This is a genomic window from Motilimonas sp. E26 (assembly GCF_021278025.1).
In the GTDB taxonomy this organism is placed as follows: Bacteria; Pseudomonadota; Gammaproteobacteria; order Enterobacterales; family CBDFNC01; genus Motilimonas.
In genome coordinates this window covers 19,851-135,193 of sequence record NZ_JAIBHJ010000007.1, presented here as the reverse complement: position 1 = coordinate 135,193, position 115,343 = coordinate 19,851, and the positions used below count along the sequence as shown (strand labels likewise).

General features: G+C 43.4%; 79 protein-coding genes and 2 tRNA genes (2 of these 81 cut by a window edge). 45 read left to right on the top strand and 36 right to left on the bottom strand.

The window, feature by feature from the left end; genetic code table 11:
• Positions 1-259, top strand: partial view of a CDP-diacylglycerol--serine O-phosphatidyltransferase gene (pssA, locus tag K1M91_RS08435; protein ID WP_232801303.1) — the 3' end only. The gene continues 1,106 nt to the left of window position 1, outside the view; only the last 259 of its 1,365 coding nucleotides appear in the window; its start codon lies off the left edge, out of view; the stop codon is at positions 257-259.
• 31 nt (positions 260-290) lie between these two features.
• On the opposite strand, the gene K1M91_RS08430 is transcribed toward pssA, so the two are convergent.
• The gene (locus K1M91_RS08430) at positions 291-1,508 is read right to left on the bottom strand and encodes a Bcr/CflA family multidrug efflux MFS transporter (RefSeq protein WP_232801302.1); all 1,218 of its coding nucleotides are present in this window, start codon (positions 1,506-1,508) and stop codon (positions 291-293) included.
• A gap of 226 nt (positions 1,509-1,734) precedes the next feature.
• Here K1M91_RS08430 and K1M91_RS08425 point away from each other — a divergent pair, with 226 nt between their 5' ends.
• From K1M91_RS08425 to K1M91_RS08390, 8 genes are all read left to right on the top strand, one after another.
• Positions 1,735-1,902, top strand: a complete 168-nt coding sequence (locus K1M91_RS08425) for a DUF3012 domain-containing protein (RefSeq protein ID WP_232801301.1) — start codon at positions 1,735-1,737, stop codon at positions 1,900-1,902.
• On the top strand, positions 1,899-2,456 hold the full coding sequence (locus K1M91_RS08420; protein ID WP_232801300.1) for a DUF1415 domain-containing protein: 558 nt from the start codon (positions 1,899-1,901) through the stop codon (positions 2,454-2,456). The genes K1M91_RS08425 and K1M91_RS08420 overlap by 4 nt, the downstream gene beginning before the upstream one ends.
• Before the next feature lie 3 nt (positions 2,457-2,459).
• Positions 2,460-2,759 (top strand): MliC family protein, encoded by a 300-nt coding sequence (locus K1M91_RS08415; protein WP_232801299.1) that lies wholly within the window; start codon positions 2,460-2,462, stop codon positions 2,757-2,759.
• Between the two features lie 381 nt (positions 2,760-3,140).
• Complete coding sequence (gene leuC, locus K1M91_RS08410) at positions 3,141-4,544, top strand: 3-isopropylmalate dehydratase large subunit (RefSeq protein WP_232801298.1); 1,404 nt, start codon at positions 3,141-3,143, stop codon at positions 4,542-4,544.
• 36 nt (positions 4,545-4,580) lie between these two features.
• Entirely contained in the window at positions 4,581-5,195 is a 615-nt protein-coding gene (gene leuD / locus K1M91_RS08405; RefSeq protein ID WP_232801297.1) for a 3-isopropylmalate dehydratase small subunit, read from the top strand.
• A gap of 109 nt (positions 5,196-5,304) precedes the next feature.
• A complete protein-coding gene (locus K1M91_RS08400) occupies positions 5,305-6,852 on the top strand; it encodes an alpha-isopropylmalate synthase regulatory domain-containing protein (RefSeq protein WP_232801296.1) in 1,548 nt (515 codons plus the stop codon).
• Positions 6,853-6,917: 65 nt separating this feature from the next.
• The gene (locus tag K1M91_RS08395) at positions 6,918-7,121 is read left to right on the top strand and encodes a DUF3283 family protein (protein ID WP_232801295.1); all 204 of its coding nucleotides are present in this window, start codon (positions 6,918-6,920) and stop codon (positions 7,119-7,121) included.
• A gap of 28 nt (positions 7,122-7,149) precedes the next feature.
• On the top strand, positions 7,150-7,422 hold the full coding sequence (locus K1M91_RS08390) for a hypothetical protein (RefSeq protein ID WP_232801294.1): 273 nt from the start codon (positions 7,150-7,152) through the stop codon (positions 7,420-7,422).
• A gap of 5 nt (positions 7,423-7,427) precedes the next feature.
• On the opposite strand, the gene K1M91_RS08385 is transcribed toward K1M91_RS08390, so the two are convergent.
• The gene (locus tag K1M91_RS08385; protein WP_232801293.1) at positions 7,428-7,961 is read right to left on the bottom strand and encodes a hypothetical protein; all 534 of its coding nucleotides are present in this window, start codon (positions 7,959-7,961) and stop codon (positions 7,428-7,430) included.
• A gap of 246 nt (positions 7,962-8,207) precedes the next feature.
• Here K1M91_RS08385 and K1M91_RS08380 point away from each other — a divergent pair, with 246 nt between their 5' ends.
• On the top strand, positions 8,208-12,359 hold the full coding sequence (locus K1M91_RS08380) for a hypothetical protein (protein WP_232801292.1): 4,152 nt from the start codon (positions 8,208-8,210) through the stop codon (positions 12,357-12,359).
• A gap of 262 nt (positions 12,360-12,621) precedes the next feature.
• Here K1M91_RS08380 and K1M91_RS08375 read toward each other — a convergent pair whose 3' ends face one another.
• Positions 12,622-13,356: a M48 family metallopeptidase gene (locus K1M91_RS08375; protein WP_232801291.1), complete on the bottom strand. Its 735-nt coding sequence runs from the start codon at positions 13,354-13,356 to the stop codon at positions 12,622-12,624.
• Between the two features lie 244 nt (positions 13,357-13,600).
• Between K1M91_RS08375 and K1M91_RS08370 the strand changes: the two genes are divergently transcribed.
• Positions 13,601-17,050: an acyl-[ACP]--phospholipid O-acyltransferase gene (locus K1M91_RS08370; RefSeq protein ID WP_232801290.1), complete on the top strand. Its 3,450-nt coding sequence runs from the start codon at positions 13,601-13,603 to the stop codon at positions 17,048-17,050.
• Between the two features lie 575 nt (positions 17,051-17,625).
• Here K1M91_RS08370 and K1M91_RS08365 read toward each other — a convergent pair.
• Positions 17,626-18,273 carry a CDP-alcohol phosphatidyltransferase family protein gene (locus K1M91_RS08365; RefSeq protein ID WP_232801289.1) on the bottom strand — a complete coding sequence of 216 codons (648 nt, stop codon included), beginning with the start codon at positions 18,271-18,273 and terminating at the stop codon, positions 17,626-17,628.
• Positions 18,274-18,518: 245 nt separating this feature from the next.
• On the opposite strand from K1M91_RS08365, the gene K1M91_RS08360 reads away from it, so the two are divergent.
• On the top strand, positions 18,519-18,659 hold the full coding sequence (locus K1M91_RS08360) for a TIGR02808 family protein (RefSeq protein ID WP_232801288.1): 141 nt from the start codon (positions 18,519-18,521) through the stop codon (positions 18,657-18,659).
• 51 nt (positions 18,660-18,710) lie between these two features.
• On the opposite strand, the gene K1M91_RS08355 is transcribed toward K1M91_RS08360, so the two are convergent.
• Complete coding sequence (locus K1M91_RS08355) at positions 18,711-19,904, bottom strand: class I SAM-dependent methyltransferase (RefSeq protein WP_232801287.1); 1,194 nt, start codon at positions 19,902-19,904, stop codon at positions 18,711-18,713.
• Positions 19,905-20,042: 138 nt separating this feature from the next.
• Between K1M91_RS08355 and K1M91_RS08350 the strand changes: the two genes are divergently transcribed.
• Positions 20,043-20,315, top strand: a complete 273-nt coding sequence (locus K1M91_RS08350) for an acylphosphatase (RefSeq protein WP_232801286.1) — start codon at positions 20,043-20,045, stop codon at positions 20,313-20,315.
• A gap of 56 nt (positions 20,316-20,371) precedes the next feature.
• On the opposite strand, the gene metG is transcribed toward K1M91_RS08350, so the two are convergent.
• Positions 20,372-22,432, bottom strand: coding sequence for a methionine--tRNA ligase (gene metG, locus K1M91_RS08345; protein WP_232801285.1), 2,061 nt, complete (start codon positions 22,430-22,432; stop codon positions 20,372-20,374).
• Between the two features lie 131 nt (positions 22,433-22,563).
• Between metG and apbC the strand changes: the two genes are divergently transcribed.
• The 4 genes from apbC (at position 22,564) to K1M91_RS08325 (ending at position 26,925) form a co-directional block, all read left to right on the top strand.
• The gene (gene apbC, locus K1M91_RS08340) at positions 22,564-23,619 is read left to right on the top strand and encodes an iron-sulfur cluster carrier protein ApbC (protein WP_232801284.1); all 1,056 of its coding nucleotides are present in this window, start codon (positions 22,564-22,566) and stop codon (positions 23,617-23,619) included.
• A 128-nt stretch (positions 23,620-23,747) separates the two neighbouring features.
• A complete protein-coding gene (gene udk, locus K1M91_RS08335) occupies positions 23,748-24,392 on the top strand; it encodes a uridine kinase (RefSeq protein ID WP_232801283.1) in 645 nt (214 codons plus the stop codon).
• 113 nt (positions 24,393-24,505) lie between these two features.
• A complete protein-coding gene (locus tag K1M91_RS08330) occupies positions 24,506-26,425 on the top strand; it encodes an AsmA family protein (RefSeq protein ID WP_232801282.1) in 1,920 nt (639 codons plus the stop codon).
• A gap of 14 nt (positions 26,426-26,439) precedes the next feature.
• Positions 26,440-26,925, top strand: coding sequence for a low molecular weight protein-tyrosine-phosphatase (locus tag K1M91_RS08325; protein ID WP_232801281.1), 486 nt, complete (start codon positions 26,440-26,442; stop codon positions 26,923-26,925).
• A 38-nt stretch (positions 26,926-26,963) separates the two neighbouring features.
• On the opposite strand, the gene K1M91_RS08320 is transcribed toward K1M91_RS08325, so the two are convergent.
• On the bottom strand, positions 26,964-28,643 hold the full coding sequence (locus tag K1M91_RS08320; RefSeq protein WP_232801280.1) for an NAD-dependent malic enzyme: 1,680 nt from the start codon (positions 28,641-28,643) through the stop codon (positions 26,964-26,966).
• A gap of 122 nt (positions 28,644-28,765) precedes the next feature.
• Complete coding sequence (locus K1M91_RS08315) at positions 28,766-31,504, bottom strand: ATP-binding protein (protein WP_232801279.1); 2,739 nt, start codon at positions 31,502-31,504, stop codon at positions 28,766-28,768.
• A 119-nt stretch (positions 31,505-31,623) separates the two neighbouring features.
• Between K1M91_RS08315 and K1M91_RS08310 the strand changes: the two genes are divergently transcribed.
• Positions 31,624-32,082, top strand: a complete 459-nt coding sequence (locus K1M91_RS08310) for a YaiI/YqxD family protein (RefSeq protein WP_232801278.1) — start codon at positions 31,624-31,626, stop codon at positions 32,080-32,082.
• A gap of 62 nt (positions 32,083-32,144) precedes the next feature.
• Here K1M91_RS08310 and K1M91_RS08305 read toward each other — a convergent pair whose 3' ends face one another.
• Together K1M91_RS08305 and rne are read right to left on the bottom strand one after the other, a co-directional pair.
• A complete protein-coding gene (locus K1M91_RS08305) occupies positions 32,145-33,716 on the bottom strand; it encodes a SulP family inorganic anion transporter (protein WP_232801277.1) in 1,572 nt (523 codons plus the stop codon).
• Positions 33,717-33,824: 108 nt separating this feature from the next.
• The gene (rne, locus tag K1M91_RS08300; protein WP_232801276.1) at positions 33,825-36,875 is read right to left on the bottom strand and encodes a ribonuclease E; all 3,051 of its coding nucleotides are present in this window, start codon (positions 36,873-36,875) and stop codon (positions 33,825-33,827) included.
• Between the two features lie 355 nt (positions 36,876-37,230).
• Between rne and rluC the strand changes: the two genes are divergently transcribed.
• Positions 37,231-38,169, top strand: a complete 939-nt coding sequence (rluC, locus tag K1M91_RS08295; RefSeq protein ID WP_232801275.1) for a 23S rRNA pseudouridine(955/2504/2580) synthase RluC — start codon at positions 37,231-37,233, stop codon at positions 38,167-38,169.
• Positions 38,170-38,214: 45 nt separating this feature from the next.
• Here rluC and K1M91_RS08290 read toward each other — a convergent pair whose 3' ends face one another.
• Complete coding sequence (locus K1M91_RS08290) at positions 38,215-38,796, bottom strand: Maf family protein (protein WP_232801274.1); 582 nt, start codon at positions 38,794-38,796, stop codon at positions 38,215-38,217.
• Positions 38,797-38,924: 128 nt separating this feature from the next.
• On the opposite strand from K1M91_RS08290, the gene yceD reads away from it, so the two are divergent.
• The 14 genes from yceD to K1M91_RS08220 all read left to right on the top strand — a co-directional run bounded on the left by yceD (position 38,925) and on the right by K1M91_RS08220 (position 49,944).
• Positions 38,925-39,449 (top strand): 23S rRNA accumulation protein YceD, encoded by a 525-nt coding sequence (gene yceD, locus K1M91_RS08285; RefSeq protein ID WP_232801273.1) that lies wholly within the window; start codon positions 38,925-38,927, stop codon positions 39,447-39,449.
• 10 nt (positions 39,450-39,459) lie between these two features.
• Positions 39,460-39,630, top strand: coding sequence for a 50S ribosomal protein L32 (gene rpmF / locus K1M91_RS08280; RefSeq protein WP_232801272.1), 171 nt, complete (start codon positions 39,460-39,462; stop codon positions 39,628-39,630).
• Between the two features lie 11 nt (positions 39,631-39,641).
• Positions 39,642-40,670 carry a phosphate acyltransferase PlsX gene (gene plsX / locus K1M91_RS08275; RefSeq protein ID WP_232801271.1) on the top strand — a complete coding sequence of 343 codons (1,029 nt, stop codon included), beginning with the start codon at positions 39,642-39,644 and terminating at the stop codon, positions 40,668-40,670.
• 6 nt (positions 40,671-40,676) lie between these two features.
• Positions 40,677-41,636, top strand: a complete 960-nt coding sequence (locus K1M91_RS08270) for a beta-ketoacyl-ACP synthase III (protein WP_232801270.1) — start codon at positions 40,677-40,679, stop codon at positions 41,634-41,636.
• A 12-nt stretch (positions 41,637-41,648) separates the two neighbouring features.
• Positions 41,649-42,590, top strand: a complete 942-nt coding sequence (fabD, locus tag K1M91_RS08265) for an ACP S-malonyltransferase (RefSeq protein WP_232801269.1) — start codon at positions 41,649-41,651, stop codon at positions 42,588-42,590.
• A 3-nt stretch (positions 42,591-42,593) separates the two neighbouring features.
• Positions 42,594-43,328: a 3-oxoacyl-ACP reductase FabG gene (gene fabG / locus K1M91_RS08260; RefSeq protein WP_232801268.1), complete on the top strand. Its 735-nt coding sequence runs from the start codon at positions 42,594-42,596 to the stop codon at positions 43,326-43,328.
• A 159-nt stretch (positions 43,329-43,487) separates the two neighbouring features.
• Complete coding sequence (acpP, locus tag K1M91_RS08255; protein WP_232801267.1) at positions 43,488-43,724, top strand: acyl carrier protein; 237 nt, start codon at positions 43,488-43,490, stop codon at positions 43,722-43,724.
• Between the two features lie 95 nt (positions 43,725-43,819).
• On the top strand, positions 43,820-45,058 hold the full coding sequence (gene fabF, locus K1M91_RS08250) for a beta-ketoacyl-ACP synthase II (protein ID WP_232801266.1): 1,239 nt from the start codon (positions 43,820-43,822) through the stop codon (positions 45,056-45,058).
• Between the two features lie 65 nt (positions 45,059-45,123).
• Positions 45,124-45,930, top strand: a complete 807-nt coding sequence (gene pabC, locus K1M91_RS08245; RefSeq protein ID WP_232801265.1) for an aminodeoxychorismate lyase — start codon at positions 45,124-45,126, stop codon at positions 45,928-45,930.
• Positions 45,923-46,924 carry an endolytic transglycosylase MltG gene (gene mltG / locus K1M91_RS08240; RefSeq protein ID WP_232801264.1) on the top strand — a complete coding sequence of 334 codons (1,002 nt, stop codon included), beginning with the start codon at positions 45,923-45,925 and terminating at the stop codon, positions 46,922-46,924. The genes pabC and mltG overlap by 8 nt, the downstream gene beginning before the upstream one ends.
• A gap of 4 nt (positions 46,925-46,928) precedes the next feature.
• Positions 46,929-47,561: a dTMP kinase gene (tmk, locus tag K1M91_RS08235; RefSeq protein WP_232801263.1), complete on the top strand. Its 633-nt coding sequence runs from the start codon at positions 46,929-46,931 to the stop codon at positions 47,559-47,561.
• The gene (gene holB, locus K1M91_RS21515) at positions 47,558-48,523 is read left to right on the top strand and encodes a DNA polymerase III subunit delta' (protein ID WP_232801262.1); all 966 of its coding nucleotides are present in this window, start codon (positions 47,558-47,560) and stop codon (positions 48,521-48,523) included. The genes tmk and holB overlap by 4 nt, the downstream gene beginning before the upstream one ends.
• Position 48,524: 1 nt before the next feature.
• Entirely contained in the window at positions 48,525-49,307 is a 783-nt protein-coding gene (locus K1M91_RS08225; protein WP_232801261.1) for a YchF/TatD family DNA exonuclease, read from the top strand.
• Between the two features lie 28 nt (positions 49,308-49,335).
• The gene (locus tag K1M91_RS08220) at positions 49,336-49,944 is read left to right on the top strand and encodes a trimeric intracellular cation channel family protein (RefSeq protein WP_232801369.1); all 609 of its coding nucleotides are present in this window, start codon (positions 49,336-49,338) and stop codon (positions 49,942-49,944) included.
• Positions 49,945-50,041: 97 nt separating this feature from the next.
• On the opposite strand, the gene rsmF is transcribed toward K1M91_RS08220, so the two are convergent.
• The 4 genes from rsmF to K1M91_RS08200 are packed head-to-tail and all read right to left on the bottom strand — an operon-like array spanning position 50,042 to position 55,359.
• A complete protein-coding gene (gene rsmF / locus K1M91_RS08215; RefSeq protein WP_232801260.1) occupies positions 50,042-51,481 on the bottom strand; it encodes a 16S rRNA (cytosine(1407)-C(5))-methyltransferase RsmF in 1,440 nt (479 codons plus the stop codon).
• 39 nt (positions 51,482-51,520) lie between these two features.
• Positions 51,521-54,151, bottom strand: coding sequence for an MlaD family protein (locus tag K1M91_RS08210; RefSeq protein ID WP_232801259.1), 2,631 nt, complete (start codon positions 54,149-54,151; stop codon positions 51,521-51,523).
• Positions 54,135-54,752 (bottom strand): paraquat-inducible protein A, encoded by a 618-nt coding sequence (locus K1M91_RS08205; RefSeq protein ID WP_232801258.1) that lies wholly within the window; start codon positions 54,750-54,752, stop codon positions 54,135-54,137. Before K1M91_RS08205 ends, K1M91_RS08210 begins: the two co-directional genes overlap by 17 nt.
• Positions 54,739-55,359, bottom strand: coding sequence for a paraquat-inducible protein A (locus K1M91_RS08200; RefSeq protein WP_232801257.1), 621 nt, complete (start codon positions 55,357-55,359; stop codon positions 54,739-54,741). Before K1M91_RS08200 ends, K1M91_RS08205 begins: the two co-directional genes overlap by 14 nt.
• Before the next feature lie 124 nt (positions 55,360-55,483).
• Here K1M91_RS08200 and K1M91_RS08195 point away from each other — a divergent pair, with 124 nt between their 5' ends.
• Positions 55,484-55,783, top strand: coding sequence for a YebG family protein (locus tag K1M91_RS08195; protein ID WP_232801256.1), 300 nt, complete (start codon positions 55,484-55,486; stop codon positions 55,781-55,783).
• Positions 55,784-55,798: 15 nt separating this feature from the next.
• Here K1M91_RS08195 and K1M91_RS08190 read toward each other — a convergent pair whose 3' ends face one another.
• The 5 genes from K1M91_RS08190 to K1M91_RS08170 form a co-directional block, all read right to left on the bottom strand.
• A complete protein-coding gene (locus tag K1M91_RS08190; protein ID WP_232801255.1) occupies positions 55,799-56,737 on the bottom strand; it encodes a diguanylate cyclase in 939 nt (312 codons plus the stop codon).
• Positions 56,738-56,872: 135 nt separating this feature from the next.
• Positions 56,873-57,112: a hypothetical protein gene (locus K1M91_RS08185; protein WP_232801254.1), complete on the bottom strand. Its 240-nt coding sequence runs from the start codon at positions 57,110-57,112 to the stop codon at positions 56,873-56,875.
• 121 nt (positions 57,113-57,233) lie between these two features.
• Positions 57,234-58,901: an asparagine synthase B gene (gene asnB / locus K1M91_RS08180; protein ID WP_232801253.1), complete on the bottom strand. Its 1,668-nt coding sequence runs from the start codon at positions 58,899-58,901 to the stop codon at positions 57,234-57,236.
• Positions 58,902-59,092: 191 nt separating this feature from the next.
• A complete protein-coding gene (locus tag K1M91_RS08175) occupies positions 59,093-60,709 on the bottom strand; it encodes a cation:proton antiporter family protein (RefSeq protein WP_232801252.1) in 1,617 nt (538 codons plus the stop codon).
• Positions 60,710-60,818: 109 nt separating this feature from the next.
• Positions 60,819-61,568 (bottom strand): HAD-IIA family hydrolase, encoded by a 750-nt coding sequence (locus K1M91_RS08170; RefSeq protein WP_232801251.1) that lies wholly within the window; start codon positions 61,566-61,568, stop codon positions 60,819-60,821.
• Positions 61,569-61,717: 149 nt separating this feature from the next.
• On the opposite strand from K1M91_RS08170, the gene K1M91_RS08165 reads away from it, so the two are divergent.
• Both K1M91_RS08165 and K1M91_RS08160 read left to right on the top strand, forming a co-directional pair.
• On the top strand, positions 61,718-62,329 hold the full coding sequence (locus K1M91_RS08165; RefSeq protein ID WP_232801250.1) for a DUF924 family protein: 612 nt from the start codon (positions 61,718-61,720) through the stop codon (positions 62,327-62,329).
• 35 nt (positions 62,330-62,364) lie between these two features.
• Positions 62,365-62,778 (top strand): hypothetical protein, encoded by a 414-nt coding sequence (locus tag K1M91_RS08160; protein WP_232801249.1) that lies wholly within the window; start codon positions 62,365-62,367, stop codon positions 62,776-62,778.
• Positions 62,779-62,847: 69 nt separating this feature from the next.
• On the opposite strand, the gene K1M91_RS08155 is transcribed toward K1M91_RS08160, so the two are convergent.
• Genes K1M91_RS08155 through K1M91_RS08100 form a run of 12 tightly spaced genes read right to left on the bottom strand, consistent with a single transcriptional unit; the run spans position 62,848 to position 74,586 of the window.
• Positions 62,848-64,341, bottom strand: a complete 1,494-nt coding sequence (locus K1M91_RS08155) for a nitrilase-related carbon-nitrogen hydrolase (protein WP_232801248.1) — start codon at positions 64,339-64,341, stop codon at positions 62,848-62,850.
• A 14-nt stretch (positions 64,342-64,355) separates the two neighbouring features.
• A complete protein-coding gene (locus tag K1M91_RS08150) occupies positions 64,356-65,078 on the bottom strand; it encodes a 4'-phosphopantetheinyl transferase superfamily protein (protein WP_232801247.1) in 723 nt (240 codons plus the stop codon).
• A 12-nt stretch (positions 65,079-65,090) separates the two neighbouring features.
• Positions 65,091-65,816, bottom strand: a complete 726-nt coding sequence (locus K1M91_RS08145) for an SDR family oxidoreductase (RefSeq protein ID WP_232801246.1) — start codon at positions 65,814-65,816, stop codon at positions 65,091-65,093.
• The gene (locus K1M91_RS08140) at positions 65,813-66,316 is read right to left on the bottom strand and encodes a hypothetical protein (protein ID WP_232801245.1); all 504 of its coding nucleotides are present in this window, start codon (positions 66,314-66,316) and stop codon (positions 65,813-65,815) included. Before K1M91_RS08140 ends, K1M91_RS08145 begins: the two co-directional genes overlap by 4 nt.
• On the bottom strand, positions 66,300-67,232 hold the full coding sequence (locus K1M91_RS08135) for an alpha/beta hydrolase (protein ID WP_232801244.1): 933 nt from the start codon (positions 67,230-67,232) through the stop codon (positions 66,300-66,302). Before K1M91_RS08135 ends, K1M91_RS08140 begins: the two co-directional genes overlap by 17 nt.
• Positions 67,229-68,368 (bottom strand): polyketide synthase dehydratase domain-containing protein, encoded by a 1,140-nt coding sequence (locus tag K1M91_RS08130; RefSeq protein WP_232801243.1) that lies wholly within the window; start codon positions 68,366-68,368, stop codon positions 67,229-67,231. The genes K1M91_RS08135 and K1M91_RS08130 overlap by 4 nt, the downstream gene beginning before the upstream one ends.
• The gene (locus K1M91_RS08125; RefSeq protein ID WP_232801242.1) at positions 68,362-69,402 is read right to left on the bottom strand and encodes a polyketide synthase dehydratase domain-containing protein; all 1,041 of its coding nucleotides are present in this window, start codon (positions 69,400-69,402) and stop codon (positions 68,362-68,364) included. The genes K1M91_RS08130 and K1M91_RS08125 overlap by 7 nt, the downstream gene beginning before the upstream one ends.
• Complete coding sequence (locus K1M91_RS08120) at positions 69,399-70,355, bottom strand: hypothetical protein (protein ID WP_232801241.1); 957 nt, start codon at positions 70,353-70,355, stop codon at positions 69,399-69,401. Before K1M91_RS08120 ends, K1M91_RS08125 begins: the two co-directional genes overlap by 4 nt.
• A gap of 10 nt (positions 70,356-70,365) precedes the next feature.
• The gene (locus K1M91_RS08115) at positions 70,366-71,664 is read right to left on the bottom strand and encodes a beta-ketoacyl-[acyl-carrier-protein] synthase family protein (protein WP_232801240.1); all 1,299 of its coding nucleotides are present in this window, start codon (positions 71,662-71,664) and stop codon (positions 70,366-70,368) included.
• Positions 71,661-72,932 (bottom strand): beta-ketoacyl synthase N-terminal-like domain-containing protein, encoded by a 1,272-nt coding sequence (locus K1M91_RS08110; RefSeq protein ID WP_232801239.1) that lies wholly within the window; start codon positions 72,930-72,932, stop codon positions 71,661-71,663. Before K1M91_RS08110 ends, K1M91_RS08115 begins: the two co-directional genes overlap by 4 nt.
• A complete protein-coding gene (locus K1M91_RS08105; RefSeq protein WP_232801238.1) occupies positions 72,929-74,161 on the bottom strand; it encodes a beta-ketoacyl-[acyl-carrier-protein] synthase family protein in 1,233 nt (410 codons plus the stop codon). Before K1M91_RS08105 ends, K1M91_RS08110 begins: the two co-directional genes overlap by 4 nt.
• Positions 74,162-74,175: 14 nt before the next feature.
• Entirely contained in the window at positions 74,176-74,586 is a 411-nt protein-coding gene (locus K1M91_RS08100) for an acyl carrier protein (RefSeq protein ID WP_232801237.1), read from the bottom strand.
• A gap of 815 nt (positions 74,587-75,401) precedes the next feature.
• Here K1M91_RS08100 and K1M91_RS08095 point away from each other — a divergent pair.
• The 7 genes from K1M91_RS08095 to K1M91_RS08065 all read left to right on the top strand — a co-directional run bounded on the left by K1M91_RS08095 (position 75,402) and on the right by K1M91_RS08065 (position 103,229).
• The gene (locus K1M91_RS08095; protein WP_232801236.1) at positions 75,402-76,130 is read left to right on the top strand and encodes a 4'-phosphopantetheinyl transferase superfamily protein; all 729 of its coding nucleotides are present in this window, start codon (positions 75,402-75,404) and stop codon (positions 76,128-76,130) included.
• 650 nt (positions 76,131-76,780) lie between these two features.
• Positions 76,781-83,143 carry a type I polyketide synthase gene (locus K1M91_RS08090; RefSeq protein ID WP_232801235.1) on the top strand — a complete coding sequence of 2,121 codons (6,363 nt, stop codon included), beginning with the start codon at positions 76,781-76,783 and terminating at the stop codon, positions 83,141-83,143.
• Positions 83,140-92,895: a non-ribosomal peptide synthetase gene (locus tag K1M91_RS08085; protein ID WP_232801234.1), complete on the top strand. Its 9,756-nt coding sequence runs from the start codon at positions 83,140-83,142 to the stop codon at positions 92,893-92,895. Before K1M91_RS08090 ends, K1M91_RS08085 begins: the two co-directional genes overlap by 4 nt.
• Positions 92,892-99,221: an aminotransferase class V-fold PLP-dependent enzyme gene (locus K1M91_RS08080; RefSeq protein WP_232801233.1), complete on the top strand. Its 6,330-nt coding sequence runs from the start codon at positions 92,892-92,894 to the stop codon at positions 99,219-99,221. Before K1M91_RS08085 ends, K1M91_RS08080 begins: the two co-directional genes overlap by 4 nt.
• 96 nt (positions 99,222-99,317) lie before the next feature.
• Positions 99,318-101,006: a hypothetical protein gene (locus tag K1M91_RS08075; RefSeq protein ID WP_232801232.1), complete on the top strand. Its 1,689-nt coding sequence runs from the start codon at positions 99,318-99,320 to the stop codon at positions 101,004-101,006.
• Between the two features lie 68 nt (positions 101,007-101,074).
• Positions 101,075-102,409, top strand: a complete 1,335-nt coding sequence (locus tag K1M91_RS08070) for an MFS transporter (protein ID WP_232801231.1) — start codon at positions 101,075-101,077, stop codon at positions 102,407-102,409.
• 52 nt (positions 102,410-102,461) lie between these two features.
• Positions 102,462-103,229 (top strand): alpha/beta fold hydrolase, encoded by a 768-nt coding sequence (locus K1M91_RS08065; RefSeq protein ID WP_232801230.1) that lies wholly within the window; start codon positions 102,462-102,464, stop codon positions 103,227-103,229.
• 248 nt (positions 103,230-103,477) lie between these two features.
• On the opposite strand, the gene K1M91_RS08060 is transcribed toward K1M91_RS08065, so the two are convergent.
• Both K1M91_RS08060 and K1M91_RS08055 read right to left on the bottom strand, forming a co-directional pair.
• Positions 103,478-106,594 (bottom strand): ATP-binding protein, encoded by a 3,117-nt coding sequence (locus tag K1M91_RS08060; protein WP_232801229.1) that lies wholly within the window; start codon positions 106,592-106,594, stop codon positions 103,478-103,480.
• A gap of 4 nt (positions 106,595-106,598) precedes the next feature.
• Positions 106,599-109,064: an EAL domain-containing protein gene (locus tag K1M91_RS08055; RefSeq protein WP_232801228.1), complete on the bottom strand. Its 2,466-nt coding sequence runs from the start codon at positions 109,062-109,064 to the stop codon at positions 106,599-106,601.
• Positions 109,065-109,263: 199 nt separating this feature from the next.
• Here K1M91_RS08055 and K1M91_RS08050 point away from each other — a divergent pair, with 199 nt between their 5' ends.
• Complete coding sequence (locus K1M91_RS08050; protein ID WP_232801227.1) at positions 109,264-113,712, top strand: response regulator; 4,449 nt, start codon at positions 109,264-109,266, stop codon at positions 113,710-113,712.
• Entirely contained in the window at positions 113,702-114,691 is a 990-nt protein-coding gene (locus K1M91_RS08045; protein WP_232801226.1) for a diguanylate cyclase, read from the top strand. The genes K1M91_RS08050 and K1M91_RS08045 overlap by 11 nt, the downstream gene beginning before the upstream one ends.
• Positions 114,692-115,115: 424 nt before the next feature.
• Here the strand turns inward: K1M91_RS08045 and K1M91_RS08040 are convergent.
• Together K1M91_RS08040 and K1M91_RS08035 are read right to left on the bottom strand one after the other, a co-directional pair.
• Positions 115,116-115,192 (bottom strand) — tRNA-Met (locus K1M91_RS08040).
• Positions 115,193-115,317: 125 nt separating this feature from the next.
• Positions 115,318-115,343 (bottom strand) — tRNA-Met (locus tag K1M91_RS08035); it runs 151 nt beyond the window's last position.

The following is a 115,343-nucleotide window of genomic DNA, read 5'->3' as shown; positions in this document are numbered from 1 at the left end:
AACAATGTTACTGACGGGTAATAACCTCAACCCTAGGGCATGGCGTTTAGATCTTGAAAACGGTTTATTACTTCAAGACAAAAGTGGTGCTTTAGCAGATATGCAAGAAAAAGAGTTGGAGCTCATTCTTGCTCACACCACTCGTATTAATCACTACAAGCAAATAGAAACCTTAGAAGATTACCCTCAGCAAGTGCAGAGACTACTAGGGCGAATGCGGGTGTTTCGTGCTGATAATATGGTTAAGCGCATTCTTTAAATGCGCTTACTGCCTTACAGTGTTGGTTATCTTAGGCTGCGTCAACCGTCGTCATATTTTTGTCGTTAGTGGGTTTAACCAGCCAGAGATAACTTGCTATGGAGAGTACCGCGCAGACAAACATTCCTCCAGCCATTGAATCGGCATTATTGCTGTGAAACATGCTGACGATGGCGCCTGCCACGGCGCCCATACCAAACCTGAGGGTACCTGTAAGGGCGGTAGCAGTACCCGCCATGTCACTAAATTCGTTTAGAATACCAGCCATGCCATTTGAGCCAATTAATGACATAACGCCAACAAAACTGACCACAGCAGCCACGATGAACAACCGACTATTCACATTGAATAACATAATCAGCAACATCATCAAAGCAGCAAAACCCAACAGGCTCAAACCCAGCTGTAGCATGTATATATAGCCTTTAGTTTCAACAAAGCGGCCATTTGACCAGGTTAAGATCATCATAAATATGATATTCAAGCCAAAATAATAACCGTATTGTTCGGTGGGAATGCCGAGAAATTCAATGTAGACATAGGGTGAGGTGGTTAAAAAAATAAACATACCAGAAAATGAAAAGCCACTGGTGAGGATAAAGCCTAGTACCCGGCGATGTTTAAGCACTTTTATGTAATTGCGCGCCACACTGCCTAGTCGCAATGGGATCCGGTTTTCCTCAGGTAAGGTTTCTGGAATAAATACCATAACTGCTATTGCAGTGAGTAAGCCTGCGGTTGACAGAAAATAGAAAATAGCGCGCCAATCAGCAATGATGAGGATTTGCCCTCCTAGCAAAGGGGCGACTAAAGGGGCGACGGTCATGATTAAAATTACAAACGACATCACTTTAGAAAAAGCATCTTTGGCAAACATGTCGCGTAATAAAGCGCTGACAATAACCGCACCTGCGCCACCTCCGATCGCTTGAATAAATCGTAATATCATTAAAGTGGTAATGTCTTGTGCAAAGTACACCAATCCATTGCTGACGACAAAAATGAATAAGCCAGATAGTAATACTTTTTTCCGGCCTAAGCTGTCAGAGAGAGGGCCGTAGATCATTTGGCCAATAGCAAAGCCAACTAAAAAGACACTTAATGTTAATTGCACCAAACTGATTCGGGTGTCTAATGCTTGGGTTATGGTCGGGATCGCTGGAAGATACATATCCACTGCAAGAGGGGTCAGTCCAGACAAAGATCCTAGGATGACAAGCAATAATAGGCTTGGCTTAGTTGGATTCATCGATTATTGCCAAATAAAATAGTGGGCTCAATAAGGTATTAGATAATTGTTGTGAAGTCCATCAAACTATTGCATAACCAAAATGAAATGAGATTATGTCTTAGCTGGAAGGTTAATCGTTGCTGATTGAATGATATTAAGTATTAATTTTGCGCTAACTATTAAGCCTTTATGACAATTGTAGTAATATTTGAAAAACAACTTATTACAAATTGAGAGAGCCTTGATGAGATTAATTAACGTATTTTTTGCTGGCATTTTTATGCTGTTTCTAACGGCGTGCTCACCGGAAGTTGGCTCAGAGGAATGGTGCCAGCAAATTAAAGAAAAATCAGCAGGCGATATTACCGCAAATGAAGCAGCCGATTATGCCAAGCATTGTGTATTTAAATGATCATTAAAGAAGCAGAAATTGAGCAAAAAATTTGGACTTGGTTAGAGCAAGTGGTCATAGGTTTAAACCTATGTCCTTTTGCCAACAAACCGCACCGCAATAAGCAAATTAAAGTGTTATTAAGTGATGCCAATGAGCCACAGCAGTTTTTGGATGATTTAGCGCACGCATTCGGATTACTAGCGAACACCGATGCTAAAACATTAGATACGGTTTTGTTTGCCACGCCGGATTTATTTGCCGATTTTATGGACTTTAATGATGCGCTCGATTGGGCCGATGCATTACTCGCCGAGCAAGACTGGTATGGCGTTTATCAAATTGCCAGTTTTCATCCTCATTATCAGTTTGCTGGAACAGACCCCGAAGATGATGAGAATTTAACTAACCGAGCGCCATACCCTATTTTTCACCTGATCAGGGAGGAGAGCATGAACCGAGCATTGGATAGCTACCCGGATCATGACAAAATCCCTGAGCGTAATATTGCGCGTGTTAGCGCACTAACAAACACTGAAAAGAAACACCTTTTTTCATATTTATATAAGGATTAAACCATGAAAAGTATCATGCTGGCAGTTACAGGCGTTTTAGCCGTTGCAACACTTTCAGCTTGTTCTAAAGCGCCTGCTGGTGACAAGTATGTCTGCCAAGATAAGGTGGAGTTCTACATTGATATTAATGATGACAAAACTGCAACCCTGTATTTTAAAGGCAAAGAAGAAGCCTTAACGTCTGTTCCTGCTGGCTCAGGCGCGAAATACGTTAGTGATGAGCATATGTTTTGGTCCCATCAAAATGAAGCCATGCTTGGCGAAGGGCAAAATCTACATAAGCAATGTCTAAAACAAGGTTAAATTTGGCGTTAGGGTGTTAACCTAAACATAAACATGCATTATCATGCATAAAAAAGCCTAAAAAATTCATAAATATTCAAATAAGGCGGCTTTTATATTTATAGTTTATGTTTCTGAGTATAAGTCTTTTTAAGGTTGAATATACTAAGTATTTATCTTTAACTGGTGTTATGTTCTTTTTTTATTGGCTAGCTCGACCTTGAGTTAGCATTTTAAACTGCAGTGTTGGCTTAATTTATTATTTCTAGCTTGAGCCAATTCTATCGATCATTTAATATTGCGATTTTCAGCTGATCCACCGAAATGATGGGTAAGATTTTAATACTATTATCAGCGGTTGATTTGCGTGGTAACGCAAAGTGAAGAGTGGTAAGGGAAGCAATGAATAAAACGATGTATGAAAAGATATGGGACAGTCATTTAGTTCACGAGCCAGAAGGCGGCACGCCTCTGCTATACGTTGACAGACAGCTCATGCACGAAGTAACCAGCCCACAAGCCTTTGAAGGCATGAAGCTGAAGAATCGTAAAATCCGTAACCCACATAGTGTACTTGCTACTATGGATCACTGTGTGCCAACAACTAAAGCAGGCCGCGCAGTGCTAGTGGATCCAATTGCGAAAAAGCAAATTGAAACCATGGCTGCAAACTGTGAAGAGCACGGTTTAAATCTTTACGATATGGAAAACCCAAATAATGGTGTTATTCATATTGTTGTACCTGAGCATGGCTTTGTTCATCCAGGAATGGTGGCTTGTTGTGGCGATAGCCATACAGCCACTCACGGTGCGTTTGGTGCGCTGGCATTTGGTATTGGTACTTCTGAAGTTGAACACGTTATGGCGACACAAACGCTGCAACAGAAGAAATCTAAAACCATGCTAGTCAAAGTGGATGGCAAGCTAACCAAATTTGCAACCGCAAAAGATATAGCACTGGCGGTAATCGGCAAAATAGGCACAGCTGGTGGTACTGGTTATGTTATCGAGTTTGCTGGTGAAGCGGTTCGTAACCTAACCATGGAAGGGCGCATGACCCTTTGTAACATGGCGATTGAAGGTGGTGCTCGTGCAGGCTTGATCGCGCCAGATCAAACGACATTTGATTACCTTGAAGGCAAAGAGTTTGCACCTAAAGGCGATGATTGGGATGCGGCTGTTACCTACTGGAAATCTCTAGTTTCTGACGAAGGCGCAACATTTGATGCTGTGGTTGAACTTGATGCTGCTGAAATTGCACCACAAGTAACCTGGGGTACGTCACCTGAACAAGTAATTAATGTTAATGCGCCAATTCCTGGCCCAGATGACTTTGATGACAAAATCAAAAAACAAGCCGCTGAATCAGCGCTTAAATACATGGGCTTAGAAGCAGGCCAATCGTTAACAGATGTAAAATTAGACATCATCTTTATCGGTTCTTGTACCAACGGTCGTATTGAAGATTTCCGCGCCGCTGCTGAGTTGTTAAAAGGTAAAAAAGTGGCGCCAGGCATTCAAGCCATCGCGGTACCAGGCTCTTACTTAGTGAAGAATCAAGCGGAAGCCGAAGGCCTAGACAAAATTTTTGTTGAAGCTGGTTGGGAATGGCGTGAGCCAAGCTGTTCAATGTGTTTAGCGATGAATGGTGACCAATTAGCACCAGGACAACGCAGTGCGTCTACATCAAACCGTAACTTTGAAGGTCGCCAAGGTAAAGGGGGACGTACACACCTACTGTCACCTGCTATGGCCGCTGCCGCATCTGTTGCGGGTACGTTTGTTGACATCCGTGATTGGGACTAATCCTTAATCGCCTCACTAAGTTGTTTGGAGTAATAAATGCAACCATATAAAAAACACACTAGTATTGCGGCATTAATGGATCGCAGTAACGTAGACACTGACCAAATCATTCCAAAGCAATTCCTAAAAAAGGTTGAGCGTACTGGATTTGGTATCCACTTGTTTCACGATTGGCGTTTTCTGGATGACGGTATCACGCCAAATCCAGATTTTGAACTGAACAATCCTGCTTTTAAAGGCGCTAAAATTTTAGTGGCGGGTGACAACTTCGGTTGTGGTTCATCTCGTGAGCATGCGCCATGGGCAATTGAAGATTACGGTTTTAATACGGTTATCTCTACTAGCTTCGCTGATATATTTTTCAGTAACTGTTTCAAAAACGGCATCATTCCTATTAAAGTTACGCCAGCTGAGCTGGACAGCTTAATGGATGAAATTCGTGCTAATGAAGGCGTTGAGTTTACTGTCGATTTAGAAGCGGAAAAGTTAACTACCCCAGGTGGGATTGTCATCAAAATTGAAGTTGACGCATTCCGCAAGCAAAGTTTACTTGAAGGATTAGACGATATCGCCTGGTCACTCAAGCACGAAGACAAAATCACAGCTTTCGAAGAAAAGCATAAACAACAACTACCTTGGTTGTGGAAATAAGCTTCGCGCTTATGCAACCTTAGTTGATGAAGGGCGCGGCATTCGCTGCGCCTTTTTTTTACACCATTATTTTTACGTGTAACTGTTACGTGAAACAAGGAAATGCAGCATGGGACAATTAAACCGCCGTGTGCTTTTAATGGACACAACCCTTCGTGATGGTGAACAGACGCAGTCGGTGTCTTTTCCTCCAACTGAAAAAGTCAGTATAGCCAAAGCGCTGTTACAAAAGCTTAAGATTGACCGCCTTGAAGTTGCCTCGGCTCGTGTATCAGAGGGTGAAAAAGAAGCGGTTAAGAAGCTCAACGAATGGGCAACGGCTGAAGGTTTAGTTGAACGTATTGAGGTATTAGGCTTTGTTGACCATACCTTAAGTGTTGATTGGATCAAAGAGACGGGTGGACAGGTACTGAACTTGCTTGCTAAAGGCAGTTTAAAGCATTGCAGCGAGCAGCTTAAGAAATCCCTTGATCAGCATGTTGCCGATATTAAACAAACCGTTGACTATGCCTTAAGCCAAGGCTTACGGGTGAATATTTATCTCGAAGATTGGTCTAACGGTTATAAAGATAGCCCCCAGTATGTCTATGATATGGTGGCAAAGTTAGTTGACAGTGGCATTGAGCATTTCATGCTGCCTGACACTTTAGGTGTGATGTCACCTGATGAGGTATTCGATAGCCTGTCAGATATGTTAACTCGTTTCCCTGACACTAAGTTTGATTTCCATCCTCATAATGATTACGGCTTAGCCACCGCCAATGCGATGTTTGCGGTTAAAGCGGGCATTAGCTCTATTCATTGTACCGTAAACTGTTTAGGTGAGCGTGCCGGTAATGCTTCTCTTGCTGAAGTGGCGGTGGTGTTAAAAGATAAGCTGGGTTTAGAAGTGGGCATTGATGAAAGTCAAATGCATCATATTAGCCAGTTAGTGGAAAATTTTTCTGGTAAGCGAATAGCAGATAATACTCCGATTGTTGGTGCTGATGTGTTTACTCAAACCAGTGGTATTCACGCTGATGGCGATAAAAAAGGCGGCTTGTATATGTCAGCCTTAACTCCTGAACGCTTTAACCGTGAGCGCAGCTATGCGCTGGGTAAAATGAGCGGCAAAGCGTCGCTGGCGAAAAACCTAGAAGCCATGGACATTGAGCTCAGCGACGAACAGCAACGCATGCTACTCAAACGTATTGTTAAACTGGGCGATCAAAAGGCCAGTATCACACCTGAAGATTTACCGTTTTTAGTGGCTGATTTGCTCGAGCGTAAAGATTATAACCACGTTCAATTGCTTAATTGCTCGATCACCTCGGGGATGGATTTAGAGTCTGTTGTCAGTATCCGCGTGTCGGTTAATGGCAGCATTCGTAAATCAGCAGGCAGTGGTAACGGTGGCTTTGATGCCTTTATCAGTGCGATGAAACAAGTGCTGAATGAAGAAGAGCAGTTTGATTTTCCTGAATTGCTTGATTACGAGCTGCGTATTCCGCCCGGTGGGCAAACCAGTGCATTAACCGAGTGTATTGTGACATGGCGTGATGATGGTAAGGTATTACGTACTCGCGGGGTTAACACTAACCAAGTTTTGGCCGGTATTGGCGCCACGTTACGTATGATCAACATTAAGCTACACAGTAAGCACACTGCTAGCGTTTAAATGCTGGTTAGGCTGCATCACTTTCGTTAAAATCGCCTACGGGCGATTTTTTATTTGGAAATGCAATGACGACCTTTAATTTGGCTTTATTGCCAGCGGACGAGAAACAAGCCATAGAGCTAGATAAACAAGCGGCATACGATGTATGGAAAGTACGCAGTGGCCAAGAGCCAGAGTTTTATCTTGAGCAACAAAAAGCCAAGATGAGCGACCCCGAGCAGCTAAGCCGTTATCAACAAGCTGTTGATCTGTATAAGACGTTAATTTAAAGCACACCAAAATACCCCTTGAGGATCTATGAATTTAGTTGAATTAGGTGAAATGACCGACTGCGAATATGACGCAGAACATTGTTGCCAACAAAATGCTTATCCAAAATTTGATCGATTAGTGCATTGCAACATCAGTCAAGATGAGCCTGTAGATGCGTGGCAACTACACGGTATTCACTACGCTGATGAAGAAGAAGTGGCAATGGGAGAAGCAGAAGCCGTTGGTGAGATCATATACCACAGCATGATTTTAGTTAATTATTGCCCATTTTGTGGAACACAGCTCAAAATGGAGTAGGTACTTTATTTGGTTTTCACCAGCTGAATTAAGTAATCTGCTACACGGTCAATTTTTTCATTAGACAGTTGTCTGTAATCAAAGTAAGGGCAGACAATTAGTCTGCTTTTTACATCAATGGCAAATTGCTCATCAAGCCAAATTAGACCGGAGTTGATTTTACCAGCGAGGATCAATTTGTTGGCATAGGTTTTACCACTAATAATGTGTAAGGCTTGGCTCTCATGGTTTATTACTGGTGGGCTAAATAATAGTGCGGTAGCACTGCCTTGTTGCAGCAAATGTTGATCTCGGTATGCTTGCCAAGAGGGGGCGGCACAAGCAAACTTAAACCAGTCTAGATCAAGGGCATATAACAGTTTACTGTATACATTAAACACCTTGCGCCAACCGTTTCCACATTCCAAGCCAATATGTTGTATCTCACCAGTGCTTAATGGCTTTATCACATCCAAGTTTTCATAAGCCACCATAGCAGGTTTGTTTTCGATATATACTGCCAGACTAAAATTGCTGCAGCCAAAGCCCACGTTTTTCACTTTTTATACCTTCTTCGCGACTAACAATATAAGGGCTGACCCCAAAGCCTTATCTTACCCGAACAATATTCTTTTCTACACCTCTGCCTCGAATATCAGCCTCGGCTTAAAATGTGAGCCAGGCAACGTTAATGACTTATTACTCATATTTATATCGAAAACGTAACCCTAACTAAAGCTCTACAGGTTAAATAAGTTTACGATTGTTTTTTATCAATTTTATGCCTATTTAAAAAGGATTTAGAGATGCGATTAACTCGCTTGTTTCTTATATTCATCTTATGCAGTTGTTTGTTTAATCTCGCCCAAGCTGCCGATGATCCTGCCCTTTCACCAAGCTGGCAACAATGGGTAGAAGAGCGGCATCCTGAGCTTGACTGTCCCTGGTTGATGTCGGCTAGCAAACAACGAGTCTGTAGTTGGCCTGCACAATTTAAAGGTGAATTAATAAGCGAGGGGATGCGTTTTGAGATGCAAGTGGAAGTATTTTCGCGCGCGAGTGAGGTACGTTTACCAGGCAATCAATCTCATTGGCCAACACAACTCTTGGTCAATCAACAACCCGCGTTGGTTCTTGATAAGGGAGGTAAGCCCTATGTGCAATTAAGCAAAGGGCGTCACCTGATCACCGGAACGTACCTTTGGTCACGTTTGCCGACAAGCCTAGCATTACCAGATGATTTAGCTTTGCTGAATATTGTCAAAAATGATCAGCGGTTTCCCACCACCATTAACAACAACCAACTGATTTTTGCACAAAAACTGACAGGGACGGAGAGTGCTAAAGATACCTTGCGCGTAGAAGTGTATCGCATGTTAAGCGATGATGTGCCGATGGGCTTAACAACGCAGATTAAACTGTTTGTTAGTGGTAAGTCGCGTGAAGTAGAAATCGGCCAGGTCTCATGGGATAACATTAAAACGCTTCAACTCGAGTCAAACCTACCCGCTCGATTAGAAGAGAATGGCATGTTAAGGGTGCAAGTTAAGCCCGGGGTCCATGAAATAAAATTGCAAAGTCGTGTGGTTGGTAATATCACCTCATTTCAAACCAATAAGTTATCTACGGCTTGGCCTGAACATGAATACATTAGTTTCGCTAGTGATCCCCATTGGCGTGAGGTTACCCTAACCGGTGCAACAAGTGTTGATACGTCTTTAGTTGATATTCCCGCACAATGGAAAAATTTACCCACTTATCGGCTACAGGCTAATCAAGCCTTGCAACTTACTAGCAAAACATCACAGGCCAGTAAGGGACATAGCAATACCATCAATATTCGACGCGAAATTTGGCTGGCATTTAATGGTCAAGGTGCTGTGGTTAAAGACTTAGTTCGTGGCGAAATGAATCAAGGCTGGCGTCTCAATGCTGATAGTGAAATGCAGGCTGGTCGTGCGTTAGTTAATGAGCAAGCAGTGTTAATAACAGAGCTTGACGGTCAGCAAGGGGTAGAGATACGCAGTCCACAAATCAACCTTGAAGCGGTAAGTTCTCTTAACGATATTCGTCATTTTAATGCGGTGGGTTGGCAAAATGACGTGACAGATTTCAGTGCCAGCATTCATTTACCACCGGGTTGGCGAGCACTTCATGCCAGTGGTGTCGACGGTGTAGCAGGCACTTGGATCCAACAGTGGAACTTATGGGATATCTTTTGGTTGATGATTTTGGTTGCGGTAGCGAATAAGTTATTGGGCGTGAAAGGGGCTATGCTGATGGCCGTAACGTTGATATTAAGTTTTCATGAAGATAAAGCGCCCAATTTGTTGTGGGCCCTATTGTTGTTATTGATTGGTTTGGCCTCACTGCCCATCGGAAAGTACAAAGTGTGGGTGTCGCGATTTGCCTTGTTCCCTGTGTTTATTTTAGTGCTTAGCATAGTGGTATTTAGTGTGTCATCACTGCGTTTGGCGCTGTACCCCAGTTTAGAGAAGCCTGGTATTAGCCATTATGCGATGAACACCCATCTTGAGCTTGAGTCTGCAGTTGAGAATAGTTTTGATGAAATTGATCCCTTGGCCGAATTATCCCAAAAAAGTGCTAGTCCGTTGGCGATAAAAGAGCAGCAAAGTAGCAGTCAAGATTTGAAAAAGCTGCAACGCAGTGGGCGTCCTGACAGTTATGCTGGCGTTAAAGAGCTATCTCCTTATCAAGTGGGAGAAAATGATCGCGTACAAACTGGGCCAGGAGTACCGACTTGGCAATGGAATCGCTTCTATATTAATGCGACAGGTGTTGTCTTGGCCACGCAGAGCATTGATGTCATTTATTCATCCCCTTGGATGACGGCCCTATGGCGAGTGTTAAATGTCTTATTATTAAGTGCGATGGCGTTAGTGACAGTGATGAAATTAGTGCAAGTGGGCCGCTTTAAATCATCGCTAGATGCCGGCACAAAGGGGACAAGCCAGACTTCTAAAAATACCAGTTCAATGGCTTCGATAGGCTTGCTTATTGCCTTAGCAAGCACTGGCACGTTAATCAGTGAGCCAAGTCAAGCGCAAGATTTCCCACCTGAGTATTTACTGACGGAATATGAGGCAAGATTATTGGCTGCGCCAGATTGTTTACCTCATTGTGTGTCACTCGACCAAGGCCATTTAGAAATCCGTGAAGGGCAATTACGTTTGTCGTTTAATGTAGTGGCAAGTGTTGATGTAGCAATTGCGCTACCTAGCGCGGGTAATACTTGGCAAGCCGATTCCATTAGTCTTGATAATCAATCAGCTATCTTACGTAAAGACAAAGGTAACCCGTTTATCTATGTCGCAAAAGGACAACATCAGGTAGTGCTGCAAGGGCCTATTTTAAATGATCAAATTGCGATTAGTTTACCTTTAGCTATCCATAATTTTACCAGCTATACACCGGATTGGTTGGTTGATGGCATACAAGATGGCGTGGTGTTGAAAAATAACATTGGCCTGGTGTCAAAAAAAGCCATGGCCGTTGATACGAATGATAACTTGACACCATTACCAGTGAAACCTTATGCCATCGTACATCGGAAAATTAGCTTGGGGAATCAATGGCAAGTGGAAACCCAAGTTGAAAAATTATCGCCCCTGAATGAGTCGGCAACTTTCACAGTTGCTTTACTACCGGGCGAGCAAGTGTTGTCAGGTCTTGAGGTTCGTAATGATGGCGCGGTGACGATACAGATCCCTAACGGGCAAAGAACTTATGTGTGGCATTCTACTTTGCCAGCGACGCCAGTGATAAGCTTACAAGCTGGGAAAAGCAATGCATATTCTGAGCGTTGGCGTGTGATCCCATCTTCGCTCTGGCATGTTAACTTTAGTGGTATTGCAGCGGTCAAATCTGATGCTCAGGCTGAGCAGTTGCAACCACTCTGGAAGCCTTGGGCTGGTGAGCAGTTAGACATTCAGGTACAACGCCCAGAAGGCGTTAGTGGCAGTGTATTCACCACTGAAAAAGCCACATTGTTACATGTCGCAGGTAAAAATACCCAAGCCATGACCTTGAAACTAAAGGTTCGGGCCAGTCAAGGAATCGACTATAAGATAGACCTTGCAGCGGATGCCAACATTATGGCGTTAACGCATAACGGTCGAAATTTAAGTATCAATAGCCCTACCAGTGCGGTGGTGCAATTGCATCCAGGTGAGCAAGAAATTGAGGTTAAATTTCAGTTGCCTAGGGTGCTAAGTTGGGCTGAAACCAGTGCAAACATTCAACTGCCGGGCAAAGTATCCAATATTGATATCGAGTTTGAATTACCTCGTGATCGTTGGTTATTGTTTATCTCTGGGCCTGCATTAGGTGCCTCTATGCTGTATTGGGGCATGTTAGGTGTGATTGTGTTAGGTGCGCTAGCCCTCCCTGTGCTGGCCAGAAAGTTAAGCCTTACTTTACCGGTTAACACCATGGCTTGGGTTTTATTAGGGCTAGGTTTTTCAACTGTGAGTAGCTATGGCGTAGTGCCGTTTGCACTGTTGTTTTTCGCGACCGCTTATCGAAATCAATTTGTTGTGCCCAACAAGTTGGCGCAGTGGCAGTTTAACATGTTGCAAGTCGGGCTCTTGTTACTGACTTTTATTTGTTTAGTTATTTTACTGCTGGTTATCCCTGTCGGCTTATTGGCGACACCGGATATGCAAGTGGTGGGTAATGGCAGCAGCGCTTATCTGTATAAGTTTTTTCAAGACCAAGTGACATCTGGCGCGTTACCTTTAGTGCAGGTTTATAGTTTACCTATTTGGGTTTATCGTGTGCTGATGTTGCTCTGGTCGCTATGGATTGCGACACAGTTAATTAAATGGGGTAAATGGTGGTTTGTTAGCTATACCCAAGGCGGAGCATGGTTGAGCGGGGCGACTGCAGTGAAAACGGCAGAAAATACAGCAAGTATTAATCAATCAAAGGACGGCTAATGAATGAAGCTCAGCTGATACTTACCTTTAGATAAGTGAAAAAAAGTATGCTTTCGCTAATAGTTGGTTTTAGTAAGTTTCAATACAAACTGCCGAGTTAACTCGGCGGTACATTCATGGCCAGCTTGGCGATAGGGTGAATTAACTATGTTGCTTATCAAAGTTATGGCTTAGCCAGTTTCAAATGCGAGCAGATAAGAAAAAGCCGGCCATAAATGGCCGGCAAACGCTTAGATTGCAGTCTTTTGCGTTAAAACTAGCGTTACAGTTGTTTCTCTAATCGCTCTGCACGTTTAGATGGAGCGGGATGGCTTGAAGTGATGCTGTCGACATCGCCTAAACTGGCTAGCTTTCTAAAGCTGCTTACAAGGGCTTCACGCTTGTAGCCATGTTTTTTCATAAACTTAAATGAGTAATCATCTGAGCCTAGCTCGTCTGATTGAGAAAATTGCGCTTTCATGACTTCATCGGCTAAATCGACTAGCTGTGACTTGGCGAGATTACCAGCCACACCTCCTTGAGAGGCAACGCCTTTACGCGCAGCACTGGCAGCGTAAGCTTTTTGGAACTGCGTTTTAGTGTGCTGTAATTTAACGTGGCCAATTTCATGACCGATCACACCAATCAGTTCTTCATCTGTCATCATGTCCATTAAGCCAGAATAGACACGGATGCTGCCATCAGGTAGGGCAAAAGCATTTACATTCGAATCTTCATATACTTTAAAGTTCAGATTTAACCCATCTTCTTTTAAGTGTTTTTTGGTTAGTTTAGCCAAACGCTTGCTGTACTCTGAATCGGCCGGTGATACTTTGCTTTGTTCATCATAAGCCGCTGCCGATTCGCGACCTAATTCGATAATTTCCGCATCCGATAAGGTGATCGCTTTGCCAGCGTCTTTGGCTGCATCAAGGAGACCGGTATTTATTTCAAAAGCAAGGGCAGGAGCAGTGCTGATAGCTAAGCTTAATAATGAATAAGTAAATAGTTTACGCATGATGTTTCACTCATTTTAAAATTTAGCCAACATTAACAGTGATATAACACTGGTGCAATATTCATATGATAATAACTTTATATTCCCTTGCAATTAACGATGAAAAAGTAAAGCTTTGCCATTGAGTTAATCTTATCTATCAAAAACTCCTCACTATAATGTAGAATTTGTCACGTTTATTAAGCTGACGGATTAACCTATCCATGTATCATGTTGCAGATAGGAATTATATTAAGGGAACACTATGAAAAAGCTTTGGCAATATGCCGGTGCATTACCGTATTTGTTTGCTGTTTTTTTGAATTCATTTGTCGATTTAGGGCATAAAATTATCATTCAAAATACGGTATTTAAGGTATACGATGGTCAGCAGCAAATTATTTTGACCGCTATTGTCAATGCGCTGATTTTGCTTCCTTTTATATTGTTGCTTTCACCCGCGGGTTTTTTATCGGATCGCCATCCGAAAAATAAGGTGATGCGCGGGGCCGCTTGGGCCGCTGTCGCTCTGACTATCGGTATCACCGCTTGTTACTATCTCGGCTTATTTTGGCCAGCGTTTGCCATGACCTTCTTATTAGCAGTGCAATCAGCGCTTTATTCGCCGGCCAAGTTTGGTTATATCAAACCCTTATTTGGTAAAGAGCGTTTAGCGCAGGCAAACGGTATGGTACAGGCGGTGTCTATCGTTGCAATTTTATCGGGTACGTTAGTTTATTCGTTGCTGTTTGAAATTTTTTATCAGCCTGACGCCGTGACACCTGAAGCGATATTACTATTGATTGCGCCATTAGGCTGGATTCTAATCGCTAATGCTTTGATTGAGCTGGTGATGGTGTATCGATTGCCACAACTTGAAGCTGACGACCAAACCAACGATTTTGACTGGTCTGCTTATCGCACTGGCCGTTTAATGAAGCAAAGCTTAAGTCCCCTTAAAGATCGCATGGTGATCCGTTTATCTATTATTGGCCTTGCGATGTTTTGGGCGATTGGTCAAATGCTGCTAGCGGCATTTCCCGCTTATGCCAAAGCATACTTTGATGTGACCAACACTTTAGTGATCCAAGGTACTATTGCCACAACTGGGGTTGGTATTGCGTTGGGTTCATGGTTGGCTGGTCGTTGGTCAAAGTCTCATATTGAAACGGGGTTAGTTCCTATTGGCGCGGTGGGTATATCACTCGCGCTGTGGGCCTTGCCATATATGGACTCTTCTTTAACCCAAGCCATTTGCTTCCTTGTGGTGGGCACCATGGGCGGTATTTTCATTGTGCCCCTTAATGCTTTAATTCAATTTCATGCTGGCGAGCATGAAATGGGCCGTGTGTTAGCCGTTAATAACTGGGTACAAAACGTGGCTATGGCCAGCTTTTTACTGATCACGGCAGGGGCTGCGGTTTATGGTTTAGACAGCAAGTTTTTGCTTGGTTTTACTGCTGTGGTTGCTGTTATTGGTGGTGCTTATACTATCTTCAAATTGCCACAGAGTTTACTGCGTATTTTGGTTCGTTGGGTATTATCGCGCCGCTATGAAATATCAGTGCAAGGGATAAAGAATATTCCTAGTGAAGGCGGTGTGCTATTACTCGGTAACCATATTAGTTGGATTGACTGGGCGATTTTACAAATTGCTTGCCCACGACCAATTCGGTTTGTGATGCTTAAGGCAATATATCAACGCTGGTACCTAAAGTGGTTTTTTGATTTGGTGGGTTGCGTGCCTATTGAATCTGGCGCCTCAAGTGTTAAGTCGTTAAACATTATCGCAGAGTTACTGGATGCAGGTGAAGCAGTGGCTCTATTCCCAGAAGGGACCATTAGTCGCACCGGCCACTTAGCCGAGTTTAGACGTGGCTATGAGAAGGCTTGTGATGCCTGTGAAACAGAAATTAAAATCGTGCCGTTTTATTTGCGTGGTTTATGGGGCAGTCAATTTAGCCGGTCATCAGAACGATTAAAGCGCACCAGTGCTCAAGGAATGTCTCGTGATTTAATTGTGGCTTTCGGCCCTGCATTAGCCAAAGACACGCCTGTTGATGTACTAAAGCGCCGCGTGTTTGATTTATCAGTGCATTCTTGGCAGAGCCATGTGGAAACTTTACCGAGCATTGGTAGTGCTTGGGTGAGTAGTGTAAAGCGGGTTAAAAACAATGTCTCATTAACGGATAGCATCAGCGGTGATGTATCGGCATACAAAGCGTTAACAGGTGCCATCTGCATGTCAAGGCGGATGAAAAAACAAATAGTGGGACAAAACGTGGGCATTTTAATGCCCACTAGTGTCGGTGGTGTGTTGGCTAATATGGCAGCGATATTACGGGGAAAAACCTTAGTAAACTTAAACTACACTGCCAGTAGTGATGCGCTTATTGCGGGGCTTGAACAAGCCAATGTTAACACTATATATACCGCGAAACGCTTTATTAAGCAGCTAGAAAAACGTGGCATTGATTTAGCCCCTGTGCTTGAAGGTAAAGAGGTTATTTATCTTGAGGAGTTAAACCAAGGTATTAGCATGCGTGAAAAGGCGTTGACCTTATTCTCAGTACGCTTATTACCCGCTTGGTTGTTGCGATTGTTGTACTGCAAAAAGGTTAAACCTGACGCGACGGCGGCGATATTGTTTTCAAGTGGCAGTGAAGGTACACCCAAAGGGGTCATGCTAAGTCATAAGAATATTATGGCGAATCTTAAGCAGATTTCAGATGTGCTCAACACCCAGGAAAGTGACGTGGTGATGGCGTCATTGCCGTTATTCCATGCCTTTGGTTTGACGGTAACACAATTTATGCCGTTGGTTGAAGGCTTGCCTATGGTGTGTCATAGCGACCCAACAGATGCCCTTGGTATCGGTAAGGCGGTAGCCAAGCATAACGCGACTATTATGTGTGGTACATCTACATTCTTACGCATCTACAGTAAGAGTAAGAAACTTCATCCATTAATGTTTAGTTCATTACGCTTAGTGGTGGCAGGTGCTGAGCGCCTTAATCCAGAAGTCAGACAAAGCTTTGAGCTTAAATTCAATCGTCCTATTTTAGAAGGCTACGGCACCACGGAAACGACCCCTGTGGCCAGTGTGAATTTGCCTGATCAACTGGATACGCAGTGGTGGCAAGTGCAAATAGGTGGCAAAGTTGGCACTGTGGGCATGCCACTACCGGGCACTAGCTTTAAAGTGGTTGATCCGAACGATTTTACCGAGTTGCCGACCGGCGAAGCTGGCATGATCTTAATTGGTGGGGCGCAGGTAATGCAAGGCTACCTCAACAACCCTGAAAAAACGGCAGAAGTAATTAAAGAAATCGATGGTGCCCGGTGGTATGTGACGGGAGATAAAGGGCAAATAGATAAAGATGGCTTCTTAACTATCATCGATAGGTATTCTCGCTTTGCTAAGCTTGGCGGCGAGATGATCAGCTTGGGAGCGCTTGAGCAAGCGGTCGCTAAACATTTAGCCCCTGATCAGCAAATTGTCGCTGTTGCACTGAGCGATGATAAAAAAGGTGAGAAGATTGTTTTGTTATATGAAGGTGAGTTAGCCACAGACCAAGTGCGAAAAGCAATGTTAGAGGCGGGCGTTAACCCCTTGATGATCCCATCAAGTTGGATGTCGGTTGAGCAAGTGCCTAAATTAGGCTCAGGTAAAACCGACTTTAGCCAAGCTAAGGCTTTAGCAATGGCAAGTTGAGTTACGGTTTAGCTAGACTGGAAGTTCGAGCCCATCATGTTTTTTCGTGTTGGGCTTTTTATTTTGCCGTGTTGGCAGATAGCTTGAGATAGAGCAGAGATCATTCACTTCAGCTTTACTTAAGCCAATTACGAACGAATACAGGGTATTTCCCGCAACAATGCCAAAAAGCAAAGTTAAACGTTATGTTTTAGGTGGGCCTATTTATCGCATTTTTGCAGGAAAACTATACTGTTTTACTTATCCAGAACTTGGGGTAATTAGAGATAAAAATAGCGGATAAAAAAATGCAACGTTATTTTATTGGAGTAAGGGCCAATAAAATAAGCGTTGCAATTTGCGGTGTAGATGGCGCGTTAACTCTTACTAAGCTAATGACACTGCATTAACCAAACAACCGAGCTCCACTCTTTTTCTTATTATTCACGTGGGCGCATAACACAAAGATTAAATCTGACATGGATTGAAATCAATTTTCTGTTTGATAAAGCGTTAACTGTAACTCTTTTTATCGTCACAACTGTGACCTAGCTAACGTAGCCTAAGGCAATAAATGGGTATAGAGGATATTATCGTTAAGGCACTGGCCGGTTTTTAACCGCAACCCGTTGTTCGAATTTCTGTAACGTAACGAAACCGCTATAGAGACGAATGGCGGCGGTGATAAAACAAAGCGAGGCAAACCCGTAAGCAATAATGCTGAAATGCTGTGGCAGTAAGCAGCATACTAAAAATAATAAAATAGTCTCCGTACCTTCGGTGATCCCACCAATGTAATAGAAGCCTTTACTGGGGTATTCAATGTTTTCTAATTGATGTTTTTGCGCAAGAATGGCAAAGGCTAAAAATGTTGATCCCGTAGCCATAAAACTTAGGATCAAGGTCGTAGCAGCAATGCTATTTTCGTTTGGATTTGCAAGGGCAAAGCCCAGTACAATCGCAGAATAAAAAATGAAATCACAACTAATATCTAAGAAGGCACCTGCACTGGTCGCGCCATGACGTCTTGCCAGCGCGCCATCTAAGCCATCAGCAATGCGGTTTAATGCAATAAAAAATAAGGCTGGTAGGTAATATTGTAATGCTAATAATGGCACCGCTATTAAGCCGAGAATGAAGCCAATGAGAGAAACCTGATTAGCCGATAGTCCAACCTTATCAAGCTGCTGAGCGCTTAGTTGGGTAAGGGGGTTGATGATTTTAAGAGCATATTTATCAAGCATTAGTTGAGCCTTGTTTCTTCATGTAAACGGTTAAGTGACTAAATTTTATCTAATATGATAGTGGCTGAAAGCGATGGATGCTGGGTTGCCGACATTTTTTCCAGCTATAGGTCAGCTGCATTTATCGTTAGTGTTGGATAAAAACGGCGGTTACCTCTTTAGAGATGTTTACGGGAAAGTTTGATGTATCACAATTTCTGGCTTTTTTTCCGGCTTATACTCAACACAAATAAGGAGCAATTTATATGAGTACTCTCGAGTCAATTATATGGCATGTACTAGGCTATGGCGTAATGCCTGTCATCTTTTTAGGTGGGTTTATTGGGGTGTTTTTTGTTTCGCTATGGATATTAAAGCTAACGGGGGCAAAGTCGTTACCCGAATAAGTAACAGTAAAAACCAGCACTAGCGTGGTTTTTACTGTTTAATAACCAAGCTTAATAAACCTTAACGACTAGCCCTTTAAGGTAAAAGCCTTCTGGGTAGTTTGTTTTGACCGGATGATCGCCAGCTTGAGACATACGCTCAACAATATAGGCATCTTTACCTGCGTCTACTGCCGCATCTGCCACTACCTTTTGAAACAGCTCGCCCGAAATCAAGCCTGAGCATGAAAAAGTTAACAATGTGCCTCCTTCATTAAGTAGTTGCATGGCGATCATATTAATGTCTTTGTAACCGCGGCATGCTTTTACTACTTGTGACTTGTTTTCGGCGAACTTAGGCGGATCGAGAATAATGGTATCGAAGGTGCGCCCTTCGTTGCGGTAACGACGTAGCAGGGAGAATACGTCCTCATTAATAAATTCGGCTTTTGATAAATCTAGCTGATTAAGTTGTGCGTTTTCTTTAGCGGTGGCCAGCGCTAGATCTGATACATCGACATTTTGTACGTGTTTAGCACCGCCTTTTAGGGCATAAACGCCAAAAGTGCCGGTGTAGCAGAAACAATTAAGTACGGTTTTATCTTTAACGTATTTTGCAGCGATGGCGCGATTGTCACGTTGATCTAAGTAAAAGCCGGTTTTATGGCCGTTAACTATATCCACTTTGATTTTAACGCCGTTGTTTTCACTAATGACGATGTCACCTTCTGGCATAGTGCCAGCGAGCAAGCCTTGAGTCAGAGCTAAGCCTTCCTTTTTTCTTACCGCCACATCTGAACGTTCATAGACAGCGCAGTCTGGGTAAAGGGCTTGCAGAGCGCCAATGATGGTCGGTTTTTGAAATTCAGCGCCGGCCGACAGCAGTTGGCAAACCATGACATTATTGTAGCGATCGATAGTAATGCCGGGCAAACCATCCGCTTCTCCAGCAATGAGGCGATAGCCAGTGAGGCCTTTTTCGGCAATCAAATCATCGCGCAATGTTTGTGCCTGTTTGATTTTGTTGGTGAAAAAAGCTAAGTCGATGGATTCATTTGGTTCAAAACTCCACACCCTTGCGCGAATTTGTGAGCTATCAGACCAAGCTGCTTTTGCTAGCCAGTTGCCATGGGCATCAACTATGTCTACAGTTTCACCTGACAGGGCTTTTCCTTGGGTAGATTTTATCGCACCAGAGAAAATCCATGGATGACGACGTAATAACGATTTTTCTTTGCCTTTGGCAAGGGTAACAGTAAGTGGCATAGTTGGGGCCTTGAAAAAATTTGCCCAATTCTACGACTTGGCTAGCTTTTTTAATAGGCAAAAGAGCAATAAACTGTGGGCAAGGTGCAGGAAAAATGTTTTTTTATTGCATAAACTAGTTAAAACAGGAGGAGTGATATGTCTAAAATTGGTGTCCATGTGGTGGTATCAGGTACGGTGCAAGAGGTTGGCTTTCGTTTTTTTACTGTCCGTGAAGCAGAGCGTTTAGGCATTGTTGGGCATGTACGGAATTTGGAATCTGGCGAAGTTGATATTGAAGCTTTTGGTGAGCCGGAGGCGATCAAAAACTTTTTGGCATTTTTAGAGCATGGTCCGAAAACGGCGATGGTTGAGCATTTAGTGGCCAAAGAAATCCCGGTTAAACACCTTATTTCTTTTACCTCAAGCTAAAAAGCCAGCTTAAAAAGCTGGCTTTAATTGGTTTAGTCTGGGGACTAAGCTTGCTGCTACATGATGCGCATGCCCGGTTGGGCACCATCATCGGGGTTAAGAATATAGATTTCTTCTCCGCCAGGGCCTGCTGCTAAAACCATGCCCTCTGAAACGCCAAACTTCATCTTACGTGGTGCTAAGTTAGCCACCATGACAGTCAGTTTTCCTTCTAATTGCTCTGGCTCGTAAGCGGATTTAATGCCAGCAAATACTTGGCGAGTTTCACCGCCCAAGTCTAAAGTCAGTTTAAGCAATTTTTTCGCTTCTTTTAGGCTCTCAGCTTTAACGATACGGGCAACACGCAAGTCAACCTTAGCAAAATCATCAAAGCTGATTTCTGCAGCGATAGGCTCTTTATCTAACTCAGACTGTGACGCTTGCTGCGCTTTTTTCGCCGCCGCTTCTTTGGCTTTATTGGCTGCCTCAAAACTGGCTTTTTCTTCTGCGATCATGGCTTCCACATGCTTTGGATCAACACGTTGGAACAAGGCTTTAAATTTACTAATTTGGTGGTTAGTAAGTGGCGTTTGAATGCCATCCCAGGTTAACTCTTCATTTAAAAAGCCTTCAGAGCGCGCAGCCAACTCAGGCATAACAGGTTTTAAATAACCCATTAAAATACGGAACAAGTTAATGCCGACTGAACATACGGCCTGTACTTGTGCTTCAGCACCTTCTTGCTTTGCCAGTACCCATGGTGCTTTTTCATCTACATAACGGTTAGCGACATCGGCTAAGGCCATAATTTCACGAATAGCTTTACTAAACTCACGCGTTTCGTAGGCGTTAGCTATCACTTCTGCTTTATCCGCAAACTGTTGGTATAACTCAGGCTCAGCAAACTCTGCGGCTAACATGCCATCGAATTTCTTGCTGACAAAGCCGGCATTACGTGACGCTAAGTTAACCAGTTTGTTGACCACATCTGAGTTAACACGTTGCACAAAGTCATCAAGGTTTAAGTCTAAATCATCCACGCGGCTAGAAAGTTTAGCAGTGTAGTAATAACGTAAACACTCTGGCTCAAGGTGTTTTAAATAGGTTGACGCATTAATGAACGTGCCTTTTGATTTAGACATTTTCTCACCGTTAACGGTGACATAACCATGCACGTTTACTGCCGTCGGCTTGCGAAAACCTGAACCTTCAAGCATGCCGGGCCAGAATAGGCAGTGGAAGTTAACGATGTCTTTACCAATGAAATGATAAAGCTCGGCATCGCTTTTCGCAGACCAATAATCATCAAAATTAAGGCCGTCAGTACGATCACATAGATGCTTAAATGAGCCCATATAGCCGATAGGAGCATCTAGCCAGACGTAGAAAAATTTGCCTGCAGCGCCGGGGATTTCAAAGCCGAAGTAGGGGGCGTCACGGGTGATATCCCATTGCTTTAATCCGGTTTCAAACCATTCTTCTAATTTATTTGCTACCTCATCTTGTACTGCGTCTGAGCGTACCCAGCCTTTTAACATGTCGGTGAATTGCGGCAGGTCGAAGAAGAAATGCTCGGTGTCTTTCATGACCGGCGTGGCACCGGATACAGTTGAGCGTGGATCAATCAGCTCAGTAGAGCCATAGGTTGCGCCACACGAGTCACAATTATCGCCATATTGATCCGGCGCTTTACATTTTGGGCAAATACCGCGCACAAAACGCTCAGGCAAGAACATTTCTTTCTCCGGATCGTATAATTGAGAAATCGTGCGACTGCTAATATAGCCTTTACCTTTGAGCTGTTCATAAATGTAAGCAGATAGCTCTCGGTTTTCTTCACTATGAGTGCTGTGATAGTTGTCAAAGCTGATATTAAAGCCAGCAAAATCACGTTGATGCTCTTTGCTTACTTGGGCAATCATGGTTTCAGGCTCAATTCCCAGCTCTTGTGCTTTTAACATCACTGGCGTGCCATGGGCATCGTCTGCACAAATAAAGTGAACTTGGTTGTCACGCATTCGTTGGTAACGCACCCATACATCCGCTTGGATGTGCTCTAACATGTGACCTAAATGAATTGAGCCGTTTGCATAAGGCAAGGCGCAGGTAACTAAAATTTTGCGTGCTTGATTCGCCATAATATCCGTACTAACTTCCAGTGATTAATCTGAGTTGAATGTTACCTAATAGAGGCTATAAATCCCAGTGATGACATGAAAATAGCGGGATTTTTGCTACACTGGCGCAAATTTCCAGCGAAGTGATCAATATGGACGGTAAATTGGATAGAGCAATGGCGGTATTAGCTGCCTCGGGCGGTAATGAACTTATCAAAACCTTGCATTCCCGAGGTGCTTTTAAATTGAGCGACGGCCTTTTAACGTTGAGAATGCCGTTTTATGCGCCCACATGGTTTGACACCTTAAAAGCAAAAACGCAGGTAAAATTGGCCGCACTTGGTATAACGTTACATTGCCAGAATCAAGTTGCTACCTTGCAATCTAATATTGCCAGCCCCATTGCAGGCATTAAAAATGTGTTGGTGGTTGCGTCAGGAAAAGGCGGCGTTGGTAAATCCACCGTGTCGGTAAATCTCGCGTTGGCGCTTGCTGTGAAAGGGGCAAAAGTAGGTATTCTTGATGCTGATATTTATGGCCCGTCGATGCCATTAATGTTGGGACAGTCAGAAGCAAAACCGGAAAGCCATGATGGCAAAACTATGTTACCCATTAAGGCCCATGGTGTGGTGGCCAATAGCATTGGTTTTTTAGTGGATAAAAACGATGCCACGGTTTGGCGCGGACCTATGGCCAGTAAAGCACTAGCGCAAATTTTGCGTGAAACCCAATGGGGTGAACTCGATTACTTAGTGGTGGATATGCCACCAGGAACCGGGGATATTCAATTAACCATGGCACAACAAGTACCAGTTACCTCTGCATTGATAGTGACCACGCCGCAAAATGTCGCATTGGCAGACGCCACTAAAGGCATCAATATGTTTACAAAAGTAAATGTACCTGTGCTCGGGCTGGTGGAAAACATGAGTATGCATGTGTGCAGTCAATGTGGTCATGAAGAAGCTATTTTTGATCAAGGCGGTGGCGTCACGTTGGCTCATGCGCATAACAGTGAATGCCTAGCGCAATTGCCACTACACCGACAATATCGTGAAGATACCGACGCGGGGACGCCAACGGTCATCAAATCGCCAGATTCACCATTAAGCCAAGCCTATCTTGAGTTAGCAGAAAAGGTTGCCATAAAGTTGTATCAAGATTGTGCGTTAGGTGTACAGACAATTTCTGTTGTTTCAGTTGATTAGAGCCTATATAGGGGCGGAGTAGTTAAATAACAGTAGAAGCTGCTGTAAACTTGACTTGCCCCAAACAGATCTAACTTTCTATAATAAAAGAGATATTCCTTATTACCTTAACCACATAATGAGCCCCCATGTCTAGCGATCAAAATGAAGCGGTTATTATCGCCATTGCAGGTGCATCAGCCTCAGGTAAGAGCCTGATAGCACAAACTATTTATAGAAAATTGAGAAAGGACTTTAGCTCACAAGAGATAGGTGTTATCTCAGAGGATAGATATTATCGAGATCAAACTCATCTGCCGATGGAGCAGCGGGTGTTAACCAATTATGATCACCCTAATGCCATGGAGCATGAGTTGTTGGTTAAACACTTAACAGCACTCAAAATGGGTCAAGCTGTTGAATTACCGAATTATTCCTATACAGAGCATACCCGTATGGCGGAAACGACAGAGTTTAAGCCAAAAAAAGTCATTATTCTTGAAGGTATTCTATTATTGAATGTACCGGAATTACGTGAATTGATGCATACCAGTGTGTTTATGGATACCCCATTGGATATTTGCTTGATTCGACGTTTGAAAAGGGATGTGGCTGAACGGGGACGTTCAATGGAATCTGTGTTGGCCCAGTATCAAGCCACGGTGCGACCAATGTTTATGCAATTCATTGAACCATCGAAACAATATGCTGATATCATAGTGCCTCGAGGCGGTAAAAATGTGATTGCAATAGACTTGTTAACAGCTCGCATTCGTCAATTTTTGAAGAATTAATAATCGCATATTTGCACTTAGGTTCTTGCCCATGTTAATGGGCGTTTTAAGAGAAGTGCTGATGCGTTTAGTTATTTCCAATTAATACTCGCTAGATATTGAAAAGGACCATAATGAAAAAACTCCTCTATGCCTTTGTAGCCATCGTGCTTTTAATTATCATTGCTATCGTCACCATCACCAGTTTAGTGGACACCGACCGGGTGAAAGCGATGCTGTCGGAACAGGTAAAGTCGGCAACTGGTGCTGATTTAGTGGTGTCGGGCGATCTGTCGTGGCGCTTTTTCCCTAGCTTAGGTTTTACGTTGGGCCAAACAGAATTGCGTAATGCAGCCGGCTACTCAGAGCAAAACTTGATTGAGTTTAAAAGTGCGAGCATGGACTTGGCAGTTAAACCTTTGTTCGACAGAAAAATTGAAGTCGGTCAAGTAACCTTTTCTGGCGTGAAAATTAATATTTTGACCAAAGCTAACGGTGAAACGAATGTCGATGAATTTAGCCAAGGTATCACCGAGCAAAACAAAGAACAATCCACTAAAGAGCAACCAACAAAGCCGAATCAACCGAGCGAAAGACCTGAATTCAGCATCAGTGTTGCGGGGATTAATATTGAGCAAGGTCAGTTGTTATTACGTGATGAAGTGAGTAAAAAGCAGCAGTTAGTCTCAAATATTGACTTTAGCACTTCTGACATTGCTTTAGAAAAAGCCATTCCCGTTAGTGTATCTGCTGATTACGCGGAGCAAGGGCTGGTAGCGAGATTCGAAAGTAGTTTTAACTTATTGGTTAACGCCCAGCTTGATGTTTTAACTATCACAACTATGCAGACTAAGGCTGAATTAGCAGGGGACGCCATTCCAAAGGGGCAGCAAACCATTCAAATGAATGCAGATTTACGTTATGAGCTAGGTAATAATTTAGCAACAATAACGAATCTGAAGCTAAATGCTTTTGCCCATGAGCTAACAGGCAGTGCTTCTGTGCAGCAAGCTAAGATCCCCAAAATTCGTTTTAATCTTTCGTCTGAGCAACTGGATGTAGATAATTTGTTGGCCCAGTTTACTGACTCAAATCAATCAACCACCGCGCAACCAGCAGCCACTGAAGAAACAGCCAAGGAAACAGAGCAAGCTAAATCGCCAGCATCAACCGATCTATCCATTTTGTCAGCAATTGATTTATTGGGTGATTTGTCCATCAGTAACGTTGCTGTATCAAACGCACAAATTGAACAAGTTAAAATGCAGGCCAAAATTAGCCAAGGCATTGCACAATTGTCAGGCATTCAAGCGCAACTTTATCAAGGCCAGTTAAAGGGCAATCTAACCCTTAATGGTAAGACTAAGGTGCCTACGTTTAAAGTGCAGCAAACTTTAACGGGCGTGCAAGTAAGACCATTAATGACGGCTGTTGCAGAAATGGACAAATTGGCGGGCACGATGAATGCTAGTATTAATCTGACTGGTACAGGGTTAACGGATCCTCAAATCAGGAAAAGTCTGGCCGGTGAAGCCAAGCTGAAGTTTACTGATGGCGCGTTACACGGCATTAATATTGCGCAAATGGTACGCAAAGGAAAAGCGCAGCTCAAAGGTCAAAGTGTTGATGAGGTGGCAGAAAAGAAAACCGACTTTTCAGCACTTACTGGCAGTTTCCAAATTGGTAAAGGTGTGGCACGCACGCAAGATATCAAGATGGAATCCCCAGCACTGCGGGTAAATGGTAAAGGTCATACCAATTTAGTCAGTGAGAGTTTGGATTTTCTTGTTGATGTCACTGTAGTGGGTTCTTTGAAAGGGCAAGGTGGTAAGTCAGAAGACGAGTTAGCAGGCTTTAACGTGCCAATAAAAGTTTCAGGATCTTGGCAAGCGCCTGCTTTCGCACTAGACATGGAAGCGTTACTGAAGCAGGAAATGAAACAGCATGGCGAGCAGTTAAAAGAGAAGCTCGAGCAAGCTATCGATGACAAAGTGAAAGATGAAGGCGCCAAAGAGTTACTGAAAAAATTACCCCTTAAAGGTTTATTTAATTAATACACGAGGCATTCATGGTTAAAAAAATCCTAGTCGTTTGTTTGGGAAACATATGCCGCTCTCCTACTGGAGAGGCTGTGCTGCGTCATAAGGCTAAACTGCGAGGATTTGATTTGGTGATTGACTCAGCGGGGACCATTGCGGCTCACGCCGGCGAAGGGCCGGATAGTCGCAGTGTGATAGCTGGTGAATCAAGGGGTTATCAGTTTACTGGGATTTATTCACGTAAAATCAGCGTCGATGATTTTGCTGAATTTGATTTGATCTTGGCTGCTGATAAGCAAAACTTGAGAGATTTAACAGCCATCTGTCCAGTTGACCAACAGCACAAGTTAGCTTTATTTTTGAGTTTTGCCAATGGTGATGTCGCAGAAATACCTGACCCATACTACGGCGGAGCTGGGGGATTTAACAAAGTGATTGATTTGATTGAGCAAGCCAGTGACAGCTTGCTTGATTATCTGCAACACACGAAGGTGCAAACTAAGTCTGCGTTATAATAACATCAAGCCAGCCAGACTGGCTTGATGTAACATACCTAGAATGACGTACGTCGGTATTGGCGATACTCTGGTCGCCAAAATTGATTGATTAGTTCTTGATCTAACACTTCTTCCGCAACAGGTAAGGCCAGACCATCTTCAATGGCTTGCATCGCAACCGCTTTAGCGATTTTTTTGCTGACCGTTTGTATTTCAGCTAGCGGTGGTAACAGGCCATCCGTTTCTTGGTAAGCCATTGACGCATCGGCCAATGCTTGGCTAGCTGCCATTAACATATTGTCACTGATTGATTTAGCGGCAACCGCTAACACGCCAAGTCCTATACCGGGGAAAATATAGCTGTTATTACACTGCGATATTTCAATGGTTTGTTCTTGGTATACCACCGGCGGGAATGGACTGCCCGTCGCTACGATTGCTTTCCCTTGGCTCCAATGAATGATATCTGACGGAGTGCCTTCAACCCGTGACGTTGGGTTGGATAAGGGGAGTACGATCGGTTGTGGAGTATTAACGCAAAGTTGTTCGATGATTTCTTGTGTAAACAGCCCAGGTTGGCCACTAACGCCTATTAATACGGTAATTTTGCCTTGTTCGACTACCTGCTGTAAGCCCAATGGAGCGGGCGTCGGCCAGTTGGAAATACGTGTTTTGGCTTGCACTAATGGCTGTTGGAAGCCTTGTAAATTAGGCATGTCATCGGTTAATAGGCCATATCGGTCAACCATAAATACTTGGGATCTTGCTTGTTGCTCAGACAAGCCTTCACGTTGCATTTGTTTTACAATGTGCTCTGCGATGCCACAGCCTGCTGAGCCAGCCCCGAGAAAGGCGATGTTTTGCTCACTGAGCTTTTGCCCTTTGTTTTGACATGCTGCTATCAATGTGCCGACCGAAACCGCCGCTGTGCCTTGTATGTCATCGTTAAAGCAGCACAGTTGGTTGCGGTATTTTTGCAGTAAGGGGGTGGCATTAGCTTGTGCAAAGTCTTCAAATTGCAATAACACTTCTGGCCAGCGACGTTTTACTGCCTGAATAAATTCGTCAACAAACTCGGCATACTGTTCACCATCAATGCGTGGATTACGCCAGCCCATGTACATAGGATCGCTGAGTAACTGTGTATTGTTAGTACCAACATCGAGCACTATGGGTAAACAATAGGCTGGGCTAATACCACCACAAGCAGTGTAAAGAGCCAGTTTTCCTATCGGAATACCCATTCCCCCAATGCCTTGGTCGCCAAGGCCTAAAATCCGTTCGCCATCTGTTACCACTATCACTTTTACATTTTGTTTGGTTGCATTTTGTAACATGTCGTCGATTTTATCGCGCTCAGGATAAGAGATGAATAGGCCTCGTTTACGACGGTAGATTTTTGAAAATTTCTGACATGCCAAACCCACAGTGGGGGTATAAATCAGCGGCATGATCTCTTCAAGATGATGATCAATCAGACGGTGAAATAAGGTTTCATTGGTATCTTGAATGTTACGTAAATAAATGTGCTTGTCTAAGTCTGATTTAAAGGAGGAAAACTGCTGGTAAGCCCTTGCGGCTTGCTCTTCAATGGTTTCAATATTGTGCGGCAATAAACCAGTTAAATTAAAGCTGTCGCGCTCTTCTTGGGAGAACGCACTGCCTTTGTTTAGCAAAGACGTTTCCAACAAAGCCGGTCCGGCAAAGGGTATGTATAACGGGCGTTGAAATGGCATAGGTATGGCTCAAAGTTATGAATAAAGTAGCTCTATAGCTTGGTTATTTATTGTGCCGAATAACCAAGCATTTACAACTGTTAAATTGTTTAGCCTTATCAAAATTGGGGTATAACGGACCTCTAGACGATGATCTCGCCTCCATTTTTTGTGCCAAACTGGATTAACGTGGCTTTGAGGTTGTCCATATCAATGGGTTTGGCTATATGTGCGTTAAAGCCAATTTCGATGGCATAAATTTTTTCATCCTGCATCACATCTGCAGTGAGCGCAATGATTGGGAGATCAATAAACTCGGGGATTTGTCGAATGATTTTAGTTGCTTCATAGCCATCTAGTATAGGCATTTGACAATCCATCAATACGATATCAAAGGCTTGTTGTTTAACCGCATCGATAGCTTGCTGTCCATCAGATACGACAACAGGCTCGATAGCAAAATTATTAAGCATACCTTTAATAACCATTTGGTTTACCATGTTATCTTCGGCGACAAGGACGGCTAACTGTGACAGAGGTGTGGTATTTGGCTTAATTGATTGATCCACTTTTGGTGGCTCACAGGTCGCTAGCGGTATCGTTAAGCAAAAGCATGAGCCTTCACCAATCTGGCTTTCAACAGTAAGCTTACCTTGCATTAACTCGGTTAAGCGTTTGCTGATGGCTAAACCTAACCCAGTACCGCCAAAACGACGAGAAGTCGATGAATCCGCTTGAGTAAAGGCTTTAAACAAATTAGCTTGTTGTGTTTTAGATATGCCAATGCCGCTGTCTTTGACACTGATGATTAATGCTGATGTGTTTTCTTGGTAGTTTGTCAACTCTGCAGATAATTCAATCAAACCTTGTTCGGTAAATTTAAACGCATTTGAACACAGGTTCATTAATACCTGTTCTAAGCGTAAAGGGTCACCGATAAACCATTGGTCTTCATCGACATGATTAACGACTCGCCAAGTTAATGATTTATTAATTACACTTGGTTCAAACAGCGTTTGCATGCTGGATAATATGTTCTGTAAATTGAAAGGGATAGACTCGAGCTCAAGCTTGTTGGCTTCGATTTTAGCTATATCTAATATGTCGTTAATGATGTTGAGTAAAGCGCAAGATGATTGCTGGGTTTTAGCCAGATAGGTTTTTATTTCTTCTTTATCATCACTTAACTCAGCCAATTGGGTGAAACCTATTACGGCATTGAGTGGGGTTCGTATTTCATGGCTCATATGGGCTAGAAAACGACTTTTTGCCTGATTGGCATTATCTGATTCTTGCTTTGCTTTTTCTAATTCAATGGTGCGGGCTTGCACCATTAAATCAAGACTGTGGCGACGATTATTCATCAACAAAATTAATAACATAACAAATGCAATGATAATGAGTTGGATGATTAAAAGCAGTTGTGACCATTGGCTTTGGTATTGCTGAACAAAGCTGGATTTAATTGCTAGGTTAAGACGCCAAGTTTGTCCGGCGACATTAAAGTAAATGACTTGTGGCTCACTCGCTACAGCGGCAGGGCCTTCGGTATGGTTGATAAATGGCTTGTTGGCACCTTCCTCATATAGTTGATAATTAAATATTGAGGAATGCGTGGTATTGAAGGCCTGATCTATCATAGGTTGTACCAAGAAAACACCGGTCGCATAGCCACTTGGAGTGTGATCATCATTTTTCGTGCCGTGTTGATAGACAGGCGCAAATAATAAGTAACCTGGCTCAGGGATAACAGATTGAACCAATCGAATAATGGGTGTGGCGATGGGGCGGTAGGGCAATAGTTCGCTATTGAGAGCTGATTTACGAGCTGGATCTGAAAAAACATTAAAGCCAATAGCAGCTTCATTGCCTTGCTCTGGGTAAATTAATCCTATTACGACAATCGGATCATCAGGTTGTAGAGGGGCTCCTTTAACGCTGATTTCTCTTTTATAGTAACTGCTTATTTGCTGCTCTACTTCCTTTTGGCGTGAGGCGGGCACTAAAAGATTCCAAGATAACGCTTTGACACCTGATTGTTGCGCGATGAGTTTACTGGCAAATTGATTAAAGTTATGTCGACTAATATGAGTGGTATTATGTAGATAGCTGGATAAAACTTGAACGGTTGATATGCTGTTATTGAACTGTCGATATAAGCTGTTTTCAAGTACTTTCATTTCTTTTTTAGCTAGCATAAAAGCATTTTGTTGACTGTTGTGGACAAAAAACAAAGTCGTAAATGAAGCTGATATAAACAGCACCGTGGCGGTAAGTAAGATCAAACTACGTGATTTTTTAGTCTGACTATCGAGTTGATTCAAATGGAGTAGAGAAAGTAACAAGGGCGTCGCGATCAATACCCCCAGTGAATCTCCTAACCACCAGTTTAATACGTTGCGCCAATGATGTGCAAAGTCATAGTAGGGATTGAATAAACTCAGAGCATAAACGCCGATATTGCTGGAAATAAGGTTAGTCAGTAGGCCAACAATTAAAATAAAGGCGATCACTTTTAAGTCTGACCGGCAGTGCAGGGGGCTACCAATCCAATAAAGAAGTATGCTGGCGCCAACCAGCGCTTGTATTGTTGCACCCGATGCAATCATGCCCACCTCAAGCATTAAGTCGAAGGTGACGTCTGCCGGGCTAAGTGGAAAGTGACTGTATAAGTTAAAGCTTATTGATGCGATAAATACAGCTGGTACAAACCGCCAGCGCCAGACATAACAACCGTACAAGGCAATACCAGCGGGCAACCAAACAGGCACGACTTGTGACTGAGAAAAGAAATCCGCAAGTAATACGCCACAGAAGAAATAACTCAGGCAAAGAGCAAGGTATAGTACAATATTGCGTGAATAGACTGAGATGGAAACCAATTCAAGCCCTTATTATAGTGAGTAAATAGCAATAATTAGCTCAATGATAGATGAGAAAGGGGCATAAAGCAGGTAGGTAACCATATATTTTAATAGATAAAAATGTTCTGGAGTGATAAATGAATATTTGGGTTGATGCAGATGCTTGCCCGGTGGTAATTAAAGAAATAATTTTTCGAGCTGCGCAAAGAGCGAGTATTCATACTACCTTAGTGGCTAATGCCAGTATGCCAACACCTCCTTCGCCTTATTTGCATACGCTACAGGTTGCTTCCGGTTTTGATGTTGCCGATGATGAAATTGTTGTGCGGGTTGATAATGGGGATATTGTGATCACTGCGGATATTCCATTAGCTGATGAAGTGATTAGCAAAGGTGCTTGGGTATTAAGCCCAAGAGGTGAGCTGTTGACAAAAGAAAACATTCGCCAGCGCTTAAATATGCGCGATTTTATGGACACGCTACGTAGCAGTGGCGTTCAATCGGGTGGGCCTGCACCATTGAATAATAAAGATAAAATGGCCTTTGCTAATGGCCTTGATAAATTGATTAGCCAGTATCAGCGCCGTAGCAAGTAAAGGAGGGAGATGTATCGCCGGGGGCCAGTGCGCTCAGGCACAATACCTGAGCGCAAATAACATTAGCCTAAGCTATCTGTCATCACTTTATAGTTTGGATCTTCAATCATATTCACCTCAACCAGATCGCCAGCTCGCGTGAGTAATTGACGACACTCAGGACTTAGGTGTTTAAGATGCAACGTTTTTCCTTGATTGATATAGCGTTCAGCAAGGGTATCAATAGCTTCAAGAGCCGAGTGGTCTACCACGCGTGAACCAGCAAAGTCGATGATCACATCCTTGGGGTCGTTTTTAACATCAAACAGAGCGAGAAAGTGACTGACTGAGCCAAAAAATAATGGGCCGTGAAGTTGGTAAATTTTATGCTCTGTATCAGGTTGAGAGCTATCAGCATAGATGTGTTTAGCGTGTTGCCAAGCAAACACTAAGGCTGACACTATTACGCCGACAAATACCGCGATAGCTAAGTCAGTAAATACTGTTACCACTGTTACTAGTACAATCACAAAGGCATCATGCTTTGGCACTTTACGCATCACTTTAAAAGAAGCCCATTCAAAAGTGCCTAATACCACAATGAACATGACGCCTACTAAAGCGGCCAACGGCACGACTTCAATTACACTTGAGGCAAACAGGATAAAGGCAAGTAAGCCTAACGCTGCGGTGATCCCAGATAAACGACCACGGCCACCGGAATTGATGTTGATCATCGACTGACCGATCATGGCACAACCGCCCATGCCGCCAAACACGCCATTTGTCATGTTCGCGACACCTTGCGCGACACATTCTTTATTGCTGTTACCGTGAGTATCTGTCATTTCATCGATCACGGTTAATGTGAGTAAGGATTCAATTAAACCCACCGCCGCTAAGATCAGTGAATAGGGCAAAATGATTTGTAATGTTTCCCAAGATAGTGGCACCTCAGGTAATGCAAAACTCGGCAATGAACCTTGTACCGTTGCATTAATATCACCTGTCATATTGATCAGATAGTCTTGAACGTTTCGGGTATCTAAATCAAATCCGATAGCGATTAATGTTACTGTGGCAATCGCGACTAATGATGATGGGACTGCGGTGGTTAGTTTAGGTAAAAAGTGAATGATAGCCATGGTGAGAAGGATCAAAGCAATCATAATACTGAGCTGCTCAGTTGCTAGCCATTGGTAGATATTATCGCCGTTTTCATCAACGCCAATCTTCTCTTTAAATTGACCAAACTGGGCTAAGAAAATGACGATAGCCAAGCCGTTAACAAATCCTATCATTACCGAGTGCGGCACAATACGGATAAATTTACCAAGGCGAAATATACCCGCTAAAATTTGCAGCAGGCCGGTGAGTAAAACCGCAGCAAAAAGGTATTGCACGCCATGACTGGCAACCAGTGACACCATCACCACCGCCATGGCGCCAGTAGCACCGGAAATCATTCCAGGTCGACCGCCAAAAACCGCAGTAATTAACCCCACCATAAAGGCAGCATAAAGGCCAATCATCGGGTCGACACCAGCGACAAAGGCAAACGCTACCGCCTCAGGGACAAGGGCGAGGGCAACTGTAAGGCCAGACAAAACGTCATTTTTCACGCTGACCTTAGTAAATTTGGGGAACTCAAACATGCTGTAAATCTTCTTTTCTGAGGGTGAGGTTAATATCACATCAACCAAATTTTAGATGAAAAAAGACCGCCTAATGCGGTCTTTTTCGTTTAACGCTAATAGTGCATTTTATGACTGCTGTGGCCGGCTCATCTCGCTAGTTGCACTGCTTGAAGCATTTAAGCTACCAGCTTGCTTAACCGATTTAGTGATAGGCGCTCGACTAGCTGCAATACGTGTTGCTACTTTAGGTGCATTAGAAGGTGCAAAATTTGGCTTAGTCATGCCAGATGTTGCGTGTCCTTTTGCTAGAATCACTGGCTTAGCTGCCGCCAATTTTTCTGTTGATGCTGCTTTGGGTGTTGCCACCACTTCGCTAGCAATAGTTGTTTCTGGCTGTGGTGCAATAGGAGCGGCGCTTGCTACTGCTGCAGGCATGGCAGAGCTCTCTTGCACTACAGATTCCGTTTTAGCTTCCACCTTAACTGAATTTTTAGCTTCATCAATTGTTGGTGCTTTCTCTGCTTCGGTCACCTTCACTTCTGTTTCAGCTGGTGCAGGTTGTGGTTGTGAAACAGCAGATGCTGAGTCTATATTGGCTGCTTCAGCAGGCTTAGATTCAACCTTAGATGGCTCAGCTTGTTCCGCTTGCTCAGGGTAACGAGATACAACGGGATCATCTGTTTTATTCTCAGCGGCTATATCTGTATTGCTACCTTCTTGCTCACGCTGGTCACTAAAACGTTTGCGACGATAGTTACCAGTGCGAAGGTGGCGCGGGGTACGACGAGAACGTTTACCTTCATCTTCAGTTTTCTCAACTTCTGCTGTTTCAGTCGTTACTGTTTCAGTCGTTGGCTCAACAACCGGTTGTGACTCTGGTTGTTGTGGTGCAACGGTATCGGCCAGCTGAGCTTCTACCACGGGAGTTGCCGTGTTGGTTGGCTCAGTGGCTGGTTCGGCCGATTGTTCAGTAACAGGATCTTTGGCAGCGAGAGCTTGCTCTTGTATCTGTTTTTTCTTGATTGGCTTACGGCGCGGTTTTTTCTCTGGCTGTGGCGTAGCTTGTGCCGCTTCAACATTAGCTTGCTCTGCCGAGACGTCAGACGTTTCAGTAGACTCTTGTTTTACACGTACTTTCTTACGCATATTTCGGCGCTGACGACGTTCGGCAACGACTTGCTCTTTGTCGTTCTTGCCTTCGGTACGCTCTTGACGTTGACGCTGTGGTTTTTCTTGACGTTCAGCTTTGGCTGGTTGCCCTTGGTTTTCGTTTTCTAGTTGGTCGGGTTTAGCCTTAGCGCGGCGTTTTGGACGTTCACTTCGTTCCGTGCGATCATTCCCATTTCGCTCGCCTTGACCTTCATTACGACGGTTGCGACGGCGTGAGTCGTTATTACGACGTGCGCGCTGCGGTTTATCTTCTTTAGCTTTGTTTTCTGTTGTTTGCTTTTTCTCTTCAACCACAGGCTCTGCTGGGGCAAAGAAGTCGCCAATTGCTTTAAACAAGCGGCTAAATAAAGACGTTGGTTGAGGAGCCACTTTTGCTGTTGGAGCCGCCGGCTTATCTGCTACTGTAGTCGGCTCATTGCTAGTAACAAAACCATGTACAGCAGGCTCTTCGGTTGAACGATGTGAGCTAATTTGGCCTGGCTGATATACCTCAGCAGTGCGCTCTAAACTATTGTAATCAATCACTTCAACTTCATCGTTTTTACGTAAACGAGAAACTTCAAAGTGCGGTGATTGCAGGTTTTCATTTGGAATGATGTAAACTTCAACATTGTGGCGTTTTTCAATTTTGGCCACCGCGCGACGTTTTTCATTCAGCAAATAAGCTGCCACGGCAACAGGCACCATTGCTTGAATTTGTACTGTGTTTTCTTTAATCGCTTCTTCTTCAATCAGGCGAAGAATGGCCAGAGCCAGTGATTCATTATCACGAATGGTACCTTGGCCATTACAGCGAGGACAAACGTGAGAAGCAGATTCACCTAATGAAGGGCGTAGACGCTGACGCGACATTTCCATCAAACCAAAACGAGAGATGCGACCAAGTTGAACCCGCGCACGGTCTTGACGTACTGCATCGCGCATACGGTTTTCAACTTCACGTTGATGGCGTACTGGTGACATGTCGATGAAGTCAATAACAACTAAACCGCCTAAGTCACGTAGACGTAATTGACGGGCAATTTCGTCTGCAGCTTCTAGGTTCGTGTTTAGTGCTGTTTCTTCAATATCACCGCCGCGGGTAGAGCGTGCGGAGTTGATATCAATGGACGTCAAGGCTTCGGTTGGGTCGATAACAATTGAGCCACCAGAAGGCAGACGAACCTCACGTTGGAAAGCCGACTGAATCTGGCTCTCTACTTGATAGTGAGTGAACATAGGTGACTCTAATTGATAGAGTTTTACGCGACTTAAAAAGTCAGGACGAACCATGGCAATATGTTGTTTAGCAAGCTCGTAAGTCTTTCCGTGATCAATTAAGATTTCGCCAATGTCGCGACGTAAATAGTCACGAATAGCGCGAACAATGACGTTTGATTCACGATGAAGCAGACAAGGTGCTGCGCGTTTATCCGACTCTTCGGTAATGTGTGACCAGTGGTTGATCAACATTTTCAAATCATGCTCAAGCTCTTCTGCAGACTTGCCTACACCTGCTGTGCGCACGATTAACCCCATGCCATCAGGCAAGGTGATATTACTTAGCGCTTCTTTCAGTTGAGTGCGTTCGTCACCTTCAATGCGGCGAGAGATACCCCCTGCACGAGGATTATTTGGCATTAATACTAGGTATGAGCCCGCTAAACTGATAAAAGTGGTGAGCGCTGCACCCTTGTTACCACGCTCTTCTTTATCAACTTGAATGATGACTTCTTGGTTTTCTTTTAATACTTCTCGAATATTCGGACGACCTTTGTAAGAGTAGTCTTTTGGGAAGTAATTTTTGGCAATTTCTTTAAGTGGAAGGAAACCATGACGTTCTGCACCGTATTCAACGAATGCTGCTTCTAAACTCGGTTCAATGCGGGTGATTTTACCTTTATAGATGTTGGCTTTCTTTTGATCGTGTCCAGGGCTTTCTATATCTAAATCATACAAAGTTTGCCCATCAACTAGGGCAACGCGCAACTCTTCTGCTTGAGTTGCGTTAATTAACATTCTTTTCATTTTTTACTCTATTAAATTCGGTGTCATAAATCGCCGCACCCTTTGGCTGCTTGGCCCCGGGTCGTTAGCATGGATGCAACCTCACGGTTGGAATGCATGGGGCGCTGTTTCGGCTACATAAAACCTTTTGACTGTTTTATAGTGGTTTTATGCTAATTCGCCTAGCAGGCTCGTTCTCTTCTCGGAATGCGACGCTGTTACAGCTGTTTCATTACTGCTTAAAATTTTTCAGCCTGTATTTTTTGATTTTTACCGTTTTGGCGGGAAAAACCTGCCGATTATCCCATTTTATTAGTGTTTTTAGCAAGGTATTATTTCTATTTGATCTGGCTGCGCTTCTGGTAGAATGCGCGCCATGAATGAATTATATAAAACAGTCCAGTTCCTTGACATCGACGATGAATATCAAGGCCAGCGGATAGACAATTTTCTTATTGCGCGTTTAAAAGGTGTGCCGAAAAGCTTGGTGTACCGTATTGTGCGTAAGGGTGAAGTGCGGGTAAACAAAAAGCGGGTTAAACCGGAATACAAGTTGCTTGTGGGAGATGTGGTTCGAGTGCCCCCGCTACGCGTAGCTGAAGCCGATGCGCCGCCTTCGGTTAAGTTAAACAAAGTTGCCGCCCTTGAGTCGCAAATTTTATTTGAAGATGACTGGTTGATTGTGCTTAACAAACCTTCTGGTTTGGCTGTGCATGGTGGCAGTGGCTTAAGCTTTGGCGTGATTGAAGGATTACGGGCATTGCGACCACAATGCCGCTTTCTTGAACTAGTACACCGGATTGACCGAGATACATCAGGTTGCCTATTAATTGCTAAAAAGCGCAGTGCATTACGTTCGTTACATGAGCAGTTACGTAATAAAACCATGCGCAAGCGTTATCATGCATTAGTGCAAGGGTCGTGGCCAAAATCTATTCGTGTTGTCACTGAGCCATTGTTAAAAAAGGCAGAACAGTCCTTAGTGCAGGTACATCCAGAAGGTAAGGCAAGTGAAACTCGGTTTAAAATTTTGCAGCGTTATCAGCACTGCACCTTAGTAGAAGCAAGCCCAGTAACTGGACGAACCCATCAAATTCGTGTGCACACGGCTTGCAATAGTCACCCGATTGCCGGTGATGATAAATACGGTGATGATGTGTTTGCCGCAGAGATGAAAAAACAAGGATTAACAAGGTTGTTCTTACATGCTGCTCAACTGGATTTTTTTCATCCTGGCATTGAACAAACAATGACAGTAGAAGCGCCACTGAGCCCTGAATTGGTCGCTGTGTTAGGTCAGTTAAAAAGAGCTTAATAGTGTAAGCGCTTTTTAACATCGTTTAACTGCTGGCTAAGGAAATTAAATCACCCTTAGTCCAGCTTCATCTAATATCTCTATTAATGAAATCAGCGGTAAGCCAATTAAGCTATTGGGGTCTCTTCCTTCAAGCCTACCGAATAAACTAATGCCAAACCCTTCACTTTTAAAGCTGCCAGCGCAGTCATAAGGCTGTTCGACCGTCAAATAATGGTCGATCATTTCATCGGTTAATTGACGAAAGTGGACAATGTAAGGTTCCACTAGTGAGGTTACCTGCTGTGTTTCACTGTCGATCACCGCAAGACCAGTATAAAAAGTGACTTTATTTCCACTGGCAGCTTTTAATTGGGCAAATGCATTTTCATAGTTACCCGGTTTGCCAAGAATGTCGCCATGACTAACACAGACCTGATCTGAGCCAATGATAATGGCATTGGAGTGCTGTTTAGCGATGACCTGTGCTTTTGCGATGGCTAAGCGTTCGACAAGCTCTAATGCGGTTTCATTAGCTAGGGGTGTTTCATCAGTATCTGGTTTAGCCGTGCTAAAAGGAAGGTTTAGCTTTTCCAGTAACGCTTTTCGGTATGGCGACGTTGAAGCCAAAATAAGTTTTTTGTTCATTTTAGAATCATTCTGTTAGGGTGTTTTAGGCTATTGTATTTTAACCTGTGAGCAGAAAGCGAGAATAAGCGGAAAAAAGAGGTTTTTCCTTTGACTCTATTTCACCGAATCTATATTATGCGCGCCTTATGCAAAGACTTAAGATTCAAATTAGCGTTGACCCTGTTCGCGCTGCTCAAAAAAAACTGGATATTCAGGGCATTGTTCCTGCATCCAACTTGAGTAGACTTGCAGAATCAACAAAAGGTATTTGCAATGATATTGAAACAAACTTGAGTTTCGATTTCGATCTGCAGAAGCTGCCTACTATTCGTGGGACGGCCGAAGTAGACGTAATACTTGAGTGTCAGAGGTGCTCAGACGCATTTCAGTATACTTGTAAAGCTGAGTTTTTATACACACCTGTGCGCTTCGGTGCAGAGGATACCGATTTACCTAGCGCTTACGATATCATTGAACGTGATGAAGAAGGTGAGATAAACCTTCATCAGCTTGTAGAAGATGAATTGATTCTTAACCTGCCACTGATTGCTATGCATGATGTTGCAGATTGTGGACTCAAAGAATTTGATACCTCGTTCGGTGAAATTGTAGAAGAAGAGCGCGTTAACCCATTTGCAGTTTTAGAATCTCTAAAACGCAAAAGTAAGTAAGGAGTCAGCCATGGCTGTTCAAAAGAGCAAAAAATCTCGTTCTAAGCGCGGTATGCGTCGTTCACATGATGCACTAGTACCTACACAACTTTCTGTAGATGCTACTTCTGGTGAGTTACACCTACGTCACCATGTAACTGCTGACGGTTACTACCGTGGCCAAAAAGTAGTTAACCTGTAAGGTTATCTGCATTGCACGATCTGACGATCGCGCTAGATGCCATGGGGGGCGACTTCGGCCCCCAGGTTTCGGTGCCTGCAGCCCAGCAGGCACTAAATTTGTTCCCTCAATTGCATCTTATTTTAGTTGGTAACCTGGCTGAAATAGATCCTCTGATCCAACAATATCATCTGCTTCAACACCCAAGACTTAGGCTAATTCATGCTAGCGAAAACGTCGCTATGAATGATAAACCGTTACTTGCCCTGCGTGGTTTGAAAGACTCATCGATGCGTGTTGCGCTTAATTTGGTTAAATCAGGCGATGCTCAGGCATGTGTGAGTAGTGGCAACACTGGCGCTTTGATGGCGTTGTCGAAAACGATTTTAAAAGTATTACCTGGTATTGACAGGCCGGCACTTATTACTGCATTACCTAATATACAAGGTGGGCACACTTACTTGCTGGATTTAGGGGCAAATATCAGCTGTGATGCGGATACTTTATTTCAATTTGCCTTAATGGGCTCAGTACTTTCTGAAAAAGTCGAAGGACAGGCTTTTCCAAAAATTGCTTTGCTCAATGTTGGTGAAGAAGAAACGAAAGGTAACGATCAAGTAAGACGTGCCGCACAGCTACTATCCGCTTGTTCACAAATTAATTACACGGGCTTTATAGAAGGTCATGATTTGTTCAGTGGTAAGGCCGATGTTATCGTCGCTGATGGTTTTGTCGGCAATGTCACCCTAAAAACCTGTGAAGGCTTAGCAAAACTCTTTAAACAACAGCTAATTTCGAGTATAAATCAGAATTGGTTTACCCGCTGTGTTGGGTTTTTATTAAAACCCTCTCTAAAGCCACAACTGGCTCATATGAATCCAGATCTATATAATGGCGCGAGTTTAATCGGCCTACGGGGCATAGTAATAAAAAGCCACGGCAGTGCGCAAAGCAAGGCTTTTTTAAATGCAATTAAAGCTGCCATTAAAGAAATTGAGCGACAGGTCCCGGCGCAAATAACGGATAAATTAGAAGCAGTACTACTAGAAAGAGATTCTTAATTCCTTATGTATACAAAAATTATTGGAACCGGAAGTTATTTGCCAACGTCTGTTCGCACTAACGAAGATTTAGAAAAAATGGTTGAAACCAGTGATGAGTGGATCACCGCTCGCACAGGGATTAAAGAACGTCGTATTGCCAGTGAACAAGAAACCGTGTCATACATGGCTTACAAGGCTGGCGAGCAAGCTTTAGCTGCTGCGGATATACCAGCCACCGATGTTGATTTGATCATTTTGGCGACCACATCAGCCAACAATGCTTTTCCTGCAGCTGCGTGTGAAGTTCAGGCCTTATTAGGTTTAACCAACATTCCAGCTTTTGATTTAGGTGCGGCCTGCGCCGGTTTTACCTACGCATTAAGTGTGGCCGATAACTTTATTCGTAGTGGCATGTACAAAACCGTATTGGTGATAGGTGCCGATGCCCTGTCTCATACTTGTGACCCTGAAGACCGTGGCACCATCATTCTGTTTGGTGATGGCGCAGGCGCAGCCGTTGCCCAAGCCAGTAACGAACAGGGCATATTGTCTACCCAGATCAATGCTGATGGGCGCTTTGGTGATTTATTAAAGTTGCCTAACCCCAAACGTGGCTTATCAGGCAGCGAGCTTGAGTCGTACATGTTTATGAAAGGCAATGACGTATTTAAAGTGGCGGTGACAAAGTTAAGTGAACTTGTCACTCAAACCCTTGAAGCGAACAATATAGATAAATCTGAATTAGATTGGTTAGTGCCTCATCAAGCTAACTATAGAATCATCAACGCAACGGCAAAAAAATTAAACATGCCTCTTGAGCGTGTGATTTTAACGCTAGAAAAACACGGTAATACCTCCGCTGCATCGGTGCCCATCGCATTAGATGAGGGGGTGCGTGACGGCCGTATTAAAGCGGGTGATTTAGTCTTATTAGAAGCCTTTGGCGGTGGTTTTGCCTGGGGCTCAGCACTGATTCGAATGTAGTAAGGAATAATAATGACCACTTTTACACTTGCATTTCCAGGCCAAGGCTCACAAAGCGTGGGTATGTTGGCAGAGTTGGCAGCAGAGTTTGCCACTGTTGAAGCCACATTTGCACAGGCCAGTGATGTATTGGGCTACGACCTTTGGCAATTGGTGCAACAAGGTCCAGTTGAAGAATTAAACAAGACTTTTAAAACCCAGCCTGCTTTATTAGCTGCATCGGTAGCTATTTGGCGAGTATGGCAAGAAAAGGGCGGTGCAGCGCCTGTGATTATGGCCGGTCATAGCTTAGGTGAATATTCAGCACTAGTGTGTGCTGGAGTGATTGAATTTAAAGATGCAATTAAACTGGTTGAGCTGCGTGGTCAATTAATGCAACAAGCAGTGCCGGAGGGTGTTGGTGCAATGGCTGCGGTTATTGGCCTTGATGACCAAGGGATTGCCGATGCGTGTATTCAAGCTGCGCAAGATGAAGTTGTTTCGCCAGTAAACTTTAATTCACCCGGCCAAGTGGTGATTGCGGGTAATAAAGCTGCGGTAGAGCGTGCAGGCGTACTATGTAAAGAAGCGGGTGCAAAACGTGTACTGCCTTTACCTGTCAGTGTGCCATCACACTGCGCATTAATGAAGCCAGCAGCGGATGAGCTGGCTAAAGCATTAAAAAATATTCAATTTAATACGCCTGTCATACCCGTGATTAATAATGTCGACGTGGCTCAAGAAACTAACCCCGAAGCAATCAAAGATGCCCTAGTGCGTCAGCTTTACTTGCCTGTGCGTTGGACTGAAATTGTTGAAACGATGGCTAAGCTTGATGTCACCTTAGAAATTGAAGCGGGTCCGGGTAAAGTATTATCAGGTTTAGTGAAAAGAATTAATAAAACCATCGCGGCACAAGCGATAAATGATGTTGCTGGCTTAAATGCAGCGCTAGCAGCGACGAACGAGGGATAAAAGATGAACTTTGAAGGCAAAATCGTACTGGTAACAGGAGCAAGCCGTGGTATTGGCCGCTCAGTTGCAGAGAGTTTTGTAGCTAAAGGTGCCACAGTAATAGGAACTGCTACCAGCGCAAACGGCGCAGCTGCTATTAGTGAATATTTAGGAGAAAGCGGCAGAGGCCTTGAGCTGAATGTGACCGACCCGGCTTCTATTGAGCAGTTGTTTGCTGATATTAAAGCAAACTATGGCGATATCGATGTGTTGGTTAATAACGCTGGCATTACTCGTGATAATTTGATGATGCGCATGAAAGATGATGAGTGGCAAGATATAATCGACACTAACTTAACGTCTGTATTCCGCCTTAGTAAAGCAGTACTACGTGCAATGATGAAAAAACGTCACGGTCGTATTATCAGCATCGGCTCTGTGGTAGGAACCATGGGCAATGCGGGTCAAGCTAACTATGCAGCGGCAAAAGCGGGCGTAATTGGCTTTACTAAATCACTTGCTCGTGAAGTTGCATCACGGGGTATTACCGTGAATGCAATTGCACCAGGATTTATTGAAACGGACATGACCAAGGCGCTCAACGATGAACAAAGAGCGGCCATTTTAGGTCAAGTTCCAGCGGGTCGTTTAGGCGATCCAAAAGAGATTGCGGAAACTGTATGCTTTTTAGCGTCTGACAGTGCTGCATATATCACCGGCGAAACGTTGCATGTTAACGGCGGGATGTATATGGTTTGATGCCATATTGTTAACGAGATGTTGTTTTAGCCCATTTTTTCGATAAAAATCACGAAAAAATTGGTTAGACCAGTCATCTCGGGGTTGAAACTTTCGAGCGATGGAATACACTATCGCGACTAACGCAATTAGCGTATTTTCTAAAGGAAAAAATTGATCATGAGTAATATTGAAGAACGCGTAAAAAAGATCATCATTGAGCAACTTGGTGTTAAAGAAGAAGAAGTGAAAAACGAATCTTCTTTCGTAGATGACTTAGGCGCAGATTCACTAGATACAGTTGAACTTGTTATGGCTCTTGAAGAAGAATTTGACACAGAGATCCCAGACGAAGAAGCTGAAAAAATTACTACAGTTCAAGCAGCTATCGATTACGTAGTGAACAACGCAGAATAATTGCAGCTTAACTTAAACAGTTAATTTTATGGGGGCGGTCTTTTGACCGCCTTTTATTTATCTACTTATTTTATCTACCATCCGGAGATTTTGACGTGTCAAAGCGCAGAGTAGTTGTGACTGGTATGGGAATGTTATCCCCTGTCGGTAATTCAGTTGACGATTCTTGGCAAGCCTTGTTAGCGGGTAAAAGTGGTATCTCAAATATCGATCATTTTGATACCGAGGCTTATTCAACTAAATTCGCCGGCTTGATCCGAGACTTAAATGTTGAAGATTACATGAGCCGCAAAGATGCCCGTAAAATGGATTTATTCATTCAATACGGTGTGATTGCGGCCGAGCAAGCCTTTCAAGATAGCCAATTGGAAGTAAATGAGCAAAATGCTCGTCGTATCGGTGTTGCCATTGGTTCAGGCATCGGTGGCCTTGGTTTAATTGAGTCGAATGCTATTAACCTACAAAAATCGGGCCCGCGTAAAATCAGCCCATTCTTTGTTCCTTCGACCATTATCAACATGGTGTCAGGCCATGTTTCAATCAATAAGGGCTTAAAAGGGCCTAACATTGCTGTGACTACGGCGTGTACCACTGGCTCACACTGTATTGGTTTAGCTGCGCGTATGATCCAATACGGCGATGCCGATGTGATGTTGGCTGGCGGTGCAGAAAAAGCCTCTACAGAATTAGGCATGGGTGGCTTTGGTGCGGCTAAGGCACTTTCTACTCGCAATGATGATCCAACTAAAGCCAGTCGCCCTTGGGATCAAGACCGTGATGGTTTTGTATTGGGAGACGGTGCGGGTGTTATCGTGTTAGAAGAATACGAGCATGCAGTAGCACGCGGCGCAAAAATTTACGCTGAATTAGTTGGCTTTGGTATGAGCGGTGACGCTTACCACATGACGTCGCCTCCCGCTGATGGCGAAGGTGCGGCGGCTGCGATGCAAAATGCCATTGAAGATGCCAAGATTGAAGCAAACCAAATTGGTTACATCAATGCTCACGGTACTTCAACACCTGCCGGTGACATTGCTGAAACGCAGGCAGTTAAATCTGTGTTTGGCGAGCACGCTCAATCTGTACTTGTTAGTTCAACCAAATCGATGACAGGTCATCTATTGGGGGCTGCGGGTGCGATAGAAGCGATCATTACGGTGTTAGCGTTGCGCGATCAAGTCGCGCCGCCAACCATCAATTTAGAAAACCCGTCTGAAGGTTGTGATTTAGACTACGTTGTGGGCGGTGCGCGTAAAGCGAACCTAGAATATGCCTTATCAAACTCGTTTGGTTTCGGTGGCACTAACGGGTCACTCATCTTTAAACGCGTTTAATGCCATAAAGGCCATTTTCTGGTATAAAGCCTGATAATTATTTATCAGGCTTTTTTGTATTTACTATGATGCTAATTAACGGCGAGCCCAATTGTCAAATATCGGCTGTTGATCGAGGCTTAGCTTACGGTGACGGCTTTTTTACCACGGCAAAAGTGGTACAAGGTAAAGTTGAGTTTTGGCGTGATCATGTCGAGCGTTTGATGCTGTCGAGTAAAAAGTTTGCTATTGAGCTGCCAAGCTTGCTGACTTTATTTAGCGAAGTGCAAACGGCGATAGCTGAAGTGGAGCTAGGTTGCTTAAAAATCCTAATCACCCGCGGTGAAGGGGGCAGAGGCTACAGTGGTGTTGGTTGTGATAATCCGACACGGATCATCACCGTGACGCCATGGCCTGCCCAGTATCAACAGTGGCAAACAGAAGGAATTTCACTGACTTCTTGTCAATATCAACTCGGCTTAAATCCTCAACTTGCAGGCTACAAAACATTGAATCGTCTTGATCAGGTGTTAATCAAACAAGAGCTTGAATCTCTTGATGTGGATGATGTGATTGTTTGTGATGTGAATGGCCATGTAGTTGAGTCCAGTGCTGCTAACGTATTCTGGTTCGAACAGGGAACTCTTTATACGCCTGACTTATCTCAAGCCGGTGTCAATGGCGTGATGCGTAAGCAAGTGTTGCGCTGTGCTCAGCAACTTGAAATACCGGTTAATATTGTAAAGTTCAAACTTGAGCAATTAGCTCAAGTGGATAGCATGTTTATCACCAACGCGTTAATGGGTCTAGTGCCTATCAAGCAGTTTCAACAACGTGTCCTAACGGATTTCTCTTTGGTACAAAGACTTCAACAAGAAATAAAAGATGATTAAAAAAATATTTTTGCTGTTTCTCTTTTCATTATTGATTTGCGCAGGTGCTATTAGTTATTTATGGCATCAACTACAAAACTACCGAACCACTGCGGTGATCAAAGAAGATACTGTGTTCACTGTGCCCAGTGGTAGTCACTTTCGCCAATTAGAATCGCAATTGGTGGCAGCAGGTATCATTAAACCGAGCCCTTATTATGTCTGGTTAGGGCGCTTATATCCTGAGTTAACACCATTGAAGAGCGGGACCTATCACTTACAAGCAAATTGGACAATAGAGCAGGTATTACAACAGTTTGTTGATGGTAAAGAGTATCAGTTTAAATTGACTCTCATTGAGGGCAGTACTTATAAGCAATGGAAACAGCAAATTGAGCAAGTTGAAGGAGTCACTTTAACTGGGGTGCTTGATGATGAAGCCGCGCTCGCGAAAAAATTAGGCCTAGCGCAATCAAAACTAGAAGGCTTCTTACAGCCGCAAACCTATTTGTTTCCTTATCATGCAACAGATTTGGAAGTAATAGAGCGCGCTTATGCTGCGCAACAAAAAGACTTAGATGAAGCATGGCAAAATCGAGCTAAAAATTTACCTTTGAAGACACCTTATGAAGCGCTGATATTGGCTTCTATCATCGAAAAAGAAAGTGGCCATGCACCAGAGCGTAAAACCATTGCATCGGTGTTTATCAACCGTTTAAATGCCAACATGCGGTTACAGACTGACCCCACCGTTATTTATGGTATGGGCGATCGTTATGATGGCAATATCAGGCGGAAAGATTTGCGTGAAGCAACGCCCTATAACACCTACGTTATTGATGGTTTACCACCAACACCGATTGCCATGCCGGGTAAAGATGCGATAAATGCCGCATTGAATCCTGCGGATACGCCTTATTATTATTTTGTTAGTATGGGTAACGGCGAACATTATTTTTCGAAGAATTTGGCTGAGCACAACCGTGCGGTTAGAAAATACATATTAAAAAAGTGATCTTATGAACAGCGGTAAATTTATTGTAATTGAAGGACTCGAAGGTGCGGGTAAAAGCAGCGCAGTTGCAGGTGTTAAAGCTTGGCTTAGCGCCAATGGTGTGCAAGAAATTGTATGTACACGTGAGCCGGGTGGAACGCCATTAGCGGAAAAAATGCGTAGCATTGTTAAGGACAATACCGACGAAATCTTGAGTGACAAAGCTGAATTATTGTTGATGTACGCGGCACGGGTGCAATTGGTTGAGACAGTGATCAAACCGGCTTTAGCGCGAGGCGCTTATGTCATCGGTGACCGCCATGATTTATCCTCTCAGGCATACCAAGGTGGTGGTCGAGGTATTAATTTGGCGTTGATCCAGCAAATTAAAGGCGCGGTACTGGCTGACTTTCACCCTGATTTGACTTTGTATATGGATATTGACCCGGTTCAGGGTTTACAACGGGCAAGTGCCCGCGGGGAGTTAGATCGCATTGAACAACAAGCCATCGATTTTTTCCAACGTACCAGAGCGACATATTTAAGCTTAGTGGCACAAGACCCCCATGCTTATGTCATCGATGCCAGTCAAACCTTGCCAGAAGTTACCTTGCAAATTGAACAACAACTTACTCAGGTCGCAGAGCAAATATTGTGATATATCCTTGGCTTGAGGCTTTATCTCAGCAGCTATTTACGCAAGCGGACCAAGGCAAATTGCATCATGCTTTATTAATGTCTGGTATTGCTGGCCTAGGTAAGCATGATTTAGCGAAGGAGTTGGCACAGCGGTTATTGTGCGCGCAGCCACATCATTACGGTAGTTGTGGCGTTTGCCACAGTTGCCAATTGTTTTTGGCTGGGAATCACCCCGACTTTCATCAAATTAATGAAACTGAAAAAAGGCTGATTAGCATTGATACCGTGCGTCAGCTTAATAAAGTGGTTGCCGAACGTGCCCAGCAAGGTACCGCAAAAGTCGTGGTGTTTGATAATGCAGAAAGCTTTAACGAATCATCAGCTAATGCTTTATTAAAGACCTTAGAAGAGCCAACCGATAACAGTTACTTTATTCTACTTTGTGAAAGTGTTGGTCGGTTAATGCCGACGATCACCAGCCGCTGCCAGAAAATTTTGCTCCATGCCCCCAATGATTGTCTGCCATGGCTAACACAGCAAGGTTATAGTGATGTACCTGCGGGCTTAATTCAGCTTTATCAAGGTGCGCCATTAGCCGTATTGCAGGCGTTAAAACAGCAAAACGCTACTGAATACGAGCAAATCGCAGTCGAGTTTGATCAATTCATACAAGGCAAGAGTAGCAGTTTCCAGTTAGCCGACTTTATTAGTCAAGATCTTGATACCAGGATGAATTGGTTTTATTACTTGCTCCATGATATGCAAAAAGTGCAATTTGGAGTGGCGAAGGATAAACTCATTTTTAGTAACTACCACACATTACTTGTTCGTTGTAGCCAACAATGGTCAGCTGTTACAGGCTATCATCTTGCGGAAGCGTGGCTAAACCTGAAACAGCAATTTATCTCTCATTCAGGTTTGAAAAAAGACCTGTTACTTAGCCAATACTTTATCGACCTAAAAAATAAGCCCGGAGGTTAGTGTGCTTGTTGATTCCCATTGTCACCTCGACAAATTAGACTACGAAAATAAACACCTTGATGTCGCAGATGTAATAGCCAAAGCCAAACAGCGTGGTGTTAGCCATATGCTTGCAGTCGCGGTCGAGTTAGGTGAATTTGAAGCCCTTGAATCCTTAGTTGCCCCTTTTGATAACGTATTTCTCTCATGCGGTATCCACCCATTGCACCAAAATTCAGATCAAGATGAAGCAAAATTATTGCGTTACTGCCAGCAAGATAACGTGGTCGCCGTGGGTGAAACGGGCCTCGACTATTTTTATTCCCCCGATGATAAAGAGCAGCAACAAGCCTGTTTTCGTCGCCATATCCGCGTTGCAAGGCAAGTAAATAAGCCTTTGATCATTCATACCCGAGACGCACGAGAAGATACCTTAGCCATCTTGCAACAGGAAGGGGAAGGTCAAGTAACCGGTGTATTACATTGCTTTACGGAATCGCTAGCCATGGCTAAGGCCGCGATTGAAATGGGTTTTTATATTTCAATCTCAGGTATTGTTACTTTTAAAACCGCCAATGAGCTACGAGAAGTAGTAGAGCAACTACCACTTGATAGATTACTGGTAGAAACAGACTCGCCCTATTTGGCACCTGTGCCTTATCGCGGTGAACAAAACCAGCCTGGTCATACCCGTGCAGTCGCTGAATTTGTTGCGCAGCTAAAAGGGGTTACATTGGCAACCCTTGCAGAGCAAACCACGGCTAACTTTTTCCGGTTGTTCAACACAGCAACCCCTACTGAGTGATCCACCTGCAATGGGGTAAGTGAATTTTATGCTTTACTTCTTTGGCTTACTGGCGGTATTTGTTTTTTCTGCCACTGGCGTGTTAGCCGCCAGTAAAAAGCGGGTTGATTTAGTCAGTGTGTTACTGACTGGCATGATCACCGCTCTTGGTGGTGGAACACTACGTGATTTGTTGATAGGCCAGCCGGTTTTCTGGCTTGTTGATGAAACTTATCTGTGGGTTGCCTTGCTCGGATCGCTGGTTACTTTCCTTAGCGAACCAAGCATGCGCAAACGCTACCATTGGGTGCTGTACTTAGATGGCTTAGGCATTGCTTTATTTGCCGTTCAAGCCATTGATAAAGTACAAGGTGTCGGATATTCAGCAGTAGTGGCGGTATTAATGTCAGTGATCACCGCTATTATGGGTGGGGTTATGCGCGATGTGATGACCGGCCATACCACCTTGTTATCGACGAAAGAGCTATATGCAACGCCCGTATTAGTGGGCAGTATTTGTTATGTCATTTTAAAAGAAACCAGCTTACCTCCAGGGCTACCTGCTGCGATTGGTTTTTTCGTGGTTGCCGTTTTCCGCTTTATTGCGATCCGATTTAATATTAGTTACCCAGAGCGTTTTATGATCGGTCCTCGGTAAAAAAGGGCTCGGGACAATTCCTACGTACCCGAGCTAGGGGAAGATAAACTCTTTTTTATGACAATTAAGATTAGTAGAAAAAGCGCGATCTGCGAGCTTAAAAGTCAAAAAGATGGTAATCACGTACCAGATCTCTTGGGTAACTATTTTTAATTCTGTTGTTTACCCACTTTCCTAAGCCTACCGGCGCACCTCGGTAGAGGAGGATAACTTCACCTTTGCCGAGTACCTGCTCCAAATGAATATCCCTACCCATGTAGTATTCTTTACATTGGTTAGCATTGAGCTCAAAGGTGTTTTTGTTAGCGATTTGGCCTATGACGAGCGCTAATTCGTGAGTAATACGAAAGCTCTTCTTAATCGCTTCAGCTAATTTTATGCCGACTCGGTCATACTTCATCTTGCCTTTAATACCCGAGAACGCTTTTGGGAAAAGCCAGTATTCGGCATCGCGTATGCAAACATCACCGATGAGTTGATCGGCATTTACGCCAAATTGACTATCCAGATAATTGAAAAAGTTTTCAGTTTTCTCTTTAGTTGCAAAGCTAAATGGAAACTTGCCGCGATGGCGGTTTTTCTCACTTGGTTGAGCCGATCCCAGTTTTCTGAAGCCAGCGACAAAGAAGCCTTCACTGTCAAACACTTGTGGCCAAACATGGAGATAACCTTCAGTGGTAGCAACGTTTGCGGCATCGGGAAATAAATTTGTCAGGGGCAGTACGGCGACGGCATCACCGAAGGTTTCAAGTAGGTGTTGGCATACTTCCTGATTTTCACTCTGGTTTAAGGTGCAGGTAGAATACACTAGGGTGCCACCAGGTTTGAGAGCATAAAAAGCACTTTCTATTAGCGCTTTTTGTGTGTTGGCAATCTCTGAGACGGAGCTTTCGCTCCAGTTTTTCATTGCATTGTCATCTTTACGCACTGCGCCTTCACCTGAACAAGGAGCATCTAATAAAATAGCATCGACACTTTCTGTCAGCCAGCTACCAAACACGCGAGCGTCAAAGTGGGTAAGGGCAGTATTTTTAATACCACAGCGCATAAGATTACTGTGTAACACTTTAACTCGGCTAGAAGAAAACTCATTTGCAATCAACAAGCCTTGGTTATTCATTAATGCCGCTATTTGTGTCGTTTTAGAGCCGGGGGCCGCCGCTGCGTCAAGTACAACGGGATCAGCTGTCTCTGATTGCCATAAATGAAACAACGCAGTCACAGGCATCATTGAGCTTGCTTCTTGAATATAAAATAGCCCTGCTAAATGTTCAGCACTATTGCCAAGGGGGACTGATTCATCTTCTCTGCTGATCCAAAAACCATGATCACACCAAGGAATGGGGCTAAGTTGCCATTGGTGCTCTAATGCGCGTTGCTTAAAGACGTCAACACTAATTTTTAAGGTGTTAACCCGAATGCTTTTGCGTAATGGCTGATTACAAATTGCAACAAAGTCATCCATGGATAACTCATTAGGCATGATTTTGGCCATGCAAGATAAAAAAGTATCGGGTAAGAATATTTGATTTGCCACTGGTCGCCCCTCATAGATAGAGGCGACATATTATCATGATTAACGTGGAATTTTAGGCTGCCAATCAAGCCATTTTTGTTTAAATTCTTGCTCTAGACTGAATCGCTGACCGATTTTAGCTTTAGCTTGAATTTTTCCATCGGGGGTAGCAAACGAAATACCACCACGAATAATAGCTTCTAAAGACTCTGCTTTTAGGCTTGCGCCTGTTATGCCGACATCCATGTTAAACCCAGAAGCCTGCCAAAATACGGAATTGTTTCTAACCAAGTGTTGGTATTGTGGCTCAATATTGATACTTATCTCGACTTGATCGCCTGCACTGGCAACCGCGAATTCAGTGACTTCACCGACTTGAATTTGCCTGAAATAGACAGGGCTGCCCAAACTGAGGGAGCCAGCTCTTGGCGCGGTTAAGGTTAGGCTCAAGCCCTTTTGTTCGCGAGACAGTAATGGCGCTTGTTGGCCTGCGGTAAAACTAGTTTGCGCTTTACCTGAGCCGGGTAGGGCTTCGATATAAGGGCCTGCTAGCACAGTGTCCAAATTTTCAGCGCCCGCTAACGAAACCTTAGCATTGACTAACCAATACTGACTGCCTTGACGTCGAAAGCGATCAGCAAAATCTTGTTTTATTTTGACTTTTGCTTGTACGTTGTCATTTCTTTCATTTAAATTCAGGCTTTCCACTGCGCCAATGACAATGCCCTTGTAACGCACTTGAGTTCCAGGCTTAACATTATCGGCACGTGCAAAACTGAGATAAATATTGTAATTGACTTGAGTCGCGGCCTCAAAACTGGAAAACAGAGGGAAGTGTCCGTCTACCTTAGGTGTTGCCGTTGTTTTATTGTCAAAGGCAATACCGCCTGCTGCTATCGCTAGCAGGGAATCGGTTTTTATTTCGAGCCCAGACAAGCCCCCCTTGATATCAATGCCACTGACATCCCAGAAAAAGCTATTTTTTGTGATTAAATGTCGATACTGGCCCGCAATCTCCAGCTCAATGGCCACCTTTCCCGTAGCGGTTAAGTCATAATGACTGACTTCACCGACGGGGAGTTTACGAAAATATACGGGAGATCCTAACGTAACTGAACTCATTTTGTCGCTAATGACGGTAACCTTAAGGGGTCTTGCAAATGCAGCACTGCCAAGCTCAGCCAACGCGCGGTCGGGATATAGTCGATATTGGGATAGGGGATTACCTTTGGTTTTATTATCGGGGTTATACAGGCTTATCCCCCCTTTAAGTAAGCTAGGTAGAGGCTCAGCACTTAGCTCCATGCCTTTTAATGAGGCCTTCAGAGAGATGCCTCCTGTTTTGTAAAAGCGGGTATTGCCAGCGATGAGGTGCTGAAAACTTGGTTCAACGGTCAGTGTGATAGTCACGCCATCTGCTTTTTCATTGAGTGTAATGTTTTGTATTTGACCAACAGAAACGCGTCGATAATAAACAGCATCACCTGGCTCTATGCCACTGGCATCATCGGCAAACAGTTCAACGCGCATCGCCGTGTCAGAAACGTTTTTATTATCAGACACAACAAAAGTCCGCATCGGGTTACCATTTGCAGGCTCAAAGGCAATAAAATCCCCTTTGATTAAGTTACTTAAGTTTTCTACTCCGGCCATAGTGAGTTTTGCTTTTTCGAGCCAAAACCGTGTATTTTCACTAAGTTGCTCTCTAAACATAGGTTCAATTACGGCATTGGCAACAAATAACCCTTGCTCTTCATCCAACTCTATTTGAGTGATTTTACCTGCCTTAAAACCCTTATAAACAATAGGCGTACCGACATTGATACCATCAATGGACGTTAATTTGAGTTGGATTTTTGCACCACGACCTGCTGCCTCGATATCGTCATAAAATTTGAATAAGAAATTAGAAGGTGCTTTATTTCCCTCAATAGGGGAGTCAAATGCGATAGCGCCAGAAATAATAGAGGCTAAGCTCTCAGTATGGACCTTTATTCCCGACAACGAGAAGTCTGCATTGATGCCACTGACATTCCAGAAGCGAGAGTTTTGCTTGACTAAGTCGGCGTATTTGACATCAATATTAAGTTGTATTTCAACTTCTTGTGCATCGCGTACTAAACGGAAATTATAAACTTCGCCGACCTGAATTTTTTTATAGTAAACCGGAGAGCCAATAGAGACACTCCCCATATCTTGTGCCAACAGTTTAACCGTTAAACCTCGTTCTGATTGGCTCAATGGTTGTTCATCAGCGGCAATAAAACTATCGGATGGCTCACCAACGCCAGGGCGCATGTTAATATAACTGCCGGTAAACAAGGTATCTAACCCCGAGATACCACTTAACGATGCTTTAGCAGACACGAGCCAAAACTTGGTATCTGATTTAAGCATATGAGCGGCTTGGTGCTCGATTTCTGCAATCACATAAACACCGGAAACATCCTCGTCTAGTTTGATATCGGTTACTTTACCTATATCGACACCTTGATACTTAATTCGTGTTTTGCCAACTAAAATACCATTGGCATTTTCAAAGTGAATACGGATCTCAGAAGCGGCATTAGACATATGCTGAAATAATAACCAACCACCGAGCACTAAAGCCAAGATGGGTAAAAACCAAATTGCTGAAAGGTTTCGTTTATTACTCACTACGGGGGCTGTCGGCTCAATTTGTCCAGTCATTATCTTTTTCCAAATCCCACATTAAACGCGTATCAAAACTTTTTGCCGCTAACAAGGTTAATACGACCACTGATGCAAAGGCTGTTGCGCCTGGGCCTGGCACAATAACTAACAACTGTCCTTTGTCGATAACCGCGACCATGATTGAAATAACAAAGAGGTCTAGCATAGACCAGCGGCCGACCCAATCAATAAACTTAAACATAATAAAACGCATTTTGTGGCTCATGCTTAACTGCAATTGCAAAGAAAGCAAAATAAACCCCATGCCGAGAATTTTAGCTATAGGGACAACAATAGATGCGACAAAAACAATAATGGCAATACCTGCGCTGCCACTGTTAATCAGTGCGATAACACCAGACATAATGGTGTCAGGGGTTTCATTGCCTTGGCTAATCAATATCGTGATAGGCATGAAATTAGCCGGAAAAATAAAAATACAAGCTGTGATTAAATATGCCCATGTTTTTTGCAAACTATTTGTTTGTCGCATGGTTAGCGTTGCATTACATCTTGGACATTGGCTATTTTCTTGAAAAGAGCAAACTAGTGCACATTCCCCGCAACGTACTAACCCTGCGTCTTTAGCTGATTGCATCTATAGGTACCTTTTGCCAGTAACTGCTAGCATCAAAAAAAGACAAGATTAGGCTGTTAATGATCATTAGCAGACTAAAACACACTAATCCAACCCCTAACTCTATATCTGCGAGATCAACAAGTTTAATTAGCGCGACAAGGAAAGAAACTAAGTACACTTCTAGCATTGACCAGTGCGTCAAAAAATCTGTCCATTTTAATAGTTTTTTTAACCACTGAGTTTGGATGTTAAAACTAATAATGAAACTCGCACAGCAAAGAGATAACAACATTAAAAAAGGAGCGATAGTCGAACAAATAAAAATTAATAACGCGACGAAGTAGTTGCCCTCATGAAATATTTTGAGTGTAGCTTGTAGTAGGCTAGCTGTTTCTGTACTGCCTATCATAGTCATCGATAAAAGTGGATATAGATTGGCAGGCAATAGCAAAATTAACGCTGTTAAAGTTAATGCTAGCATGCTCATAGGCGAGCAGATGGAGTTAAAATATAAACGACTACCACAGCGGGGGCAGGTGGCGATTTGACCTAGCTGTAACGGTTGCTTAACCTGTAATAAATCACAATGCTCGCAAGCGATTAAGGTTTCATTATACTTATTCATTACCATCAGAATCATTTCATTTTAGATAAAGTATATCGAAACTGTGAGCACAAAACGAATTAAATGCTTGGCGATAAATAGAGATAATGATACTGTATAAAAAAACAGTTAATGGAGAAAACCTGTGGCCGTTGTCATTAAGTATATAGTTGAACGAAATGGTGAAGAAAAGATGACCTTTACGAGCAAAAAAGAAGCGGATGCCTACGATAAAATGCTTGATACCGCTGATCAGTTGTCAAGTTTTCTCGCCACTGGGCCGATTGCGCTTGATGATACTCAGCTTGAAGAATTAGGTCTCTTTTTAGCCGCGAATAAAAACGATGTAATGAATGTGCTCAAAGGTGGTAAGGCTGTTAGCGAAAAAAAACCTAAAGCGACATCCGCTAAAAAATTGCAACTTGCTGACGATCCTGCCGCATAGTTTTCCCTATTAAGTTTAGTTACTTTGGTAGATGGCATGTTGCGCTCTTCCTGCTGTTTTTGCTTGATATAGAGCTTGATCGGCGTAGGATAAAAAGTCGTTACAGTCAATTGGTGTCTCAGCTAAATAGCTGAATATGCCTACGCTGACAGATACCATGCTCTCTGGACCTATATTCATGTGCGGGATTGCTAGGTCTCGTATTAATTGATTAATGCGCTTAGCGACTTCTATTGCGCCTTTTTGATTCGTACTCGGTAAGATAATGCAAAACTCCTCTCCGCCATAGCGACTGACTGAGTCAGTACTACGTTTGCATGCCTGAGTCAGTGTTTGAGCAATCTTTTTTAAGCAATCATCTCCTTCAAGGTGGCCGTAGTAGTCGTTAAACTTTTTAAAATGATCGACATCAATCAGTAAAACACTCACGGCTACCTTATCACGAAAAGCGCGTGCAAGCTCAAGGGGGAGAGCATGATCGAGATAACGGCGATTAGCTATCCCGGTTAAGCCATCACTTAAACTCATTTTTTTTAATTCAATATTGGCTTGTTCTAATTGAGTCGTTGTATTAATTAATTGCATGCGCATTTTGGCAATGCGCTCCATTGCTTGCAGTTTCGCACTCAGCACTAAAGGATCAACAGGTTTAGTTAAATAGTCGTCACCTCCCGCGTTAATTCCTTCCATTAAATCTTCTGGACTCGTTTTACCGCTAAGAAAAATAATCGGTACCCAAGGCTCTTCAGAAGCACGGATCTGTTTTGCTACTTCGTAGCCATCAATGCCCGGCATCATGACATCAAGCAAAATCAAATCAGGTTGTTCTGATAAGAATGCTGCCACGCCTTCCTCGCCAGAAGAGACGATTATTAATTTATGCAAGGCGTGATCTAAAAAGGAGCCAATAACCATTTGTTCAATTTTAGAATCATCAATCAGCAGTATTTTCATAAATGCTATCGTAAGACTTGGGATAAATTAATTGTATGCAAAAGTAGTACAATAGGTGAATGTAATATGAACTAGTGACTTATGAATATCTAGGAGTGAGAGCTTGCTCGCACTCGTCCTTTGAACTGAAGCTGACTAAGGGAAAAAAGTAAGGCTAATAAAGCGAAAAATAACCGCCAGTAATAGAAAAACAACCCCTGAGCGAATGAATTTGTATTCAGCGATAGTGAGATCATCGACCTGATTAAAAAATATTTTAACAGGGGCGAAGTAATCAGATTTTCTTCGGCTGTAAGTAATGCAGCCAATTAACACAAGTACTACACCAAATAAAAGCGCAACAGGCTCAGCTATTGTTAATATTTCAGTCCACATAAAATCTCCTTTTTATACATGTTAATTTAGTATCTTATGCTTAGCTATTAGCGGAAAGTCTAAACAAAAAAAGAGCCGTAGGCTCTTTTTTAATCATTAACAATAGTGATGAGCTACAAAATTATTTTTTGTAAGCGTCATTGTGTACGCCAGCCGCACGACCAGAAGGGTCAGCATTATTTTGAAATGACTCATCCCAAAGCAGTGCTTCTGGTGTAGAACAAGCAACCGACTTACCATGAGGCACACATTGTGCTGCAGACTCAAGAGGGAAGTGCTCTTCAAAGATACTGCGATAGTAGTAAGCTTCTTTAGTATCTGGCGTATTGATTGGGAATCTAAATTCCGCACTGGCTAATTGTTGATCGGTTACTTGAGTGGCAATGAACTCTTTTAAGCTGTCAATCCAGTTGTAGCCAACGCCGTCAGAGAACTGTTCTTTTTGACGCCATAATACTTCATCTAATAGCTTGCCATCAAAGGCTTCGCGTAGAATGTTTTTCTCGATACGGCCATCTTTGATCATTTTAAGCTCTGGGTTGGTGCGCATTGCCACATCCATGAACTCTTTATCTAAGAAAGGTACGCGCGCTTCAATTCCCCATGCTGCCATGGATTTGTTGGCACGTAGGCAGTCGAACATATGCAGCTTATCGAGTTTACGGTTAAGCTCTTCGTGAAATTCTTGTGCGTTTGGCGCCTTATGGAAATACAAGTAGCCGCCAAAAATTTCATCAGCCCCTTCACCTGACAACACCATTTTAATCCCCATGGCTTTGATCTTACGTGCCATCAAGTACATTGGAGTGGATGCACGTATTGTCGTTACATCATAGGTTTCTAAGTGGTAGATCACTTCACGTAGCGCATCGATACCGTTTTGTACCGTAAAGATGATAGGGTGGTGAATAGTACCAATCGAATCCGCCACTTTTTGCGCGGCTGCAAGATCGGGTGAGCCTTCAAGACCGACAGAGAAAGAGTGCAGTTGTGGCCACCAAGCAGCAGACTTATCATCATCTTCAACTCGCTGTTTAGCAAAGCGTTGAGTGATTGCAGAGATCACAGATGAATCTAAACCGCCTGATAACAGTACGCCGTAAGGAACATCACACATTAGCTGACGTTTTACCGATTCTTCTAATGCTTGGCCAATTTCTGCAGCGCTACCACCATTGTCCTTAACCCCTTCATAGGTCATCCAATCACGTTGATAATAACGTGTCAGTTTACCATCTTCGCTATCAAGGTAGTGTCCTGGTGGAAATTCTTGCACTTTTGCACAAACTGGCGTTAATGCTTTCATTTCAGAGGCAACGTAAAAGTTACCGTGTACGTCCCAGCCCATGTAAAGCGGGATAATACCGATGTGATCGCGACCGATCAGGTATTTGTCTTTTTTCTCATCGTATAGACAGAATGCGAAGATACCATTAAGGTCGTCTAAAAATGCGTTGCCTTTTTCTTCGTATAAACCAAGAATAACTTCACAGTCAGACTTTGTTTTAAACTGGTAACCACAAGTAAGCTTAGCTGCTAAGTCTTTATGGTTATAAATTTCGCCGTTCACTGCGAGAATGTGTGTGTTGTCTTGGTTATATAAAGGCTGCGCACCTGTATTAACGTCAACAATAGACAAACGTTCGTGCACTAAAATCGCTTTGTCACTGGCGTAAACGCCTGACCAATCAGGGCCTCTATGACGGAGCAGTTTAGACATTTGAATCGCTTGCTCACGCAGTGCAACCGCATCACTTTTGATGTCGAGAATACCGAAAATCGAACACATAGACTTCCCTTCTTATCAGTCTTTGAGCCTATTAATATATGGCTCGGTTACTACACATTTGCATCAAGCAAAGAAAATAGACATAGGTAATGCCACTTTATTGCCAGTTATATTTTTGATTCATGGTTTTAACAAATATCCAACACAAAGTCACTGCCCAATTAAGCGCGCAATGACTTTGTGCAACAGATTTAAATATCGATACGACTGGCTACTGGGGTTGTCATGCTCTGCATTTCGCTGCAAACATGACGCGCAAATCCTGCCCCGGCTTCATCGTACATATTAAATACCGCATTAACACCCAAGCCTTTTAATTCCTCAATGTCTTCGGCAAAGCGGGCAATGGCCGCAATTTTCATACTGCAGTTACGATTGCGTAGCTGAATAGCAGCATAGTGATTACCATTATGATCGGGCATTGCAAGTAGAATCAGATTAATTTGGTCTGTGATCTCGAGTTTATTCCAAAAATCCGAGTCCATTGCGTCGCCTGTAATGACGCGTCTGCCTAGCTCTCGGTGCTTAATGGTTTTTTCATGGCTGTTATCTATGCCTAATACGGTATCGCCAAACACTTCTTTTAACTCGTCATAAGCACCGGTTCCGATACGGCCCATGCCCATGACTAAGACTTTTGCGTCACCAACACGGATCGGTCTATCTTCAACATGTAAGCGCAAATGCTGGAAACGCTTTAACCGAGGAGACAGTTTTTGATAAATAGCGTCACTGCTTTTATTTAGTACTGATGCCAAGATAAAACTAAAGGATAGGGCAATGGCTGTCACTATGAGCCAATCGTTGCTGAGCCAGCCTTTGCTCGCCGCTAACGCCGCTACAATTAAGCCGAACTCACTGTAGTTGGCGAGGGAAAACGAGCCCAGAAGTGAGGTGCGCGCACGTAACTTGAACAGGTTGAAACAAAAGAAATATAAAATGGTTTTTAACGGTAATAGCAACACGAGTAACGCAGCAATAATCAAATGATCGCCAGTAGGTAGGCCGTTTAAGCCAATATTTAAAAAGAAACAGACTAAGAACAGCTCTTTTAAATTGAATAATGACTTGGCCATGCCACCCGCACTTGGATGCGCGGCAACGAGCATGCCGGCGATGAGTGCGCCCAAGTCGGCTTTCATTCCTACCATTTCAAACAGGCCCGCGCCAATAACGAGGGCAAGGAAAAAACCGTACAATACAAGTAGCTCACCATGGCCCACTTTATCCATTACCTTAAACAGTAAAGGCCGCAGGAAGGGCAATAATAGCAAGCCTAAGGCATAGTATTCGGGTAATTTTCCGGTAGAAAACGTTAAAAACAGTACAGCAAAAATATCTTGCATGATCAGTACACCAATGGCGATACGACCATAAAGGGAGTTCATTTCACTTTTTTCTTCGAGAATTTTTACTGCAAATACGGTACTGGAAAAGCTCAACGCAAACGCGACAATGAAAAAGCCATTACTGTCTAAGCTTTCCACTAAGCCAAGCCCCAGGAATTTCAATAAAAACAGCGCGCCAGCAAAAAACAATACTGAGCCAGTGATATGTAAGGATGCCGCGCCCCACACCTCACTTTTAAACAAGGTACGTATATCAAGCTTAAGGCCAATAGAAAATAACAGCAGTGTCACACCAAGGTCAGCAATGGTAGAGAGGCCTTCAGAAGACTCAAACCCCATGGCATTTAGCACAAAGCCAGCTAATAAAAAGCCGACCATAGGGGGAAGTCCAATGGCATTTATCGCCATGCCACTAGCAAAAGCGATTCCGATTAGGGTAATTAGGGTGCTGGGTTCCATGATAATTATATTTCTTATGTTGTGATGTACAGGGGGTTGATAAAGCGATAATCAATACCTGTATTATCGCTTAGAGTCAATAGAGTAGCACTCAGGCATTAGGCACGAGTTATAAAAAATCGATGTCTTGGATCGAGTTAACTATATAGTTTGGCTTAAATGGTACCTTGTCAATATCTGCCCGAGTACTCACACCAGAAAGCACTAATATCGTTTCTAGGCCAGCTTGAAAGCCCATTAAAATATCGGTGCGCAAGTTATCCCCTATGATGCAAGTATCTTGGGAATGGGCACCAATTTTATTTAAAGCCGCACGAATGATCCAAGTGCTGGGTTTACCGACATAAAAGGGCTCCTTGCCGGTCATGCGCTCGATGGGCGCACATAACGCACCGCATGCTGGGCTCATGCTCGGGCCATGGGTGTCTGGATTGGTCGCAATAAAACGGGCCCCATCAGCAACAAAACGGGCCGCCTTTTGGATCATGCTCCAGTTATAGCTGGTGGTTTCGCCGACAATGACAAAATCGGGATTAATATCGGTAATGGTAAAGCCTGCTTTATACAGCTCGTGGGTCAGGGCGCCTTCACCAATCACAAATGCTTTATTGCCTTCTTGGCGTTCCATAAAAGCGGCCGTCGCCATGGCCGAAGTGTAGAAATATTCCGGTGGTACATTAATGCCAGCGGATTTAAACCGATTATGTAGATCATTTTCGGTCATGGCTGGATAGTTAGTTAAAATAACCAGCTTGTTGCCTTGTTCAATCATTCGGTGAATAAATGTATCGGCACCAGGGATCAAAGAATTGTTATGAAGTAAAACGCCGTCGATATCGCAAATAATGCTTTTTTGCATGCTCTGTTCCATGATGAAATAAATACTAATTAATAGTAACCAGTTAAAAATATTATGTATAGATACAATTGCCTGTGTTCAACTTTTGCTAGAAGAGCAAGTTACATGGCTGATTCTAAGTTCAGAATAAGCATGATAAAGGGAATAAAATGAATACTAATGAATATGAATCAGTACTGACATATTGGTTCGGTGACTTAAGGGATGGCTTATCGGACGCCCTCCATCGAAATCGCTGGTTTCAAGGTGGCGAGTCAGTTGATGCTGAAATAAAAGCAAAATTTGCTGCACTGCATCAAGGCATCGTTGCCGGCGAATATGCGCATTGGCTAAAACAAGACCGAGGCATATTAGCGACAGTGATCGTACTTGATCAGTTTAGTCGGAATTTGTTTCGTGGCAGCAAAGCAGCATTTGCTTATGACGGACAAGGGTTAGCGCTGGCAAAAGAGGCGGTGGCGCGCGGAATTGATTTGCGCTTGCCGTTGGATTATCGGCTTTTCTTATATTTACCTTACGAACATTCGGAAAACATGCAAGATCAAGAGCAGTGCCTGGCCCTGATGCAAGGTATGCTTGAAGATGCCCACTCCCTTGAAGCGCAGCAGTTGGTGCAACAGTACCTGCAATTTGCAGAGCACCATTATGATATTATTCGTAAGTTTGGCCGTTATCCACATCGAAATGCGGTGTTAGGAAGACCTTCGAGGCAAATTGAGGTACGCTATTTGGCCAATGAGCCAACTCGTTTTGGCCAGTAGACCTTTTTTCTCATTAATTAACAAGGAAGTTAACGTTGAAACATTTTTCTAAAATCATTAAATCTATTTTTATCAGTGGCTTATTTTTTACCGGTATTGCCCATGCCACTGATTCTGGGCTTGATGAATTCTATGCCCAACCACCTAATCAAGCCGCTTACAAAAGAGCAGTAGAGGCAGGCGCACTAGTTAAAGCACGGCAGTTTTTTGTCAATACTTGTAAAGACGCTAAGGCAAAAGGGGTCGAAAAAACACTCGACTGTCGCTGTGTGGAAGAGCAAGTTGCCAACATATCCGATGAAGTATTTTTTTATGAAACCATTCAATCATACCAAGAGTTTCAAGCGCGAGCGCAATTACAAGGTGATGCTGAAAAGCTTAAAGCGCTGAAAGTCGAGCAAAGTAAACGTGAAAGTCTGACTAAGCAATTAGGCAAAGCCTGCGGTTAGTGGGGCTATTTTTCACGTTGGGTAGACAAATATGTTTACCCAAGTGTTTACCATGGCCGTTATCTCTCATTAATCCTTACCCTTTAACTTAAATCTCCGCCTTGTGTCGATGATAATAGCTAATGTGAGTAAGCACATTAGCCAGGCGAGGATGTCACCGTTACGACTGTAAAAGGTTGACTCGGGGTGAATGCTACTTGTTCCTTGGATCACTTCCCGTTGGTTAAACTGGCTGCGCGCAGTCACTTGGCCGAATGGGTTGATCACCATGCTTACTCCACTGGTGGTACCCAAGCCATAGGTCACGCGATTTTCAATCGCGCGAAAGATGCTGTCAGTAGCGTGCAGCAAGGGCAGCTGCTTATTGCCTTTAAAATCATCATCAACGGGCATTAAGATAATATCAGCGCCGTGCTGTTTTAAGGCGCGAGAAATCCACAATCGATGGCGATCAAAGCATACGCCAAGGCCGACATTGCCAAATGGCGTTGCCACTACTTTCATGTCTTGCACTTTACCGGGAGTGAAACCGAATTGTTTTTCTCGGAATGTAATTGCGATTTTTGGCGCTCTTAATACCTCATTACCTTCAGGGTCAAACATCACCGCGGTATCGTATTGATTTTCCCCTTCTCGCCACACCAAATCAGCCACAAGATAACTGTTTTGTTGGCGTGCTAAGGCTTGTAATTGTGAAACAATCACTGGGTTGTCAATGGTGGCCATTTCATTTTCAGGCCAGACAATAAAATTAGCAGGTTGCGGTAATGTCTTGGTCAGTGCGGCATTAACATCAAAAATAGCTTGAGACATGACTTGGGTATCGGCCCAATAGCCTTCACCATCCATGGGTTTGAGCGCTAAATTTTGGATACTGGGGTCTTGATTGGTTAAGTCTACCGTCGCGGCAATATTAACTGTAGCGGGCACGTTTGCGGGAATTTTCTGCTGGCCCCAGTATGCCAAACCAGCAATCAATATTAGGCAAGCTATTGCGGGTTTATGTATGGCTTTGCGCTGCCAAATAGTCAGTATCAGTTGCGTGATGGCGGTATTACTGAGCACAACTAAAAAGCTCACGCCGACAAATCCGGTAATCGACAATATTTGTAACAAATCGGTTTGTTGCCACTGGCTTTTGGCAATCAATACAAACCAAATATCTTCCAAATAAGGTAACACATAACGCAAAAACTCAACGCTACACCAAGCAAGGGGAAGGGCAAATAGGCTCAATATCGGCCGACAATGACGACTGAGTACGATCCCCCAATGGATAACGCGGGCAAAGAAGAAGCCCACCCCGATCATTAAAAGACTGCCAATGATGGCGCCGAATAAATCTTGAAACCAGCCATGAGCGAGCCAAGACCAGATAATGGTTGCTGGCAGCAGTAAGCGAAAAGGTTTTACTTCAGGACGCAGCTGTATCAAGATCAGAACTGGCACCAAGGCAAACCAGGCTAAATAACCTACGTTATGTCCTGGCATCGACAAGCCCATTAATGCCCCCGAAGTCGCGGCGATTAGGATGTTAAAAAATCGATAGTGAACAGGGGTCATTAATACGGTCTTCCTTAATGTTGAATCGGCCAGTGAATTAAATTAACGTGTTTAACTTCTTGCTGTGCAGTCAGCGCAATACTCAGTTTTTGCGGTGATAACTGCGCCAAGTCATGCTTGGCTAGTGGTATTAAGTAACTGTATAAATTACCTGCGTCAAAAACATGAGATGCAAGCTCCCTAATACCTTTTATCCATCCTACGCCGCTGGCTTTTAACCAAGATTCCATTAAGGCCCACCTATCATAAAAATATTCAGGATCGTTTTGTCGATGTAGCTCGTCAGAGGTTAAGCATATTTCAGAAAGTCGCCTCACTTTAGCGGCACTAAAGTGATGCTGGCAAATGTCCAAGCCCAGCGGATTAGCATTACTAACGGCGATCATCATGATCTCAGCGCAGTGTGACAGGTTAAATTCAATCGCACTATTTTTAACCGATGGTTTACCAACTGGACCCCATTCAAATTCAAGCTCTTGGCCTGCAAGGTGCCGCTTTAACACTTGATTAAGCATGACTCGTTGCTTAATAAATTGCAGACGGGTGGCATTGGTTTTTTCCCTTACTTTTAGCCACTGATCTTGAGTTAAAGCCACTCTGGCTAACTGTTGTTGGGTTGTATTGTCGTTATCGGTATTATTATCAATAATCGCATAGTAAAGGTTAATAACGCCTGGCGAAAGGGGAGGCGATGCATTGGCATTAAGATGGTTGCAGTTGATCACAGATTGAAGCATATCGATTACTCCTTAGGCGGTTTGTGTTGTTTGGGTATAACCACCATCAATAATCAAATTTTCTCCCGAGTGGATCATTGGGTGGGTCGCTAAGCAATATGCGGCATGGGCGATCTCCTCCGGCTGGCAAAAACGGCGTAAGGGGATCCGATTAAACGCGTTTTTTTCCTGATACCAAGGTGCGTTAACGATCATGTCGGTTGCTACTGGCCCCGGTGAAATTGCAAAACTGTTTATTTGTGGGTATTGCTGTGCAAGCCAATGAGTCCATGCAATCAACATGCTTTTAGTGACGCTATAAGCACTTTGCCCTGCACGTGGACGAACCCCAGAAATACTGGCCATATTGATTACGCAACCCTGTTTCGATTTTAGTAAGTGCGGTTTTGCCAACTCAAACAATGCGCAACTGGCCTCATAATTGGTAGCCATGCAACGTTGCCAATCTGTTAATGGCGTTTGCACCAATAAGTTATCGGCTAAGCATCCGGCATTGTTGATTAATACATCAAGGGAGGGGCATTGCTGCATGTATTGTTCGCGCGCGAGCTTATCGGTGATATCAAATATCGCCAGCTCTGCTTTGCCGCCTTGCTGCTTTATCGTTTGTAGCAGCGCATCACTGTGCTGATTTTGCTGTCGTACGTTAATCAAAACTCGATAACCTTGCTTAGCAAAATAACTTGCCATGGCACTGCCGATGCCTCTCGATGCTCCAGTAATTAATACCGTTTTCATAATAACTCCTCTCGTTTCTCTAATTGCGATAATGGGGCTTCTGGCAGTGAAAAGGCTTGCGCGGTGCAGTAATGAGCAAACTGCCAATGTAGCAGGCATTGCCGCTGCTGATCTGACAAAGCGTAACGTTGGTGAATAAAATTAATGCTCACCCCTTTACGTGCCAACTCTAATGCAGCAATTTGGCATAACGCCTGAGCGCCCGCTCTAATTATCGACTCACGGCTGCGCTGCCAAACCACCCAAACCTGTTTGTTGTTACCACGCATTAATGGTCGATACAGGCCTTGTAATAAAACAAATAATTGCTCTAGCAAAGCGGGTTCTCCTTGGCTGGCGTCAACCAATACATGTAATGACGTCAGTCCATCTTGCGCACATAATTGATTCAATGGTTCAATGGGCAAAGGCGCTTCAGTTAAATTAATATCGAGTTGAGCCATGAGACTGGCTCCTCGATAACTGCGAAGCTGAATCGGAATATTAGAGGATGGCTGCATGGGTCGCTCCTATTAGTGTTTGTTCAAGTGGCGATTGTTCTGGAATAAATTGTTCGATGTGTCGATTCACAGCTACGGCGGCTTCAAGATTGGCAACATGGGATTGCAGCTCAAGATCGATCTGGGTAATGTTTGCGCTTTGCTGGCAAAAAACAGTAGTAATGCTAGGTGGAAATAAAGGATCGCCACTGCACGTTATCAGCAACATCGGAATGCTGAGCACAGCCTGCTCATTCGGTTGCGCAGGCGTAGATTGGCGAGTGCTCCCATCACAATTTTGGCGGCGATGACAAGCGTGCAAAAATGCCGTTAAGCCTTGGCTGTCTTGGTTGTAGTTGGCGTAACTTTGTAATACGTAATCACTCATACTATCGAGTTTAAGCAGATATTCATCACTGAAAAACCAAGGGTAAACTTGGCTAAAAAGGGTCGGGAGAGGAATATCTAGGTTGAGCAACTGCTGCACATTTTTCATCATCCATTGGCCCTTGATACTGATCCGGTCAGCGCTGTTTATTAACACTATTTTTTCTAGATGAGGAGTATGGAGATTAGGCTGCGCCGTTTGCGCTGGCCACTGTTTGGCCATTTCAAGGGCGAGCATGCCGCCGAGGGAATAACCTACTAAGATCACCCGCTCAAGGGATAGGTATTGGAGCAGCTCTGTGATGGCATTAGCAATATCACTAAAAGTAAAATCTTGTTGCTGGCTACTGAGTTGATTACCGCCACAGCCAGGATAATCGAGGAACAATTGCTTGTAGTTTTGAAAGCCTTGATAACGTTGCTGCTTGATCCAAGATGCTTCGCCATGAAAGAGCCCATTTAGAAAGACTAAGGTTATCTTCGATGCCTGGTTACCTTTTAAATTATATTGCAGCGGTAAATGGGGCGATTGGGTGGCATTAAATTTCATTGCTGTTCCCCTGTTGTACTTGTCTCTTCTACATGGGCTGCCACTAAGATGTTTTCAAGCCAGCGCTCAAACAAGCTAAGATCAAACGCGCCCCCTTGATGGCTTTGTGCGATAGCTTGTTTTACATCGAAAACGATTCGGTTGTGTTGATCAAAAACGGTCACTTTGGCTTCGGTTTTACCCACGTCTTGTTGCACTAATTCGATCAAGGCGCGACAAGGCTGATCCATTGGATGCGCGCGATACAGGTTAAGTTGGCCAATAAATACCGGTAATCTGGGCAGCCCATCTTGCAAAATCGCGAGAAAACACAGCAGCTGCAAGCAGGAATCTAAGCCTAAAGGTGATAAGACAAAGTGGCCATTACCGCTATTTAACCAAGTGGTTTCCTTGTTTTGGCAATCATAAGAAGCGAGGATCTGATTTCGTTCCTCATTGATATACAGTTCACCAGTAATACTTTGCATTTTTTCACCGTGGCTGGTGAGTACTTTTGTGTATATTTGTTGTTCAGTGGTCTGATAGTGGTGAACTAAGCCATTCAGCAGTGGTACTTTGTTGATTGCGCGTACGCTGGGGTCAAAACCAATTGTGACATAAGCATGGCATTTTAGGCCAAGGTACTTACCTTGCTTGTTAAATCGCGGGCTATGCAAGCTAAGCTGGATTTCATGGCCATGGGGACCAATAAAACGCTTGTTAACATGAATTTGAAGATCGACTGCAGATGAGCCTTGAGGCAATATTAAGACGCGGTCAAGCTTCAGTTGACTCACCTGTAGTGGATACCATTGCTGGTGACCATGGCTTTTTTGCTGTAACCATGACGCGGCTTCAACAAAGTATTCTAAGACAGCCGTAGCAGGCATGATGTCGCCCATCGGAAAGCGGTGATGGCGTAAGTAAGGCGAATGTTGTTCATTAATACGGCAATGGAACTGACATAAGCCGTGTTTATCCCAATGCACCACTGCCCCTTCAAGTAGTGGCAGGCTAACTTGGCTAATGGTTTCTTGACTTGGCTGGCCGGGTGTATTTGGCCATTTGTATTTAATGCCACGGGATTGCTGATTCAAGCCTTGTTTTGCGCCATCTAGCCATCTATTTAAGCGCTGTTTGTTTTTTATACTTAACATAAAACCTCCACATCAGGTTTGCTTTGTTGATCTGTTAATAAAAATCGGTGGTAGTCACGCTCAAATTGACAAGCAAGGCGGCGCTCATTAGGCGCACGGTGTAAAGTAATGGAGTCAAAGTAAGCAATGAGCTGACCTTGCTGATCTTTTACCCACGCACGCAAAACCTGAGTCTGGTCATCGAGCGAGACCAAATTCAACATGCATTGATAGAGATGATTGAATTGAAACGGTTGAAAAAACTGCACCTGGCTCATCGCAACCGGCAATTTGCTGAAAAAATCTTCATGCCGTTTGCTCTCAACTTGGATGCAGCTCAGTACACACGCCTGCAGTACGCTATCTATTGCCAAGGGTGAACAAACAAAAGGTAGATCATCAATGTGACTGTAGCGCTGCTCTTTATCTTCAATATTAAATTCAGATACCAGCCATTGTTGGTCCGTAGATAACGTACACTTACCAGTCAAGCTTTGAAAAAGATCGCCGTGGCTGGGGTTGATCAACTTATAGTAGTTAGCTTGGCCAAAATCGAACGATTGATAAAGCGCCTTACTCATACTGTTCAATTGAGATAAATAAGGTCGTTCTGTTGTTGTCGGTATGGCCGTTGAAATCTGAATAACACTTTGTGCAACCAACACATTATGCCGTAACAACTTACCATTGGCATGATATAGATGGCGCCGCAGTGATACCTTATAACCCCCCCCCTTAACGTGTGTCGCGCTAATAAACAGTCGGATCTGCTCATTACTTGCTAAGGCAAGTGGCCGTTTAATATTAAATGACTCGATGGTGATCTTCGGATAACGTATTTGTACAGGGTTTACTTGTGGCGTAAGTTGCGCAAACTGCATTGCGGCTTGAACACACAGCTCCGCTGAAATTGCTGCGGGAACTAAGCATTGACCAGAGAAAATATGATGTTGCAAAAACACTTGTTGCTGTGGGTCAATCAGCCATTCAAAACTTAACTGCTCTGAACTTTGCTGAAGATGTTGCGCAAAGTGTACAAAGAACCATTGCTTCATGCGGCGCTCCTTGCAGTGACTTTTGGTAGTAACTGATAGCCAGTTAATAGCGCTATCGGATGGAGGTTATCTTGTCTCATTAGCAAAATATCGACGTGGTGTGGTTTATTGGATGGCGTGATTTGGCTGATGAGTTTACCCTGATTGTTATCTTTATTTTGCCAACCGGGAAGGTAGGTTATTTGGTCTATACTGGCTGGGATCGCGACTTGGCCTTGTAAATAACCATAAAAAGGCAAATGTTGGATAGCTGACATGCAGGCCAAAACAGGGCTGACAAAGCAGGGGTCTGATTCGCTACTAAAGCAATATTGGGCGCTGTTGCTAATATCAGAATAAGCCCAGAGGCAGTGTTTTTGCTGCTGCCAATAATAACGAAATTCTAAGGTACAAAATAAAATACCGAGTTTACCTGGCGATAGATCTTTATAGTCGTCAATTACTTGTCTAGGTATTAGGTAGGCATTGGTTATTTCTTCTGTGGTCGGTGTTGTTACATTGCGTGGTTCATCTGCAGCGCTTTTTGAATTCAAGCCTGGTAGCAGTAACTCTGCGCTTAATACCGTTAAGGCTGGCCTAACACATTGCCCTTGCTCATTTAACTTGTCATAACAAATAGTCAACACTAAACCATTTTCCATGGGCCGCCAATGTACCTGAAGGTGTTGCTTAGTTTGACCAATCAGATAAGCCAATCGCGGTGCGGTGATATTTTGCCAACACAAGCTTTGCTGCTTGGCTGAGGCTTGCGTCAACTCCTCCCCAAATGATGTACGAGATAATACGCCTAGACCCATTTCTAGTAAGAACACACTGGGGATCACGACTTGATTATTTAATTTATGAGAATAAAGGTATCGATGTTGGCTTAAATCAAGCCAGACATCCGCAACAATCTCTTTTGCTGATTCGCTGATATTGAGCTTTGATAATGCGACTAAAGTACTTTTCATCAGGCTTTCCTTATTGCGCCACAAATCGGGAATAGATCACGCTGGCGTTTTGTCCGCCGAAGCCAAAGTTGTTAGACAGAACATGGTTCAGTGTTAACTGACGAGCTCCTTCAGCAACATAGTCAAGATCAAGCTCAGGATCGCGCTGCTGATAATTACGGGTACCATGTATCGTCTGATCGCGTAGCGCATTGATGCAAGCCATGGCCTCTAGCGCACCTGCGGCCATAATGCCATGACCGATCATCGATTTAGTGGAGGAAATAGGCAGCTGGTAGGCATGTTCACCAAACACGGCTTTAATGGCATTGGTCTCGGTTTTATCATTCATTGTGGTTGAGGTGCCATGGGCGTTAATGTAACCAATTTGCTCTGGCGCTAACTGCGCAGTAGCTAATGCGCCGCGTAAGGTGCGCTGAGCGCCCATACCGGAAGGGTCGGGGTCAGTGGCGCGATAGCCATCTGAATAAGAAGCATAACCTGTGACTTCACACAGGATATTGGCGCCGCGTGCGTGGGCATGTTCAAGAGATTCCATAATTAACACGCCGCAGCCGCTACCCATGACAAAGCCACTGCGCCTAGCATCAAAAGGTCGACACGCAGTATCAGGGTTGTCATGAGTGCTTAACGCGCCAATGCGGGTAAAGCCAACCATTGAATTCATATCAAAATCGTAGGCGCCACCGGCTAACGCGCAGTCTAATCGGCCATGACGAATTTTTTCAAATGCTTCACCGATACTATTGTTACCGGAAGCACACGCAGTGCCAATACTTAGGGCAGGGCCTGTTAGTTGGTAATAACGGGCGATAAAGTGATTAATGCTGTCGCGTTCATCGCAGCGATAGCGATGTTTTAACTCGTTATCATTTTGCAATGCCTGCCAGTATTGCAAGGGCGAAAGGCTGGCAATGTTTTCATTAGTGAGACTTTGTTTAATAGAAGGCAAAAATTGCGCCATTAAGCTGGTAGGCGAAAAAGGCCGATCGGCTATCATGGTCGCCACTTTTGCCAAATTAAGGGTTGTAAAATCAAGTTTTGCTTGTTCGACCGCTTCATGTACTGCCAGAAAGAACGACTTGATCGATGGATCTAACGTTCGCATCGCAGCCAGCTTAGGAATGGCCTGTATTTCTTTTTCTAAGTTTGGAATAGCGGCGCCAATGGCAACAATGTCACCTTGTAATGGCAAGTGCGATATCTGGGTAATGCCATTTTTACCGGCCAACAAGGCTTGCCAAAGTCGCTCGGTACCGGTGCCAAAGGCACTGACTGCGCCCATGCCTGTAATAACTACTCTTTTCATATTAGCTCCTGCTTGAGATGGGGTGCGCGATGGTGTGCTGTGGTACGCAAAATTAGACTGACTTGGTTACCAAGATGGTCAATGTGATGGCAAAAGAGGGTGGTAATACCGGCATCTAATTGACATTTTTGTTGGTAATTAAGTTGTCCGATAAGCGGTTTCTTGGCTTGGTTTAACACCGGTGCTAAGTACTGATGTTGCAGCTGCAAGCAAGCATAAAAGAGGTTAGTAGCCGCGGCTGCACCTAATGCAAAGCCAGAGTAATCAGTGGCGCAAAGCACCGGAACGGTTGCGCGAAATACCTGCTGCGTTGCCTTCGCTTCACTTTGGTCAAGGGCAGGGATCCCGGCCATAGTTAATTGAATAGCGCTGATCTCTTGGGGTGATAGTTCCGCTTTATCGAGTGTACGTAAAAAGTGGGCTCTGACTTTTTGTTCAAGCTCCGCTTCAGAAAGAGTGAGAATGTGCGGAATATAGCTATTTTCATAAGCAACCAGTTCAATGCTATTTGATACTTGGCGCGATTGAGCAAGGGCAAGGGGCTCAACAATAAAACTCACACCCGCTTCACTGATGGTCAAGCCCGCTTTTGATGGCGTCTGTGTGGCAAGCACGCCGAGTTGATCGAGCGCAAAGAGCTGCTCAATAGTCGGATCCATTTCTGATGCACCAGTAACAAAGCGACGGGCCCTGCCGTCTTGTATGCATTCTAAGGCTTCACCCACTGAGATCATGCCGCCAGCGGGGCCATTTACCACGCTGTAACTGAGTCCCCGCAGGCCATATTGAATCGAGATCTGACCGCCGGTGGTGTTGGGCAGACGCGGTAAGATCCACAGTGGTGGAAATTCGCGATAGTGGCGATCGCCAAATGCCTGGTAATCAATGGTATCTGAGTTATCGAGTGCATTAAGGTAAGGCTGAGCAGCATTGAGCACACCTTGACTATAAAAAGCGCCGTAGATAACGCCGTTAAGTTGGTCTTGTTCCGCGAGTTCACTGGTACTGAGCTGTGCTTTGTTTAAAGCTAAAGTAGCACTGGCAATCCCCAGTAAACCTTGACGGGTGAGCATTCGGCAAGACTTTTTATCTGGGATCCATTGTTTTATATTGGACTCAGAAACATCGCCTTGTAAAAACGGTAGTTCGTGCTTGGCCCGTAAACAGGACTCACCTTGCTGGTGGGCGGCAAGGTGCTCATTGATATCTGCGCCTAACGGGGTTAATGCGCCGATGCCAGAAATAACAATCCGGTCAATCTCACTCATTTTTCTATCCTCTTAAAAACTAAACTGGTGTTGGTCCCACCAATGGCACTGGAGTTGGATAAACTAAAATTCAATTTGCAGGAAATAGCTTGCTCTCCCACTAATGTCAGTGGGGGAGTGTCTTTTGATTGGGTAAAAGGGCGATTGGGGTGGAGCATTTGCTGTTGTAAACTTTTAATACAAACTATTGCCTCTAATGCCCCACTGGCGGCGAGGCTATGGCCAAGAAATCCCTTGCTGGAATTCACCCATGGTGTTAATGAACCAAATATTTGTTGTATCGCAAGGGTTTCGGCGTAGTCATTTTGCTGCGTTGCTGTGCCATGGGCATTGATATAGCCGATATCTCTAACATTGATACTCGCGTCTTGTAGTGCTAATGCCATGGCGCGGGCCTTGCCTTGAGGGCAAGGCTCTGTTAGGCGATAGGCATCTTGACTGCAGCCAAAGCCAAGCACTTGTGCTAATGGTTTTGCACCACGCTGGGATGCATGTTGAGCACTTTCTAATATCAACACGCCAGCGCCTTCTCCTAACACAAATCCATCCCTGTGTTGATCAAAAGGTCGCATACCTCGCTCAAGGTCTGCTCCTTTACTGAGCATATTCAAGCGTGAGAATCCGGACAAGAAGGCCGGTGAGATACGACTATCAGCACCGCCGACTAAGGCTATGTCTAATAAGCCTGCACGGATCATCTGCATACCTTGGCCTATAGCCTGACTAGCACTGGTGCAAGCGTTTACTATGGTGGTTGCAAACCCAGTTAGCCCTAGCACTCGAGATAAATGGGCCAAGTGTATGTTGGGGTAAGTTTGCAATAGCCAGTTAGGGTTACGTTGCGCTGGTAGTAATTTGGTTTGCTCCTCACACAAATTGACGCCTGCACCTATAATGGTGCCGACTTTGAGATTATTAGCTATATCGTCGTAGGACAGCTTCGCTTGATCTAGGGCATTGAGAGCACTGTGGCAGAGCATCTTGGATACCGTTGACATTTGGCGTAGCTGCTTTTGAGTCAGGGGCCACTTATCCATGTGGCCAGATAAAAATTCCAATTGTTGACATTTTGCTAACAGATGTACTTGTTCGCAGGCCAGAGGATCATGCTGTACTAATGGCTTAATGCCAGTGTATCCAGCAATTAAGGATTGCCACATTTGTTCACTGTTATTACCTAGAGCACTGGCGCAACCTAGGCCTGTTACCACAACATCTGTTGGATACATCTTAACCCCTTTCTTTATGCTAGCTCTGCAGTTTGCTGGGTAGCAGAAACCGCTTTGGTATTCTGTTTATATTCAATAAAGTCAACGAGAACACTGACTCTAAAGAATATACTGGCTTGTTTTTTATCATAAAACTCGCTCAAGCAAGCACTCGATAGATGTGGGCATTGGCTGTTTAACTTACTCCGTACTTCATCACTGACTTCACCCGAGCTATTAAGAAATTGCCCTTGCTGTAAGAACGCAGGGAAGATGTCGCCAGGCGCAATCGTTAGGTCATACTCTTGTTCTAATGCATAAATAATGTCGACGAAATCGATTGATTCCGCAGCTAAGTCATCGACTAAGTTCGCCTCTAAGGTTATTTCTTGTTGCTCTACGCCGAGCACCTCTTCCAGCATCTTGGTGATATTTTGCAAAATCATGGTCTCTCCTTTTGATTAAATGTTCTGCGTTAAAAAACATAACAGTAAATAAAACCCTTTTAAAACAATAATTTAAATTATTTTTTTCGTGGGCGTATAGATCCTCCTCTCTTCATTTTGAAAAGATTTTTCATTTTATAATTGGTAGTCACTTTGACTATAAAGACGGTTTAATCGGTTTTAGATAATAGGCGTAGTTCCTTTTTGTAGTGATAAGTGCTAATAAAAGGTTTTATTCCGGTGAGGTGTATAAAAGTTATTTAAATCAAACTGTTAACAAGATGTGACAGGTGTACATGACTGTATTTAAAAGAATTCTTGATTGATGTGTTAGCAGCGGCAAAATATAAATAGTTGTAGGAAAAGAATGGTATTTTGTGAACTACGTTATTTGATTGGTAGATTTGGGCAATATAGGCTTGTATTTTTAGACTTATATGTGGTTAAAGTTAGGTTCGCGCTGTTAACGCGTTTGAAGATAAACGATGGCATGTAGACTAAACATGTTCGTTAAGCTCTACATAACGTCATTCCTAGTCCTTTGTGGATATGATTTTAGCAATTAGATATGTCAACTGAGTGAGGGGGAACCTAGGCAAACCCATAAATGTTTTTTGAACGTTTAGTGGTGTTTTCTTAGGCGAATATCTGTCGGTAGTTAAGCCATCAACAGCCTTAGAAGTATGATTCTACGGCGTTTCGTATAATAAAATGTTACTTGTTGAAGGTTATGCTCAAATATTGTACGTTCATGCTTTTGCTCTAAGGAGATGTTTTTTGAAATTTTTATTTAGTATATCTGAAGGGGCAGAGCCTTGAGCTATCATCCTACATTGCCCGTAACAATCAATGATTTCATCCATCGTATAGAGACGCTTGAATTACCCACTTTTTCAAACCTGATGATAGTGAAATGTCATTTTGACATTGCACGATATCAGCTGAATATGTTTGAGATGCTGGGGGTGGATTGTCCTGCTGAAATTGCAAATTCTGTCTATAAACGTCAAGCTGAGTTTTTAGCCGGTCGGTTTTGTTCCCAGCAAGCTCTACAGTTACTCTCTACTGAGAGAGTAACTATCAATATAGGTGAAAATCGTGCGCCAATCTGGCCAGATAGGATCATTGGCTCAATTGCCCATAGCAAGCAAATTGCGTTGGCTGCGGTAGCGGAGGTTTCTTCCTACCAATACATTGGTATTGACTGTGAAGGTGTTATAGACAAAGCGTTAGCAAGTTCCATTGCATCAACTATCGTCACTAACAATGAACTCAATTTACTGACATCTTCTGGTGTTGAGTTATTAGCGACTGCCGTTACGATCGCTTTTTCATCTAAAGAAGCCATGTTTAAAGCGTTATATCCTAAAGTCGGCTATTACTTTGACTTTTCTGTCGCGGAAATAATTAAAATAGACTTATTAGAAAACCTGCTCTTCATTCAATTAATCGAGACATTATCTCGTGATTATAAGAAAGGTGACATTTTTAAATGTTATTTTTACTTTGATGAACAACATATTATTTCTCTGATGGCCCAATAACCCTAAACGCCATTTCCTATTTCTTTTCCTTTTCCTCTAAACTTTTTTTGAGCTGCAAGTCATATCTAAATTGCCATTTAATCAACTAAAAATACATGATGTTATTTTTATCGAATAAAGCGATATGCAACTACATTAATTGTTACTTTCACAGCATGTTCAGCATATAAAAAACCTTATTAATGTTTGTTAGTGACCTTTATGTTACTAGTCTTTTCTGGCGTTAAATCCCAATTAATAGTATTCAATTGGTTTATAATTTCGTAATTATTAATTTATGTGGCTAATTAACCTATTAAAATAAAGAATGGTCTTGTGTTAATAATTGGTTAATCAAATGTTTAAAAAGGTGTATTGAATGATTAAAAAGTGTCGTTTAGTATGTTGTCAGTTGATTCTGTTGTGATTGTGAATTGGTTGTTATGAGCTTTTTAATTTATTTTTTATTGCTTTATTTGGGTTGCTTTAGTTCGGCAACATATTTCCTATCTAACAAAAAATCTTACCTTTATCTAAGTACGTAGTTTCATTCTTTAGAAATACATACTTACTGACTTAAAACATAATTAAAGCGCTTAAACTTACATAATTTATTTTAACATCTACCCTCATTTGAAAATTTTGACTGCTAAATATAAGAGTTTGATGATATGAACATAAATGAAAATACAAATAGTAATGATATCGCTATTGTCGGCATGTCATGTCGCTATCCCGGTGGCGTAAATTCACCTTCTCAATTTTATGATTTCTTGTTAGCGGGTGGCGATGGCATTGTTGATGTGCCCGCCGATCGCTGGGACATCAACTCTTATTACGACAGTGATAAAGACAAAGTTAACCGCATGTATGTTAAGCGTGGTGGTTTCATTGCGGACATAGACCAATTTGATCCACAATTTTTTGGTATTTCACCGATAGAAGCCCCCCATATCGACCCACAACACCGATGGCTACTTGAGCTGACTCACGAAGCCTTGGAAAATGCAGGACTAAAAGCGGGGACGTTAAAAGGCAGTGACACAGGCGTATTTATCGGTCAGTTCATGCATGATTATGAGCAAATTCAACTGGACTCAGCCGCCCATGGCATGATCGCAAGCCATTCTGCGACGGGGCCATCAATGACCCTGACCGCTAACCGCATTTCTTACTGTTTTGACTTTGTTGGGCCAAGTGTCACTTTAGACACGGCATGCTCTTCTTCATTGGTCGCCTTAGACATGGCCTGTAAATCCCTGTTAACCGGAGACAGTCGCGTCGCGATAGCCGGTGGTGTCAATATTCTACTTCGCCCTGAGTTAACCATGTCGATTTGTAAAGCATCGATGTTGTCTCCCGATGGCCAATGTAAAAGTTTTGATGCCTCTGCCAATGGTTATGTGCGCAGTGAAGGCGCTGGCCTAGTGGTGGTTAAAAAACTCAGTGATGCGATCGCAGATGGTGACAATGTATTAGCAGTAATTAAGGCTTCTGGGGTTAACCAAGACGGACAGACCAGCGGGATAACCGTACCTAATGGCGATGCACAGCAACGGCTGTTGAAAAAATCATTAGCTAAGGCGGGTTTTACTGGTGCCGATATTCAATATGCAGAAGCCCATGGCACGGGCACCGCCGTTGGTGACCCCATTGAAGTTAATGCACTCGGGCAGACTTTAGGGCAACGTCAGCAAGGGCAAGAGCAATGTGTTATTGGCTCGGTAAAAAGCAATATTGGCCACACCGAGGCAGCAGCAGGTGTCGCCGGATTAATTAAAACGGTGATGGCGATGAATGGGGGAGTGATCCCTAGAAACATCCATTATCACAACACTAATCCGGCGATAAATCTAGCCGAGTTAAACGTTCAGATCGCCAGTGAAAATAAACCATGGCCTGTGGCACCGGGACAAACTAAAAAAGCCATTATCAATTCATTTGGCTTTGGCGGTACTAATGCAAACGTAGTACTAGAAGAAGCGCCTCAGATCACTGTAAAAAATGACCAAAATGCAACCACTAAAGTCATTCAAAGCTTATGCTTGAGTGCTAAAACAAGCCAAGGGCTGAAAGGACAAGCACAGGCTTTTATTAACCATATTAACGCAAATGAAGCTGTCTCGATTGATAGCATTTGCGCCGAGGCGGCATTAAGTCGCGAGCACTTTAAACATCGTTTAGTGGTTAATGGTCAAGATAAAGTGCAAGTATTGGCAGGGCTAGCAGACTTTATTAACGATACCCCCGCGAATAATTATGCGCAGTATTCAGTGACGCCACAAGCTTCAGGGCCTTTGGCATTCATCTTCTCAGGCATGGGGACTACTTGGCCGCAAATGGGCATGCAGTTATACCAAAAAGAGCCTGTTTTTGCTGCCATGATGGACAAGTGTAGTGATGCAATACAAGCCTATACAGGATGGTCATTGGTTGAGCTGATTGCCGATGAGACAAAACCTAATGCTATTTATGATACTGAAATTGCGCAACCGGGCATTTTTTCTGTTCAAGTTTCACTGGTGGCGCTACTCGCTAGCTGGGGTATTAAAGCCGACGCTATTGCCGGACACAGCGCTGGAGAAGTCGCTGCCGCTTATTGTGCGGGCGCGTTAAGTTTTGACGATGCAGTAAAAGTTATCTATCACCGCAGTCAGCTGCAGCAGACCACCGAAGGGCAAGGGAAAATGCTCGCCGTCGCACTAACAGAGCAAGAGGTGGCACCTTACTTAGCTAATGTTAGTGATAAAGTTTCCATTGCCGCCATCAATAGTGAAACTGCGCTTACCCTATCGGGCGATGCGGACTGCTTAACGGATATTTTTAATCAATTAGATAGCAAAGGAATATTTGCGCGATTTCTAAAAGTAGGTGTGCCTTATCACAGCCCAGTGATGGACCAATTAAAAGCGCCGCTGATCAATGCCCTTAACGATATTGTTGTGACAACGCCGCATACGCCGCTGTATTCAACGGTTTCAGGTAAATTAACGCAAGTAGGTGATTGGGATGCGGCCTACTGGGCTGACAATGTCCGAGAGCCGGTATTATTCAAAGCCGCCATTGAGGCGATGAGTCAAGATGGCTTGACTAGCTACATTGAAGTGGCCCCCCATACCGCATTAGGAAGTTCAATCGAAGCAAACCTTAAAAGTGCTAAGGCGGTTGCGGGCATCGTGATCCCGACCATGAAACGCGGTGCGGATGATAACTTAATGTTGGCCAATACCTTAGCCAGTTTACATTGTCATGGTGTTGACGTTGATTGGCAGCTGCAATACCAAGCTATGGGATCGCCTGCGCAATTACCAAATTATGCGTGGCAACATGCAAGCTATTGGCAAGAGCATGAAGACGTGAAACAAGCGCGCTTGTATAACACGCAGCCTCAAGGTGCATTTGCGCGCAGCCTACATCCATTACTGGGTGGCCGACTAACCTCCACTGCTGCCCTTTGGCAAAACAAGTTAGATTTACAAGAGCAAAGCTACCTTATCGATCACCAAGTCGATAACGAAATTATCTACCCCGGTGCGGCTTATGTTGAAATGGCCCTCAATGTGGCTAAATCTCAACCTGATTCAAGTGATGCGGGTTTTTGTATTGAGAACATTGCATTCCTGCGCGCATTTTTTGTTTCACCGAAGCAAACGCAAACCTTAGAAACCGTTTATCAACAAGAGACGGGAGAATTTACCATTTCGGCCTGTCATCCAGACTCCGGTCAATGGTCATTGTATAGCCAAGGTCGCATCAGTAATGATGTTGTACCACATGGGCAACAAACTTTTGATTTAATTGCGATAAAAGGGCAACTTGGCGCCCAGCAAAGTAAAGCGGATTTCTACCAGCACTGTCATCAACTGGGCTTAAATTACTTAGATTGTTTTCAAGGCGTTGTACATGCTTGGCACGATGATATGGACAGTCTAGTTAAAATTGAGTTACCAACTCAATTACAAGAGCAGCTTTCGACTCACATGCTACATCCCGCTATTTTAGATGGCGCATTTCAAAGCCTATTCGCTACCATCAGCAGCGCGTATTTACCCGTGAAAATTGGCCTGATTAACTATTTACGCAAGCCAACAGCGATCAGCTACGGTTATTTGCAAACTAAATTTAAAGATGCCCACGAAATTAAAGGCGATCTTTACATTTTGAATGAACAGGGTGAAACGTTGATAGAGTTAATTGGCGTTGAGCTAAAAGCTAATACGTCACAACTGCAAGATCAGCAAGCGACACTCGCTTCTACCTATCACTATCAATGGCTTGAAGATAAGGCGTCAGAAACGACCAAGATAGCGCCTGGTCATTGGTTAGTGTTTGCTGATGAGCAAGGTGTTGCCGCAGCGCTCACTCCGCAACTGAAAGCCCTTGGCCATCAAGTCACCAACGTACCTTACCAACAGCAAGCATCGGTTGAACTGAGTCAACAACTGCAAGTGATGTCGCAACAGGTGACAGGCATTATTTACTTGTGGGGACTTAATAGCGCGATTAATCAAGAGCAACATTTATCGCCAGCTTGCGATCACAGTACGATCGTGCCGTTAGACGCTTTTCAAGGCATAAATAGCGTCAGTTGGAAGCAAGGTTTGCCAATTTACATTGCGACTCAAGGCGCGTATCAACTTCCGCAGGATGAATGCTTACCACGCCCAGAGCAACTGGCGTTATGGGGGTTTTCTCGCGTATTGGCTTCAGAGCATCCTGAATATAGAGTAAGTTTGGTCGATCTTGATATTGCTGCGAACGAGGCGGTGATAAACCTGCTCACAGATGAGGTCAACAGTCAGCATTTTGAGCAAGAGTTATCTCTGCGCGAAAGTGGTCGTTTTGTGCATCGTTTACAGCGCACCAAACATGAGACCATCGCACAAAATCAACATTATATTGTGCCAATGACGGACACAACCCACTATCAATTGGGCCTTCATCATGCGGAGCAAGGTAAAACCTTAATGCCATATTTGGCAGAAAAGCCGACGTTGCTCGCGGGTAACGAGCTGGTTATTGAATTGGAAAAAGTCGTGCTTGAATCAGCACAGCTATCCAGTTTGGTTGAGTCTAGTCAAACTAATGCGAGTAAAGCGCAAGTTTATGCTGTGCAGGGACGCATTGTAACAATGGGCGCAGAAGTGTCAGGCTTTAGCTTAGATGAGGTTGTTGTTTCAGTGACGACGCAGCCACCAGCATCATCGATTATTTGCCGTGCTGATTTAGTGATTAAGGCGCAATCTAGGCTCGATTTAGGTGCACTAAAAGCGGCACTGATTAACCAAATGACTCTAACCTCTTTAGCGGATGAGAAGGGCACCGTCCTTGTACATCAAGGCACATCTGCAGCTGCAATTGCTTTATGTCAGCAGCTCACTAAGCAAGGTGTGAATGTTGTTGTAACAGTTGCTGATACAGAGCAGCGTGCATTATTCAATCATGTAGACGTTGCTGGGGTATGCGAATCACATCAAACGCAAGCATTAGCCGATTTATTGCAAGGTTTTGCCGTTAGTCAGGTGGATGCAGTGATTAATTTTGCAACAGGGCCACAGCCGCTGCGTATTGCTCAATTAATCAAACCAGCAGGTTTGTTTGTTAATTTGACTGATAGCGGGAATGTCGCGCTGTTTAATGTTTTACAAGAACATGACATTCGTTATGTGAAGTTGGATCTCGCAACATTAATCACGCATCGTCCTCGTCAAATTAGTCAAAGTATGCAACTGCTCCAAGCTGATGACAACGAGTTACATCAGGTGTCTGCGCCACTTGAGACCTTCACTTTAAACAACTTGGCTCAAGTAACGTTGCAGTTGCAGCAGCAAGATAGCCAAGTGCTGCTCGATCTAAGCCAACGTAGTGGCAAAGTGCTAAAAGCGGTGCCAGAGCCGGTGATTACAGGCGAAAAGAGTTACTTAGTTACGGGCGGTTTAGGTGGTTTAGGCCTAGAAATTATGGCTTGGTTGGCTCAGTCTGGCGCGAAGTCGATTGTGTTAATGGGCCGCAGCGCCCCTAAACCAGACGCATTACATGCCATTGAATTGGTGCGTGAATTGGGCGTAGAGGTGTTGACGTTGCAAGGGGATGTGAGCCAGCTGGGTGACGTTAAACGTGTTGTTGAGCAAATCAATGGCAGGGCATACCCACTGGGAGGCATTATTCATTCAGCGGGTGTCTTAGACGATGCCACTATTATGCAGCAGAGCCATGAAAAGTATCAGCGCGTGTTGCAGCCGAAAATTCAAGGCAGCTGGAACTTACATTTAGCTACCCAAGCCATTGAACTCGACTTTTTTGTTTGTTTCTCTTCCATTGCCGCCGTCGTTGGCTGGGCAGGGCAAAGCAACTATGCCAGCGCCAATGCCTACATGGATGGTTTGTGTGCTTACCGCCGGGCACAGGGAAAACCTGGGTTGTCAATTAACTGGGGACCGTGGGCTGAAGCTGGTATGGCGGCTAACTTAGCCAGTGAAGATATTAAACGGATGAATAATGCCGGTATGGCAGCGTTAGCACCTGATGCTGGGTTACATGCGATGGCGCACTTGATGCAATCATCCATGGCGCAGGCTGGGGTGTTTGATCTTGATTGGTCAAAAATATTCAATCAACAGGTTAATCCTAGCCAAGCCACGGTATTTAGTCAGTTCTTTGATTTAGCCGACGCCAGTCAGTTAGATGATTTCTTGGGACGATTTAATAGCAGTGAAGGGGATGAGAAGCGCCAAATTTTATTGGAAAAGGTAACTGACACCTTGGCCATGGTGCTTGGTCTTGATTCAAGTGAAAACTTAGAGCCTAACGTCAATGTGTTTGAATATGGCTTGAACTCATTAATGGGCATGGATTTGAAAAACCGCTTACAAGCAAGTGTTGATTTACCGCTACCTGCTACCTTGATTTTAAAACACCCCAGTGTCGATGCGATGACTGACTTTATTCTCGCCCACGCCTCACCTGCGCAAGAGGTCGCACAAGAGGCTATTTCAGTAGTACGTGAGTCGCAAAAAGTGAAGGTGAGCATATGAGTATGAAAGCGTTAGTTGAGCGTTGTTTAAGCGAAGCTATCTCGCTGTCACTCAACGATGATGGCGGCATTGATATTCATGCCGAAAGTGAAATATCCAGTGCCACGATTGAGCTACTAAAGGCGAATAAAGCAGAGCTGATTGCATTTTTAACGTCGCAGCAACAGAAAGTTGTAGCCAAGCCGTTAAGTGCTATTGCGGCAACGGGACAGCCAGTTGGACCGCTGTCGTTTGCGCAGCAACGTTTATGGCTGATCGATCAAATTGATGGTGAAAGTAGCCAGTACAACTTGGCGACGGCTTTGCAGCTTAAGGGCATGTTAAATGTGGATGCGTTGGAGCAGGCGATAGCGCAAATTTGTGCTCGGCATCAGATCTTACGCACTTTATATCGTGTTAATGAAGATGAAACGGTGCAGCAAGTGGTCAGTGATGACTGGGCATTTAAGCTAACACAAATTGACTTGACCGAGCTTGATCAGGCGACACGCAAAGAAGAAATAGCGGCCCTTATTGAACAAGACGCACAGTGCTCGTTTGATTTAAGCACTGAGCTGATGCTTAGGGCCACTTTAGTAAAGGAGCAAGAGCAGCAATTTGTGTTACTGCTTACCATGCATCATATCGCGTCTGATGGGTGGTCGCGTCACATTTTGTGTGACGAAATGTTTAGCCTATATAATGATTTTAGTGCTGGCCGCGCGCCAGCACTGCCAGAGTTGCCGATTCAATACAGTGATTATGCAAGGTGGCAGCGTACCGAGTTATCGGGCGAAACACTTGAAAAATTAACTGGCTATTGGCGTGAAAAGTTAGCCGGACATTCCGGTCAGCATAGTCTGCCACTTGATAAAGCGCGGCCTAAGGTATCCTCGTTTAAAGGGCAGACCATTGTCAGGAAGCTTGATGTTAGCACCACGGCGCAGTGGAATCGCTTCGCACAACAATCGGGCGTCACCCTATTTATGTTGCTCCATGCAGGACTAGTATCATTATTGTCGCGCTACAGTAATGACACCGATATCGTGATTGGCACGCCGACGGCGAATCGAGATAATGATCAACTGGCGCCTTTAGTCGGCTTCTTCGTTAATAGCTTAGCGTTAAGAACAGAGCTAAAACAACAATGTAGCTTTAATGAACTGTTGCAACAATGTCGTGACTGTTTGTTAGATGCGTTTGAACATCAACAAGCGCCATTTGAATACTTAGTTGAGCAAATGCAGGTTGAGCGCCATCTAAACCTTAGCCCAATTTTTCAAGTGATGTTGGCATTGCAAAACAACGCGGCGGGGATCCCTCGCTTGGCGGGCATGGAAATAACCCCTGTTGAGCAACAAAGCCAAACTGCGAAATTTGATTTAAGTTTAGATGTGATTGAAACTGAGACTGGTCTTGAGCTTTCGTGGGAGTACGCCACTGATATATTTAATCATGACACCATTGCCAGCATGGCGGCGCATTTTGAGCACTTGTTACAGCAATGTATGGCTGCACCGACGCAGGATATTTTTACCCTCGCCATATTAACACCGCCAGAGCAAACCGCCCAATTAGCGCAATTGTTGGCTCCAAGTATGCCAGACAACTTACCCTGCATTCACCAATTGGTTGAACAACAGGCTGTTTCTGAACCTCATACCAAGGCCTTGGTTTGGCAGAATCGTTCATTGACTTACCTTGAATTGAACCAGCAAGCGAACCAATTAGCTCACTTACTAAATAAAGAGCATGGCGTTTGCCAAGCCCATCGTGTTGCTTTAATGGTTGAACGCTCAATAGAAAGTATTATTGGTCTGCTGGCAATCTTAAAACTAGGCTCGGCTTATTTACCCCTTGACCCAGCCACACCTGCGGCGCGATTGAGTCATATTTTGCAAGACAGTGGCGTTCAGCTTGCGCTGACGCAGCAACGCTTCAGTCAGGTTATAGCGCAATTGAAGCCAGATCTCGCTCGCGTAGAGCTTGATCTTGAAGCAACGTTACAGCAATGCTCAGAGCAGCCAAATGCAAACCTGCCGCAAACGGTGTCGGCGCAAGATGTGGCTTATGTTATTTATACCTCTGGCTCTACTGGGTTGCCAAAGGCGGTGTTACAAACTCATCAAACCATCACTAACCTAGTGGCTTCTACTGCCAAACATGACGGCTTATCAACGCCTTTACGTACGTTACAGTTCACGCCACTGACGTTTGATGTGTCGATACAAGAACTAGCCACCACTTGGTACACTGCCAGTGAATTAGTCTTAATCACTGAGGCTGAAAAAGCACAATTAGACAAATTAAGTGAACGGGTTGAGGCTTTGCAGATCCAGCGCTTATTTGTGCCGCCAGCAGTCATGCAATTGGTTGCTGAACAAGCCTTGTTACAGCACAAGAAACTACCAGAATTGCAGCAAGTGATCGTGGCTGGTGAAGCCTTATACATGAGCGTTGAGCTACGCCAGTTTTTTGATGGTCATCCATCCTGTGATCTCTGGAACCATTACGGGCCAACGGAAACCCATGTTGCAACTACCTTCAATGCCACTCATTCGGCGGCAGATTCTTGGCCCGCTATCGGCGTTGCAATAGAGGGGATTGACAGCTTGATCCTTGGCCCCAACCAACAATTGTTGCCTGCAGGTTGTGTTGGTGAGCTTTATATTGGTGGCGTTGGATTGGCGCAGGGCTATTTAAACCAAGACGAACTGACGGCAGAAAAATTCATTCCGCATCCATATCGCCAACAAGATGATGCGCGTTTGTACAAAACAGGCGACCTCGTGAAACGTAGCCCAGACGGGCAATTGTTGTATATAGGCCGACGTGATAACCAAGTTAAATTGCGTGGATTCAGGATTGAACTGGGTGAAATAGAAGCAAAATTATCTAGTTGTGATGGAGTCGTTGCTGCGGCGGTGTTACTCAAACAAGATCCTCAGCTGCAAAAGCAACTGGTAGCCTACGTTAAACTGCTCAATCAGCAAGTAAAGCTTGAACAGATCAAAGTGCAACTCAGTGCTAACTTGCCAGACTATATGCAGCCCAGTCAATATATCGCGTTAGACGCTTTACCGTTAAATCGAAACGGTAAAATTGACCGCCACGCTTTACCAGAGCCTGATTGGCAAGCCAAGAGCCGTGATTATCAGGCGCCGAGCAGCGCAACAGAATTAGCCTTAAGTCAGATTTGGCAAGATGTGCTTGGCCATCGCCAAATCGGTTGTAGTGATAACTTTTTCCAACTAGGGGGCCACTCGTTATCGGCAACCCGTGTTATTGCGCGTGTCAATCACCAGTTTGGCATCAATTTAGCGGTGAAACAGTTATTTGAGCATCAAACGTTGGCACAACTGGCGCAAGCGATCAGCTTAGCCAATGTCAGTGATACAGAAAAATTCACTCCAGTCTCTCGTGATGAGCCTATATTGGCATCGTTTGCCCAGCAGCGCTTGTGGCTGCTGGACAACATACAAGGGGGCAGTGCGCAGTATAACATGCATGAAACATTGCAACTTGATGGCCACTTAGATTTGGATGCCCTTAACCGTGCATTTAGCTATATTTTAGCGCGCCATGAAAGTTTACGAACTTGCTTTCAAACCGATGAGCAAGGGGCGGTTTATCAGCTGATCCAACCCGCCAGTGCAATGACCATAGCAGTTACGGACCTCTCGTCACAGCCTATGGCACAACAAGGCGTCAACAGCCAACAGATCATTGAGCAAGAGGCCAGTCGTCTGTTTGATTTATCTCAAGATATGATGCTGCGCGCGCAACTGATCCGCTTGTCAGCGCAAAAACACCAGCTACTCGTGACCATGCACCACATTGCTGCTGATGGCTGGTCTATCTCCATTTTAATGAATGAGCTCAGTCAAGCTTACCGTGACTATGTGGCGGGAACGGAGGTTGCTCTTGCGCCATTAGCATTCCAGTATGCCGATTATGCGCACTGGCAACGGCGCTTACTCAGTGGCGAACGTTTAGAGCAGGACCTCAATTATTGGCAAGCTAAATTACAAAATTTACCCTTGGTTCACAGCTTACCACTTGATCATGCAAGACCTGATCAACAAAGCTATCGCGGCGCACAATTAGAGCAAAACCTAAATCTAAGGACCAGTAATGCTTTTAAAGCACTTTGCCAAAATAATGATGCCACATTATTTATGGGGCTACACGGTGCGCTCGCGAGCTTGATTTCGGGTTACAGCAATGAAACTGATATTGTGATTGGTACCCCGATTGCTAATCGCGAGCAAGCTGAAGTTGCGCCGATGATTGGCTTTTTTATCAATAATTTAGTGCTGCGCTCAGATTTAACAGGCAAGCCCACCTTTGCGCAGTTGCTGCGCCAAAGTAAAGCGACCTTATTGGATGCTTATGATCATCAACAAACGCCATTTGAGCAAGTGATAGAGCGACTACAGCCTGAGCGCAGTACTAGTCATGCACCGTTATTCCAAATTTTATTGGTGCTACAAAACAATGAAACGGCCAACGTTGATTTACCCGGCATTAGGGTTAACCCAGTTGCTTTAAACGCGCAAATAGCGAAATACGATCTCAGTATTAATGTAAAAGATACCGAACAAGGCTTGTCGTTTAGTTGGGAATATAATACCGATATATTTAAGCCAAGTTCGATTACCGCGATGGCCGAGCACTTGACACAATTAATGGATGCTATTTGCTCGTCTCCCGACAGCCCTATCGCCAATTTAAATTGGATCTCAAAGTCTCAGCTTCACCAGCAGCTCGTGGCCTGGAATGATACGCAGACACACTATCCGGATAATGTTTGCTTACAACAGGTGTTTGAACAAAAAGCAGTTGAATTTGCCGATCAGTTAGCTGTTGCCGATACCACTACACAATTAACTTACGCGCAATTAAATGCTAAAGCGAATCAGCTAGCGCATTATTTACGTGAGCAGTACCAAGTAGCGCCAGAGCAGTTAATCGGTGTTTCTTTAGCGCGCTCTGTCGACACCGTTGTCACGCTTTTGGCTATCTTAAAAGCGGGTGGCGCGTATCTGCCCCTTGATCCGCTTTATCCGCCAGAGCGCTTAGCCTTTATGCTTGACGACAGTCAGGCCAATTTGGTGATCACGCAGCAAGACATCGCCGACAAGATAGTTAACTTAGGCCGTCACGTTGACACCTTGGTGTTAGAGCAAGCCAATGATGCAATATCAAGTCAAAAGACGTCAGATCTTGAGATGAATGACCAGCACTGTCGTCAGTTGGCGTATGTGATTTACACCTCGGGCACCACGGGTAAGCCAAAGGGGACATTGCTTGAGCATCGCGGCGCGGTGAACTTGGCCTTTGGCCAGAAATCGGCGTTTTTGGTCAGCGCGCAAAGTAGAGTGCTGCAATTTGCCTCGTTTAGTTTTGATGCGGCAACGTTTGAGTGGCTGATGGCGTTAATGCATGGCGCATCGCTGCATATTTGCAGTGATGACAGCCGCACCAACCCTGCATTGCTGCAACAGATGCTGGTTGAGCAAAAAATCACTCATGCCACGTTACCGCCCTCCTTATTGCCCCACTTAGACATTGAGGCTAATTATGTGCTGCAATCACTTATTGTGGCGGGCGAAGCGTGCGACCCACTGCAAGCTCAGCGCTGGTCACAGCGTTACCGTTTAATCAATGCTTATGGTCCGAGTGAAACCACTGTTTGTGCCAGTGCGCAAGTGATTGAGCCTAACACGCCGTTAACCATTGGCCGCGGTATCGCCAATACTCAGTTGTATGTTCTAGGCGCCAATCTAAACTTGTTGCCTGTTGGCGCAGTAGGGGAGCTTTATATTGCGGGAGATGGTGTTGGCCGAGGCTACTTAAATCGTGATGATTTAACGGCACAGCGCTTTATTGAACACACATTAATCGCGGGCGAGCCAGCCACTCGATTATACAAAACCGGTGACTTAGTGCGCTGGCAGTCAGATGGTCAGCTGGTCTTTTTAGGCCGAGCGGATGACCAGGTGAAAATACGTGGTTATCGCATTGAATTAGCCGAAGTAGAGCAACAAATACTTAACGCCGACGGCGTTAAGCAGTGTGTGGCATTAGTGCGCGAAGATAAACCGGGCCAACCCTATTTAGCGGCCTATCTTGTTGCGAGCAAAACCTTGGTTGAGACTGAGCAAAAAGTGCTAATAGAGACGGTGCGCGCTCAGCTAGCTGCGCAATTGCCAGATTACATGATCCCAAGTGTCATGATGTGTCTTGAGCAGCTGCCACTCAATAGTAATGGCAAGATAGATCGTAAAGCCTTACCACAACCAGACTTAAACCAAGGGCAAGATTATGTTGCGCCAAATTGCGAGCTAGAGCGGCAGATTTGTGAGATCTGGCAGCAAGTACTGAAACAACCGCAGATAGGGTTACAAGACAACTTTTTCCAATTGGGCGGCCATTCACTTACTGCAACCCAAGTCATTGCTAAGGTGAATCAGGCGTTTGATCTTCAGTTGCCAGTGAAAACCCTATTTCAAGCGCAAACCGTGTCGGCGTTAGTAGAAACGATTAACAGTCAAACCAGCCAACAGAGCATGGCTATTATTGCGTATGAAAAACAGGGACCGATACCGCTTTCATTTGCCCAGCAGCGTTTATGGCTGTTAAATCAAATTGAAGGCAGCAATGCTCATTACAATATGCCAACGGTAATCGAGCTTAAAGGTAAGCTCGATAACGTGGCGTTAACCAAAGCCATGACAACCTTGGTTGAGCGCCACCAAGTATTACGTACTAATTATCCTCAACACGAGCCAGTGCAAGTTATTAATGAACAGGTAAGTGTCAGTATTAATAGGGTAAATTTAGCGACACTAACCGCATCAGAGCAGCAGGCGGATCTTGAGTCAATAATGCAAAATGAGCTGGAGAACGGCTTTGATCTTGAACGTGATCTCATGTTGCGTGCAACATTAGTTACTCTTGCTAGCGAACATCATGTGCTACTGGTCACGCTGCATCATATTGCATCAGATGGTTGGTCTGTTAGCTTATTAATGCGAGAATTCAGCCTGCTTTATCAAGCGTTTGCTAAAGGGGAGGGGGATCCACTTGCGCCGTTGCCGGTGCAATATGCTGATTATGCCATTTGGCAACGAGAATGGTTACAAGGTGATTATTTAACAAAACAGTTAAGCTATTGGCAGCAGCAGCTTGCTGACTTACCCCGCGTACACAGTTTACCATTGGATTTTACACGGCCAAATTTGCCCAGTTTTCGTGGCGGAAATGTGACTCAAACCATTTCAAGTAAAACAGCGGATGGCTTACGTGGTCTTTGTCAGCACAATGAAGCAACATTATTTATGGGACTTAACGCGGCCTTTGCAGCGTTTTTATCTCGTTTTAGTAATGAGAAAGACATCGTAATTGGCTCAGCCATTGCTAACCGTGAGCAAGCGGAAGTGGCTAAATTACTTGGCTTTTTTGTCAATAACTTAGTGCTTCGATCCGATTTGAGCTGTGAGCCTAGTTTTACTGAGCTACTTGGGCAAAGTAGACAAACCTGTCTCGACGCTTTTGATCATCAGCAGGTACCGTTTGAGCAAATTGTAGAAGTTATCCAGCCTGAGCGTAGTGTGAGTCATACGCCACTATTTCAAATCATGCTGGTGTTACAAAATAATGAGCAAACTAATATTACTTTACCGGATTTAACGGTAACAGAATTGGCTTATCCTGAGCACAAAGCTAAGTATGATCTAACACTATATGTAAAAGAAACACCGCAAGGACTGGCACTCAACTGGGAATATAGCCGAGATGTTTTTTACTGCGAAACCATAGAAAAAATGGCGGAAAATTTTGCCATTTTACTGGATGGTTTAGTATCACAGCCGAGTGTGAGTGTATTTAATGTGCCGATGTTATCGGCGTCAGAATCGCAATATTTGCTGACCGAACTCAATGCCACCAAGGTTATTTTACCTGATTCTCCGCTGCCGTATCTGTTTGCTCAGCAAGCAGATACCAATGCAACGAAAACGGCGGTGTGCTTTGCACAGCGTACCTTGAGTTACCAAGATCTAAATGAACAAGCCAATCAACTGGCGCGTCATTTGAGGTCCTTGGGCGTTTGTCGAAATAGCCTTGTCGGGCTTTGTGTTGAGCGCAGCGAACAAATGATGGTGGCGCTGTTGGCTATCTTCAAAGCGGGCGGGGCGTACGTGGCCTTAGATCCTCATTATCCCCAGGCGCGATTGGCCTACATGTTGGCTGATAGTGGTGCCCAAGTGGTGATCACGCAAAGTCACTTACGTGACGTGTTAACAGTCGATGGGCAAACCGTGGTTGATTTAGACACCACCGATGTGTCTGACTACGAATCACATAATGTTGATGAAGTTGCCGTTAGCGCAGAGGATTTGGCCTATGTGATTTATACCTCAGGCTCAACAGGTCAGCCTAAAGGCGTGATGATCCAACATGGCGCGCTGACCAACTTTATGCTGTCGATGCAAGATAAACCCGGCCTGAGTCATGATGACACCTTGTTGGCTGTCACGTCACTGTCGTTTGATATTCATACCTTAGAGCTCTACTTGCCGCTGATCAGTGGTGCGACATTGGTGATTGCCAGTCGCGATGATGCCTCCCAGCCAGGTGCGCTGCGCCAATTGCTTGATAGCCATCAAGTGTCGATGATGCAAGCCACGCCGGCCACTTGGAACATGCTGATTGATGACGGCTGGTACGCCCAGCAGCCACTCAAAGTGTTGTGTGGTGGTGAGGCGTTAAGCAGTAAATTAAAAGCGGCGTTAACACAACAAATTCACATCGCCTTGTGGAACATGTATGGCCCCACCGAAACCTGTGTGTGGTCGTCAGTACAAGCATTATCAGTAGACACGCCGATCACCTTAGGGCGCCCGATTGCCAATACCCAGTTTTATGTGGTGGATAACCAGTTGCAACCGGTGCCAATGGGTGTCGCGGGTGAGCTATTAATTGGCGGAGCAGGGCTAGCGAAAGGTTATTTAAACCGTGATGCGCTAACGGCGGAGAAGTTCATCAACTTTACAGTTGGGTCATCGCCATTAGGGCGGGTTTACCGCACTGGCGATTTGGTACGGTATCAGCGTGGAGGTGAGTTGGAATACCTCGGTCGGTTAGACCATCAAGTGAAGATCCGTGGTTTTAGGATTGAACTGGGTGAGATAGAAGAATGCTTAGTGAAGCACCCAGCGGTGGCGCAATGTGTGGTCATGGCACAAAACGATCCAGACTTGATTGTGGCCTATGTTGTGAGCAGTGACGGGGTGGTTGATGTAGCGGCATTTAGTCATCAATTGCGCAGTTATTTGAGTGAACAGCTGCCAGATTACATGTTGCCAGGCAGCCTAATGTTACTTGATGCTATGCCACTGACGGCGAATGGCAAAGTGGATAGAAAAGGGTTACCGGACCCTGACTTAAGTCAAGTGCAAGGGGAGTATGTTGCGCCAACGACGGACACCGAGCAACGTTTAAGTGAGATATGGCAACAAGTGCTGGGACTGGCTCAAGTGGGAATAAACGATAACTTTTTCCAATTGGGCGGGCATTCGTTAAATGCAACTAAGGCGGTCACCAAAATCAATAACGAGTTCAACATCAATCTCGCACTGAGAGATTTCTTTAACAATGAAACCTTGGCGCAATTGGCGGTAGAAGTGGACAGGCTGGATACGCTATTCAGTGTGCAAATGGATCAAGACGATAATTTACTATCTGATGAAGTGGAATTGACAATATGAATGCAGTAATGGATTTACTAAGCCAATTGAAAAAGAGTGGCATACGAGTAGGGTTAGATAGTAAACAAGATCTGGTTATTCGGGGTAATAAAGCGGCATTAACGCCAACTTTAGTGGCGGCGTTAAAATCATCAAAAAGTGAGATAGTTAGCTATCTAGCAGGTAATAAAAAAGCGGAGTCTATCGTCACGATCCCACGACTTGAAAACCGTGCCGATTTACCCTTGTCATTTACTCAGCAGCGCCTTTGGTTGTTAGACCAAATTGAAGGTGCTGGCGCACATTATAATATGTCGCAAGCGCTGAAGATGACAGGTGAGTTAGACCTTGCCTTACTCAAACAAACCTTTGCCATGTTACTGGAGCGTCACCATACCTTAAGAACGGGCTTTTATGCCGGAGAAAATGGGGAGCCGAAGTTATATCTGAAATCAGCAGAAGACTTTTCATTGGCTACTATTGACCTATCAAATGAACAAGATCAGGAGGTTGCCCTCAGTCGAATTGCAGATGAACAAGTCAATGGTGTGTTTGATTTAAGTTGCGATTTTATGCTACGCAGTGCGCTGGTAGTCCTATCTGAGCAGCAGCATATTTTGTATGTCACCTTGCACCACATCGCGAGCGATGGCTGGTCAATGACGGTATTGGTAAAGGAATTTATCAGTATATATAACGCCCTATCAAAGGGGGTGTCAGCGCCTTTAACTGAGTTGCCTATTCAATATGCAGATTATGCAGCATGGCAAAGACAATGGTTGCAAGGTGAACGGTTGGACAAACAATTGGATTACTGGCAACAACAACTGGCAGGATTACCATTGGTTCATGGTTTACCTTTGGACAGACCACGCACTTCTACACAGACATTCTCAGGCAGTGTTTATGATCAACAGCTTAGCCTCGGTTTAAAAGATCAACTTAGTCGCGTTTGTCAGCAAAATGACGCCACTCTCTTTATGGGGTTACACGCGGCATTTTCAACACTTATTGCTAGGTATAGTAATGAGACAGACATTGTGATCGGCACCCCTATTGCAAATAGGGAGCAAGCAGAAGTTGCAAATATTATTGGTTTCTTTGCCAATACCTTGGTGTTAAGAGCTGATTTATCCGATCGCCCTAGTTTTAATCAATTATTGCAGCAAAGCCGAGATAATTTATACCAAGCTTATGCACATCAACAAGCACCATTTGAGAAAGTTGTCGAACGCTTAAACCCTGAGAGAAGTGCGAACTATAGTCCTCTATTTCAGGTAATGTTGGTGCTGCAAAACAATGAGCAGGCGAAGTTTGAATTAGATGGAATGGTGTTAGAGCCCATTACCGTTGATACCAAAGATGCCAAATTTGACCTCACTTTATATGTTAGTGAAAACCAGCAAGGTTTGTCATTTCGTTGGGAGTACAATTCGGATTTATTTGACGCCGAAACGATAGCCCGAATGGGCTTACACTTTGAATTGCTATTGAAGCAATTGACAGTACAGCCCGATCTTAGTGTGTATCAGGCTAACTTTTTAAGTGAACATGAACGCCATCAACAATTAGTAGAATGGAATCAAACGGAAACACCTTACCAACGCGAATTATTGCTACATCAAATGGTAGAGCATCAGGCTACAACATCACCAGAAAGCGTTGCAGTGATTTTTGGCGAACAGCAAATAAACTATGGACAGCTAAATGCTAGCGCCAATCAATTGGCCCAATATTTATGCCAACAACGACAAATAAGAGCAGGGGATTTAGTCGGAATTTGTTTGCCCCGCAGTGTTGATTCATTAGTAAGTATGCTGGCTATTCTAAAGTTAGGCGCGGCTTACGTGCCGTTAGCGGCTAATTATCCAGCAAACCGCCTTGCTTATATGCTAGAAGATGCGCAGTTAAATACGGTGCTCACATGCCTCACTATCATGGAAACGACGCCGATTTCAGCAACGCAGGCGGTCTGTCTTGATGCGATAAATGTTATTGATGCATTGGCACTTTGTTCTGACCAGTTCCAGAGTGCAGAAGCGGTTAACTCAGAAAGTGTGGCCTATGTCATTTATACTTCTGGCTCCACTGGAAAGCCAAAAGGGGTGCGGGGCAGCCACCGAGCGATGGTTAATCGTATTGAGTGGATGAATCAATATATACCAGCTGTTGCACAAGATGTATTTTGCCATAAAACTTCACTGGCTTTTGTTGATCATGTCGCGGAAATATTTCAGCCATTCTCATTAGGTAAACATCTTGTTGTGCTGAGTGATGAGCAAGTTCAAGACATACCGAGCCTGATACAAGAAATTAATCAGCATCGTATTTCTCGGATCACTTTAGTTCCCTCGCTATTAAGGGTGTTGCTGGATAGCTTAACTAAGCCTAATGCGCTTCCTTCATTGCGCGGCGTTGTTTCCAGTGGTGAAGCGTTAACCATGGATGTGGCTAAAACATTCCAGCAAAAACTCCCAGATGTGAGCTTATACAATATTTACGGCTCAACTGAGGTCGGCGCAGACGTACTGGCTTATGAGCTTCGCCATACAGATTTCGATTTGAGCTTATTGCAGCATTTTGTTGATCAAGAGGTTGCGTTAGACACCGAGCAAAATGCTTCGCAATCATCGATAGCCGCCCCTCGGTTAGGAGCTGATGTAACTGGGCTCAGTCAACATTTTTGTGGCACTGATATGCCCCTTGTCGCGACGTCTTTAGAGCAATACCTTGCTGAACTAAAAACCAATGTGTTACCAGGCATAGTGGATGTTACCGCGGATACTTTCGTTGGCCATATGACCTCTAAGTTACCCAATTTCATGCCTGAAATAAGTAAGATTATTGCTCAGCTAAACCAGAACTTAGTGAAGATTGAAACATCAGGTAGCATGAGTTTAATTGAGCGCCAGGTGATTTCGACCTTACATAAGTTATTTTATAACTTTGATAATCGCTTTTATGATCGACATAGCCAAGACCCACAGCATGTGTTCGGTTTGGTCACCAGTGGCGGCAGTTTATCTAATGTGACCGCGTTACTTTATGCCAGAAATAATGGCTTGATCAAAGCCGGTATAGAGAAAGAAGCCCTTGATATGTATGGTCTAAATTGGGCTCTTGAACAAAAAGGTTACCAGCGTATGGTGATCTTAGGCAGTCGTTTACTGCATTATTCAATGAAGAAAACAGTTTCTCTATTTGGTATTGGCCAAGCCAACTTATTGGCGATTGAGCAAGACGATCAACTGCGAATGTCGATTCCGCACCTTGAGCAAACCATCAAATACTGCCAAGAAAATAATATCTACATCGCGGCTGTTATCGGCATTGCTGGCGCGACGGAAACCGGTACGGTAGACCCATTAGAAGATATTGCCGCAGTGACGCGACGTCATAAGTTACATTTTCATGTGGACGCGGCGTGGGGCGGTGCATTTCAATTCTCTAATAAGTATCAACATAAACTAAGAGGTATTGAACAAGCAGATACCATTACCCTTTGCCCCCATAAGCAATTATATCTACCACAAGGCATTAGCTTGTGTTTATTCAGAGACACCGGTAGTTTGCAAGCCATTACGACTCATGCTCACTACCAAGCGCAACCTGGTAGTTTTGATATGGGGCAATACACTTTAGAGGGCTCTCGACCAGCTAATGCGCTGTTGTTACATGCCAGTTTGCATTTAATTTCAAAACCCGGATATGGCCGATTAGTTGAGCAGAGCATGGAAAAAACGGCTTACTTTGTTAAGTTGATTCAAGCTTCTAACTGCTTTGAAATTGTTGGTTCGACCCCTGACCTGAATATCATCAATTACCGTTACGTGCCTTGTGATTTACGCGCACTCGAACGCCCTTACACCTTGGCAGACCTAGAGCGTTTAAATGATGCTGTAGAGGTGATTCAACAAGAACAATTTAGAGCTGGCCGGACATTTGTGTCTAAAACAACCTTATTTTTGGACGCTCATGGCGTCAATGGAAGCCGCGTATTTAGGGTTGTACTCAGTAATCCACTAACGGAATTCAACAGCTTACAAGCAGTATTGCTCGATCAAATGCAGATTGCTGAAGAGTTTGTCGAGGCTAGCGGTAGCCAAGGGGTTAATCGATTCAACCAGCTAGCAAATCCCGCTCATCATGCGCTTGATAAATGGTTTATTCCTGTTGGTAAGCCTCTCGCTAATGCCAAAGTGTACGTTCTTGATCCGGAGTTAAATTTATTGCCGGTTGGCGTGACGGGGGAGCTTTATGTTAGTGGCGATTGTTTAGCCATTGATTACTTAGGGCAAGCTGAATTGACCGCTGAAGTTTTTGTTAACAGTCCATTTGTAGCCAATCAACGCTTATATAAAACGGGCGATCAGATGCGCTGGCGCGCAGATGGTACATTGGAATTTGTCGGCCGTGATGATCATCAAGTAAAAATACGCGGTTGTCGGATTGAGTTAGGTGAAATAGAGCAAACATTACTGGCCCATGAGCGTGTTAGCCAAGTACATGTTATCGCCAAAAATAATCCTGATCGTATCATTGCTTATTTGGTATCTAGTGAAGTTGAGCAAGAAGGAACACAAAACCTATTAATCGAGCAAGCTAAACAACTTGTGGCGTGTAATTTGCCTGATTATATGATGCCGTCGATTTTTATTGTGTTAGCCGCTTTACCCTTAAACCCAAATGGCAAGATAGATCGCCATGCGTTACCTGAGGGCGACGTGAGTCAGACGCAAAATGAAATGGTCGCACCATCAACACCACTTGAAGCACAACTTTGCCAAGTTTGGCAAGAAACACTTGGCTTAGAAACCATAGGTATAAGGGATAATTTTTTTGAGTTAGGCGGAGACTCTTTAACTTTAATTAAATTGGCTTCTAAATTATCTAACCTTGGTTTTAGTGTTAAAGCGCAAGATATTCATCGACAGCAAACAATTGAAAAATTGGCGAAAGTCATTCAGCAAAAAGCTCAAGTAGACCTTCACCAACTCAGTGGTAGTGAGATAAAAGGTGTTCCATTACTACCAAGCATTCATGAGATGTTTGAGTTTGCACAAGGAGAGGGGCGTCAAGGGGATATTAATCACTGGAATAGCAATATTATTCTTGAATTTAAAACCGGCTATCTTAATATTGCTCGCGTTAATGAAACCATTAACTTGTTGATGAAATACCATAGTGTATTGAGAGCAAGAATTAATATTCAATCTTCAGGCGCCAAGCAATTGAATATTATTGCACACCAAGATTATCACTTATCAACAGTTGATTTAAGTTCGTTTCAGTTGACTAAAAGTGAAAAACTAAAAGAAGTGATGGCTGAGCTCCAGCTGTCAATTAACTTAACAAGTAATCCATTTCAAGTGTGTTTATTAAATTTCGGCGAAGCAGACCATTCTTACTTAGCCATTACTATACACCACGCTCTAGTAGATGGTTTCTCGTGTGGTGTATTGAAAAATGACTTCTTATCTATATACCAACAACTTGAGCAGGGCGGAAAAGTAACCCTCCCTGAGCGAGATATTACTTATCCAGCTTATGCTCAAGCGTTATCAGAATATGTGCAATCAGATCAGATGCAGTCTGAGCTGGCCGTTATGAGTAATTTTGATTGGCAGCAAGCGCAACCATTGCCAACTGATTATCCAGGAACGAATTTAGTTTCCAGTAACCAAGGTCTTGAAGTTGAGCTTTCAGCGCAAGATACACAAGCGCTGCGCTTTGCCTTGTCTAAGCTGAACAAAGTCAGTGTGCGTTCAGCCTTGGTAGCGGCGTTAGTTAAATCCATTGCTCATCTCACACAAAGCCAGTATGTCAACTTAGATATTCAACGACACGGAAGACGTGATGAAGAAGTTGGTCAGAACCTAAGTCGATTAGTTGGTTACTTTTCTGATGTGTATACCACGCCATTTTATTGTCCTCAAGGTGCCAATATAGCGGATGAAATAACAGATATTTCACAACAGTTTTTTAATGCATCAAAGGAATTAAAATCTTTTCCATTATTACGTTACTTGAGCCAAGACTCGGCAGTAACAGCGTTAATGGATAACATCCCCCGTGCTGATATTGCCTTGAATTTATTAGATGATGTTGAGTCTATTGAGTCGGAAGAAGTAGGGGATATTCGATTGGTTTCTTATGATGAGGTTGATCATCACAATATTTGGCGTGATAAAAAATTAACCCGAAAATGGAAAATATATGTTTTAGCCCATGTCGTTGCGGGACAAGTTAAAGTGACTTTTTCATACAGTGATACCTTGTATAAAAAAGAGACAGTCGAGAAATTGGCAGAGCATTTTCTAAATGAACTGACTCGGTTGATAAAATAAAAATGATGAGAGCTGGCTAGTAATAGCCTAATGGAAACAATATGGGTAATAAGTGATTGGCTTGCTCATTACCTTTATTAATTAAGGATGAAAAAAGTGAAAATGATATTTAAACCCTTAGCGTTATCGCTATTAATGACCAGTACTTTAACTTCGGGTTATGTATTAGCAAGCACAGATAATGAAGCGCCTTTTGCAATCATTAACCAATTGCAACAAAATGGTGCAGATATTAGTGTGTCGAGTGAAACACTCGCGTTGTTTGCTAATCACCCCAAGCTAAGTGGACTAGCCCTTAACACTGAAGTAGATCTAAATTACGCTCGTTTAGCCGATGAAATTTCAGACTATACCACGCCACTCCCACGAGGTAGTCAACTTGAGATGTCTGATTTTGAACGTCAAACGTTGACTGCATATTTGGATAGTCCTACAGACGCTGTTTTAGCTAAATTTCTCGCCTTATATTATTTAAATCGTTCACTCGTTAATGAGTGGCTTGTGCCTAGTAAAGGTCAAGCATTAAAAAACAGTATTCTTGTTGATTATTTTTTTAATCGGGTTGACGAATTAAATGAAAGTGAGCGTTGGACCAAACGCTTAAAGAAAATAAACAGCACTAAATTGCACCCATACTTTTCTTCAGTCAATTTAACTAATAATGAAGACAAGGCTGTGCACCAACAGTTTTATGAAACTTTTAACTATGACGAATCCCGTCGCTTTGAAACAGCAGCTGCACTGCTAGATGATTTTGCACAGGATCCAAGTAATATATTTACGGCATTTTTAAATAAAGCCGTTAACACTTGGATTGGCGGTGAAGCAGACTTTGATGACCCAAGTGCGTTGCATAATTTTCTAATCGCGAGTTATTTCTCTGACTATACCTTAAGAATGGCCAAACGCATGGAATCCGCTTGGCAGCAAGATAACACTAATGAACGCTTTAGACTTGCCCCTATTCTCGGTGGTTTGTCGGTGATGGACAGAGGTTGGCTGGCGCAACTTCATCAAGATGATAATGCACAATTAGCCCTTAATGATGAGCATCGACAATGGTTTAATTTACATCCGATGTTTCACTCTTTCACTGTGGGGGCCAGTTTTTTTACCAGTACAGAAAACTTCATGGAAGGATTTTTTGCTTGGGGAAGTGTCTTAACGACTTCTTGTCCTGAGGTAAGAACTTGTTTAGATAGACCGCGTTTTTCATTTAATTTGTTGGGCATGATCGTGGGCTATACCGACTACTTAGTGAAACTTGGAGCAATTGAGGACGCAAGAACCTTGCTTACTTATCGTTATAACCCAGCATTTGAATTTGAGAACTGGACCATTGGGCAAGAGGCTTGGCTACATAGAGAAAACAACTTAGAGGCCATTGCTGAGCGTTATCATAATGACGACCCTAGTGATGACCCTAATTTTTTCTTCCTTGCTGATCGCAAATGGGGTGGACAAACCTCAACCTGTCAAAGTTGTCATCAGGCACAAAATCGCCATTGGACTGATGAAGAAAAAGCCCAAGTGATGCCCCACACTGATGATATATTAACCATTGGTACTTGGCCTGAAATTTCAACTACTTGGTATGGTATGAGTAAAAATACTTGCGATGGTGCAGCCACCTGGGAATACGGTGATGTTTATACCGCAGGGGATATCGTCCAGCTTAACGGCATGAAGTACCAAGCTAAGTGGTGGACTAATGCACAATGGCCTGAAAGCTCTCGCCAGTGGGATGTTTGGGCGCCAGTGGGCTCTTGTAATACACCGCTCTAATGGTTGTAAGCGCAACAGAAAGGGGCTGTAGCCCCTTTTATTCTTTTCTACAGCTATAAGTTGCTCAGATGTCTTTATTGCAGAACAAAAATTTCATATTGCACTGGCTCAGCGTATCGTTAGCCCAATTGGGTGGCTATTTCACCATGGTTGCTTTGCCTTGGTTGGTTCTCAGCCAGACTAATAATGATGCTTTTCTCATGTCTATTGTGATGGCCTGTTTCAGCTTGCCCCATGGTTTTTTCATTTTATTTGGCGGGGCACTAGCCGACCGTTGGTCACCTTTATTGGTGTTATTTCGCTCCCGACAATTTGGTATCGGTGTGATGCTGTGTTTAGCAGCATGTGTCTATCTACAGATAACCCCTATCCCTGTATTATGTGTATTTGGTTTGATTTTGGGGACGTTGGGGGCGTTTGGTATTCCCGCTAGCCAATCTATTTTGCCATCTATTTGTAAAGACGAAGAGTTAGGGTTAGCAAATGGTATTGTGATGGGCACTTCTCAGTTAGCACAAATTGTCGGGCCGCTATTGGCAGGTTGGTTGATTTGGCTGATGCGTTATCTCAATCAAGTTAACCCAGAGCAATATGATTCGACAAGTTTGGCTCTGGCGTTTGTTGTTGATGCTGGGTTGGTATTGATATCAATATGCTTACTTTATTATATTCAGGTTAAACCAGTTGCGAGAAGCGCCAAGGGGCTATTTACCTTAGTATTTCAAGGTATGCAGTTTTGCTGGCTTGATCAGGGAATAAGGCTGGTGTTAGCTTATTTAATTTTAATTTCTTTTTTTATGCATGGCCCGTTACTTGCTGTTTTACCTTTGATCGCCAAGGTTGATCTATCTTTAACCGAGGCGGGTTACGGTACTTTATATGCAATGATCGGCGTGGGGACATTAATAGGGGCTGGTATGGCGATTTGGTTACGGCCAGCGCCGGATAAACTGGGCCTATTTGTTTTGATTGGTGATTTGACGTCTGGCATTAGCTTATTTTTGCTCGGCTTTGTCAGTGCCAGTTTAATATCTGTTTCAATTTGTTTGATCGTGATGGGGATAGCAACCGGATTTATTATGATTGCCGGTACCACCTGGTTTCAGCGCCGTACTCCGAATGAATATATGGGGCGGGTGATGTCGGTATTGATGTTTTGTATTTTAGGCTTAATGCCCCTTTCTGGCGCGATAGCAGGCTTTTTCAACAAACATTATGGTAATCAATGGGTAGTTATGTCAGCTGGTTCATTGATCATTACATTTGCACTATTAGGCCTTATGTTACCTAAGGTCAGGCGCATGGGTAAAACTCCAGAGATGAGTGTTGCGTCAATATCAAAACTATCACCTGATGCTCAGGCTCAATATGAGCTAGGAGTAGCGACAAAAAACAATATTTAAAGCAGTAATTGTAAGATATTACTAGCTTTTTTTTAAAAGGATGTGTTTCATTATGAGTCAGTTATGGTTTCATGTACCTAAACCTAAGGTTAACCCTAGGTTAAGGCTATTTTGTTTGTCTTATGCGGGTGGCAGCAGTACTACTTACTTACAGTTTGCAGATGAACTGCCTAACGACGTAGAGTTGGTGGCGGTTCAGCTTCCGGGACGGGGGATGCGTTTAAGTGAAGCGCCTTACACTAACTTATCACAGTTAGTGGTTGATTTATCAAGTCAAATGAAGCCACTGCTTAAGGTGCCGTATGTGATCATGGGGCACAGCTTTGGCAGTCGTTTAGGTTACGAGCTCGTTCAATATTTTAGACAACAACAATGGCCATTACCGATTCACTTTATTGCTTCTGGTTCAAAAGCGCCGCATTACAAAAATACCGACTCGCCCATCCATCAACTAGCAGAAGCAGCGTTTATTGAAAAATTAAGATCATTTGGTGGTACACCCGATGAAATTTTAAATAACGCCGACTTTATGGAAATGCTATTGCCTATGTTACGTGCTGACTTTGCGATGGTGGAAAACCATCAAAGTGACATTAAACCCGCCCTTGATTGCGGTTTGTCGGTTTTTGGTGGGGTTAATGATGAAGGGGTTCCACAAGACAAATTGTTAGATTGGCAGTTGCACTTCTCGGGCAAAGTAAATGAAATCATGTTTGATGGCGGGCACTTTTTTATTGAAAGCCATAAATCATTGGTGATTAAAGCGGTACATGAGAAGCTGGAAGCATTACTTGTTGGTCAAGACTTGAATGCAGCTTAAAGAAATTTAATAGGACTTTAGTCACGGTACAACGGCGGTTCCGTTTAATTAGATAGCCGTTGTATCTATTGCACAGCTTGTCTGGGTGTATGTATAAGCAAACTTCAATTTTGCGATAACTGCCTAGGTTAAGTCTGAGCGAGTATAATTCAAACGACCAATATGCTTCTTTAATGTGCTATCTGTTGCGTAAAGAATGTTCATAAATTCACCATTATTACTAAAGTATGACCTCCTGAATGAGGGCGTTAATCCGTTTTTGTTACATCCGTTATATTTAGCCAATGCTTTATTTTCTTCTCAAAAATAATGGGGTCGATAGGTTTGGCGATAAAGTCATTCATTCCCGCCTGCAAACAAGTGTCTTTATCGCCAGACATGGCGCCAGCTGTCATAGCTATAATCGGAATATCTTTAATTAACTCGCCAGCCTCACCGTGACGAATATGTTTTGTTGCATCAAACCCATTCATTACTGGCATTTGGCAATCCATTAATATAAGTTGTAAATCATCTTTATGTTGCATCGTTTTGAGTAAGTCGAGCGCTTCTGCACCATTTTTAGCACTGTACAGCGTGATTGGGAATACATCTAACAAGCCTTTGGCAACAAAACGATTGATTTCATTATCATCAACCACTAAAACTTTATAATTTTGCTTAGTAACGGCTTCTGCTGTGAGATCGACTAAACGCTCCGAATGAGTGGACTTTAATTCTGGGTTATTCAATTGCCGATAAGAAAGTAAAAAATGCAATGGTAGTATCGGCTTGGTTAGGTAAATGCAGCTTTCGCCTTCTTCAATTAGATGGTTTGTCTCTTGCTTGCCGTCACAAATAAGTAATAACTTACACGGCTTATTAGTCGGTAACCCCATGAACCAAGAGACAAATTCTTCATTAATAAGGTTGTTTTGTATGATTAGTAAATCCGGCAACTTATCATTACTTAGTGTGTATAAAGTCGCTGTAGTGTCTTGAACAGTGACTTCTGCTTTCCATCGCTGTAGCTGTTTGGCGAGAATGCTCTTTTCTTTTTCATCTGAAAGTACCAGTGTACATTTTACTCCTAATAAATATGGCGTTAGGCCCCCTGTGTCATTATCCATGTCAACCTCAACAGGTATAGAAAGGGTAAAGGTACTGCCTTGATTCGGGGTACTTGAAACACTAATATCGCCCCCAAGTAGATTAGCCAACTGTTTTGAAATGGACAGCCCGAGACCTGTTCCGCCGAAGTTTTTTTCTATTGTCGTGTTGGCCTGGCTAAACGGTTTAAATAGCTTTCGCTGTTGCTCTTGAGAGATACCAATACCGGTATCGGTTACCGATATGGTGATATTCACTTGGTCCTTTTGGTTTAGCTGTTGGCTGATAACTTTTATAATAATATGGCCTTGAGCAGTGAATTTAATGGCATTGCCAAGTAAGTTAGTGATGATCTGTTTAATACGGTAAGCATCGGATATCAGCTGCTCAGCATTAACTTCAGTACAATCTAGATAAAGTGATAGCCCTTTTTCATTTCCTTTCAGAGCCATGGTCGCAACGACGGCACTGACGGTTTCAATAAGGTTTAGTGGGGTTCGTTCAATATCCAGCTTACCGGATTCAATTTTGGTTAAATCAAGTAAATCATTAATCAAAATACTCAAGGTTGAAATACTACTTTTTGCCATACTCAGGTACTGGTGCTGCTTTGTAGTTAAATTGCTTCGTCCGAGTAGTTCAAGCATTCCAGCAATACCATTTAAAGGTGTTCTGATCTCATGACTAATATTGGCTACAAATGCGCTTTTAGTATTATTTGCGGCGGTAGCCTCTTGGCTGGCAAGCTCCAATTGTTTGGTTCGTTCGGCGACTTGTTTTTCCAGTGAATCATTGATAGCTTGGATTTTTTGTTGATAAATTTTGGATTCAGATATATCCCTAATTAGCGCTGCGACAGTGGCTTCAATAGCCGTGTTAGTCGTCACAACAGGGGAGAGGTTAATGCTAAGAGTTTGCGGGGCTGCGCCGTGAGTGGCAGTTTCTAACTCTAAAGTTATAGGGGTGTTTTGTTTGATGACTTTACGTAATAACGACTCAGAAATTTGTCTGCTTTGTTGAGTCGGAATAATAATGTCATTGATTTTATTAAGTTTTGCTTGTTTTTCACTCATCCCAAACATAAAAGAAGCTGAGTCGTTCCAGTTAAGGATATTGCCACGCTTGTCGACACTGATGATGGCGTCTGATGAGCCTGCAATGATCGCTTCATAACGAGACTGATCTTGATAGAGAGATAAGAGCTTATTCAAATAGCGTTGGTAAGCAAATATGATGGTTATTGCCACTGTGAAAATAACGATGATAAGAAAAATGATGCTATTTCGTTGCTTATGCCAGATTGCCTGTAATGCTGACTCTGATTGCGCTGCGATTAAGTACAAAGAGCGATTTTCACGTGTCGACAGCATCATCTTACTGCCAACCATGAGGTGATTGTTACCTTCAAAAACGACACGAACAATTTCTTCAGAGCTAGGGATTGGTGCTCCATGAGTCAGTACGTCCCATTTCATTTTTGGCTTATCAAGATCAAAGCCAAACAATAAGTTTTTTTTCGGAGCGGAGATAAAGTAGCCTTCTGAATTCAGTAAATAAAAAGCCATACCAGAGTGGCTAAAATCTTCCTGTAAAAGACTTAATAGTGGGGATGCATCAAGGTTAATTATTACAAAACCAAAAAAAGCATACTCTTCATCAAAGATGGGCTGCGCGATGCGAATGGTCGGCCAAATTGGTGTTTCTATCGTATTATATTCACGATTAAGGTTAATATTTGAAATATAGTCTTCATTGGGATGTAACTTAGCGATAGCTGAAAAGTAGTCAGACTGCCCCTTTTGCTGAAGTAACTCATCGGGTGTTGCGATGACTTTACCCGCTCGGCGATCTACGCGGACAATTTCCTGACCATTGTTATTTTTTCCAATTAGTCGGATTTGACGAATTTCAGGATTATTTTGAACAAAGGCAATAAATATTGTCTGTAACCTTATTTTCCATTGCTCGGTTGTAGTGCCGTCATATGGATCAACCCCATTATGGGACATTGCGCGGCTAATACCGCTGATTGGTGGGGTAGCATGTAAAAATTGTACTTTATTCCTGCTTTCCGCTATTCGGCGCTCTAAGGTATTTAAGCTGGCTGTATTCGCCTGCAATAATTTTGCTGATTGTTGGGCAACAATGCTTCGTTCAGCATAAAGTGCAAATGCAAAATAGAGCCCTATGCATACTATCAGCATCAATAAAAGACCGCCCATAGGAGGAATGTATTTATTGATGATGGGGTTTTGATACTTGTTTTGGCTCATCATTACCTTACTGCTGCTCTGACTTAATAAGACTTATAAATTGTTCGGCTGTGATGGGTGGGCTATAAAGATATCCTTGTGCAGTCGGACATCCTAACTTAATCAGTGCACTACGTTGTTCCTTGGTTTCAACGCCTTCAGCCACTAGGTGTAACCCCATTGATTGGCCTAAAGTTATGATAGTTTTGACTATTTCATAATCATGAGTATTGCTTAGCATGTCTCTAATAAATGACATGTCTATTTTCATGATATCGACATTGTATGTTTTAAGATAAGAAAGGCTTGAGTAGCCAGTGCCAAAATCGTCGATTGAAATATTTATCCCTAGGTTTTTTAGCTTGTTTAACTTTTTCTGGGTAAGCGAAGGATCAATCATCAAGGCTGTTTCAGTAATTTCTAACTCCAGCATAAAAGAAGGTAAGCCGCATTGAGATAATGCGTTCAGAATGTGCTGCTCTAGCTCTGGTGAAGCAAATTGCGCAGCAGCCACGTTGACAGATATCGGAATATTTGCACCATTGAGAAGCAAGTTTTTGGCTTGTTGACAAGCTTTGTAAAGTACCTGCTCTCCTAATTCAACTATCAAGCCGGACTCCTCCGCTAGCGGGATAAATTGAGCCGGTGAAATGATAGTACCATCATCTCCTTGTAGTCTAGCTAAGGCCTCAGCTCCGACGATACGCTCACTGACTAAGTCGTATTTAGGTTGATAATAAACAAGTATATTATTGTCTTTTAAAGCCGCTCTAAGGGTTTTTTCTTGTTGATGACGTTGCAACAGGGCAGCCTCAAGCTCATTGGAAAAAAAGCTATACCTATTACGGCCTTCTTGTTTGGCTCGATACATTGCAACATCTGCATGGCGCATCAACTGCTCCGTATCTTCTGCATCATCTGGGAATATACTTACTCCGACACTAACAGAAACGCTGTAAAACTGTTCGGCAAGCTTAAACTGTTCATGCATGTTTTCCACTATCTTATCGGCAAGAGCAGAGACTAAGTCTGGTGAACGTATTCCTGTCATCAGAATGACAAATTCGTCGCCACCTAAACGTGCTAAGGTATAGGATTCAGGGAGTAAGGCTTTGAGTCGTTTGGCCATCAGACAAATGAGTTCATCGCCAAAATGATGACCGAGAGAATCATTTAAATATTTGAAATGATCGATGTCGATCAATAATAAACCGACTTTCTTTTGGGCGGCGAAGGCTGCCGAACAAGCAACAGATAAACGATCTTGGAGCAGGATCCGATTAGGTAAGTTGGTAAGTTGATCATGATTTGCTAAGTGGCTCATTTTTGACGCCATCGCCATCGCGGTTGCAATCGCTTCGCTGACATCATGGAAAACCATAATTGCGCCTATCACTTCGCCATCTAAGTTTCTTATCGGAGCCGCTGAGTCATCTACAGCAATAGTGGCTCCACTTCTTGTAACTAACTCGCAGTTTAGAGCCATAGTTAAAATTCGTTGCTCTTTTAACGCCAAATATAGAGGGTTCATCAAAGGCCGTTTCGTATTGGCATCTTGGAGTGGCATGATGCTGTCGATTTTCTGTTTTTTTGCATCACAAAAGCGCCAACCCGTCAGGCGTTCAGCGATCGGGTTCATAAAAGTGATACAGCCACGATCGTCTGTGGCTATAACAGCATCCCCGATTGAATTTAGTGTTACCCGCAAACGTTCTTTCTCCGAGTAAAGCGCCATTTTTGCTTCTTTAGCTTCGGAGACGTCAATTAGGGTCACTAGGAAACGGCCAGTATTCCCAATCTGTTGGAAAGGAGATTGAAACACTTGATAGTGTTTTATTCGGCCATTGACTTTTGCTTCGACAAAGAAGTTAACCTCATCACTGTTGGTAGCTTGGCTTTGAATAGCTTGGCATAGTTCGTGAGGAAAAATATTTGTCATTCCTACGTTATCTTCAGGCATATGCGGCAAGCCAAACCAAGTGCCTTGGTAATCATTGCTGAACAAATTTTTCCAATTTACATCCCAATAAGTGATTAACACAGGTACTTGTTTCACCATTTTTTGCAGTTGCTCACGTCCTTGCTTGATAAGCTTTGTTTGGTAGTGCAACTTAAGGTGGTTTTGTACTCTTAGCCGACAAATCTTTGGATTAAATGGCTTACTGATAAAATCGATACCGCCTAATTCGAGAGATAGCTTCTCATACTCTTTTTCATCATGACCGGTGATAAAGATAATTGGAATGTTTTCATAGCGAGCATCATTTTTTAAGTATTCACACATTGCCCAACCATCCATCTCGGGCATCACAATATCGAGTAAAATGATATCAGGTAGCAAGTTAGGTAGGCGTTCAATGGCCTCTTTGGCAGATTCAGCGAAAAATAGTTGCCCACAACCCTTGAGGATTTCTTTTAGCATTAGTACATTATTGATCGTATCATCAATAACGAGTATTTTGCTGTCTCTCATGTTTGGATGGTTTAGGAACAAGATGACCTCCTTACCGACTTCTTTTCCATTCATCGTGAGTTGATAAATAAAAAATTCTAATTTGATTTTTTTATAATAGAACACTAAATTTGTAAATGAATAGCATTTGCAAAAATAATTAGTTTTCAGTGTCTTTAGTCCCGACCGTTCAAAGTTTTTAGACTCGCTTAATCACAGCCAACAGGGGCAGCAGGTATAAATGAAGAACAAATTGACTTGGCGTTATTTTGCACCAGCTGCCATTTTTGTAACTGGAACAATATTTGCTATTAATGCAGAAAATAAGGCCAAGGTAACAAATGAGCATGCTATTGAGTTAGCGGTTGATGCAACTCTCGGCCAAATCAGTATTGATGTTGTTAGTGCGATAAACCAATACTACGAGGGGTTACGCGGATTACTTGCAGCGATAGAGGCTACAGGTATAGAAAAATTTAATTATCAAAGTCAACTTCGTTATTCGCTTAGTCGACAATATGAAGCAGCGTTTCCCGGCAGTATGGGCTTTGGTGTAATCAAAAAAGTGACGCAAAAAAACTTAGCGACTTTTTTAGCATCGGCTGAACAGGATCGGCAACGGCCTTTCACGCTAAAACAGTTAGATGAACCAACCAATCCGTTGTTTATCATTCAATATATTGAACCTGAAATAAATAACGCTAATGCCGTTGGCTTAGATATTGGCTCAGAGAGTCACCGGCGACAAGCAGCACTTAAAGCAGCGGCATCAAGATCCGCACAACTGACCGCCCCAATCACCTTAATTCAGGCTCATCAACAGGCAAAGCATGGCTTTTTACTTCTTTACCCTATCTTTAAAGGCCCTGTAAATCAGCCGTTTGAAGAATTATTTGGCTGGGTATACTCACCCTTACTGATAGGTAAAGTTCTTGATTCAGTCAAACTAGATGATGGCGTTACTATTGATATCTCTGATACAACTACGCAGCAAGTAATTCATTTTTACAGTTCAGCCGCTGACAACAGCCCCACCGTGAATGCGGGGATGTCTTCACAAATAGTAAGTGTTTTTGGTCGACAGTGGTCTATCAGTTTACTGCCTAGCCCTTTATTTATCGAAAGTTTGGGTCTCGAAGACCCTACTATTGTATTTTGGCGAAGCATGGCGGTTACAATGCTGCTGGCTCTATTGGCTTTCTTTTTGGTGAACTACATTTTTCAGCGTTTATTTGAAATTAGACAAAAAGCTGAGTTGGCAACCGTTGTGAATAATTCGACAGATGGCATCGTGGGGTTGAACAAACATTTTGCCATTGCTCATTGGAACAATACGGCGGGCAAATTATTTGGCTTTACGAAAGAAAATGCGTTGAAAAAACCCCTTGCACACTGGCTTTCAACTTGTCTCTCCTCTATGCAGTTGATTAACCTGTTTAAGCAAGTCGCAAATGGCGAGGCAGTAAGGCAAATTGAAATAAAATACAACTCAGAATATTTTTCTGAAGAGCGTCTCTTATCCATTAGCATTGCGCCTATTATTGAACAAGATGACTTTATTGGTGCGACGGTTAGTATCCATGATGTAACCGAATTAAAAGGATTACAACAAGAGTTAGTTGAAACAAATCAGTTACTAGAAAATAAAATAGCAACGGTAACATCGAAGTTTAAACGGCAACTTATGTTTGAAAGTGACATTATTGATAGCATGCAGGCGGCCGTGATTGCTTGTGATAAAGCAGGAAATATTCATTTTTTTAACAACGCGGCCTCATCATTATATGGTTACGGTGCTGATGAAATAACAAATAGCCAAAATATACTCGCATTGCTCGATGTCGAAAGCCTTAGTTTGGAAGGAAAGAGTGAACAACTAGCGGATAATTTTTTGCACTGGATAGAGCAGCAATCATCTTTTCCAAACCAGATAAAGATAGATTGTTACTGCAAACTAAAGTCAGGTGAACATTTACCGTTGCAATTGATCGTTACGCCAATACTTGTCAGAGGAGAATTAGAAGGGTTTGTTTTTACAAATGAACCAAATTTAATTCAACGACATTTGACCTTGGCTGATACCGCGGTTGAAAACTCTCATGACGTGCTACTTTGGCTTAACCTAGATGGCAATGTTATCAATTGTAATCCATATGCCAATGTTGTTCTGAGCGTGAAAGGAAGATCATTGAAGCATTTTAATATTAAGGATTTTATTGTCTGCAAAGAGTCAGAACCATGGGATGTCATTTATAGTCGTATTATGACAGAGCATAGGCTCACTTTTGAAGCAAGTTACCGGACGATAGATAATGTTTTAGTGCCCGTGCTGATATCAGGCTGCGTCATCGACACGAACCAAGAGCCTTGTATCTACCTTGCCGCGAAAGATATATCAGAGCGCCTTGAAAAACAAAAATTGATTGAATCAGCCCTTGAAAAAGCGGACTTAGCTAACAGGATTAAGACAGAATTTATTGCCAACATGAGCCATGAATTACGCACTCCTTTAAACGCAGTCAATGGCTATTTTCAATTACTCGAGCAGTCGCAATTAGATGAAATTCAAAGAAAGTATGTCGTTGATGGTCAGTTATCGGTATCGGTGCTGACCCAAATAGTCGAGGATATTCTGGATGTGACAAATTTAGAAAAAAACGGCATAGAATTGGACGAAGAAGACTTTGAGCTTGATGATGTGTTGAGTGAAATTGGTGCTCAGCTGAGTGTGATGGTAGGGTCTAAACCCGTTGAAGTTCATTTTTATGTCGCTGCTGATGTTCCTTATTTTCTTTACGGCGATCGTAATAAGTTAATGCGAATTTTGATTAATATTGCTGGAAATGCAGTCAAATTTACCTATGAGGGGGAAATAGTACTCAGCATAAGCCGTGAAATGCTTGAAGATAGTAACGACGTTAGACTGAAGGTGTCGATAAAAGATACTGGTATTGGGATTAAGCCTGAGCAATTAACACAAATTTTTAATGTTTTTACCCAAGCGGATAATTCCAATACACGCATTTATGGTGGGCTGGGTATTGGGCTCACCATCTCAAGCCAGTACGTTAAGTTGATGCAGGGTAATATAGAAGTTGAAAGCCAGGTGGGGTCGGGCTCTGAGTTTCGTTTTGATTTGTTGTTAAAGCCGGCCGACGCCCTTGAATGTCAGCAGATAGAAAAGCGTTTGGAACGGCCCATTAATGTATTGATCGTTGATGATAATGTAACCAGTCTCACTATCTTAGAAAATATGATAGAGCAATTAGGTTGGAAAAGTACAACAACTACATCGGCTTATGAGGCTTTAAACTTACTAGAAAATGCTTTTGATGGGCAAAAACAATTTGATTTGGCATTAATTGATTGGAAAATGCCAGCCATGGATGGATGGGAGTTGGCAAAAACAATTAAACAAAGAGAGCCTAATAAGCAAGTTCCTTTACTGATTATGGTGACTGCACACAGCCAGCAAATCCTGGTAGAAGAATATGATCACTATCTTCACCTGCTCAATGGTTTTTTGACCAAGCCGGTCACAAGAACTCAAATGATGGACGCATTTTTGGATGCCGCAACGGCCGCACAACATACGGCACTCAGCAATGGACTGAAATCGAAAGATAATGCCTTGCTGGATCAACGTGTGCTGGTTGTTGAAGATAATCCAACCAATCAAGAGATAGTCACTGGTTTATTGGAGAGCCAAGGTGCCAATACCACTGTTGCCATAGGTGGTAAACAAGCACTAGAAGAGCTTACAAATAGCTTGTTGCCCTTTGATGTGGTGTTAATGGATATTCAAATGCCAGGTATAGATGGTTATGAAACGACTCGACGCATAAAAGCGATAGATAAGTTTAAAATGCTACCTATTATTGCTATGACAGCGAATGTGACGCCTGCAGATAAGGCTAAATGTTTGGCCGTAGGAATGAATGGCCACATTGGTAAGCCATTTAGTTTAGTCGACCTCGTGCATCAAATTTTAACGGTAACGGATAATAGAAAAAGAGTAAAAAAGCTGACAGCAAGCCATACGGACGAACGAATTGAATTGAGTGATGAGATTATAGAATATTGCCGTAAAGAGAATATCTGTATAAACGATGCTTTAGAGGGCTTTAACTATTTAAGTAACGTATATTTACGCTCATTGGGCTTATTCTATAAAGACTTACAGTCATATTTAAAGCAAATGTCTTGTCAAGACAAAACGTTAGAGCAGCTCACATTAATGTTTCATACCCTTAAGAGCAGCGCCAGCTCACTAGGATTTAAGCCGTTGGCTACGTTAGCCAAACTGGCTGAACAAGAACTAAAAGAAAAACCAGATTTAAATGACGTCACTCATACTGAGTTTGAAGTCGTTGAATTAATGAAGCGAACCCTTGTACAAGTTACAGAGCTAAGTGAAAAATTATCATTATTTGAGGAAGATGAAAGCACTCCAGTTACCTCAGAAGAGGACTTTTTACCCATTTTTAAACGCTTAGTTGAAGAGGTTAGCAGTTTTAATATGCATGCCATTGATACTTTTCAAGAAATATCATTACAACTCAAATCAATATCACCCGTTCGGGCTGGTGAGTTGATTGATGCACTAAATGTACTAAAATTCAAAGAAGCGAAAGAAACCCTCAAACAATTTGAGCAACAGATTCAGGTTGAAGAAAATAATGCCTCTTAGCCAATTGAATGATAATGCTGAGCTCGATCTTAGCCAATCTAAGATCTTGGTGGTGGATGACCAGCCAATAAATATACAGATGATTTATAATGTCTTGTCCAAGGATTATGTTGTCCTTGGGGCGACTTCTGGCGAAGAGGCAATAGAGGTATTTAAGGATAACTTGCCCGATCTAATTTTATTGGATGTATTTTTACCCGATATGACAGGCAAAGAACTGTGTAGTCGTTTTAAAGAAATAGTAGAGCTGGGAAATATTCCTATTATATTTGTTGTCTCTATTAATCAACAAGATGAAGAGGACGTTTGTTGGCAATGTGGTGGAATTGACTTTATTACTAAGCCAATTAGTCCATTGACGTTAAAAAATCGAGTTAAATCCCACCTAACTTTGAAATTTCAAACTGACATGTTAGAAAAATTGGTTTTTATAGATGGTTTAACAGGGGTATTTAATCGTCGTTACCTAGATATCCACCTGGATAAGCAAACGAGTGAGTCTAAACGCCAGCATAATGATACCGCCATACTAATGATAGATATCGATTTTTTTAAGCTCTTTAATGATCATTATAGCCATGTACAAGGAGATGAAGCGCTTAAGACTGTCGCCGAGTTAATCCGTTCCGCTTTAGTCAGACCTCTTGATTTTGTTTGCCGTTACGGCGGTGAAGAATTTGTTGTTGTATTACCTGATACCAACATTTTTGGTGCACTAAAAGTAGCCGAACGGATACGAAAAAGTGTTTATGATAAACAAATCGAACATGTTTGCTCGCCACATAAGTTTGTAACTGTAAGTATCGGGGCCTCTACCTTTCTCGAAAATGATGAGGGTAACAACCACACTGTAGAAGAGGCTGATGGTTACTTGTATCAAGCAAAGAAAGCTGGCCGGAATCAGGTTTGTTGTCCGGTAGAGCGTTTTTATAAAACAGCCAAAAATTTAGATGGGACTCACCTCATCAATAATAAGTAAGTCAGTTGCTATACGATATTCATACTAGTTACGCTATTTTTGCAACTAATCCTCTTATCAGCCATTAAATTTATCTGCAGTACTCTAAGGCATTTAGCTCGCGCCTTTAAATTATCCCTTACTAACCTGAACCCTAGATAAGCGAAATGGTACGTTAATGCAAAAAAGCTGTGAATATATACGGTTAAAACTTTATAAGAGTTAAGCTGGGGGAGGTTGGATGTAGTTGACTGTTACCAAATTGGTTGCGGGAGCTGGATTTGAACCAACGACCTTCACCGAGTTTATAAGAGTTGAGCCCGATGAGCTTTTTCTTATTCACTTTTACCAAATTGGTTGCGGGAGCTTGGTATGAACTAACGAGCTTTGCAGGGTTTATAAGAGTTGAGCCCGATGAGCTTTTTCTTATTCACTTTTACCAAATTGGTTGCGGGAGCTGGATTTGAACCAACGACCTTCGGGTTATGAGCCCGACGAGCTACCAGACTGCTCCATCCCGCGACTGGTTTTTTTGAAACTTTTTATCTATTAAAATTGGTTGCGGGAGCTGGCTTTGAACCAAATACCTTCGCCGAGTTTATAAGAGTTGAGCCCGATGAGCTTTTTCTTATTCACTTTTACCAAATTGGTTGCGGGAGCTGGATTTGAACCA

What these genes read in the sequence shown, in the direction of transcription:
- K1M91_RS08430 (WP_232801302.1), bottom strand. Translation starts at nt 1,508, where the DNA reads ATGAATCCAACTAAGCCAAGCCTATTATTGCTTGTCATCCTAGGATCT.
- K1M91_RS08425 (WP_232801301.1), top strand. Translation starts at nt 1,735, where the DNA reads ATGAGATTAATTAACGTATTTTTTGCTGGCATTTTTATGCTGTTTCTA.
- K1M91_RS08420 (WP_232801300.1), top strand. Translation starts at nt 1,899, where the DNA reads ATGATCATTAAAGAAGCAGAAATTGAGCAAAAAATTTGGACTTGGTTA.
- K1M91_RS08415 (WP_232801299.1), top strand. Translation starts at nt 2,460, where the DNA reads ATGAAAAGTATCATGCTGGCAGTTACAGGCGTTTTAGCCGTTGCAACA.
- leuC (WP_232801298.1), top strand. Translation starts at nt 3,141, where the DNA reads ATGAATAAAACGATGTATGAAAAGATATGGGACAGTCATTTAGTTCAC.
- leuD (WP_232801297.1), top strand. Translation starts at nt 4,581, where the DNA reads ATGCAACCATATAAAAAACACACTAGTATTGCGGCATTAATGGATCGC.
- K1M91_RS08400 (WP_232801296.1), top strand. Translation starts at nt 5,305, where the DNA reads ATGGGACAATTAAACCGCCGTGTGCTTTTAATGGACACAACCCTTCGT.
- K1M91_RS08395 (WP_232801295.1), top strand. Translation starts at nt 6,918, where the DNA reads ATGACGACCTTTAATTTGGCTTTATTGCCAGCGGACGAGAAACAAGCC.
- K1M91_RS08390 (WP_232801294.1), top strand. Translation starts at nt 7,150, where the DNA reads ATGAATTTAGTTGAATTAGGTGAAATGACCGACTGCGAATATGACGCA.
- K1M91_RS08380 (WP_232801292.1), top strand. Translation starts at nt 8,208, where the DNA reads ATGCGATTAACTCGCTTGTTTCTTATATTCATCTTATGCAGTTGTTTG.
- K1M91_RS08375 (WP_232801291.1), bottom strand. Translation starts at nt 13,356, where the DNA reads ATGCGTAAACTATTTACTTATTCATTATTAAGCTTAGCTATCAGCACT.
- K1M91_RS08370 (WP_232801290.1), top strand. Translation starts at nt 13,601, where the DNA reads ATGAAAAAGCTTTGGCAATATGCCGGTGCATTACCGTATTTGTTTGCT.
- K1M91_RS08365 (WP_232801289.1), bottom strand. Translation starts at nt 18,273, where the DNA reads ATGCTTGATAAATATGCTCTTAAAATCATCAACCCCCTTACCCAACTA.
- K1M91_RS08360 (WP_232801288.1), top strand. Translation starts at nt 18,519, where the DNA reads ATGAGTACTCTCGAGTCAATTATATGGCATGTACTAGGCTATGGCGTA.
- K1M91_RS08355 (WP_232801287.1), bottom strand. Translation starts at nt 19,904, where the DNA reads ATGCCACTTACTGTTACCCTTGCCAAAGGCAAAGAAAAATCGTTATTA.
- K1M91_RS08350 (WP_232801286.1), top strand. Translation starts at nt 20,043, where the DNA reads ATGTCTAAAATTGGTGTCCATGTGGTGGTATCAGGTACGGTGCAAGAG.
- metG (WP_232801285.1), bottom strand. Translation starts at nt 22,432, where the DNA reads ATGGCGAATCAAGCACGCAAAATTTTAGTTACCTGCGCCTTGCCTTAT.
- apbC (WP_232801284.1), top strand. Translation starts at nt 22,564, where the DNA reads ATGGACGGTAAATTGGATAGAGCAATGGCGGTATTAGCTGCCTCGGGC.
- udk (WP_232801283.1), top strand. Translation starts at nt 23,748, where the DNA reads ATGTCTAGCGATCAAAATGAAGCGGTTATTATCGCCATTGCAGGTGCA.
- K1M91_RS08330 (WP_232801282.1), top strand. Translation starts at nt 24,506, where the DNA reads ATGAAAAAACTCCTCTATGCCTTTGTAGCCATCGTGCTTTTAATTATC.
- K1M91_RS08325 (WP_232801281.1), top strand. Translation starts at nt 26,440, where the DNA reads ATGGTTAAAAAAATCCTAGTCGTTTGTTTGGGAAACATATGCCGCTCT.
- K1M91_RS08320 (WP_232801280.1), bottom strand. Translation starts at nt 28,643, where the DNA reads ATGCCATTTCAACGCCCGTTATACATACCCTTTGCCGGACCGGCTTTG.
- K1M91_RS08310 (WP_232801278.1), top strand. Translation starts at nt 31,624, where the DNA reads ATGAATATTTGGGTTGATGCAGATGCTTGCCCGGTGGTAATTAAAGAA.
- K1M91_RS08305 (WP_232801277.1), bottom strand. Translation starts at nt 33,716, where the DNA reads ATGTTTGAGTTCCCCAAATTTACTAAGGTCAGCGTGAAAAATGACGTT.
- rne (WP_232801276.1), bottom strand. Translation starts at nt 36,875, where the DNA reads ATGAAAAGAATGTTAATTAACGCAACTCAAGCAGAAGAGTTGCGCGTT.
- rluC (WP_232801275.1), top strand. Translation starts at nt 37,231, where the DNA reads ATGAATGAATTATATAAAACAGTCCAGTTCCTTGACATCGACGATGAA.
- K1M91_RS08290 (WP_232801274.1), bottom strand. Translation starts at nt 38,796, where the DNA reads ATGAACAAAAAACTTATTTTGGCTTCAACGTCGCCATACCGAAAAGCG.
- yceD (WP_232801273.1), top strand. Translation starts at nt 38,925, where the DNA reads ATGCAAAGACTTAAGATTCAAATTAGCGTTGACCCTGTTCGCGCTGCT.
- rpmF (WP_232801272.1), top strand. Translation starts at nt 39,460, where the DNA reads ATGGCTGTTCAAAAGAGCAAAAAATCTCGTTCTAAGCGCGGTATGCGT.
- K1M91_RS08270 (WP_232801270.1), top strand. Translation starts at nt 40,677, where the DNA reads ATGTATACAAAAATTATTGGAACCGGAAGTTATTTGCCAACGTCTGTT.
- fabD (WP_232801269.1), top strand. Translation starts at nt 41,649, where the DNA reads ATGACCACTTTTACACTTGCATTTCCAGGCCAAGGCTCACAAAGCGTG.
- fabG (WP_232801268.1), top strand. Translation starts at nt 42,594, where the DNA reads ATGAACTTTGAAGGCAAAATCGTACTGGTAACAGGAGCAAGCCGTGGT.
- acpP (WP_232801267.1), top strand. Translation starts at nt 43,488, where the DNA reads ATGAGTAATATTGAAGAACGCGTAAAAAAGATCATCATTGAGCAACTT.
- pabC (WP_232801265.1), top strand. Translation starts at nt 45,124, where the DNA reads ATGATGCTAATTAACGGCGAGCCCAATTGTCAAATATCGGCTGTTGAT.
- mltG (WP_232801264.1), top strand. Translation starts at nt 45,923, where the DNA reads ATGATTAAAAAAATATTTTTGCTGTTTCTCTTTTCATTATTGATTTGC.
- tmk (WP_232801263.1), top strand. Translation starts at nt 46,929, where the DNA reads ATGAACAGCGGTAAATTTATTGTAATTGAAGGACTCGAAGGTGCGGGT.
- K1M91_RS08220 (WP_232801369.1), top strand. Translation starts at nt 49,336, where the DNA reads ATGCTTTACTTCTTTGGCTTACTGGCGGTATTTGTTTTTTCTGCCACT.
- K1M91_RS08210 (WP_232801259.1), bottom strand. Translation starts at nt 54,151, where the DNA reads ATGACTGGACAAATTGAGCCGACAGCCCCCGTAGTGAGTAATAAACGA.
- K1M91_RS08205 (WP_232801258.1), bottom strand. Translation starts at nt 54,752, where the DNA reads ATGCAATCAGCTAAAGACGCAGGGTTAGTACGTTGCGGGGAATGTGCA.
- K1M91_RS08200 (WP_232801257.1), bottom strand. Translation starts at nt 55,359, where the DNA reads ATGAATAAGTATAATGAAACCTTAATCGCTTGCGAGCATTGTGATTTA.
- K1M91_RS08190 (WP_232801255.1), bottom strand. Translation starts at nt 56,737, where the DNA reads ATGAAAATACTGCTGATTGATGATTCTAAAATTGAACAAATGGTTATT.
- K1M91_RS08185 (WP_232801254.1), bottom strand. Translation starts at nt 57,112, where the DNA reads ATGTGGACTGAAATATTAACAATAGCTGAGCCTGTTGCGCTTTTATTT.
- asnB (WP_232801253.1), bottom strand. Translation starts at nt 58,901, where the DNA reads ATGTGTTCGATTTTCGGTATTCTCGACATCAAAAGTGATGCGGTTGCA.
- K1M91_RS08175 (WP_232801252.1), bottom strand. Translation starts at nt 60,709, where the DNA reads ATGGAACCCAGCACCCTAATTACCCTAATCGGAATCGCTTTTGCTAGT.
- K1M91_RS08170 (WP_232801251.1), bottom strand. Translation starts at nt 61,568, where the DNA reads ATGCAAAAAAGCATTATTTGCGATATCGACGGCGTTTTACTTCATAAC.
- K1M91_RS08165 (WP_232801250.1), top strand. Translation starts at nt 61,718, where the DNA reads ATGAATACTAATGAATATGAATCAGTACTGACATATTGGTTCGGTGAC.
- K1M91_RS08155 (WP_232801248.1), bottom strand. Translation starts at nt 64,341, where the DNA reads ATGACCCCTGTTCACTATCGATTTTTTAACATCCTAATCGCCGCGACT.
- K1M91_RS08150 (WP_232801247.1), bottom strand. Translation starts at nt 65,078, where the DNA reads ATGCTTCAATCTGTGATCAACTGCAACCATCTTAATGCCAATGCATCG.
- K1M91_RS08145 (WP_232801246.1), bottom strand. Translation starts at nt 65,816, where the DNA reads ATGAAAACGGTATTAATTACTGGAGCATCGAGAGGCATCGGCAGTGCC.
- K1M91_RS08140 (WP_232801245.1), bottom strand. Translation starts at nt 66,316, where the DNA reads ATGCAGCCATCCTCTAATATTCCGATTCAGCTTCGCAGTTATCGAGGA.
- K1M91_RS08135 (WP_232801244.1), bottom strand. Translation starts at nt 67,232, where the DNA reads ATGAAATTTAATGCCACCCAATCGCCCCATTTACCGCTGCAATATAAT.
- K1M91_RS08130 (WP_232801243.1), bottom strand. Translation starts at nt 68,368, where the DNA reads ATGTTAAGTATAAAAAACAAACAGCGCTTAAATAGATGGCTAGATGGC.
- K1M91_RS08125 (WP_232801242.1), bottom strand. Translation starts at nt 69,402, where the DNA reads ATGAAGCAATGGTTCTTTGTACACTTTGCGCAACATCTTCAGCAAAGT.
- K1M91_RS08120 (WP_232801241.1), bottom strand. Translation starts at nt 70,355, where the DNA reads ATGAAAAGTACTTTAGTCGCATTATCAAAGCTCAATATCAGCGAATCA.
- K1M91_RS08115 (WP_232801240.1), bottom strand. Translation starts at nt 71,664, where the DNA reads ATGAAAAGAGTAGTTATTACAGGCATGGGCGCAGTCAGTGCCTTTGGC.
- K1M91_RS08110 (WP_232801239.1), bottom strand. Translation starts at nt 72,932, where the DNA reads ATGAGTGAGATTGACCGGATTGTTATTTCTGGCATCGGCGCATTAACC.
- K1M91_RS08105 (WP_232801238.1), bottom strand. Translation starts at nt 74,161, where the DNA reads ATGTATCCAACAGATGTTGTGGTAACAGGCCTAGGTTGCGCCAGTGCT.
- K1M91_RS08100 (WP_232801237.1), bottom strand. Translation starts at nt 74,586, where the DNA reads ATGATTTTGCAAAATATCACCAAGATGCTGGAAGAGGTGCTCGGCGTA.
- K1M91_RS08090 (WP_232801235.1), top strand. Translation starts at nt 76,781, where the DNA reads ATGAACATAAATGAAAATACAAATAGTAATGATATCGCTATTGTCGGC.
- K1M91_RS08085 (WP_232801234.1), top strand. Translation starts at nt 83,140, where the DNA reads ATGAGTATGAAAGCGTTAGTTGAGCGTTGTTTAAGCGAAGCTATCTCG.
- K1M91_RS08080 (WP_232801233.1), top strand. Translation starts at nt 92,892, where the DNA reads ATGAATGCAGTAATGGATTTACTAAGCCAATTGAAAAAGAGTGGCATA.
- K1M91_RS08070 (WP_232801231.1), top strand. Translation starts at nt 101,075, where the DNA reads ATGTCTTTATTGCAGAACAAAAATTTCATATTGCACTGGCTCAGCGTA.
- K1M91_RS08065 (WP_232801230.1), top strand. Translation starts at nt 102,462, where the DNA reads ATGAGTCAGTTATGGTTTCATGTACCTAAACCTAAGGTTAACCCTAGG.
- K1M91_RS08060 (WP_232801229.1), bottom strand. Translation starts at nt 106,594, where the DNA reads ATGATGAGCCAAAACAAGTATCAAAACCCCATCATCAATAAATACATT.
- K1M91_RS08050 (WP_232801227.1), top strand. Translation starts at nt 109,264, where the DNA reads ATGAAGAACAAATTGACTTGGCGTTATTTTGCACCAGCTGCCATTTTT.
- K1M91_RS08045 (WP_232801226.1), top strand. Translation starts at nt 113,702, where the DNA reads ATGCCTCTTAGCCAATTGAATGATAATGCTGAGCTCGATCTTAGCCAA.